This is a genomic window from Herpetosiphon sp. NSE202, assembly GCF_042688385.1.
Taxonomy (GTDB): Bacteria; Chloroflexota; Chloroflexia; order Chloroflexales; family Herpetosiphonaceae; genus Herpetosiphon.
Genome location: NZ_JBHUPY010000001.1, coordinates 461374 through 576716 on the forward strand (window position 1 = coordinate 461374; position 115343 = coordinate 576716).

The following is a 115343-nucleotide window of genomic DNA, read 5'->3' on the forward strand; positions in this document are numbered from 1 at the left end:
ATGGTTGGCGTGCTGGTTGGTGGCACCACGGTTGGCGTATTGGTTGGGCCGTTGGTTGCGGTTGGTGGCACGGTTGTGTTGGTTGGCCGCGTGGTCGCGGTTGGCGGCACAGCCGTATTGGTTGGTGGGACAACTGCGGTGTTGGTTGGCCGCGTGGTTGCGGTTGGTGGCACAGTTGTATTGGTTGGGCGGGTCGTTGCGGTTGGATTTGGATTATTTTCACCACAAACCACACCATTTAAGGTAAACACGGTTGGCAGGGCATTAGCTCCGCTGTAGGTGCCTTGGAAGCCAAAGTTTACAGCGCCACCGCTACCAATTGCCCCGTTCCAGCCAGCGTTGCTGACCGTGACGTTTTGGCCAGTTTGGCTGACCACGCCACTCCAGAGATTGGTGATTTGCTGATTGCCAGCAAACGTCCAGCCAACTGTCCAGCTGCTGAGTGCAGCGCCATTATTTTGAATGTTAACATCGCCGAGGAAGCCACTGCCCCAATCGTTGGGTACGCGATAGGTGACAACACAACTGGCAGCAGCAGCAGTTGGCTTGGCATTCTGAGTGGTCAGCAGACCACCAATCATTGTTAGCAGCGCTAACAACATCGCCCCACGGGCATAATAGTGTCGAGACATACATGCTCCTTGGATAAATGAAAAGTTCAGAGACAATACGAAGCGAACCTCTGCCCAATCGACGGCAGAGCTATCTATTTCCATACAACTAGCGTGCGAGCCTAGGGCAATGGTTGCATCAAACAGCGCGGATCGTTCGCTGCAACCATTGCCGAGGATTTGCTAGTTGGTTATGGCACAATCGTACAAGCAGCGCCGTTTAGGCTGAAGCTTGCGGGAATGCTATTGGTTCCGCTGTAGGTTGCTTGGAAGCCAACATTGACCGAGCCGCCACTGGCAAGATTACCGTTCCAGCCAGCGTTGCTGACCGCGACGTTTTGACCAGTTTGGCTGGCCACGCCGCTCCAGAGATTGCTGATTTGTTGATTACCAGCAAAGCTCCAAGTGAGCGTCCAGCTGTTGATGGCTGCGCCACCGTTGGTGATGGTCACATCGCCAAGGAAGCCGCTGCCCCAATCGTTGGCAACGCGATACTTGACTTGGCATGCGCCAGCAACTGGTGTGTTGGTTGGTAGTGGCGTGTTGGTTGGCAACGCGGTTGCGCTTGGCAATGGCGTTGCGGTGTTGGTTGGGCGGATGGTTGGGGTTAAGCTTGGGCCAACGGTTGGGGTTGCGGTATTGGTTGGGCGGGTCGTTGGCGTAAGGCTTGGCCCCGTGGTTGGGGTTGCAGTATTGGTTGGGCGCACGGTTGGCGTAGCAGTATTGGTTGGCAACGCGGTTGCGGTTGGCGTTACGTTGCTGCCACCAGGCTCATCGCCAAAGACCTTCACGCCATTATCGTAGACTGGAATGCGGCGAGTTTTGAGCCGATCAGTGCTCGTACCAACACCATTGAACGACCAGTCATTGGCGTTGTCCCATTGTTGGGCATTGGTGTTGGTTGGCAGCGAAAGCCGGAATTGCACTTCTTTGCGTGATTCCGATTGGCCGCCCGGATAGACGTTGATCCCAGCAAAAGCGATTTCGACATAGTAAATTGTGCCAGCCCATTGCTTGAGCGCCGAAACGCCTGAGCCTTGGGTATAGGCGCTGCTTACTGTGATGTCGCTCAAGCCATAGCCAGCAGCAAACACTTCGCTCAAATCAACAAAGTAGCGATAGCTGAGTTTGGTGCTGTTGCGAGCGGGCCAGGCACTTTGGTTATGCACTACGCCGCTAATTTCGATGAAGCGTGGGCCTGAAGCATTAACTTTGGCTTCCACGAAAAATTCATCTTCAGCGGTTTCAACTGGTGGGAAGCTGGCAAGTGGCGCGCCGCCAAATTCGCTATACATGCGAGCCAAGGCGCTCGTGAAGCCAGCATTGTAGTCGGTGGCAACTTCGTTGGCCACATAATCGTTGCGGCTATCGGTGTAGGCATCGCCCGAACCCTTGGCTGGGCCGCCAACCAACGCGCCGTACAAAATATGGCGTTGATTGATTGGATTGCTCAATGAGTCTGTCCACGAGCCGTGGGCGGTGCGATGGTGCACGTTGACTGGCGGATTGTTGCCGAAGCCAACCACATAGCTGCTATTGCGTGGGTTGCTGCCCAGCATGTAGTTGATTTGGCTGACCGCAAAATCGTGATAGCGCGCTTTTTTGGTTGCATCAGTTATGTAATCGCTGTAGACAAAGGCAGCGAATGAGGTATTGGCTGAGTAGCGCAAGGCTCCCCAGGTATCCAACTGTGCCAAGCCACCTGGCGAATAGGTGATGCGTTGGCCGTTGTAACCCACCGTCCAATAATCCAACCAGCGTTCGGTATCGTCTTTGTATTGTTGTTTGCCGGTCAATTTGGCCAGCAACAAATAGCAACCATAGGATTTATCGTCCCAGGCGATGCTCCAGCGATACGATTTGGTTGTGCTTTGGGGTTCGGTGCTGAGGTTGGCATAATATTGCTCAGCCTTGTTGAGGTAGCTGGCTTCGTTGGTTGCCCGATACAACCAAATTGCGCCCCAGACCAACTCATCGTTGTAGCCGCTCCACGAGTTGTAGAACGAGGTGGCATCGGTGATACAGTCGCTATATTTGCCGCGTACGGTGTCTGCAAAGCTGTAGAGTTGGCGAGCGTGGCTCAGCAAGGTGTCAGCATAGGCTGGGTCGGTTGGCCGAAACACAATCGACGAGGCGGCCATGGCAGCGGCGGTTTCGCCCGCCAAATCCGAGCCACCACAGGTTGCATCAATTTTGTATGAAGGGCGTGGGCCTGCTTGGTCGTCGAGATGAACAATTTCTGCTGGCCCCCAGAAGGCGTGGTCTTTGCCACCATTGCCAACTTGGCCATACAACACATTGGGCGAGGGATGGGCGTTGATGAAATAGTTGTTGACGAAGCGCAAGTTGTTCAGCAATTCGTCAAGCTGGCCACTTTGGGCATAGGCATCGCGATATTCAACCGCGCCCCAAGCGAGCATTGTGGCCGATGCCGCCATTGGAAAGCCAAACTTAACGTGGTCGCCAGCGTCGAACCAGCCGCCGCTGAGGTTAAGGCCAACGTCAGCGCCATCGTTGAGCACTGAATCGCCGCGCCATGTGACCCGGTTCCAGCTTGGTTTTGGGCCAGCTTGTTGTGCTTCGTAGAAGAAAAAGGACTTTTGCAGTGCTTCGCCGTAGGCATACAGCGGCGCGGCTGCTTTGGTGGGGGTGGTGGGGCTAAGAACTAGCCCAGCAATCATCAAACAAGCAACGATTCCGGCGAAAAGTCGCCAGCGTTGGCTCGAACGTTCGAGCGGTGTACTCATCATTGGACACTCCTTCCTACATTGAAGGCTTTAATGTTGATTGCATGTGCTGGTGTGCTGCGTGGCACAGCACGACGATCATGATCGCTGTGGCTTCAACGTGGCGTGTTTAAGCTATTGAGACCGCTCCCAATTGCCTGAACTCAAGCGTTTGTTGAATGGTTAGGAGGAAGGAGAGTGATGCAGTAGTGAAATGAGATCGCTCCCAAACACAGATTGTTATGAAAGTAAAAATATCGTAAATGATTCATTGCAACTTGTCAAGCGTAAATTTTAAAAATTTTTTAGATTTAGGTTTAGGCTATTAGAATGGTATAAAACCCTACTACACCACTATAAAGAAAACTAAAAGACTAATTTGGCAAAGTTCAGCTTGACAAAATACATAAGATCTTTTATCCTCTCCCCAAGACTTCTGAGACCGGTTCCAAAGTAATTTAAATCAGTTTGTGGGGTTTCACCGTGGAACAACTCACGATTCGTCAAATAGCCCAACTTGCGAATGTTTCACGTTCGACCGTTTCGCGGGTAATTAATAATCATCCCAGCGTACGGCCCGAAGTGCGACAGCGGGTGTTGGAAGTTATTCGCGAACAAGAATATGTTCCGCAGGCAGCCGCACGCAGTCTGGCAAGCCGCCGAACCAATGTGGTGACCCTGTTGATCCCACGCAGCTCGGCAGTGATCTTCACCGACCCATTCTTCCCTTTAATTATTCAAGGAATTACCGAAACCTGTTCAGAACGGGATTATTCGGTGATGCTCTCGATGGTGACGGGGCTCCAAGAACGGGATTTCTATCAGCGGGTATTACGCAGTCGGATGACCGACGGTCTGTTGATGCTTTCGAGCGATATTGATGACCCAGTGTTGCCCTTGTTGATTAACGATCAAATGCCGTTGGTCTTAATCGGCGAACACCCCTATATGCAACCAATGTATACCGTTGATGTAGCAAATCGGGCGGGCGCAGTGCTGGCAGTCAATCATTTATTGCAACTTGGCCATCGACGGATTGGGGCAATTACAGGCCTACTTCAGATGAAAACCGCCATTGATCGACGTGATGGCTACAAGCAATCGCTGTTGCAAGCTGGAGTCGCAATCGAGCATCAATTGATGATTGAGGGCGAATTTACCCAAGAGGGTGGCTATGCTGCAATGCGCCAATTACTGAGCCTTGAGCATCGACCAAGCGCTGTCTTTGTGGCAAGCGACACCATGGCGTTAGGAGCCTTACGGGCTATTTACGAGGCCGGTTTACATGCCCCGCATGATATTTCGTTGATCGGCTTTGACGATGTGCCAGGCGCGGCCTACACAACCCCCGCCCTGACGACAATTCACCAACCGATTCAAAAACTCGGAAGTACCGCCGCTACGATGTTGCTTGACCATCTCGAAGGGCGACCACCGCTTCAGCAACACATCCGTCTCTCACCTTCGTTAGTCTTACGCCAATCGTGCGGACCACGGGTCTCCTAAACAGAACCCGCCGGATTCACTAGATCGCATGGTCTGATCGAACACGGGAGTTTTTGGGAGCGATCCCAAATGCGTTCGCATTGGACACTGATGTTCAACCCACTCAACGCCGGAATCAAGGAGGATTCGTATGCAACGCTCACGCCGTCCGTTTATTAATTGGCTGACCCTCTTAACTCTGATCTCAATGATCTTAGTTGCTTGTGGTGGTGCTGAGACCGCTCCCACTGCCACAACTGCTCCAGCTGCAACCGCAACGACTGCGGCCCAAGTTGAGCCAACCGTTGCGGCAACCGCCGAAACCGCAGCAACCACCGAACCAGCAACCGCTGAGCCAGCTGCTGGCGAAGTAACCTTGAAGCTGTGGCACATGCCAAACGGTGCTGCTCCAGCAGACGCTATCCAAGCAGAAATTGATGCTTTCGAAAAAGCGAACCCAGGCATTAACGTTGAGCCAGAAATGCTCGACTGGGGTGCAGCATTCCAACGCATCCAAACCTCGGTCCAAGGTGGCGAAGGCCCATGTATTACTCAATTGGGTACGACCTGGAACCCAACCTTTGCTGCAATGGGTGGCTTGCGCCCATTCACCGCTGAAGAAATTACCGCCATGGGTGGTAGCGATAGCTTCGTAGCCGCTTCATGGGCAACCTCACAATTGCAAGGTATGGAAGGCACGTTCTCGATTCCATGGTTTGCTGATGTGCGCGCTTTGGCCTATCGCAAAGACTTGTTGGAAAAAGCTGGCTTGAAGCCAGAAGATGCCTTCAAGGATTGGGCTAGCTTCAAAACCACCTTGGCTACCATCCAAGAACAAAATCCAGATGTTGCTGGGATCGCTTTCCCAGGCCGCAACGACTGGAACGTTTGGCAAAATAGCTCAATGTGGATCTGGAACAGCGGTGGCGATTTGTTGAGCAGCGACCTCAGCGAAGCAACCTTCAACTCAGATGCAGCTGTGGCTGGCGTTTCAGAATTTGCTAACCTCTACAGCAGCAAATTGACCGTCACCAACACCTTGGAATTGAACTCAGCGCAAGTTGATGCCAGCTTCGGCGATGGCCGCACCTTTAGCGCCATCACTGGCCCATGGTTGATCAGCAATGCTCGCACTGCTGCTGACGCTGGTGGCTGGACCAACCGCGACGTGGCCGACAACTTGGCCTACGCCGAATTCCCAGCAGGCCCAGGTGGCTCATACACCTTCGTTGGTGGTAGCAACTTGGCCATCTTGAAGAGCTGCGAAAACGTCGAAGCCGCTGTCAAGTTCGTTCAATTCTTGGCCGCTAACGAATCACAATTGCGCTACAGCCAAGCTATCGGGATGTTGCCAGCAACCAAGACCGCTCAAGCAGATGCAAGCATCGCCAGCGATCCGTTGTACAGCGTGTTCATCTCAGCTGCCGCTAAAGGCAAGACCTCAGCACCTATCGCTGAATGGGGTCAAGTTGAGAGCGTTCTCAACGAACAACTTGGTTCATTGTGGGACGATGTAGCAACCGCTGGCGGCCCAGTCAGCGCTGAAGTCGTCAAGACCCGCTTGGATCAAGCTGCTCAAACCGTCAACGAATTGTTGGGTAACTAATCGGACTGATGCTGGGATGCAGGCGGCTTGCTGCTTGCATCCCAGTAGCGACAGCATCCACGCAATGGAGCGACGTTTATGGCTCTGGCACCAAAAAAAAATAAACTCTCATTGTGGCAACGGATTCGGCAAAACAGCCTAGCATATAAATTTATCGCTCCAACCATTGTAGCGATGCTGGTTGTGCACTTGATTCCGATTGTGCAAGGCTTGTATCTTTCACTCCTCGACGTTCGCCTTACCACCCTGACCCTCTACCTCAAAGCTCCATTTGTTGGGCTCAAATACTACATCGAAGTATTCAATGCGATTTTTGGCATCGGCGAAGATGGCACAAGCTCGCGGGTAACTGGCCTAATTAATGCAGCCTCAAATACCTTAGTTTATACAATTTGGACGAATATTGGCACGCTGGGCGTGGGCTTGATTCTGGCCATGTTGCTGAATCGTAATTTCCGCTGGCGCGGGATTGCCCGAACCTTGGTCTTGTTGCCGTGGGTTGTCCCTACCTTCGTCACTGGCACGATTTTCAACTTTATTTGGCTCGAACAAGGTGGACTTGCCAATCGCATTTTGCTTGGCTTGAACATTGTTGATACGCCAATAACTTGGTTGATTGGCCCTAACTCGCTGTATGCCTTGGTCATTGCCACGGTTTGGCGCGGGTTGCCCTTCACCACCATTATGTTCCTCGCCGCAATTCAGGTGATTCCAACCGACTTATATGAGGCGGCCTCACTTGACGGCGCAAATGGCTGGCAGCGCTTTCGCCACATTACTTTGCCCTTGATTAAGCCGATTGCTGCAACCCAAGTGTTGTTTGGCTTGATTAATGGTTTCTACGGCGGCTATAATATCGCTGTTCAAATGTTTGGCGGTGGTACCGGTTTCGCAGGCGAATATGCCGACTTGCTCGTACCAGCAATTACGCGCCAGACATGGGAACGTCACCTGTATGGATTTGGCTCGGCAGCCTCGGTGATTCTGATGGGCATGCTGTTGATCTTTGTTGGCATTTGGTATCGTACATTCCGCGATAGCTTGCGGGCTGAATAAGGAGGCCGTTTATGGGTGTTTCGCTCAGTAAAAAGGCCGAATCGGCCCGACCAGCACGCGCGACGATCAATTACAAAGCTTGGTTATTTGATCGTGGTGGCGATATTCTGCTGCTGATTCTGATTGCCTTTATGTTGTTGCCAATTCTCTTCTTGATTCTTGGCTCGTTCAAATCACGCGATGAATTTGCTGCTGCTAGCAGCTTCTTTCCTAGCGAATGGAAATTTAGCAACTACAACGAAATGTGGACGCGGGTTAAATTTGGCACTTATTTTAGCAATAGCTTAATTATTTGTGGCATTACGACCCTCGTTGTAACCATTTTGGCTTCGATGTCGGGCTATGCCTTGGCCCGCTTTCGCTTCCCTGGCTCTGGTGGGTTTAGTATGGCGATTTTGGGAACCCAATTGGTGCCTGGCACCTTGTTCCTAATTCCGTTGTATATGACCTTCCTTTGGTTAAAAAATAACCTTGGCATTCCTTTGATTGGCACCAATTTTGGCGCGATTGTGCTGTATGTTGGCTTCTTTTTGCCAATCTCACTCTGGATTCAACGCAGTTTCTTTGCGACGATTCCAATCGACTTGGAAGAACAGGCCATGGTCGATGGGGCAACCCGCTTCCAAGCCTTCTTGTATATTATTATGCCGTTGGCTGGCCCAGGTGTCATTTCAACTGCAATCTTTGTGTTCTTGACCGCGTGGGACGAACTGTTGTTCGCCTGGATCTTGAACGTGCAGACGATTCCGGTCGGGATTCGCCAATTTACGGGCGTTGCTGGCTCGCAAAATCGCTACGAGTTGCTTTCGGCAGCGTCGGTGGTGATTATTCTGCCAGTTGCCGCGATGTTCTTCCTTTTACAAAAGCGATTTATCGCTGGCCTTACCGCTGGCGCTGTCAAATAGATTTATTTTCTCACCAACCGGGACAAAGGCGTGCAGACTTTGGCGTTGCTGAGGTCTGCACGTCGCTTTGTTATTTATCGAGCAGTGTTTGGGAATCGCACCCAAACATAGGAGCACAGGATCATGACCGAACAACGCCACCACCCCTCAATTCCTCTCGCAGCGTGGCAACGCCCGCTTGGCCTCGATTATCCGAATGCGGCGATTGCCGCCCACGATCATGGGCCAATCATTGACGATGGTGTCTTTCACGGTTTGCCAATTGGTGGCATGGGCAGCGGGGCGATTGGCCGTAACTTTCGCGGCGATTGGTCGCGCTGGCATTTAGAAGTTGGCAAGCACGTTAATCGCAGCGTTTGGCCCAACCAATGGAGTGTTTTTTGGCAAACCGCCAGCAAACAAGCAGCCCAAGTGTTGTGCACAACTCAACCAGATGGCGATGAACTCAGCACGTGGAATTGGAATTATCCAGTTGGCGCTGGCAAGTATCATGCGCTATTTCCCCGCGCTTGGTTCGATTATCAACACCCAGATTGGCCGCTTGAATTGGTGCAAGAGCAATTCTCGCCAGTTTTGGCTGGTAATCTCAAGGAAAGTAGCTTCCCAGTTGGTGTGTTTACCTGGCGCGTGACCAACCGTGGCAGCGAAACAGTGCGCTTGGGCTTGATGCTGACCTGGGAACATACCCGCGCAGTAGAAGCGGCAGGTCTGACGTTGCAACGCCAACACAACGCATGGCACGATGGCAATACAACTGGCGTAACCTTGAGCCAAACCAGTGACCAAGCCTTGAGCAGCCACAATGGCACCTGGGCTTTGGCTGTGCAAGCGCCAGAAGCTGCCAGCGTCAGTCAATGGACGTGTTGGGATGTTGCCCAAGATGCAGCCGCGTTGTGGCAAGATTTTGCCAGCGATGGTCAATTGGCCGAATATCCAACCAGCCAACAGGTTGCCGCCGACCAACGCAGCGCAACCGCAATTGCCGTCACCCTCGAACTTGCGCCCGGCGAAAGCGCCGTGATTCCGTTCAGCCTCGCTTGGGATTTCCCAATTGTCGAGTTTGCTGATGAAAGCCGCTGGTACAAGCGCTACACTCACTTTTGGGGCACAAACGGCGATCAAGCTCAAGCTTTGGCAAGCGCTAGCTTGACCAACGCCGATGCTTGGCGCAAGGCGATTGAAGCCTGGCAAAACCCAATTCTTAACGACGATCAACGGCCACAGTGGTATAAATCTGCTCTTTTTAACGAACTTTATTATTTGGTTGATGGTGGTACGTTGTGGGTTGATCGTGCGGTGGGCGAGCCTGAACCTGCTGAGGATTCAGTGGGCTTGTTTAGCTACCTCGAATGCTACGATTATCCATTCTATGGCACGCTCGATGTGTCGTTTTATAGCTCGTGGAGCATCTTGGCCTTGTGGCCAGAGCTTGAACGCGGCGAAATTATTGCCTTCTCCAAAACCGTCAACGATGCTGATGATACCGTCGTGACGATTGTGGCAACCCAAGTGCAAGCGATTCGTAAAGCAGCGGGAGCCTTGCCTCACGATCTTGGCGCGCCCAAAGAGCAACCATTGATCAAAACCAATGCCTACGACTTCCAAGACATCAACAATTGGAAAGATCTCAACCTCAAGTATATTTTGCGCATCTATCGCGACGTAACCTTGTGGAACGATCAAGCCATGCTTGAAGAAACGTGGTCAACGATTCCGACCGCCTTGGAATATGTGCACCAATTTGATAGCGATGGCGATGGCTTGCTTGACCATAGCGGAGCCGACCAAACCTACGATACCTGGGCGATGAGCGGCGCTGCGAGTTATTCCGCCAGCTTGTTGATTTGTGCTTTGGAAGCAGCAATTCGCTTGGCCCAACGGATGGGCGAGCAAGTGCAAGCCGACACGTGGAGCGAATGGTTGGCAGCAGCCCGCCAAAGCTTCGAAACCAAACTTTGGAATGGCACCTACTTCCGCTATCACACTGCTGATACCGATTTGCGCGAAGTGATTATGGCTGATCAATTGGTTGGTCAGTGGTATGCAGGCGCAATTGGCTTGCCAGCGGTCGCACCACACGCCATGATTCGCTCGGCATTGCAGACGGTCTATCGTTTCAACGTCATGCAATATGCCAATGGAACCTTGGGCGCGGTCAATGGCATGCATCCAGATGGCACGGTTGATACCAGCTCCAACCAAGCCAGCGAAGTTTGGAGCGGCACAACCTATGCAATCGCAGCCATGATGCTACAAGAAGGCTTGGATGTCGAAGGCTGGCAAACCGCTTGGGGAGCCTATAACGCCACCTATAACGAACTTGGTTTGTGGTTCCGTACACCAGAAGCATGGGGCGTGGAGCGAACCTTCCGCGCCAGCATGTATATGCGGCCACAATCGATTTGGGCAATTGAGCATGCCTTAGCTGTGCGTGCCAACAAAGCCTGATTAGCGGACAAGCCTCGCTTGTCGAACCTCTTCGCGTCGCCTTGACGCAACCATGCTTCAAAACCACGCTGGATTCTGGCCCAGCGTGGTTTTGCGCTTACCAACGATCAACCATATCTTTGGCTTCTTTCAAGCCCAAATTGGTTGCTTGACGAACGAGTTTGATCGCCTGAATTTTGTTGCCTTGGCGGGCGATGGCTTGAGCTTCGCGCAGTAGATCGTCTGGTAAGCCTTGAGCTTGAGGCATAGCACGATTTGCACTCATCAGCTGGCTTGGGTTTTCGCCGCGTTCAATCATCTCGACATAATCTTTGGCTTCTTTGAGGCCAAGGTTGGTTTGCAGTCGCACTTGCTTAATCGCTTCGATCTTTTTGCCTTGGATCAATAAGCCTTGAATAGCTGCTTGATCGATTGGTTTGGAATCGAAGCCAGTGCTAAATTGAGCGCTTGGATTTGAATCAACGTTTGGTGTGTGGACTGGATTGATTGGGGTCTGATTGAGATTAATGCTGCTGCTTGGACGCTCGGAGCGTTTGCTCCAAATCCAAATCGTTAATCCAATCAAGACTGCTAAGCCAATCCACCAAATTTCATTTGGCATAATAGTGCTCCATCTACTTAATCGCTTTCTATCAGAGTGTACGTGAATTGATGATCAATGCAAGGATTAGGCTTGCTTTTTGATTCACGAAGCGCACGAAGGCGAGGAGGCTATGTCGAATGGTTCATTGGATTGGTAATCAGTTGCATGCCCTCACCCCCAGCCCCTCTCCCACTGAACGCGGGCGAGGGGAGCCGACCATTGTTCGCCAAGGAATTGCGGCAGAACCATAGGATTAAAGCCCCTTGCCCGCGCCACGGGAGAGGGGTTGGGGTGAGGGGACCTTAAACAGCCAAAAGCCAAAAGCCTAATTCCCTATGTTCTATGCCCTATGTTCTCTGTTCTGAGTATAATTGAACCAATGGTTTATTGAATGTAGGAGGCTGCTGATGCAGATCACTATTACCTTTTGCATGTATTGAAACTACACCCCGCGTGCTGTCAGTTTGGCAGCCCAACTGTTGGACATTCATCGTCAAGCGATTCAGCAACTGAGCCTCGTTCCATCAAAGGGTGGCTGTTTTGAAGTTGAAGTTAATGGGCAATTGCTCTATAGCAAACTTCAGATCGAACGCCATGCTGAGGCAGGCGAAGTTGAGGCCTTGATCGCTGCCTATCTCGACCAACAAGCCTAAACCGCTGCTGCAAGCCTACTTGCGGCATGCAGCGGGCTTGCAGCTTTCACAGGGCCAAATCCGCATGCTATAATCGCAGCCACACCATACTAAGCAAGGAGTTTCCCGTGTTGGTTTTGATCACAGGTTCCAGTGGGCAGATTGGCACCAATTTGGCGCTACGCCTTCTCGCAGATGGCCATGAAGTGTTTGGAGTTGATCAACGGGTCAACACGTGGACAAAAGCCTTTGAGTATGTGATTCAGGATTTGGGCGCACCCTACCGCGATTTTGAAGGCGGCATTGGCGGCGTGCCCTATCCCAAGCCCGATGTCGTGGTTCACTTGGCGGCCAACGCCAAAGTTCACGAATTGGTGACCTATCCGCACCGAGCGTTGGAAAATGTGATGACCACCTACAACGTATTGGAATACTGTCGCCATCAACAAGTACCAATCATTTTTAGCTCATCACGTGAAGTCTATGGTGATATTCATCGCTACTTAACCGAAGAAGCCCAAGCCGACTTTGTGTATACCGAAAGCCCATATTCAGCCTCAAAAATCAGCGGCGAAGCATTTATCTATTCCTATGCCCGATGTTACAACCTGCCCTATTTGGTTTTTCGTTTTTCGAATGTCTATGGGCGCTACGATAACGACATCGAACGTATGGAACGGGTAATTCCCCTGTTCATTCGCCGCATTCGCGACGGCCAACCTGTGACCGTCTTTGGGCGTGAAAAAACCCTCGATTTCACCTACGTCGACGATTGTGTCGATGGAATTGTGCGCGGAATCGAGCGGATTGTCAGTGGCCACGTTGCCAATCAGACCTTTAATTTAGCCTATGGCGAAGGCAATACCCTGGTTCGTATGGCCGAATTGATCGCCGAGGCGTTGCAAATTGAAGCAACGATTAACGTGCAACCGTCAAAACTCGCCGGTGAAGTCACCTACTATGTGGCCAACATCGGGCGAGCACGCCAACTCTTGGGTTACACGCCCCAAGTTGCTTTAGCCGAAGGCTTACGGCGAGCTGTCGCGTGGAACATTGCGTGGGATGAGGAACAGCGGCGATGACAGAACGATCACGGCAACGCGGCCATCGACAGCTGCAAACGCTGGCTAGCAAACGGATTCAAAATCGGCTTTTAGCGCTTTCGCGGATCATGAACGATATTATGAATGTTGATGATCCTGCGCGCTTAATCACCGCCGCTAGTGCCCAATTGCGCCACGTTTTAGCTGTCGATGCGATTGCAGTGTGGTTTTATAGTGCTACTTCACATCGTTACCTGCTAAGCCACTTCAATAGTGCAAGCCACGAGGATTTTAGCGCCGACGATCGCGAGGCTCTTAGTGCCTTGCAAGTGCGCAGCGGCGAGGCGCTGGCTGGCCGCGTAATCAGCGAAGGCCATGCAATTACGGCCCGCAACGTCGATGAATATCGGGCCATGTTTGGGGCGTTGGGTCGTCGCCGCGAGGCGCTTTTCAACCGTTGGCGAGCCTTATTGCCCATTTCGTTTCAAGTAACTGCGTTTACCTTGGGCGGCAATGGCCGACCCAGTGGCGTAATTGAGTTTTTTTGTAGCAAACCCAGCCTCAACGCCAATTCGGCAGCGTGGTTGCAACCAACCCTCGATCAACTTGGTTCGTTGTTGCAGTTGGTGCGCCAACAGGCAGATGCCCGTGGCCAGCGCCGCCGCTTGGCTGCGCTCGATGCAGTTGTGACGGCAATCAGCACATCATCCGATTTGCCCGACTTGCTGAATGTGGCCTTGTTGGTGGTGATTGAGGTCGTCAGCGCCAATGGCGGGGCGATTTGTTTGGCCTCGCCTGGTGGCCGCAGCATGTCGTTGGCTGCCCAACACCAACTTCCGCCACGTGAGGCGCTGCTGCTTGGTTCGAGCCAAGCCAATAGCGTGCTCGAAGATGTGGTCTATTATGGCCAGCCAACCTTGCGCCCAGTCATCAGCACCAGCGATCTTGGCGAGGATATTATGGGGCGGGCGGCGATGCCACTCTTGGCGGGCGGCACAATCGTCGGCGTTTTGGTGTTGTATGGCAATTACCAAACTCTCGCCACCAACATCGATTGGCCTTCGCTGGTGTCGATGGGTTCGCAAATTGGGATCGCGATTGCCAATACTCGTTTATATGAAGAAAGCCAGCGCGAACGTCAACGGCTGGGCACGGTGATCGAATCGATTGCCGATGGGGTGGCGATTTGTAACGGAGTTGGCGAGTTGATTCTGGCCAACGAAACCGCCGCCGGTTTGTTGGAAATTTCGATTTTGCCAACTATGGCCACGAGCAGCGAGGCAGGTGCGCGCTACCTCGATGGCAGTGTTGTTGAAGCCGATATGTTGCCGTTTGCCCGCGCCTTGGCGGGCGAAGTTTTTCGCGATTATCGCTTGATTGTGCCTGGCAGCCAAGATCAAGATGTGGTGCTGAGCTTTAGCGGTGCGCCTTTGCGCCGTTCAGTATTAATTGATAGCGGCGATACTTCGTTTGATGGCGCGGTGATTGTGTTTCGCGATATTACCGAGCAACGCCGTTTGGAAGAGGCCAAAGATGAGTTTTTGGCGGTTGCTGCCCACGAGTTACGCTCGCCATTGGCCGCAATCAAAGGCTATAGCGATTTGCTGCTGCGCCGCGAGTTGAAGCAAGCCACTGAAGGCCGCGATTTACGGGGCTTTATCACGCTCAGCCAGCAAGTTAATATTATGGTGCAATTGGTCGATAATTTGCTTGATGTGTCGCGAATTGATGCTGAGCGCTACACCATTCAGCTTGATGCTGTTGATTTGGGCATTTTGCTTGATTCAGTTGTGAACCAAGCTCGCCAAACAGCCAACCATCATACCCTACATTTTGAACAACTCAACCATAGCGTCGTTTATGGCGATTCGCTGAAATTGCGCCAAGTTGCCACCAACTTTTTGACCAATGCGATTCGCTATAGCCCGCAACAAACTCAGATTTGGGTGCAGGTGTTTAGTGATGAACATTTTGGCTATGTGCAAGTTGATGATCAAGGGCCGGGCATTCCCCAAGCCCAACGCGAACGCTTGTTTGAACGCTACTACAGAGTGCCGGGGATTCGGCGCACCGGCTCAAGCACCGAAGGCTTAGGTTTAGGCTTGTATTTATGTCGCGAAATTATTACACTGCACAATGGGCGGATTTGGGTTGATAGCGCACCGAGCGGCGGCGCACGCTTCTGCATCGCCATCCCGCGCTATATTCCCGAAAAACATGAAACCAACACCACCCAAACCACCCTCGATCTCGATGCATTTTTATTCTCGCCCCAACCAAGCCGGAGGAACGATGAACAGTAGTGTCATTGCAGTGTTACGTCGCGTCGATATTTTTGCTGGGCTGAGCGATCTTGAATTGAGCCAGATTGCCCAGCTTTGCAAAGTTGCCAAAGCCAAAAAAGGCCAAATTATCTTCCGCGAAGATAGTGATGGCGACGATTTGTATGTTGTGCACGATGGCGCGGTGGAAATTCAAGTGCAGACTCGCGGCTCCGACGGCCAAAGTCGCTTATCGACGATTAACACCGCTTACGAAGGCCAAGCGTTTGGCGAAATTGCCATGCTTGGCGGCGGCAGTCGTTCGGCCACAGCGGTTGCCAGCATGAACCCAACCACCTTATTAGTGATCAACGGGCCTGAGCTTTCGGCGCTCTGCGATACCAATACCGCGATTGGCTACCGCATTATGCGCAATTTCATCAACGATATGATCTACAAGTTGCGCTCAGCATCGTTGCTACTGCGCGGGCATATCAAATGGCAAGATAATCAATTGAGCCAAATTGAATAATTAGGTATCTGCAATTGAGGATCAAAAAACGCGTGGTAACTCCTACCACGCGTTTCTTTTTTGGGGTTTCGATATTATTGCTTGGGGAAAAATTCTGCTGAGCGCTCGGTTGCAGGCGGCTATTGAGAATCATCCCCAGTCGCCCGTTCAGAAAGCGAGTTTTATGCGGTGCTGCCAGTTCTTGTTTATGGCTCGGAATACCATGGTGCTTGACTTGTATCCCCCATCGAATCCCCCTCGACAGCGCATCTATGGATGGAGTATACTCGTCGTCGAGATGGAAGAGAAGCTAGACTAATTCCCCTTTTTGAATCAATCCCTACCTGACAAAATCTCTAGCCTCCCATCTCAATCGCCCCATTATTGTATGGGTGCAAGGGGTCTCTTCGTGGGCTAATCAATTAATGCATACCCTCTTCATTCAGGCTGAGAAACGCGTGCAAAACGTGTTACTGGATGGCAATGGTTGGCGGCTTGCTGCGACTCGGCTTAAAGGATTCTGTATGAAACGTTATCTATGCTCAGTTCTTGGCGCGTTGGTTCTGGTTTTTGGGGGATGTGGGCCAAGCCAACCTGATCCAACGGCTCAAGCAATTACCTATCGCCTTGCCAAAGAAGGTGAAGGAAGGCATTTTGGTGATGATGCAAAAGTCTACCTTCCCAAGAACTGTTTCGATCTGCATGAATCAATCACCATGCAGATCACCTTGCAAGCAGGCAACATCGATCTTGATCTCACGAGGCTCTCATTCATTGTAAAAGGTCCGCTCTATCCCGATATACCGCAACGCTTTGTCTGGAATCCTCCCACAGCAACGATACTTCGGGTCGGTGATCCAGCACAACAGTACGACTGGACACTTCCCGATCTCGAACCTGGGATGTATATGCTCGTGATTGGCGATTCAACCAGCGAAAAAATCACACGGATGGAGTTTGGTGTCACCTATCTGCGGAATTTCTATGATGTCAATATTCCATGTAATCAACTCGAAACAGAATAACCATCGCAGTTCGTCAGCGCATGGTGAGAAGTTATGCTTATTTCAATCACTCTGCTTTTTGTTGTAATCGCCTTCGTGATTTACTTGCGCACGCTTCGGATTCCCTAACACTACTGATGAATATATGCTTTGCGCCTCTGCGTTAAAAGCTTATTTGGTTCAATACTGCTTCGTGCGCTTCGCGTCCTTCGCGGTTTCAGTGGCTAATTCTGGTGACTGGCCCCCTAAAACATTCCCTCTTCGTGTCCTTCGTGCGCTTCGTGCGCTTCGTGGATCAAATTTGTGGTACGCTCCATAATTAACAACCCATCATAAAGAATTTTTTCTATGGCCTGCTCAAGACTTGCTCCTAGCATACTTAATACTGGAACACTAGGAAGCTTCCAATCAAGCCGATTAAATCTCCATTGGCCCTGCATAATAGAACCATTCGACAACACAAAAATCGATGCGTTATTCTGGGTTGGGTAGCTGATTGGCCAATTGGGGCAAGCTGTAGGCGCGTATGAAGGATATAGGGATGCGTTTGCCAAATCGTTGCTTCTGTTAAAGCCAGCGCACGATAGGGATCAATGCTAAGTTCAATCTCTGATGAAGTCCATTCAAATATTCCATCGAGTGTATCTGTCAGTTCAAATGCCGTATCATGCCAAGCGGCGGTCGTGAAAGCACATCCTCCATAGCTTGCCAATAGGGCCTCTGCCGCCGGAAACAGCGGATAGTGGTGCGTCGCCAAGGCATCGAGCCATGGCGTTGGATCGCGATCTATCGCAGGTTTCCAGTTGGCAGAGGCCATGATCGTTTGTAGAACAGATGGAAACATAGATTTCGCTCCTAGGGATAATAATAATAGGTTGCTTGTTCAATAAGCCGATTAAGCCCATCACTAAGCGTTTGACCGACGAGCCGCAACATTGGCTTCCGACTATTCTCTCCCGGAACACCATAATATTTTCCAAGCAGCACCAATCCATCCGCAGTCAACAAGATTGTTGCATCGTTATCATAGGAACCAATGGGGCAAATCTGCCGTTGTTGCTGCTTAATAAACGGATGCTCAAGCCAACCAGGCGCTGCTTCATCATCACAATGTTGGGCATTGGCGGGAATAAAATCTTCAAACAGCCGATTGCGATCGAAAATATAGGGAATTGTATCGTGATAATAGAGCGGGGTTTCACCTGCTTGAGCAGCAGCGATCCGCGTTGTTAGGCCACCAAAGCTGGTCAAAAAGGCTTCAGCCAGCGGAAAGCTGGGATAGGTGGCGTGGTGAATTGCCGCCAAGTGCGCTGAAGGATCAATCTGGCGCGTCGGAGTCCAGCCAAAAAGCTGATAACCGGTGGTTGCGATCGGGGTTAACTGGATATTTAAGCTGTGATTAGGTATCAAAGGAATTAATCTCCTTGCCTGCTAAAATGTCACGAATATCGTCATGGCCTTCAAAGAAATCGTGCATAACATCCATGAAAAACGCAACATCAACGGGGATGGGCGGGCGGCTCATAGCGATCATGATACAGACGACGAAACAGGTAAAAGCGAACCGCAATCAACAATCGGCGCGTAATCTCATTTTCCTCATTCCGAATCGCTTCATCGAAAGCATGGCCATTAACAGTAAACTGGCGAATATCACGTGGCATAGCATTCCATCCTTATAGCTAATGATGTTCATGGATAAAAATACTCGATACCAATGCCCAATCAGAGCTGAACTTTGAACAACCAAGGTTGCTATCCATCAGTATACTTGCGACAACGTTATTGCTTGCGATGTAATTGTTTATTGGATTGGCGACCACGTGTATACCTCGCCATCTATGCTTTGTTCCTCTGCGTTAATGAATGATGCTTTTTTTCGCCACAAATAATTATTTTAGCCACAGATTGCACAGATTGTTTTGATTCTTCTCCTAGCACCAAAAGCCCATAGCCTAAAGCCATCGTTCCTCTGCGCCTCTGCGTTAAAAGCTTACTTGGTTCAATACAGCTTCGTGTCCTTCGTGGATCAAATTTGTGGTACGTAACTTGCGATACTGCTCAGTAGTTTGCATTAGCCTAGTTGAAGGAGTTCTATATGGCTACTGAGAAAAATGTGCATCAAACTGAGCGCTTGCTTTCGGTAGCAAGCGGCAGCGCACTGGTTGCATTTGGGATTATGCGACGGCATCTGCCAGTAAGTTTGGCAGCAATTGCTGGCGGCGCACCGCTCTTGTGGCGCGGCTTGACTGGCCATTGCCCAGCCTATAGCGCTCTCAATATCAATACTGCTGGCCAAGCAGCTGAATCGACGTGGAGCAAGCCTGCTGCCCCAACAACCCCACGGATTCCGATTCCAACAAATCACACTAATTCTGATCAGGCAGGCGTTGATCAAGCCAAAGCGATCAGCGTTGAACATACCGTAACGGTTGAGCAGCCAGTCGCCGAGGTTTTTCGCTTCTGGGGTAATTTCGAAAACCTGCCCAAATTTATGCACTATCTCAATAGCGTTAAGATGTTTCAAAATGGCACCAGCCATTGGGAAGCCAAAGCACCGTTGGGCCTGAGCATTTCGTGGGATGCTGAAATTGCTGATGCCAAGCTCAATGAATATATTGCTTGGCGTTCGTTGCCCAATTCAACCTTGCCTAACCAAGGACGCGTTGAATTTACTGCCTTGGGCGATGAGCAAACCGAGGTTCGGGTTAAGCTCGATTATCAACCACCAGCTGGCGCTGTTGGCGAAGCAATTGCCAAATTGTTTGGCAATGATCCCCAAAAAGCGATTACCGAAGACCTCGAACGCTTCCGCAAGGTGATTGAAGACGAAGAGGAACGCACGGCGGTGAAGTCGAATGTGGTCGGTGAAAAGCCTTCTGCCAATGACCCACAATACACCGAGCAATTGAAGGTCGAAGCTAAAACCAATAAAGAAGAGTCGTTGGAGAATGAAGATAAAGCGGTTGATACCAGTTTTCCAGCCAGCGACCCGCCAGCAACCTGGTAGGATGCGACGGTTCTAGGCGTTAAGAGCAGCGGCTAACTCCTAGCCGCGCCTTGCAATACGAGAGCAACCATTACGGTTGCTCTCGATAATTTAAGCAAGTTTTTTTTCGTAAATCCGGTAAGTTTTGGAGCGCCGCCCGCCAAGCCCAACCCCCATGAATTGACCACAAATTATGCCAAAACCACCAAACGAAAAGCCCCTCGCCCGCAACGTGGGAGAGGGGTTGGGGTGAGGGACTTTGATCAGTTTAAGCAAGCTTTTTTTCGTAAATTCGGTAGGTTTTGTAGCGCCGCCCGCCAAGCCCAGCAATTGTATTGTTCATCACATCGTTGTTTTCGAGAATCCACGACATTTCGGCTGTATGATAGCCGCGCTTGAGGCCAGCGTTGCGTACTTCGCGATAGAACACTGCATCAATTCCGCGCCGCCGATATTCGGGCAGCACGCCCATAATCAAGACCCGCATTTGGTTGATTTCGCGTTTATGCCGCAGCATTGTGAGCCAGCCAAAGGGCAATAAGCGTCCATTGCTGTAGCGCAAGGGAATGTTAATATCGGGCACGGCGATCAGTAGCCCCACCATTCGCCCCTGATCTTCGGCCACAATCATCACTTCGGGGTCGAGAAAGGGCTTGAAGCTATAGGCCAAATGGCGAAATTCGGCCAGCGTCATATGAATTGCGCCCCAATTGTTGGCCCATGCCTGATTGTAGACATGCCAACCAGCCTCAACTTCTTCGCTAAAGCGCCGCATATTGAGTTTGCGAAAGGTTAGACCAGTTTGGGCTTGAGCCAAGGCTGCCACCCGCTCGATCTTCACGCCACGGCCTTTTTCGGCGTAGCTCTGTTGATCAACAACCCACGCATACAAATCAATCGCCTTGCCAAAGTCCGCTTGCTCAATATACTCAACATAACGCGGCGGATTGTAGGTCATCATCATCACGGGCGCTAGCTCAAAACCTTCGATCAGCAAGCCACATTCATCATTGATTGAAAAATTCATTGGGCCGCGAATTGCCTTGTAGCCGCGATCGCGCACCCAAGCGCAGGCAGTTTGCAGCAGGGCAGCGGCAGCTTCGGGGTCGTCAAAAACCTCGAAAAAGCCAAAAAAGCCAATCTGCTCGTTGTGGGTGCGATTATGCAGAAAATTGATGTGGGCTGAGATTGTGCCAACAATTTCAGTGCCGCGTTGGGCGAGGAACAATTGCACATCGCCATGGGCAAAAAAGCCACCATGTTTGGGGTTGAAAAAACGCTCGCGTTCGAGCAACAACGGCGGAACCCACAAGGGATCGGGGTTCGCGCCACGGTAGACCTGCCAAGGAAAACGAATAAACTGCTGCCGCTGTTTGGCATTGCGCACGGCTACAATCTGCAACGGCACCATTGATCAACCTCAAAAATGCTAGGCTTTGGCTTTACGCCGTTTTGGCCGCACTAAATCATACGAATGGCTAATCAAGGCCAAACATTCTTCGTCGGGCACGCTGCCATCAAGCACAATCGTGTTCCAATGGCGCTTGTTTAAATGATAGCCAGCAGTAATCGCTGGATATTGTTCGCGCAACATTTCAGCCCGATCGGGATCGCATTTTAGGCTAATGCTGGCTGATTCGCCTTGGGTCAACAAGGCAAACATTTTGCCGCGTTCATCGCCAATTTTAAATACTAATGCCTCAGGCCCAAATGGATAATCTTCGACCACATCATCGAGACTTAGGCAATAGCTGCGAGCTTGGTCATAATCAACGTGGTTGCTCATTGGCTGGCTCCTTATCCTGCGTTGCTTGATCCTTCGGTTGCTTTTTTTGTTTGGGGGCTTCGCCATTGACCGCATTCATGGCTTTGGTTATGCCATCACGAATGCTCAATTCGCAGGCTTCAACCGCGCGATCGTATAACTTTGGCAATTCTTCGCGCTCGGCAGCGTTCCAATTGCCCAGCACGAAATTGATCACTTCCCAGCCTTCTGGCGGGCGACCAATCCCAAAGCGCAAACGGGCAAATTTTTGAGTTCCGAGCAATTGAATAATCGAATTCATGCCGCGCTGGCCACCAGAACTGCCTTGGTTACGCAGCTTAATCGTGCCAAACGGCAAATCCAAATCATCATAAATAATCAATAATTCGCTGGCTGGATCGATTTTGTACCAATTAACCAAGCCCACGACCGATTTGCCGCTATCGTTCATAAAGGTTTGCGGGCGAGCCAAAGCGACGCGCTGACCATTAATATTGCCCTCGGCGATCCGGGCATCGGCGCGCTTGCCATCGAAGCTCAAGCCATGGCGGCGAGCAAATTCAGCCACACATTGAAAGCCCACGTTATGCCGATTATTCAGATATTTTTCGCCTGGATTGCCCAGCCCAACAATTAAAAACATGACATCCCCACGACAGGTTTGGTTAAAATCGCGATATACTACACGCAATGCGCCACCAATGGCGCAGGCTGAAGCATTGTACCATAGGGAAGTATGCGCATTCTACGTTTTATGATTGTGGCACTAGCGTTGCTGGTGCTCCTGCCCAACCGCGCTTTCGCGGATAATCCAACCGAGCAAGTGTTAATCGACGAAGTGCGCGGCGCGTATCGCGTTGTTGCTACGCTTGCCCCCAATCCACCAGCTGTTGGCGATGCCTTGTTGCGGGTGGTGATTACCGATGCCGCCTCGGGCCAGCCTTCGCCGCTCAATTTGGTGCAGCTGTATGCAGCGCCCGAAAGCATCGGCCGCGAAGAATTGTTTATTATGGTGCCCGAAAATCAAGATCGCAACGCTGGCCGCTACACCAGCGAACGCCTGCGCTTTACGATCAGCGACCAATGGAATTTGCGCTTGATCTTAGGCGCGCCCGAAGGCGAGATGGTTTTTACCAGCAAGGTTCAAGTCGATTCAGTATTTAAGGCGATTGGCGAGGCGGCAGTGATTGCCGTGCCAGCAACTTTGGTTGCGTTGGCAGTGGTGTTTATTGGCTATAAAATTTGGCGCAAAAAACGCCAAGCAGCCAGCTAATGCTGCCCGCCAACATCCAACACAGCCTTGAGCAACACTTCGCCGCCAACATTCGGCCAATCAAGCCAATCTATGGCGGCGATATTAACCATGCAGTCCAAATTCAAATTGGCCAGCAAACGGCCTTGCTCAAATGGCGCGCAGCCAGCCAAGGATTTTTTTGTGGCCGAAGCCGATGGCTTAACATGTTTGGCAGCGGCCAATGCCTTGGCTGTACCAGCGGTTTTGGGCCTGAGCCAAAGTTGGCTGGTGCTCGAATGGTTTGAAGCTCAAGGCCGTTATCAGGCTGGTGATCTTGGCGCTGGCTTAGCGCAATTGCATCGTACTCTTGGCCCAAGTTTTGGCTATTCACGAGCCAATTTTATTGGAGCATTGGCCCAGCCCAACCAACCAAGCGCTAACTGGGCCGAATTTTGGCGCGATCAACGCTTGTGGCCGCAGGTTGAATTGGCGGCTCAAGCAGGCCGCATGCCTAACCAACGCCAGCACCAATGCCAGCGTTTAGCCGATCAACTTGATCGTTTGTTGGCGCATCAGCCGCAACCAAGCCTTGTGCATGGCGATTTATGGGCTGGCAACGTGATTACGACCAATGCAGGCCAGCCAGGCTTAATCGATCCAGCGGTCAGTTACAGCGACCGCGAAACCGATATTGCCTTTGCTAGCTTGTTTGGTGGCTTTGGCAGCCAATTTTTGCCAGCCTATCAGGCTATGTGGCCGCTGCCGAGCGAGTATCACGAGCGCCAGCCGCTCTATCAATTGTATTGGTTATTGGTGCATTTAACTCTGTTTGGCGAGCAATACGGTCGCCAAATTGATCAGATTTTAAACTATTATAATGGTTAACCTATGCAACTAACAGCAGAAAATTACCGCGATCAATTGATCGCTTTGGCGTTAACTGACGATTTTGTGCGCCTGACCATGAGTGGTGCGGCACGCGCTGCCGATTTGCGCTGGCAGCGCGTGGTGGTGCGGCCTGTGCAACTGAAAAATGGGCGGGCATGGCAAGCAGCTTATTTTGATCAGCGCCAAAATATCACCAAAAATTATGCACTTGAGCAAGCCAGCGCCGCGCTTGGCGAGATTATCGACCTGCCGCTGAGCAACATCACCCTAGAAACCACCAGCGAACGCATTCAAGTCCAGCGCAGCAAAAAAGGCAAAGTCATTCTAAGTCGCGCCCGGAATCAAGTTGCTGCACCAGATTTGCGCCATAATCACGTCAAAGCTTTGCCCTTGCCCAGCGATCGCCCAGATGCCTATTTGCAAAAAACTGGCATTATGACCAACGATGGGATTATTCGCGCCAGCATGAGCAAAAAATACACCCAAATCAACGAATTTTTGCGGGTGTTTGATGAGCTTGAGCTGAAGCCCAGCGCCGAGCAACCGTTGCGGATTCTTGATGCTGGCTGTGGCTCGGCCTATCTGACGTTCGCCGCCTACCATTATTTGGTCAATATTAAGGGCTTAGCGGCAGTGGTGATTGGAGTCGATTCAAACGAGTATTTAATCGATAAATGTCGCGCTCAAGCAGCAGAATTGGGCTACACGGGCATGGAGTTTATTGCAACGCCGCTGGCCGATTGGCAACCAGCCTATCAGCCAGATGTGGTGTTTTCGTTGCATGCCTGCGACACCGCCACCGACGATGCTTTAGCCTTAGCCTTGCGTAGCCAAGCCCAAGCAATTTTGAGCGTGCCATGTTGCCATAAACATCTGACCCATCAGATTCAGGCCACTGTGCTGAAACCAATGTTGCGCCATGGTAGCATTCGCCAACGCACCGCCGATTTGGTGACCGACAGCCTGCGGGCGCAAATTCTGCGGATCAATGGCTATCGCAGCGAAATTATCGAGTTTGTTGATGCAGAGCATACTGGCAAGAATTTAATGATTCGGGCTACCCGCAGCAACAAGCCCGACCCCAAAGCAGCCGCCGAATACGAAGCGCTGAAGCAATTTTGGGGCGTTACGCCATATCTGGAGCAATTATTGGGATCAGGCAACTGATCCCGATTTTGATCTACGAAGCGCACGAAGGACGGAAACCGCGAAGGACGCGAAGAGCGCGAAGGCTTTTTTAGCCACAGGTTGGCACAGATTAGCCAGATTATGGTCTTTTTAGCCACGAATGCCACAAATTGCACGAACAATGTTCCGCTAGCCCAAAGCCCATAGCCATCGTTCCTCTTCGCCGCTGCGTTAAATTTCTAACTTCTGCCTTTTGCCTTCTGCCTTCTGCCTTCTGCCTTCTGCCTTCTGCCTTCTGCCTTCTGCCTTCTGCCTTTTGATTTCCCTATGTTCTATGTTCTATGCTCTCTGTTCTTTCTCTTACACAAAACTAACATTCCATCTATATTGTTCTAGTGGATGATCGGCTATACTCCATACACAGGTCGGGCAGCGATGCAGCGCCTGTTCCAATAGATACGCAACAGATTTAGACATATCAATACAGACATTTTTTGGAGGATTAACCGCTATGGCAAAGATTGTAGGGATCGACTTGGGGACAACCAACTCGGTAGTCGCTGTTATGGAAGGTGGCGATCCAGCGGTTATTGCAAACGTTGAAGGCGGTCGCACCACACCATCAGTTGTGGCCTTCTCGAAAAACGGCGAACGCTTAGTTGGCCAAACTGCCAAGCGCCAAGCAACCGTCAACCCTGAAAATACAATTTTCTCAATCAAGCGCTTTATGGGCTTGGAGTTTGATAAAGCGAATCAAGAACGCGGCACCGTGCCATACGAAATTGTTAATGGCCCTCGTGGCGATGCTCGGGTGCGCGTACCACGTACTGGCAAGGATTACACACCGCAAGAAATTTCGGCCATGACTTTGCAAAAGCTCAAAAATGATGCAGAGCAATATTTGGGCGAGCCAGTTCGCCAAGCGGTGATTACGGTTCCAGCCTATTTCAACGACGCGCAACGCCAAGCAACCAAAGATGCTGGCCAAATCGCTGGCTTGGAAGTGCTGCGGATTATCAACGAGCCAACCGCTGCTGCGTTGGCTTACGGCTTGGATAAAAAGAACGACGAAACTATCCTCGTATTCGACCTTGGTGGCGGTACCTTCGACGTTTCAGTGCTCGAAGTTGGCGATGGCGTGATTCAGGTCAAGGCAACCAATGGCGATACGCACCTTGGTGGCGATGACTATGACCATCGGATTGTAAAATGGTTGATCGACGAGTATAAAAAAGATCAAGGCATTGATTTGACCAGCGACAAGCAAGCGTTGCAACGTTTGAAAGAAGCTGCCGAAAAAGCCAAGATGGAACTTTCGACGACCATGGAAACCGAAATCAACTTGCCATTTATCACGGCAGATGCGAGCGGTCCAAAGCACTTGGTTACCAATTTGACTCGCTCGAAGTTCGAGCAATTGACCGCCGATTTGACCGAACGGCTCAAAGGGCCTTTTACCCAAGCGCTCAAAGATGCTGGCTTGAAAGCAACCCAAATCGATGAAGTCGTGTTGGTCGGTGGTTCAACTCGGATGCCAGTGGTCCAAGAATTGGTGCGCAAGCTGACTGGCAAAGACCCACACAAGGGTGTGAACCCTGATGAAGTGGTTGCCATCGGCGCTGCAATTCAAGCTGGTGTGCTTGGCGGCGAAGTCAAAGATGTGCTCTTGCTCGACGTTACGCCATTGTCATTGGGTGTAGAAACCCTTGGCGGGATCATGACCAAGTTGATTGATCGCAACACCACCATCCCAACCCGCAAGTCGGAAGTGTTCAGCACGGCGGCTGATGGCCAAACCGCAGTTGATATTCACGTCTTGCAGGGCGAGCGCGAGATGGCTGGCGACAATATGACTTTGGCTCGCTTCCAATTGCAAGGCATTACGCCTGCGCCACGTGGTGTGCCGCAAATTGAAGTGACCTTTGATATCGATGCCAACGGCATTATCAACGTTTCGGCGAAGGATAAAGCCACCAACAAAGAGCAAAAGATCACGATTACGGCCAGCACCAACCTGAGCAAGGACGATGTGCAAAAGATGGTGCGCGACGCTGAATCGAATGCTTCAGCCGACCAAGCCCGTCGGGCCAAGATTGAGCTGAAAAACCAAGCTGATAACATTGCCTATCAAGCTGAAAAAACACTCAGCGACTTAGGCGACAAGGTTGACCCAAGCGTCAAGAGCCAAGCAGAAGCCCAAATTGCCGACTTGCGCACGAAAATTGCCGAAGACGACGATGCAGGGATTCAAGCAGCCATGACCACTTTGCAACAAACCTTGATGAGCATTGGCGAAGCCCAGTATAGCGGCGACCAAGCTGCTGCTGCTGGCGCAACCGCCAATAGCAAACCAGCCGATGATGGCGTTGTCGATGGTGAATTTACCGTCGAATAAGCCCCAATCGCTTCGCTCAAGCCACCTCTATGCCTTGCATAGGGGTGGTTTTTTGTTGATCGGGGAGAAAATGTCACACCAATTTAGCTAAAATTCAGTCTTGCGATGGAGCCAAAAAATTGGTATGCTATTTACACTATCGACCAGATACCATTTTTGAAACCAAGGAGGGTGCATATGGCTGCTGTAATTGTGTTCTCAACCGGGGAGCTGTAAGTAGCTAGGGCACGATAGCCTAAACATCGGCCCTGGGACAGACTCCCCGTAGCGCTCGCGTTGCGGAATCAATTTCTATTGAGGAGTAAGCTGTCGCCATGAAAGGCCAAACCCGAAATTATTTAAATGAAGACTGGATTGAAGACCAAGAAGTAGAAGAAATAGCTGAGCGCCGAGAACGCAAAAATGATGATCGCCCACCGCCTAATCCGCGTCAACAAAAGGCCAAGGAATGGGGTCGGGCAATGGCGAAATATCATCGTCAGCGCAAAAAAGAAGGCCGCCAATAAAACCAAAAGCCCGCTGCAACAAGTGCAGCGGGCTTTGTTGTGGATGCTTGATGGATTAGTTGAAGATTTCGCGTAAAGCAACGAAGTTATCGATCACTGAAGGCGTTACTCGACGTACTGTATTCACATACGAGTTAAGGTTTGAACAGGTAAAACATTCTTCGGTGATAACTACGGCTGAGAGAACTGGCATATCTTTGCCATGATGAGCGCTATATTCATAATGGTAGACAGGGCTGCCACTATGGCCTGCACTAAGATCACATTTGACATCGTAGCGCATTGACCAACCAGCGCCATCCAAATTTTTGAACCAACGTGCGCCACAATCGTTCGGATCACCATACATGCGGGCTACTTGGCAACCTGCTGGCGCATTGCCGCGAGTCGCACCATCGCCATTACAATTTGGGTAGCCCCGATTATAGCTGGTGGTGTTCTTCAAATAGCTGGCCGTACGTGGCGCAACGCCCATCCACGAGGTCGTATCGCCTAAACGATCAGGCACAACGATCATCCCAATGTCCCAACGACGACGATTGCTTTGGTTAGGGTCGCGCCATTCTTCAAACGTCCAATACCACGATTCAACTGGTGGCGATGGATTGAGCGTAATTACGCTTGATCCATACGGTGCCGAGCCGCTGCCTGTGCCATTGCGCCCAGGCGTTACTTTGGTGGTAAACCACACGTTGGTGCCTACACGATTGATACAGTGTGCCGCTGTAATTAAGTGGCGTGGGCCAACAAACGTGCCAGTACAGTTGGAATCTTGGTTACCGCTTACCCGCGAAAATTGGCTGATTGTGCGTAATGGATATTGGCTGGTATTAGTTTTTAGTTGGCGGTTATCATCGCCATTGCTCCAGCCAAAGGGCGTGAACACTTCGCTTTGCTTGCTGCGCTGGGGTGCTGGGGCATCGATGTTGCCCGAGTAATCGCTTGGCGCGTTGCCGCTGAGCAAATTATTGCGTTCGTAGCAATCACGGATGCTGCTCACCGCATTGGCTTGCATCACCACCCGAAATTCCTTCAAGGTTAGGGTGTTGAACACCCGAAACGTGGCGGTCGCCGCAGGCACTGGCTCGCGTTCGTAAGGCTCATCATCGCCAGTTTCTAATGGCTCAACTGGCATGGTTGGTGCTTCGCTGGTCAGCACGCCAGTCGTAATAAATTCGACCGTCAAGTTGCGATTGACTCGTTGGACTCCGCTTGGTGGATTGGCTTGGCTCAACTTGGTTTTGAGCGCGTTCAATTGGAATGGATCGCCAGTCAAACATGGTTGGGCGCTGTTGGTTTGGGCTGAGGCTGAGCTGCTAGTCATTGAGAAACTGCCAGCTAAGAGGCCAACCGTACCAAGCAGGCTCAGCGTCGAGCGCCAAAGGTGATGGGTTCTGCGTTTCATTACTACACTCCTTCTTTGATTTCGATGGGTGTAGCATAGCAGCGTGACGCTGAGCAAAAGTCTCATTTCACGACTAAAAAGTCTCACACTTGAATTGGCAAGACCAAGCCATCGTAGGCAAGTTGCACATGGCTGGGCAGGTTGGCGTTCTCAGTTTTATAATCGAGGCTATGGCTGGTATGCACAAAAAATGTTTGCTGTGGCTGAATTCGCTCAACCGCCGCCAATGCTTGCGCAACCGTAAAATGCAACGGGTGTGGCTCATGGCGCAAGGCCCCAATTACCAAGGTTTTTACGCCATGCAATAGTTCAAATGTTGGCTCAGGAATATGGCTCACATCAGTCATATAGGCCAAATCGCCAATCCGAAAGCCCAAAATCTGCCAGTTGCCATGCTCAATTGGCAAGGGAATAAGCGCCACATCGCCGATGCTAAAGGCTGTGCCATCAAGCTGCTTGAGGCTCAAACTTGGCCGCGTTGAAGCCGATTCGCCGCTGGCAAAGGCATAATCGTATTGATAGCGAATCCGATCGAGGGTAAATTGGTTGGCATACAGCGGCAAGCTGCGTGGAGTATTTAAGGTAAATGGCCGCAAATCATCGATGCCACCAATATGGTCTTGATGCGGGTGCGTCACCAACACCGCATCAAGTTGCGCGAGACCTTGGCGCAAGCCTTGAATCCGCAAATCAGGGCCAGGATCGATCAAAATCGTTGTAGTTGGGCTTTGAATTAATGCGGCGGTGCGGGTACGCTGATTGCGCGGCTCATTCGAAGTACACACTGCGCAGTCACATGCCATCATTGGCACACCCATGGAGCCGCCACAGCCCAAAATTGTCAATTGCATCAAACCCACTCCTTGGTAGCCCATTCAAAAATCGAGTGCAGCTAGTATTTTAGCATGGCCCAAGCAGTTTTGCCGTTACAATGGAGCGAGCTTTGTTGATTGTTGGAGGTTGGAATGCGTGCAGTTGTTGAGTTAAATCGTGCTGAGCTGGTGACGATTTGCGCGGTGGTCAGCGCCGCAACGATTATGGGCGTTGAGCCAGCGGCCAATCCGAGTGAGCATGCCCAGTTGTTGCAGCAGGGCGAAGCCAGTTTGCGCCAACGCAATCTCGCCCAATCTGATCACGATGGCATGTTGATGATCGCCCGCGATACCTTGGCGCTGGTCGCAACCTGTGCCTATCCCCAACGCAGCCTAATTTTGCATCATCTGCCAAGCAATGGCGCATTGTTGCAGGCCTTTGGCCATAAACACGCCGATTCGGTGGTGTTTCACGAGGTGCTTAATCCTGATGCGCAACGCTTGCAGGCGCTTGGTTCATTGGAGGATTTGGCTCGCCATGTGCTCGATTGGTGTGGCTATGCTGGGGTTGCGCAAACGCCGCTGCGCTTTCATATTCAAAGCACGGTTTTGGCCGCAGCCCGTAGCCTAATCGAACGCAGCGAGGAGCAAGCAGCCTTGCAAGCCTTGGCTGATTCTGGAGTTTCGGCGCAAGCAGCCAGCGTATTTATTGATATGTTGAGCCAAAACCACACAACCAGCATTTTCAATGCAGTGGTGTATCAGGGCCAACAGGTGTTAAGCCGCGAATATACGCTGTTGCAGGCAGACGATCAGGCCTTGCTGATGACCCAAACCAATATCGAACAAGATCTCTATCAATTGGAAACAACCAGCCGCGAACGCTTGGTCAGTTTGTTGCTTCAATCGTTAGCATAGTTTAGAAGGACTGGGCGTGAATTCGCAGAACTCAAATCAGCTTATTCAGGGCGAAATGCTTGACGTTATCGCCACAATCGCGCCACAATCGATCGATTTGTTGTATCTCGACCCGCCGTTTGCTGCTGGCCGAGTGTTTGCCGATAGCGCTGGAGCCTTTGATGATCGTTGGCACGGTGGCTTGAACGAATATTTGGCTTGGCTTGAACAACGGTTGCTCGCAGCGCGCCAGCTGGTGGCTGAGCATGGCTCATTGTTTTTGCACCTTGATCGGCGCGCGGTGCACTATGCCAAAGTGCTGCTTGATCGGGTTTGGGGCTTCGATTGTTTTCGCAATGAAATTATTTGGCATTACACTGGGGGCGGTCGCGCGCGCCGCAGCTTTTCGCATAAGCACGATACAATTCTTTGGTATAGCAAGCATCCCCAACAATGGACGTTTAATTTGCAGGCAATGCGCCAACCCTATAAAGCAAGCAGTGGTTTTGCCAAGGCGGGCATTCGTTCGGCGGCGGGTAAGCACTATTTGCCGCATCCTGATGGCACGCCGGTTGATGATGTCTGGGATATTCCCATGCTCAACCCGATGGCTGCCGAGCGCTTGGGCTACCCCACCCAAAAGCCTGAACGCTTGTTGGAGCGAATTATTCTCGCTGCCAGCAATTCAGGCGATTTGGTTGCCGATTTGTGTTGTGGCTCTGGCACGACGGCGGCGGTGGCGCAACGCTTAGGGCGACGCTGGATTGCTGCTGATCAATCGACAGATGCCTTGGCTTTAGTCCGCACGCGCTTGCGTCAGCAGGCTGCCGAATGGCACGAGCACCTTATCCCGCCTCAGCCAGATTGGCTTGCCGCCAAGCATTAAGCGCCGTCGCTGCCACGGTTGAATCCCAATCTTGGCCGATTGCTTGATCGATCACGCCTTGCATGTTATTGCCAAGGCTGTTTGGTTGTGCCCGCAAATGATCGAGCACATTGGCCAGGGCAATAATTTGGGCGCTGCGGGTTGGATATTTGCTGCCATGTGGAAAGCCAGTGCCATCGAGCCGTTCGTGATGCTCAGCCAGCAACGGAATCAGGCTGCGCAAACTTGGATAGGCCTGCAAAATTGCGATGCCTTCATTGACATGCTGCTGATAGAGCGCAAACTCCCAATGTGGACTGCCAAGCGCTGGGCGAACCACCACACTGCGCGGTAGGCGGGTTTTGCCACAATCGTGCAAAAGCGCTGCCAGCCAAAGCTGCTGATGTTCGTACTGTGGTAATCCCAGCGTTTGGCTCATATGCCATGCCATGTGGCTAACTCGCAGCGAATGTTGATAAAGTTGGTACGAATGGCGCGCAATCGAATTTAAAATTAAGTGGGCTTCGTAGGGTAAAGTGAATGAGTTTGGCAGCAAGGCTGCAATCTCACGCGGAATGGAATGCCAAAGTTCCGGAAAAGCTGTTGTGTCCATGCCGCGTTCTCCTTCGGCTAAAGCCTGCCTGATTCAATATTGCCCCATTGCCATGCAACGTTCAATGGCGCGGTTTGTAAGTGCTGAGTGACAGTGATGGTTTCAATATCACCCCATTGCCAGGCCGTGTTGAGTGGTTCTGTTTGCAGTTGCTGGGTGGCAGTGATGGTTTCGATGTCACCCCATTGCCAAGCCGTGTTGAGTGGCGCGGTTTGCAGTTGCTGGGTGGCGGTGATGGTTTCAATATCGCCCCATTGCCACGTAGTGTTAGTTGGCGCTGGTGTATCAAATTGAAGTGTTTGGCTGCTTGTGAGGGCAGTGTAAACAAAACTGACCAAAATCAGGCCGAAGGTTGCGAAGGCGAGTAGGATGCGGCGACTAATTGCTGATGAGTTGTACACTGAGAGCCTCCTAAGCTGTATCAATTTGGGTCTGGACACAGCTTCGTTTTCTCGGTGCGACAACTCTGTGAAAGGCGTGCGACAAGCATGCGACAATTGTTTTAGATGTATTTAATTGCTGGGTTTTATCTGATATTTAAAAATTAAAAAAATCAGCCATGGCGTAGCGAACGACGCTCATGACTGATCGATTTAAGCAAGTTTATTTTAATTTATTGCTGAATTAACTGCCGCCGCCGTAATAACACCAGCATGGGCCATAAACAGCAGCTTGCGGCCACAAACGCTGCGGGGAGTCCCATGCGACTGGCGATTAAGCCAATGATTGGGCCACCTAAAATTTGGCCGAAGGCATCAGCTTGGCTAGTCATCGAGATAATTGTCGCGCGACTGCGACTTTCAATTAGCCGATTGAGCCAAGCGCTATACAACGGTTGAATGCTTTGGCGTAACATTCGAATTAACATAATCCAAAATAAGGCTATAGCAAATTGTTGGGCCAATGCTAAACCGAGCAGGCCCACTGCCAACATGCCATATTGCCAACGTAAGAGCCACATGCTGCGTTCGCTGGTGTTGCTGGCCAAGCGTTTAATCACGCTAACCGCCAATAAACTGGCTAGCGTTTCAAGCGCTGCAATTGCCCCAAACCATGTGACTGGCTGCCAATTTAGCCATGTTGGCAGGCCAATAGTGGTCAGCAAATGTGCTTCCCACAGCCGATCGTAGCCTTCGGAAGCAGCGCCAGCAATTGCACTGATCAGCAATAAACTCATCAGCACTGGCTGCCCACGCACTGCTTGCCAGCCATGACTAAACGTGGCCCCAAAGCGGCCCCAACTTTGGCGTTCAGTGGCAGGCGCGCGAGCAAACCCCGTTTCGGGCATCAACCAACGCATCCCAAGCGCCAAGCCAACCAAGCCAACGCCACCGCTAATCATCGGCCAACGTAGGCCAAGCTTGGCAAGTAACACGCCGACCCCAATACCTACTAAACTAGCGATGCTATTAAGCTGAGCGGCCTTGAGAAACAGCGGCTCGACCGCCTCAACGCCAATTTCATCGGTAATCCACGCTTCGGTTGCGCCACTGATCAAGGCATAGCCCAAAGCCCAAACCACTTGGGCCAATAAACTGCCAATAAAACTGCCGAGCCAAACCTCGCTGAGCGCTCCTAAGCCCAAAAATGCTATCCCAAGCACCACCGATAAACGCCGACTATAGACATCGGCGATAACTCCCGTCGGAATTTCCAAGCTGAAGGCTGCCGCCTCCAGCACCGTGCCCACCAACACCAATTGCAATGGATCAAGCCCAAGCACTTGAATTCGATACAGCATTGAGGCGGTAAAAATACAACTCAACAACAGTCGGCTACTAAATTCCAAAATCAGATAAATCAAACGCGCTTGCGGTTGCACATGCAACTCCTGCTAGAACAACGATTAACCCAGCATGGCAAGAATCAGCGCGCTTGTTAATATTCCCTCACCCCAACCCCTCTCCCACGGAGCGAGAGAGGGGCTTTAACCCTATGGTTGTGTCGCAATTTGTCGGCGAAACACAAATGCTCCCCCTCGCCCGCATTTCGTGGGCGAGGGGGCTGGGGGGTGAGGGAAGTTTACAGTTGCTGATACTCAACCCGAACAAGTCCAGCAGTGTGTAATAGGATTTGCATGCAATACCTCCAGTAAAAAATTCTAGTTGAGGTATACCAAGTTTTGGCTAACTTGAACTCAGTCGGATGTTGTATCTCCAACACAATGCTAACGTAGAAGCCTTCTCGTGGTGGGCTGGGCTATGCTACAATCGGCCTAGCGGTTAAATTCCGATTTAGAAGTTTGCAAAAGGAGTAGCGACCTATGGCTGAGCAACACGACGTTGCCAACGAGCGCGAACAGTTTCAATTTCAAGCTGAAATTCAACAAGTTTTACATATTTTGATTCACTCGCTGTATACGCACCGCGAGATTTTTGTGCGCGAATTAATTTCGAATGCCTCCGATGCCTTGAATCGGGTGCAATTCGAGATGTTGACCAACCAAGATGTGCGCGATCCTGAGTTGGAATTGGCAATCACGCTCGAAGCCGATAAAGATGCCCGCATCATTCGGATCAGCGATACTGGCATCGGCATGACCCGCGATGATATGATTAAAAACTTGGGGACGGTTGCCCAATCAGGTGCAAAGGCCTTCTTGCAAAAGCTCGGCGAAGCCAACCCAACCAATAGCAGCGAAATTATTGGTCAATTTGGCGTAGGCTTCTACTCGGTCTTTATGGCCGCCGATGAAGTACGGGTTACTTCCTTGTCGCACCAGCCCGATGCAACTGCATGGCGCTGGACTTCGCGCGGCGAAGCAACCTATACCTTGGAAGCAGCCGAACGCAGCGAACGCGGCACGACGATCGAAATCGTGCTCAAAGAAGATGCAGAAGAATACGCCGAACGCTGGAAACTTGAACAAATTGTGCGCCAACACTCAAATTTCGTGGCCTTCCCAATCTATTCAGCTGAGGGCGACGAAAAGAAGGTGCTCAATCAACGCACCGCTCTGTGGCGCAAGCAACCACGCGAAGTCACCCAAGAAGAATATAATGATTTCTATCGCCAAACCACGATGGATTTCAGCGAACCACTGAGCACTGTGCATATCAGCACCGATGCACCAGTCGATTTGCATGCAATTTTGTTCTTGCCCGCCAAACGCGAGCAAGGCATGATGCGCCAAATTCCTGATCCAGGCTTGAAGCTCTACTCGCGCAAGGTGCTCATCCAAGATCGCAATGAAGAATTGTTGCCCAAGCATTTGCGCTTTGTCCAAGGCGTGGTCGATTCGGAAGATCTGCCGTTGAATGTCTCGCGGGAAACGGTGCAAAGCAGCGGGACGTTGCGCCAAATTGCCAAAATTATCACCAACAAAATCACCAAAGAAATTGAAACGTTGGCCGATAACGATGCCGATAAATTTGCTGATTTCTGGCGTGAATTTGGGCCATATTTCAAAGAAGGCTTGGTCACTGATCCCGGCACGCGCAGCCAAATCGAACCACTTTTGCGCTTCCACTCGACCAACAGCGAGGGCTTGACCAAGCTCAGCGAGTATGTCGAACGCATGAAGGAAGGCCAAGAAGATATTTATTATGTGATTGCCGACAATGTGGAAACCGCCCGTCGTTCGCCGCACCTCGATTATTTCAACGAACGCGGCTACGAAGTGCTGTTGATGCATGAAACAATCGATAGCTTTGTTATCTCAAGCTTGCGCGATTTCCAAGGCAAAAAACTGCGCTCAGTCGATGATGCCGATATTGCTGGCGACGATGTTGAGCTGGAAGGCGCGCTCTCAGCTGCAACCCTCGGCCAACTTGGCGACCGCATCAAAGAATTATTGGGCGAGCAAATTAGCGAAGTTCGTGGCTCGAAGTTGCTGCGCAGCAATCCGGTGCGTTTGGCCGCAGCTGGCGATGATATGGGCCGCGATATGGATCGCATCCGGCGTTTGATGGGCCAAGAATATAGCGTGCCAAGCAGAATTCTTGAACTCAACCCACGCCACGCAATTGTGCATAACTTGGCAGCATTGCTCGACGAGCCAGATCAAGGCGAGTTGTTCAAGGTTGCGGTTGAGCAATTGTATGGTACGGCTTTGTTGGGCGAAGGCTTGCACCCCAACCCCAGCGAGTTGATCAGCGGCGTACACGCCTTGATCGCCGCCGCCACTAAAAAATAATACGTTTGAGATCCCCTCACCCCAACCTCTCTCCCACCTAGCGGGAGAGGGGCTTTTGGTTTAAGAAGGGGACTTTGTAACCACGAGAATCCCCAACCTGCGACCGATTTTACTCCAACTACTTCAGCCTATGCTTAGCAACGTTAAGTTGTACGTGTAATGGTTCATTGCGTTAACGATAGATTGCCCCCTCACCCCCTAGCCCAATCTCCCGCCCGCAAGGCGAGGGGGAAACACGAAAATAGTGCTCCCCTCGCCCGCGTTCAGTGGGAGAGGGGCTGGGGATGAGGGCATGAATCTCGTTGCCAATCTAACGAACCACTACATGGACGTTCTAGCAAATGAGGTGAACGATGAGTGATGAGTTTGTAGCCTTTCCCAAAATTGCTCGCTTGGCACGCCAAATTATTGTGACCGAGAAAATTGATGGCACCAATGCCTGTATTTCGATTAATCAACAGGGCGAGATTCGGGCTGGCAGCAGAAGCCGCTGGATAACCGTTGATGATGATAACTATGGATTTGCGGCGTGGGTTGCTGCCAACCACAATGCACTGCTTGAGCTGGGCGTTGGTACGCACCATGGCGAATGGTTTGGCCACCGCGTTGGCAAGCGCCAATATGGGCTGAACGAACGGCGCTTTGCCTTGTTCAATACCTCGCGCTGGAACGCCGAAAATTGCCCTGCTTGCTGCGAGGTTGTGCCCGTGCTCTACGATGGTATTTTTGATACTGCTGCTATCGAAGCATGTTTGGACGATTTGCGCATCAATGGCAGCCATATGGTTGCTGGCTTTATGCAGCCGGAAGGCGTGATTATCTATCACACTGCTGCCGACATCTTTTTCAAAAAAACCATGCCCAACGATGGAGCCAAAGGCAAAATTTAAACAATAAACATCGATCTTAATCAAACAGGCGCGCGATCAAGCTTGATCGCGCGCTTTTTTCATTCAAATTCTAAAGAAATACTTAAGATTTTAATTGACTCTTTACAAATTTATACTATTATCGCTGATGGGAATGTTCCTGCATTCGCTCTGGACTCTTGGACATTCGCACGTGTAGCCATCGCATCCTAGCCTCGTTCTACCCACGATCAATACCCAACGCTGAGTGTCCTCAATCAAAGGAGATTGTCGCTATGTGGTCGAACCTAAGCCGTTCGCGGTCGTTGTTGACCATTGCGCTCCTTGGGGTCTTGCTTGGTTCACTGAGTTTGTTACCAACGCACACCACCAAGGCCGCGATTACCGCCTATCAAGCCGCCGATCCGAATCTCGCCCCGTATGCCCAAAATGTGCTCGATCGTTTCGTCCAATACAAAGGTCAGTATTGGCTCGGCGGTCAGCAAGAAGTGCACTGGGATAATGGCCGCAAAGACGAAATGTCGAACGCCGTCTATGCCCGCACCAATCCCCAACGCTACCCCGCCCTGCGCGGCTGGGATTTTCCCATCGGCGGCGCATTGCCCAACGATGGCCAATGGATGATCGACGCGATTATCAGCGATTGGACTAACGCCAAGGTTATTCCAACCATCAGCCAACACTGGACTCCCGTTGCCAGCCAAGGCACCAACCACCAAGATATGTTCACCGTGGTTGATATCGACAATATGTTTGTCAACGGCACAACTGAGCGCAATAATTATTTGATTTGGCTCGATAATATTGCCGATGATTTGCAACAACTCGAAGATGCCAACGTGCCAGTGCTATGGCGACCATACCACGAGGCTGGTGGCGGTTGGTTCTGGTGGGATAAAGATAATGGCGCGACCAATTATCGCCGCCTTTGGGATGATATGTTCAGCTATTTGGTGACCACTCGTGGCCTGCACAACTTGATCTGGGTTTGGACACCTGGAGTCAAAGGGGTCAGCACCGCTTGGTATCCCGATGGCCAAGCAGATATTTTGGGCAGCGACGTGTACAACGAAACCTCGGGCAATTATGTCAGCTGGTACGAAGATCTTGGCCGTTTTTCGCAAACCAAGATTAAAGCCCTCAGCGAAACCGACTATATGATGGACCCAGCGCTTTTGAGCAGCGCCCCCTTTGCCTACTTTATGATCTGGCATACCGATATGTTTTATCGCAATAGCGATAGCCGGATTCAGAGCACCTATGCCCACTGGGCAACCTTGAATCGAACCAATGTTGGCCAGCTTTGGAATGGTACGCTTGGGATCGCTCCCACAGCGACCCCAGGTACGCCAACCCCAACTCCATTGCCCGGCATCGTCGTCAGCGATTTCGAAGATGGCATGCTGCAAGGCTGGACTGGCTCGAATTTAATTTCTGGGCCGGTTGTAACTACTGATTGGGCCGCCAATGGCCAACGTGGCATCAAAGCCCAAGTTGATTTGGCCGCTACGCCAGCAGCAATTCAGTTGCCAATTCAGCTAAACTTGGCAGGCCAATCACGCATCCAAATTCGCTTGAGCGCCCAAAATTTTGGGAACGGTCTCAACGCCAAGCTCTACATCAAAACTGGCAGCGCTTGGAATTGGAAAGATAGCGGCACAGTGTTGCTTGATTCAGGCACCAGCTTGCTGACGATTGAATTAGCTGGTGTACCAGATATTAACCAAGTGCGCGAGTTGGGGGTTGAATTCAATGCCTTGACTGGCAACACTGGCACGGCAACGATCTACGCCGATTATTTGACGGTTGGTGTGATCAATACTAATCAGCCAACCCCAACTCCGGGGCCAATCGCCACGGCTACGCGCACGCCAACTCAAGTGCCAACGGCGACTTCGACCAGCGTGCCAACCGCCACCCGCACGCCAACGCAAGGCCCAACTTCGACTTCAATCAGCATTCCAACGGCGACTTCGACCAGCGTGCCAACCGCAACCCGAATTCCCACCCAAGTGCCAACTGCCATCCCAACCAACACTGGCGGCGCTTGCAAGGTCGAGTTTAAAGTCCCAAGCCAATGGGGCTCGGGCTTCATTGCCGATGTTACCGTGACCAACCTGCAAGCAAGTGCCTTGAATGGCTGGAACGTCAAGTTCAACTTGCCCAACGGCCAAACCATCAGCAACCTGTGGAATGGCACGGTCAGCCAAACTGGCAGCGCAGTCACGGTCAGCAACGCTGGCTGGAATGGCTCGATTGCAGGCAACGGTGGCAGCGTCAACTTTGGCTTCCAAGGTGTTGGTAGCCCACCAAGCTTGGCCAGCAGCGCCTTCCAACTCAATGGCGTAACCTGCCAATAAACTACATTTCAACGCACCAACGACGATCTCAGCAATGGGATCGTCGTTGGTTTTTTTAATCCTCTCACCCCAACCCTCTCCCGTGGCGCGGGCGAGGGGCTTTAACGATGTGATTTTTACGTGATTGGTGGTGAACATGGGTGCTCCCCTCGCCCGCGTTTTCGTGGGAGAGGGGGTTGGGGGTGAGGGAATGCTCCACCGCCGACCAATCGCTCTTAATTAAAAGGAGAGGGGCTGAGGGCGAGGGGCTTTAACGATGTGGTTTTTACGTGATTGGTGGTGAACATGGGTGCTCCCCCTCGCCCGCGTTTTCGTGGGAGAGGGGGTTGGGGGGTGAGGGAATTCATTTTGCACCTAGGTGCTAGCTTGCTGCTGGTATGATGAAATCATTGGCTTATAGGTAGCATTCAATGATTTTTATTCTGCAATCGATTGCCCTCGCAATTTCCATTTTTAATGCAATTATCTGTTTATGGCTGGGCATGACCGTGACGCTTGATGGCGGGCGTGAACGTGGCCCGCGCTTGGCGGCGGCTGGTTTGCTGATGGCTGGCGTGTTCTTTTTGATTCACGCGGCGATTATTGGCCGTGGCCCGCCGGTGGTTGATGTTGGCTTGCCCTTTTGGTGGCGGGTTATCAGCGTGGTTTCGTTGCTCGCACCCTATGCTTGGTATGCCACAATGATTTGGTATACGGGCGTGAGCGGCCAAAGCCTGCGTATTCATAAATTGCTGCTGTTTACGATGGGCATTTTTATTGGGATTTTGGGCCTAGTGCTGACCGCAATTTACCCGTTGCCCCAAGAAGCCCGCATTTTGGCCTTGAAATTTGTGCCCGCATGGCTGGTTGCCAACTTGCCATTTATCGTCGCAGGCTATCTTTTGGCCTTGATAATGTGTTTTAGCCTGCCAATTCATGCCTTGCTGACTGGCCCCGGGCGGCGCAATAATCTGCCACATCAAGCGTGGTTGCGGGTGCGATCGTGGCTAATTCGCACCTCATTACTTGGTTTGCTGGCGGGAATTGTGGCCCTGATCGGTGCCGTGGTGGTCTTTTCGCAAGGCTCCTCGGTGCGCACGCCAGAGGTGGCATGGCTGGCCGATCGCGCAATCGAACTTTTTTTTCAATTAGATGTGATGGTGTTGATTGTGGTTGCGGCCGCCTTGGGTGCTGCTGGCCAAGCCATGGGTGCTTATGCCGCCTTTACCGATCGCCCCTTGCCACAGTGGAACCGCATCGATCAATGGCGTTGGTTGGTGGCAATTGCTGGCGGTTTTGCCTTGATGGTCGGCGTTAGTTCTGCCTTGCAAGTTGCCTCGATCTATATTGTGTTGTTTGCGACAACCTTGGCTTCGTTGGCCTATGGCTTGTTGAGTTGGCGCTATCGGGTTGAGCATGAAGCCTTTATGGAGCGCTTGCGGCCTTTCGTCGGCAGCTTGCACTTTCAAGATCGCTTGCTTGATGGCGGAGCCAGCCTTTCTGCTTCGGTCGAGGGCTTGGTCGAGGCGATTAGCCGCGATGTGTTGCGCGCCGAACGTGCTTGCTTATTGTTGCGTGATGCAGTACCTGGCTTGCCCAAAGTAATCAGCTATCATTGGGGCCAAACGCCAACCCCCATTCTTGAGCAATTGCCAATTTCCTCAGAACGCCGTACCTCGGGGATTCAATTAAAAGCCCAAAGCGGGGCTGAATGGGCCATTCCATTGTGGGATGGTCGCGGTTTGGCTGGGGCATTGGTGCTTGGTTCTCCCCAAAGCGGCGCGGTGTATAGCGAGGAATTAATGGAAGTTGCGGCGGCCTGCTGCGCCCGTTTGACCGATGCCTTGGCTGGCGAACGGGCGGCGCGCATGTTGGGCGATGTGTTGCGCCAGCGAATTGCCGAAGTCAAAGTGTTGGGCAGCCAAGGCCGCCGCACCTTGCACGACGATGTGTTGCCGCAAATTCACGCCGCGCTGATTCATTTGAGTGCAGTTTCGGCCAACGACCCACTGGCCCAACAAACGATTCAGGCTTTATCCGAGGCTCATACCAAACTTTCGGCGTTGATTCGCTCGTTGCCGCCTGCAACGCCGCATCGCTTGGCTCAAGGTGGCTTGGCGCAAACCTTGCACGATATGGTTTTGGTTGATTTTGGCAATGCCTTTGATCAGGTAACGTATCGCGTTGCCCCCGCTGCTGAAGCCCGTTTGGCCGATACCCCGCAGTTTATTGGCGAAGTGATTAGCTATGCCTTGCAAGAAACATTGCGCAATGCAGCCCGCCATGCTCGTGGCAACGATCCGCGCCGCCACTTGAATCTCAACGTTCAGATCGATTGGCAACATGGCTTGGTGGTCGATATTCGTGACGATGGCGTGGGCATGAGCGCAAATCCATCAAGCTCTGCTGGCAGCGGCAGCGGCCTGCGATTACATCGCGGCTTGTTGATGGTGATTGGCGGCAGCCTGACAATTTCCACTCCTGCCCAAGGCGGCACGCAGATTCATATGCAAGTGCCTGAAGAGTTGTGGAATTTGCCAGTGCTTGAGCCAGAAGAAATTGCTTGAATCCTTAGCGATTTAATCCACGATGAATCTGATCGAGTGCCTGCGCCGTGCCATGCTCAGCTTGAATCTGCTCGCCAAGCTGGGCTGCACGCTCGCGAATCGCTGTTTGCTTGGTTACCTGATTGATTGCCGCAACCAAGCGATCGAGCGTCAGTTGCTTGCGCGGAATGGGCGCAGAACCTACGCCAAGCTCAGCAACCCGCCGCCCCCAGAATGGTTGATCGAAGGAAAATGGTACGACGATTGAGGGCTTGCCACTGCGTAACGCCGCGCCAGTTGTGCCAGCGCCGCCATGATGCACAATCGCCGCCATTTGGGGGAAAAGCCAATAATGTGGCACATCCTTAACGAACAACAGCTGTTCGTTAGCATCCGTCGTTTCGCCTAAAGCTCCCCAGCCGCCAGCCAAAATTCCCCGTTGCCCTGTGCTCGCTAAGGCCTCGCTCACAAGCTTGGTTAATTGCTGTGGATCTCCGCCCATCATGCTGCCAAAGCCAATATAAATTGGTGCAGGCCCAGCAGCGAGAAAATCGGTTAGTTCAGCTGGTGGCGACCAGTCGCTCGACGGCGGCAGAAACCAAAATCCTGTAACTTGGTGTTGAGCGGGCCAGTCGTTTGGGCGAGGCATCACATAGTTGCTATAGGCATGCAGCCGTAGCGCAACCTGCCCACGAATCTTGGCAAATGGGCTACCGAAGCCATACGGTGGCAAGCCAAGCACCTGTGTTCGCACTCTATTAACAGTTGGTCGGAAAATTTGCCAAAAAATCTGCTCAAACCCAAGGTGGGTCAGATAGTTGGCAACGCCACCAAGTTTTAGCCAGCTTGGGGCAATCGGCGATGGAAATGCGCTGGTGGGAGTTACTGGTTGCAGCACTGCTTCGATAAACGGCACTCCGATTTTTTCGGCGAAGCTGGCAGTTTGGGGACCAGTGCCAATGATGCAATCAGTGCCTTGGCATGCGTGCAAGGTTTCGTGGGCAACTTGCTCAATCAGCTCATTTAATTCATTGCGCAAGCTTTTTAACAAACGGATCGAATTCTGCGATTTGCCTAAGCTTGCCATTCGTTCGCGCAAGTAGGCTTGGATGTCAACCCCAACCGAGGCAAACGGCACGCCTGCTGCTTGGCTCAAATCGGCAAAATTGGCAGGGCCAATCAGCTTAACGGTATGCCCAACGTGATGTAATGCCCGGCCAAGCGCCAAATAGGGCTGTACATCGCCCCGCGAACCGTAACTCACAATCGTAATATCCATCGACGATACCTCATGTCTAGGCCATGTATGGATCGGTTTCGCTTGATTACTATGTAATAAATATCACAATCTAGGGCAAGTGTCTAGGATAAAGGGAGGAATTGGTTGCGGAAACAAAAAAGCAGCTAAAACCACAAACGGCTCGCATAATGGAGCCGCTTGTGGGAGAGAAGAGAGAGGAGAAGGTTTGATTGCATTATAGCTTGCTTCACTGCATTGTCAAATTAGAGCAACATTAACGAGCCGCAGTTGGTAAGGCATAATGCTGGGCAATTAATTGTTGATAGTTCTGCCATTCGCTGGCCCAGTGCTGCGCATCCCAGCCCAATTCCTCGGTGCAGATCGCCTGAATTTGGGCCTGATAGGCCGCCGCGCCATTTGGCAGCAACATGCCCAAACGACTACGCCGCAAGAGCAAATCGCTCAAATTGGTTACTGCTTCGTAACGAGCAGCCCAGCGCATTTCGGCCCATAAACTTGGCAAGCCTTCGATGGCCGCAAACTCATGGGCTGGAAGTGCTTGTAGCATCGCTGGCGCTTCAGCGGCATAGCGCCCCAATAAGCGTTGCTTGATCTGGGACGCTAGGTTACCAGCCAAATCAGCTGGCGCAGGATTAAGCCGTGGGGCATGCGGCCAAAGCTTAATTTGGGGCAAGCGTTGGCGTAAAAGCTTCAAGGCTTCTAGCGCAATTAAACGAAAGGTGGTTAATTTGCCTCCGGTTACGGTGAGCAGCCCTTGCTCTTGCCACAAGACATAATCGCGCGATTCCTTGGAGGGATCGCTGGCTCCCGTATCGACCACTGGCCGCACGCCGCTCCAAGTCGAAATGACGTTTGTTGAATCTAAACCCAAGCTTGGAAAGGCGGTTTGCACTGCTTCGAGCAAATAGGCAACTTCGGCGGGACTGATGCTTGGCTCTTGCCATAAGTCTGGTTCGTGATCAAGGTCGGTTGTACCAACGATGCTCACCCCTTCCCACGGCACAAAAAAGACTGGCCGCCGATCGCGGGGATGCTCAAGGTTAATCGCTTGGGCTAGCGGTAATGCTGCTTGGGCAAACACCAAGTGGCTGCCACGCAATGGCCGCATTTTAGCTGGTGCCTGAATCTGTTGCCGCAACTGATCAACCCAAACCCCAGTTGCATTGATAATTGCTTTGGCTTTGAGGGTTTGCTCACGGTCGCCGAGTTGATCGTGCACCACAACGCCCACAACTTGCTCAGCTTCACGAACTAATTGCGTAACTGCTGCATAATTCAATAAGCTTGCACCTGCTGCCGCTGCTTCGCGCAAAATTCGCAAAACCAACCGCGCATCATCGGTTTGGGCATCACTGTAGCGCAACCCAGCCGTTAGTTTGGTTTCATCGAGGTAGGGCGCAAGCAAACGCAAATTGGGCAGGCTCAAATAATGGGCTTCGCTGCGGCGAGCTAAGGCATCGTAGGCCAATAATCCCGCCTGATAAACCCAACGCTTCAGCGGCTTGCCTTGGGGCAGCCCAATCAAAAAGCCCAACGGCCCAACTAAACCAGGTGCTTCATTCAAGAGTTGTTCGCGCTCAACCACCGAATCGTAGGTTACCCGCACTTGGCCTTGAGCCAAATAGCGCAAGCCACCATGCACTAATTTTGATGAGCGGCTTGAAGTTCCCCAAGCAAAATCGCGGGCTTCGAGCAAAAGCGCATTGAGGCCAGAGCGCGTCGCTTCGCGCAATAAACCTGCGCCGGTAATGCCACCACCAATGATGATTACATCCCATTCTTGCTGTAGCTCACTCCATGTGCGTTCGCGCCAAGCAGCATTCCATTGCAAACGTGGGTTCATTGGCCATCCTCATATAATTTGGCGGGGTTTAGCAAGCCCTGCGGGTCGAAATGTTGGCCAAGTTGTTGCAACGCTCCAATTCCCAAGCGGCCTTTCTCGGCTTCAAGATAAGGCCGATGATCAAGCCCCACGCCATGTTGATGACTGATCGTGCCGCCTGCGGCCACAATGGCTTGGCTGGCAGCGGTTTTGAGTTTTTGCCAACGTGCCATGGTTGCTTGGGCATCGTCGCCCAGCCGAAACACATAGGTGGTGTAAATGCTTGAGCCTGTGGCGTAGAAATGCGAAAGATGGGTGAATACGTGCACTTGTTCTTGTTCAGCGGCTAAACCATTGCGCAAGCGATGTTCTAGTTGCTGCAATAAGGGGTTAACGTTTTCCCATGTTGTGGCAGTTTCGACCGTATCTACGCCATAGCCCAGCTCCCAGAGCCGATTGCGCAGATAGGGCGCGCGAAAACGGCCAGCTTGCCACGCTTTGCCAAAGGTTTGGCCGATATGTACCCCGCCGTGTTGGCGAACCAAGCCTAAAACAGCGTGCCGGCTCAGCGCAACTTGGGCTTTGCTACCGATAAATCCAATCAGCAGCATACATTTTTCGGCTCCAACGCCACGCAATTTTAAAAAGCCTTCGAGCAAGCCAATTGCCCGTTCGTGGCCAGCTAAAGCCAAGTTGGTCATGGTTTCGGTGGGCGTGCTTAGGCGGAGCATTCCCAACGGCACGTGGGCTTGGGCAATCGCGCGCGCCGCAGTTTGGGCTTGCTGCCAGTTCGCAAAAAAGATCGCATGCACCACATCAAGCTCGGGAATTGGCCGAATTCGCACCGTGGCCTCGGTGATAATGCCATAGCGACCTTCGGAGCCAAGCAGCATTTCGCGCAGGTCTGGACCTGCCGCCGAAGCCGGAAATGGCGCTAATTCGAGCGAGCCTTGCGGTGTCTCAATACGCCCGCCAGCCCATAATTGCTCAATGCGCCCAAAACCAAGTGATTGCTGACCACTTGAACGGGTGGCAATCCAGCCGCCAAGCGTCGAAAGCTCAAACGATTGGGGAAAATGGCCGAGCGTAAAGCCCAAGGCTCGTAATTGGGCTTCAAGATCGGGGCCTTTTATCCCAGCACCAAAGCTGGCCAAGCGCGCCGTTGGGTTGAGGTCGAGCAAGCGATTGAGTTTGGCAAGGCTGACGGTCAAAATTGGTCGCTCGCCTGCAACGGGATTGATATGGCCCGCCACGCTTGTGCCGCCGCCATAGGGAATCAAGGTTACGTTATTGGTGCTGGCCCAATCGAGCAACTCGCGCACTTCCTGGCTGGTTTGCGGCAAGGCCACGCCATCGGGAATTTGGCCCATATCGCCGCTACGCGTAGCCACCAAATCGGCAAAGCTCTGGCCGCGTGCATGGCGAATTCGTAATTCGGGATCGGTGCTAATGAGCTGGTGTTGGGGCAAGCGTGATGCTGGCACCTTGGCCAGAACATCAGCCAAGCTTACATCCTTTGGTGCTGTGCCAACCCCAATAAACTGCTTCAACAAGCCTAAAATGCCAGCTTTAACCGGATAATCTTTCGTTTCATCGCCCCAACCATTCCAACGGCGCATACTAACCCCTTTGTTTAGTTATTGATTGGTGTTTGTGCTTAATTGTTGCCAAAGTTCGATGCTTTGGTGCATGGCTGCTTGGCTCGCTTGGCGGGCCAGCGCAACATCGTGCGTTTTGGCGGCCTGCAACAGGGTTTGATAAAAATCCGCCGACTGTTGCCGCGCCTGCGCTAACTCAAAATAGTTCAAGGCCATCATGGTGTAGAAACCGCGAAAGCCATTTAAAATCAAGGTATAAATTGGATTTGTCGAAGCGATCGTCAGCTGATGCTGCAATTGCCAATCGAATGCTGCATAGGCCATAGCAGTATCAGCTAATGGCAGGGCTGTTTGCAACAAGCCCACAATTTGCTCAGCGTGATGTTGAATTGCCAGTGCAGTATAGCTTGGGGCTAAATCGAGGCGTACTGCCAGCAGTTGGGGCACAATTTGGGCTGGTAGCTCGGCGCTATGTTGCACCAAACTGCGCAGCACGCCTAGCCCGCCATCCTGCCAAATATTGCAGACCATGGTTGGCTTGCCTTGTTGTACCACGAGCCAGCCATCACGCGCTAAGCGTTGAATTGCCTCGCGCAAAGTTGGCCGTGTAACGCCCAACTGTCCGGCTAGCTCGCGCTCGCTGGGTAAGCTCGTTCCAGCGGCATAGCTGCCACCAATAATCCGTTTGATCAATTGCGCTTCGCAATACGATGCAGGACGTTGTAATTCGCTCATACTCACCAACTGGTCAGACCACTTACCAGCTGAGTATAGAGAATTATTTGCGCTATGTCAAGATGTGGAGGCGAATTGATCCACGAAGGACACGAAGGGCATGAAGGATAGAAACCACGAAGACCGCGAAGTTGTATTTTTTAGCCACGAATTACACGAATTCCACGAAGGAAAATGATCGGGGGTTAGGAAATATAACAATAATCCACGAAATAAATATTTGGGGGTACAGGGGGCTGAAAACCCCCAGTGTCTCCCGCCTTGAGGCGGGACGGAAGGGTGGTGATCCTTGATATAACAATATGTTTTTGAGAATCTTATCAAGGGCACGAAGCGCACGAAGGATAGAAACCACGAAGGACGCGAAGAACGCGAAGTTGTATTTTTTAGCCACAGATTGGCACAGATTGACTCAGATTATTGTTCCAATTGCCCAATAGCCATCAGCCATTAGCCATGGGTTCTCTGCGCCTCTGCGTTAAACGTGCGAAGAACGCGATGGCTAGAAACCGTGAAGCTGTATTTTTTAGCCACGAATTCCACGAATAATGTTCTGATAGCCACAAGCCCTGATTGCTGACCCCAATTTTGACTTTTGACTTTTGATTTTTATGCTCTACGTTCGATGTTCTTTTTTGATTTTTGCCTTCTAATTCTGCTGGGTAAATTCCTGCACCGCATAATAAATAGCCTTTGGCGTGCCATCAGGAGCCACAAACGTATAATTATCAGCATAGGTATAGGTCAGATTGGGTAACGAGAATTGCCAAAAGCCCACAGTTTGCATCCATGGCCAATGCTTTTCGGCCCATGCGTAGGCGGCAAGCGTATTTTGCACCCGAATTGGCGGTGGTACGGCGTTAGGCCAGCGCGGATGGTCGTTCCAGCCGCCTTCAGTAATGTAAAACGGCACATCGTAGCCTGCCTTCACCACCAACTCATGAATGAGTTCTGTGCGGCGAAAGTTGGTAGTGCTTGGCTCGGGCGCTTGATCAGCAGGATTGATCGAGCCATAGGCATGGACTGAAACTGCATCAAAGGGGGGGGTTTCAGCTAAACATAATCTTAAAAAGCTCAGATCATTAACACTCAAGGTTTGAGGATCGATTGGCCCAGGCGGGCCACCAGGCGCTAGCCCAGCCAAGGTTATCAGCGCATCGGGCGCAACCGCTTTGACCCGTGGATACACCGCTTTCAAAAGGTTGGCATAGGCCACCGGATCGGGCGCGCGGTCGCCCCATTCAAAGCGCAAATTTGGCTCGTTCCAGATTTGCAGCACCCGCACTCCTTGCGGCACATAGCGCTGAGCAAATGCCGCCACAAAATCGGCATAGGCTGTATAGTGATCAGGATCGATATAGCGATCGTTAGTATTTGATGGTCGCGCCCAAGCTGGCACAAAATCGAGCCGCGCTATCACCGTGAGGCCTTGGCGTTGAGCGTGGGCAATCAACATATCGCTGCCTGTCCACTCGTAGCTATTGGCTGAACGAGGCTGAATAACCGCCCACGGAAAGAGATCGATGATTGTGGTTGCGCCCATCTCGCGCACTTGCTGCAACGTCCGCCGAATTGTCGCTTCATCCAAGCCCATCAGGCGGGTGTGAATGCCAACAATTGGGTGTGTGGTTTGTACATTGGTAGCAGCGGGCAGATCAAAGGCTGGTGGTACGCGTTGGCGATACAATTGTAGCCCGGCGATGCTCAACATGCCAATAATCAGCAAGCTTTTGATTAATAAACTGATTGATAAACGCATGACTTAGAGTTTTTCGCGCAAAATGCGCAGGCCACCGCTGCGCATCGATTCTTTGCGCGAGGTCTGAATGACATCGACTAAAGCAAAATTACCTGCTGCTTCTAATTCTTGCACCAATTGTTCAATTCCTTTGCGATCGTAGGAGACCACGACCGAAGGATTGGAGATTTGCAGTGTGCCAAAGCCACGCAATTGAATTTTGCCGCCCAATTGATCAACTAATTCTGAGAGTCGCGCCCGAATAGCTTCGCGCTGGGCTTCAAGTTCGCTTAATTGATCTTCGACCGCGACAAGATCGTTGCAGAGGCTTTTGAGTAACAGTTGATCAGCGGGGTTTAGCATGGACGGCTCCTTCAAAAAAACTGCTTGCGCCATCGTACATGATTCGGCGATGCTTGCCAACTAGCGCTTGCTGCACCAGCAAATGCTCAATCGATTGCCAGGCCATCATTCAAAACTGGGCTGCTACTTGGACTTTCCGCAAGATCAACATTTGTGGCAAGCGGCGGCAACGGGCCTGCATTGATTAATTGGGTGCCACACCAAGGGCAAAACCAATGATCTCGGGGCGGAGCATCGCCAATGCTCCACCAGCCACTACATGCACCACATTGAAAATGGTGCAATTGCTCGATTGAAAAATGCACATGGCTCATTCATGTTCCTCATCACGTAGGCTTTGCCGAATTTCGACTAATAATTGCCCAAGCATATTTTTGCCTGAGCCATCAGCGCCACAGCCCCAATAATAATCGCCTGGTGCGTTTTCGACGATTGGCTGATCGCCGGTTGACAATAAAATCGCCCGAACATCGGCATGGCTGCGAAATTTTGCCAATAAGGCTTGGCGCATTACAGCGTCTTTGATCGCTTCCCAATCGCGGCGCAGCGGTTGTTTGCGGCTGCGGCCCAAGCGCGCGGCAATTGCTGGCGATTTGGCTAGCCGAATAGTCGTAGCATAGTCAGTGCCAGCAAACTTTTGGGCTTGAAAATAATGCTCGCTGGTGGGCCAATAGTGGCCATCAAGCTTAAATCCATGGGCCGAAAAGTTCGAGAAACAGCCAAATTCTGCCGAAACTGCGTAAAAATAGATCGTCATGATTGTACTCCACCCAAACATTTGCGATGCTATTTTCGCTTGATTGCTGCTTTGAAGCTATCTGCATACGACCGATTTAAGCTGCATCTCGCGACTGATGGTGGGCTAGGCATTTATTGGTATGCTATGCTTGAAACAAAAGATCTGCGCAACACGTCTTAATTACAGACGCACTTTCAATTAAGTTTCTGCTAATTTAACGGCGCACTTGTTGGCGCTAAGGAAATTTATTATGACCCAAGCATTTTATAAAATTTGCCCAACCTGTAGCACCCAAACTCATCCTGATGTGATGTTTTGTACCAATTGTGGTGGCTCGATGCAAGGCAGCCCAGTGCATGGTGCGCAAACTGTCGCCTATCCTCAGAATCCCGTTCCAACTCCGGTTGCCTATCAACAATATGATCAGCCAGTCCAACCACCACCATATCAAGCCAATTATCAACAGCCAATGGTGAGCTACCAACAGCCTTACCAAGTGCCGCATGGCTATGTGCAGAGCGAAAAAAATAAAGTTGTGGCTGCTTTGTTGGCTTTCTTCTTGGGGCCATTTGGGATTCACGGTTTTTATTTGGGCAATAATCAAATGGGGATGATTTTCTTATTGTCGAATTTGATTTTTCTGCCATTAACTTGTGTGGTGATTGGCTTTTTTGGCTATGCACTAACGGGTCTGATTTGTTTGGTCCAGACGGTATTGTATCTGGTGGCTTCAGATGCTGAGTTCTATCAGAAGTATGTGGTGCAAAAAAGCTGGTTCTAAACAGTTTATGGCGCTGCGGCGCTGCTCGTAACTATCGTATGGTTTGGCTATAATTGGAGCTTGCGCTAGCTTGCAATCGTTGTTGCAATTTGGGCGCGGCTCCAATTATATTTTTGGCGTGAGACGTTGCTCCAATAGCGCCAACAAGCCATAACACACCAAGGCCAAAGCTGCAATACTGATCGTACCAGCCCAAATCATATCGGCGCGATCGAAGGTGATGCCTTGAAATAGTAATTGGCCCAAACCGCCAACCCCAATCATCGCGGCAATTGAGCTAATTGCAATGCACATGATCGCTGCAATTCGCAAGCCAGCTAGCATAATTGGCAAGGCCAAGGGCAATTCAACCCGCCACCAAATTTGCCAAGCATTCATGCCTAAGCCCCGTGCTGCTTCGAGCACCGCCCGATCGATGCTTTGCATGCCAACCACAATGTTGCGTACCAAAATCACTTGGGCATAGATCACCAAGGTCACAACCACGGTGGTTTTGCTCAGGCCAAAAACTGCAATTAACATAATCAACATTGCCAAACTTGGCACCGTGTAGAGGATGCTGAGCAGCGCCATCACAATGCCCGCTAACCAGCGCACCCGCACCACCAGCAAGCCCAAGGGCAAGGCAATCAAACTGGCGATCAGCAATCCTAGCATGCTAATCGTTACATGTTGGCCTAGCAATTGCCAAATCGCTGTGTGCTCGGTCACGAGGTAGTTGAAGCCATCAACGATGTCGTTCATGGACGACCTCTGGGTGTAGATAGGCGTGAATTGCTGCCAACGAAAGCATGCCAATTGGTTGATTATGCTCGACGACCAGCAATTGGTCGCTGCTGCTGGCTAGCAATTGATTTAATCCGTCACGTAAATTGTGGCTACTTTCAATGGTGTTGAGGCTTGCATCATAGCTCTTGGGCAATGGCTGGAGCACATGCCGCACCTGAATCAAGCTCAAACGGCGCACCAAATCATCGGCTCCCAGCAATTCGGCCACATATTGGTTGGCGGGGTTGCGCAATAAATTCAAGGGCGTATCGTATTGCACGATTGTGCCTTCGTGGAGAATTGCAATTTTATCGGCCAAGCGCAAGGCTTCTTCCACATCGTGGGTCACAAATACGATTGTTTTATGCAATTGCTGTTGAATACGCAGCATCTCATCTTGCAAAATTGTGCGCGTAATTGCATCGATTGCGCCAAACGGCTCATCCATCAGCATTACGCCAGGATCAGCTGCCAAGGCGCGGGCTAAACCGACCCGTTGGGCTTGGCCGCCAGAAATTTGGGCAGGGTAGCGTTGGCGAAATTGCGCAGGATCAAGCTGAATCAGACTGAGTAATTCATCGATGCGGCTTTGGATTTTGGGCTTGGACCAGCCAAGCAATTTTGGCACGACCGCAATATTTTCGGCCACCGTCATATGCGGAAACAAACCAACTTGCTGAATCACATAGCCAATTTGTTGGCGTAATTTGGTGGCATTGACCGTCTGAATATCGACTCCATCGAGCAAAATTGTGCCGCTGCTTGGCTCAATCAGGCGATTGATCATCTTCATCAAGGTTGTTTTGCCACAGCCTGATGGCCCAAGCAAAATCACAAATTCGCCACGGTTGATCGTCAGCGAAATATCGGCGAGCGCCGCAGTTGTGGCCTTGGGATAGATTTTGCGAACATGCTGAAACTCGATTGTGCTCACACCTGCAACTCCCTTTATTTTGTGACAATGGATGGTGAAAAAACGTTGGCTCCCTCTCGCCCGCAGGTAGTGGGCGAGAGGGATGGGGTGAGGGAACGCCAATTCGTTTACTTGAGCAAGCCTTGAGCGGTTAAGAACTCTTTGGCCACATCTTCGTACTTGCGATTATTGCCACTGACTTCAAAGTTGAGTTTTTGCATGGTGGCATCATCGAGTTTCGGAGCCAAGGCGTTGAGCAAATCAGCCACTTTGGGATTGGCATCTAAGACACTTTGGCGAACCAAGGGCGCGATTTGGTAGGGTGGGAACATCGCGCGGTCATCTTTCAAGACAACCAAGCCATAGTTGGCAATTTCGCCATCGGTGCCGAAAGCCACGACCACATCTGCATTGCCTTCGACCAAGCCCTTGTACTTGAGGCCTGGATCAACTGGCACATATTCTTTGAGTTCGAAGTTGCCATATTTGGCTTGAATGCCTGGCAAACCATCTTCGCGCTCTTGGAATTCTGGTGGGCCGATCATGCGCAATTCGCTGGCTTTGGCAGCCATATCGGAGATCGTGATAATGCCAAATTTTTGCGCGCCTTCTTTGGTCATGGCCAAGGCTTGGGTATTGTTCATTGGCGCTGGGTCGAGCCAAGCAATTTTGAATTGTTCGGCGTAGCCCTTTTTGACCGTTTCATAGACGGCTTTGGGATCGGTTTGGGTGGGCAATTTGAGCACGGTCAACAAACCAGTGCCTGTGTATTCGGGATAAATATCGATTTCGCCTTTTTCCATGGCTGCTTGGGCAACATCGGTTGCGCCTAAGCCAATTTTGCGCTCAACTTTGTAGCCTGCTTGCTCCAAAATGAGGGCATACATTTCGCCAACAATAAATTGCTCGGTAAAATTCTTTGAGGCAATCCGAATCACTTGATTCTCACCGCCACTTGGTGCGGGAGTGTTGTCGCCGCTTGGGACGCTGGTGCTGGTTGCATTATCGCCACACGCCGCTAAGATCGTCATCAAGAGCGTGAACAACACCGTTCGCTGGATGAAACGTCGCATGAATCCTCCTGTCCAAACAAACTAAAACTGTGGTGGTCGCACCCATCGCAACAGCCCCGCCATTACGATTTCGGCCACGATGGCCAGCAATGCCACCGGAATAGCGCCAACAAGCAAAATATCGACGCGGCTCATACTAAATCCTAAGGTGATAAAACTGCCCAGCCCGCCAGCCCCAATAAAGGCCGCCAAGGTTGCACTGGCAATCACCTCAACCAAGGCAATCCGAATGCCCGAGAGAATGACTGGCGCAGCTAGAGGCAATTCGACCCGCCATAATTGTAGCCATGCGGGCATGCCCATGGCTTTGGCTGCTTCGCGTACTGCTGGGTTGAGCGTGCGAAAAGCAGCGTTGGTATTGATTAAAATAGGTGGTAAGGCCAAAATCGTGAGTGCCACGATTGCCGAACGAATGCTCAGGCCATAGCCAGGAATCGCAACGAAGAGAAAGAGGATAGCAAGGCTGGGAATGACCCGCAGAATATTCGTGGTGTTGATTGCAAGTGCGCTAATAATGCGTGAGCGGCTACTCCACCAGCCAAATGGCAAGCCAAGCAGCAGTGCAATTGCCATCGCACTGGCCACAAGTTGCCCATGCCGACTGAGTGCCGCGCTTAATCGCGCCAAATTGCGCGGCTCAAGCGCATACGCCAAGGCCTGCTGAAATTCACTCACACCGATTCCTCTATGCTGGAAACCTCAAAAAGCATACCACAATTTAGGCCAAAAAGTAGCTCTAAAGTGCTTGTAATAAGGCCACTAATTGATCGCGCAGGTCGGATAACCCGGCCTGAACTTCTTCGGAGCTTGGCAGTTCGACACTCAAGGCTTGGCTTAAGCGATCAAATTGGGCTTGAATATTGCTGGCAATATCGGGAAAGGCGGCCTCGACTGGCACGCGCAAAGCGTTCCAACCTTGCTCGACCGTGCTAAACAAGGCGCGAGTGCGTTCCCAATCGTTGTTGCGCACGGCTTCTTCGATGCCCGATAAACGATTAACCAAATCTTGGACTGAGGTTTCACTTAATTGCTGTACTGTATCGGAAACTTGGGTAGCGATGCTACTGCCTGAACAGCCAGCGAGCAATAGCCAAAGGCTCAGCCCTACAAACCAACGACGCATTATCGACACTCCTTTGGGTTAAGTTACGTCTGTCATTCTAAACCGTGTGTAAAGGGCAAGTGCTATGCCACAACCAAAAAGCCCCTCGCTGGCAAACGAGAGGCTTTATAACAGAATTTGTGGGAGGCTTGCGATTTTAAGATGGGCGTTCGGTGAGCGTAATTTGCACCTCTTGTTGTTGACCATTGCGCTCAATCGTGACGGTAACCGTATCGCCTGGCTTATATTGCAGCAACAGGCGTTGCAACGAATGGCGTTGAGTAATTTCCTCGCCATTGACCGCCAGAATAATATCGCCACGGCTAACTCCAGCACGACGGGCAGGCGTGCCTTCATCGACCTTGGTTACAAAAGCGCCCTTATCATTGGCGATGCCAAGCTCGGCGGTTTCGGGCGAAAGCAGCTCGTAGCTAATGCCCATGTAGGGCCGCACAACTTGGCCATTGGCAATCAAGGTATCGCTGACTTCGCGCACAATATTCGATGGCACTGCAAAGCCCAAGCCTTGCGCTTCGTCGATACTACCAATATCGCCGCGCACAACCAAGGTATTGATGCCAACAATTTCGCCTTTAAGGTTGATCAAGGGGCCGCCACTATTGCCATGGTTAATTGCCGCATCGGTTTGAATTAAGCCTTCCATGCGATCGATGGTGCGATCGAGGGCGCTGACAACCCCAACCGTGACGCTATTTTGAAACTTACCAAGCGGGCTGCCGATGGCAACAACCGTTTCGCCAGGCTTTAATTCATCTGAATTGCCCAAGGAAATGGTGGCTGGCACTGCATCGAGCACCCGAATCACCGCAATATCCGAAAAAGCATCAGTGCCAATTAATTCTGCATTGTGGCTTGTGCCATCGGAATAGATAACTTGCAAGCGGTTTTGGCCTTCAACAACGTGATTATTGGTGATGATATAACCATCTTCGTTGATGATTGCGCCTGAGCCGCTAGCCTGACCGCCAGTCACAGTGCTGATGATTTTGACCACTGCTGGCGAAGCATTGGCAACGGTTTGCACCACCGCATCGTTGCTGTTGGCGACGACTGGTTGGGCAGTCAGATTGGCATTGGTTTGGGGGGTAGCAGTGGTTGGGGTAACAACAACCGCCGTTGCTGTTTGATCAACCTGGGCCAAGCGATAGCCTGCCACACCCCCAACCATGCCACCACCAACCCCTGAAAGCACTAAGGCGGCAATGATCAAGCCGCCGAAACCGACGGTCCGTTTTGGATTACTCATAACGATTCCTCGTAGCTGCGTGTTTATATTGCTGCTTGTATTGTAGCAAGATTTAGCTAAAACGCAGGCTAACGTAGGTTAAATGGCGGTTTAGAAAAATGGCGGTTAATCGGGCTTTTGCTCATTCAGCATTTAGCCAATCCTCCATCAAATCTTCACACCGATCGGCTAGAGCCAAAAAAAGAACCCGTGGTGCAAGCCACGGGTTGCTTCCGGCGAACGCTTCAGCTTATTTAGGCATCCTTGCTCACCCACGGCAGATAGACCGGAATCAGGGTTGGACTTGTGGTTGCACTTGGGCTAGCGGTTGGTGTGTTGCTTGGCGTAATTGTCAGCGTCGGCGTATTAGTGTTCGTCGGCGAAACCGTCATTGTTGGTGTATTGGTTGGGGTTGCTGGGGTTGTGCTTGGAGTTGGCGTAACACTCACACTCCCCGTTGGCGTGACGCTTGGGGTTGGGCTATTGGTTGGCGTTTCAGTGTTGGTTGCCGTAACCGTACTGGTATTGGTTGGCGTTTCGGTTGGTGTGCTGGTATTGGTTGGCGTTTCGGTTGGTGTGCTGGTGTTGGTTGGCGTTTCGGTATTGGTTGCAGTTGGAACCTCGGTTGGGGTTGCAGTTGGCAGCGCCACACAGCCCATAATTTGGAAGTCGTCGATGGCAACCCCAGCCAGATCGACAGTCACATCAGTATCAAGATGGTAAAGCACTTTAATCGCTTGGCCTTTGAATTCACTAATATCGTGTAATTGACGGCTCCAAGCAGTGCTTTCTTGATAGGTGATATTTGTACCAACCTGATTGGTCATTGTTGCGGCATCAAATTCATAGAGCGTTTTGGTAATAATGCCTGAGCCAATTGAAGCTGTGTAATGGTCAAACGAAGCGCTTTCCAGTTGATAGCGTTGTTGCCATTGCAAATAGACTGGGCCTGCAACGTTGGGAATACTGATGCTTGGCGAAAAAAGATTGGCAACACTATTGGTTGGATAATTCCCATCAAGATTCGTCTTCCAGCTCTTGACCCCGCTATAGCTGCCGATCAGTGGCGCGGCAATTGGTGCGCCGTATTCCCATGAATCCAAGGTTCCACTATGGGTGAAGCCACCATCGTTGGCCTCAAAATCGTTGCTGGTGATAGTTGTCATGGTGGTGCCATCGGGACAACTTGCTGGCGGAGCAGCACAGAGTCGAATCCCCCAATTTTGGAGGATTCCGCCATTGCCTGCTGTATCATCGTGAATTAACAATGTCCATGTGCCAGCAGTACGTCCACCATCAAACCAATCGAGGCGATAATTCAACTCAGGAATAGAGCGCATTCCCGCGACAACAGTGAATGATCCAATTGGAATCGCTGCTTCATCATCTAAATCAAGATTCATTGTGGTTTGGCTATTTGCGCCAATATCGGAAAAGAGGCCAACAACATTGCCATCTGGCCCTTGCAACTGCACATCCAAATCAGGCATGGCAGTATGGGTCAGCTGAAGACTGACATCAAGATCGGCAATGATAAAGCTGTCAGGAACATTCAACGTCGAGGTAATGAAACTCGTGGTTGTGGGGATCGTTTTAGGGATATTACTGCTACTATAGGTTGTACAGTTGGCCTGCTGCGCAGCAGGAAACACCGTTACACCTAAGAGATAGGTGGCTGCTGCAGGAATACTGGTGCTAGCCGTTGAAACGAGCACATAGTAGGTGCCAGTTTGCTTAACCGTCATAAAATGGGCTTCGGCGTTGGGTGAAATCGTATTGTTATCATCAAGAATTAAGATAAAGTTATTAAATAGAGCAACTCCCAGCCTTCCATTCCAAGTTGTGCTATCGCGCTCTGGGTTAAGGTCAAGGCTGGTAAAAATAGTATCACCAGCATTGAGATTAAATTGGACATAATCAAAATCGCTTGTACTGGAGAGAGTCCCCGAGATAATCCCGCTTGGTGGTAAGATTTGGGCTTCAGATAGGGTATCATTTGGCTCTTGTTCAACCGTTGGCGCGCCACTTAGAATCCGCACATGCAAATCGTAGTAGCGAATATGGCCTGTCGCTGTGCTATTGACCCGTAGATAATAGGTTGCAGTCGCCGTGACTGGAGCTGAACTAATAACCGAGGCGCTCGTGCCGATTTGGCCATCATCATTATCAAACTCAATCACCGTAGTACCATTAGGCGCATAAAATGTTAACGTTGAGTCAACATTGTTCGATGCAGAAGCGCCGGTCATCGTTGCTGCGCTGAGGCGTTCACCTGCTGCTAGTTGAATACTATAAAAATCAACATCACCTGCCCAAATATTTGCCCGAATAATCGTGCTGCTAGCCAGAATTGGATTAGCGGTTACTGGCGTATTGTTATTCTCCTGCTCTTTGACTCGTACCGCACCGTGCGGAATAGTGGCTTGCTGAAGCTGTGGGGCATTTGCGGTACTAGGTGCTGCTTGAACGTGCTTGAATGAGCGAAAACTGCCAGTTAACCCAATCAAAGCGATCATGAGGCCGATAAACCCAATCCGGAGACGCATGCAAACCTCCTAAAACAAGGCTGTTGCTAAGGGAATAATGTAGGTGGGATTGGGTAAGCATAGGCTACAGATTCAAGAAACACAAGGGTGAATTTGGGGGAACTGCTCCAGTCGGGTATCCCCCAAACTGGAGCAGCGGTCAAGCAATTTTAGTAATTCTTGAGTACGAGCGGCAGATGAATGTAGAAGCGCGCTGGGTCAATCGTTGGGCTGGCGCTTGGGGTTGGCGTGATGCTTGGGGTTACGATGGGCGTTGCGCTTGGGGTTGGCGTAACGCTTGCCGTTGGGGTGATTGTTGGCGTAATTAAGGCAGCATCAATACAACCAGTAATTTCCACATCATCAATTGAGATGCCCGCATAATTATCGTATGAATCGCTGCCAAAATCCCATTTCAGCTGCAGTGTCGTTCCTGCATTGCTGCTGATATCATGGCGTTGCAAACTCCAACCTGTGCTTTGCTCAAGCGTTTGGATTGGGCTGTTAACCTGCGTTCGCATCTCGGCGCTGCGATGTTCGAACAAGGGTGAAAAGTCCGTGAAAGGCGCTGATGTTTTGCTCACGACATAAAAATCATTTAGGCTATTGCCAAGTTGATAGCGTTGATACCAACTGGCATAAATTGGCCCGCTGACGTTAGTAAGATCGATATTGGGCGAGAACAATTCCATGCGTGTACTATTGGGGTAATTGCCAGTTAAGTTGGTGTTCCAGCTGTTTTCACCGCTATAGTTGCCCCCAATTGGCGGGCCATTGCGATTGCCCCAAACCCATGAGAAGTCATCATCGCCTGCAGTGAATCCGCCGTTATCGGCCTCAAATTGGCTGCTATAAATCACGCTCCGCGCTTTGCCAGTTGGGCAATCGGCAGGAGCGGGCATGCCACAAATGCGCAGGCCCCAGCTATTGAGCGTGCCACCATTGCTGTCAGCGGTATCATAGATGGTGAGCGTCCATTGGCCTTGGGCTTGTTGGCCTGCAAACCAATCGAGGCTGAAATTATATTCTGGCGCAAAATGCACGCCGTTCAAATTGTGATAGCTGCCTAAAGCCAAGGCCGCTTGCTGATCGATCACGAGATCAACATTGGGGCGCTGAGCGCTGCCAATATCGGTAAAGAGCGCAACCACGTTGCCATCAGGCGCGGTCAAGGTTACATCCAATTCCGACATCAAGCTATGGTCTAAATCAAGCAGCACATCAATATCGGCAATATTGGCTGCTTGCGCAAGCGTTATGCTCGATTGCAAGACTGATTGATTGGGGCCAATTGCTTGGGCTGATTGGCTGGTAACGGTTTGACAGTTGGCCTGGCTTATTGCTGGGATAATCAGGACTTGGGTCAGATAGCTGGCTTGGGGGCCAACAGCAACCGTCGATCCAATGCTAATTTCATAGCTACCTGCATCCTTAACCGTCATCACATTGGCTTCTGCATTCGGTGAGACAGTGTTGGCATCATTGGCTTCGAATGTGCCATCTTCCCAGGTAATTCGCAGAAACCCATTCCAGGTTATGCCATCACGCTCAGGGTCAAAATCAACCGTGGTAAAAATCGTATCGCCAGCATTAAGATTAAACTGGTAGCGATCAAGATCATTGCTATCTGAAAGCACACCACTGATGCTAGCTTGGGTCGTAATGGCTTGAGCAACTTCATCGTTGGGTTCTTGCTCGCTCACGGTTGTGCTCAAGACCCGCACATATAAATCGTAGGGTTGGATGACGGTAGTGGCAGTGCCACCTTCAACGGTAACATAGTAGCTACCGGTGATCGTTATTGATTGCGAGCTAATGACCGATGAGCCATTGGTATGCACGCCATCGCTCAAATCGGTTTCGATAAGCGTCAGTGTAGGATCAATGTTGTTGCCATTCGAGGCGAATAAATTGAGCGTTGTGTCGCCAGAAGCGATACTGGCACGAGTAATGGTTGCTATAGCCAGTCGTTGGCCAGCAGTCAAATCAATTTTAAAATAATCAATATCGGTTTGGGTAATCGAGCCACGCACGATTGTATTACTGCCAATCAATACGTTCGCCTCGAATGGGAAGTCATTCGATTCTTGCTCTTGAATCCGGGCAAAGCCCTGAGGAACTGACGTTTGATCAGCTGTTTGGGGCTGGGCTTGGGCCACATACTTAGGGGTTTGAATCGCTTTACCAACGGTGATCATGAGCAAAAGCGCAATGATCACCCCAACACGAACACGCATACAACCTCCTGAGATTCACATCTAGACTCACAAAACCTATCGCGTCATTATATACTCAGTAGGCTCAGAATAGTTTCAATCAATTGGTGTTGCTGTTGCGGGTTGGGTAATTGATTGCTGCTCCAATCGAGGGTTAATAGCGGAGTTGTAATCGTTGCAGTCCATTGCTCAAGCAAGGCCTCAAGTTGCGCTAAATCGGCACGTTGGGCAATTTCTAGCGGGCGATTGCGTTGCTGATAGCGTTGGATAATGACATCTAGCGGTGCTTCAAGGCTAATAATGAGGTCGGGCTGGCCTAAACCGGCGCGCAGTTCATGATATAAGCGTTCGCAGAGCGCAAATTCAGCGTCTGTTAAGTAGCCTTTCTGCTGAAAATGCTTGCTAAAAACCCAAAAATCTTCATCAAGGCCACCGTCTTGCACGCCAATGCCTAGCTGCGCACGAATTGCGCGCTCTTGTTCAGCTCGCAATAAAAGGTAATCGAATTGGTTGGCGAGGGCATAGCGTTGCAGGTTTTGGGCAAATAGCTGTTGAAATGGTCGTTCGGCGTGGCTCTCGAGGGCCGCAAAAAAGCGCTGATCGCTACATAACAGATTGGTGAGGGTAGTTTTGCCAATGCCCGCGTTGCCTACAATCGTAATTAATTTGCCCATGATGTTGTCCTTGATTGTTGATTGATGTGTTGCTTTTGTACCCGAAAGCGGCCAAAGTTGCAACTGCAAACAACATCAGGGCAAATTCCCACGCTGCGAACTCTAAAAATGACACATCTACGCTCAAGGCTATTGTGGCAGGCTCGCTAAGTGCTGCCTATAGGCGAAAAGTCCCAACTGTTGCTTTTTTAGCCATGCAAGCACCAACGTCGTGATGCTTGCTGGCTGATTAAATTTGGCCAACCCAGCCGCGATCATGGGCTTGAAATTGGCTGGTGAGGTAGTGATAGAGTTGTGGTTCTAGCGGGCCTTGCTGCAAAAGTTCTAAATTGTGTTGCATATGCGCAAGTTTGCGTGAGCCAACAATGCAGCTATGCACGCCTGGCGTATAGGCAGTAAAGCGCAGCGCAATGCCCAAAAGTTGCTCAGGGTCAAGATCAAGCTGCATGGCTTGCAGGCGCTCCCAATAGACTTCTGCATAATCGCCAACTGGCCGCTGTTCAAAGCGCCAAGCCACGTTGGCAACTGGGCGTTTGGCAATCACGCCAAGCTGGTGTTGCTGGGCTTGCGGCAAAAGCTGGTCAATCACTCGTTGATCGGCAAGGTTTACCGAGCATTCAATTGCTCCAAAATGGCCAGCTTGCACCGCCCATTCCAAGGGTGCGTTATCGCCTGAGTAGGCTGCGACGCGCACTTTGCCAGCTTGCACGGCGCGATCCAAGGCTTCGATAACGTCGCCTGCACGTAAGGTTTCGAGTGGGCACGAATGAAAATGCACAATATCGAGATAATCGGTCTGCATTTGGCGCAACGCCGCATCAATCCCCGCTGTGATAATTGGACTCGTCCAATCGTCGTAGCCCTCGATGCCATAGCCAATTTTGGTCGAAAGCACAAACTCATGGCGACGTTGATGCAGATGTCGCCCGATGCGCTCCTCGGAAAGGCCATAGCCTCGCGCCGTATCGATTAGATTAATCCCAAGATCGAGCACGCCATTCAGTAGTGTGCCAACTTCTGATTCAGTTAATTCGTTGCCGCCAATATGGCCTGCGCCAAACCCAAGTGCCGAAACCTGCAAGCCAGTTGCGCCAAATTCGCGCAGCGATCCACCATTCATGCTGTTCCTATTCAACCAAACAATCTCAACGTGGAGATGTGCTTGGTGCTTAAAGCGGGCGTTCGAGCCATTCCGGCTCGGGAGTGATGCTATCAGCGGGGCGTGGCCCAGGGTCGGGCAAGCCCGAATCGCTTAATGTCATCAAGGGCTGAAGCTGCATATCAGCTTCGCAGCTAATTTGGCAGGCCAAACGCACGCCAGTTAATTTGGCCTCGGCCAATTTAAACGATTCTGCCTTGGTGATTGTGCTTGGCTCGCCTGCCTGAAACTCGACCCGACAGGTTGTACAACGGGCATTGCCGCCACAGCGATGCAAAATATCAATGCCATGATCTTCTAGGGCGTTGACCAAACGGCTGCCACTTGCTACCTCGAACGGCGCTTGTGAACCAACAGTGATCTGGGGCATGCTCTACCTCCTAGAATAATGATCGGTTAATTGCTCAAACTGGCTTTAATCTATTGATCAAGTGCGCCAGTATCGAGCAATTGTTGCAATTGATTGACCACCAATCCTAACAATGGTTGTTGAATGTTGGCTGGTTCTTGGGTGCGCTGGAGTTGCACAACTGGGGCCGCAGTGCGCCGCGCCAAGCCAGCAGTGCGCTGATCGTCGGCCAACAAAATGGTGTTACCAAGCTCATCGGCGGTTAGAGCTGGCAAGCCTGCTGCCAAGGCTTGTTCTTCAGGCAAGTCGCTAATGCCCAGCACAACCCCAATCGTACAGCGATTAAAGGCTAAACCACGCTCAACCACATCTGCTTGATCCAAGGCAACCACAAATAACTCGGCATCTGCTTGAACCAATGCTTGGCGCACGCTGGTATAATCGCCCTTGGCAATATGCACGACGTTCTGCCAACCAGCAGCAGTTAAGCCGTGGGTAATTTGTTCGGCTGCCAATCCTGCGCCAAGCCCGCCAATTGCAATCAAGGGCACGCTGCGAATTTGCTCCCATGGTGGGTTGACCGCAAGGCCAAGGCTGAGTTGGGCTGGATCAAAGCGCCAGCCACCGCTACCTGTGCCAAGCTGCAACATGCCATCGCCAACCGGCAAGACTGGAATCACCCGCCCTTGGGCTTCGGCGCGTAATTGCAGCAATGGCAAGACTGGATCGATCCGCATGCGTTGGCGGCGCAAGTCAAAGAGTGCATCATCGTGGCTCCAATCTTCATCTTGGCGTTCTTCAGCCAGAATATCTTCAACTGCATGCTGCAAACTTGCTGCACCAAGTTGCGGGTGGTTGCAGGTAAAACTCAAGTTCAATTGCCACGTTTGCTCGTCACGTGGCTCGATTTTCATACGCAGATAGCCAATGATCAAGCCAACTGCTTGGGCCCAGGTTTTGAGTTGGCGACCGAGTTCATCGCGGAGATCGTGACTGACCTGCAAGGTTGCCGCTACCCCAGCTTGGGGATAGTAGATATTTGGGCCTTCTAAAACGCGAACATGGTCGATTGTGATTGACATGAATTAATTGCTCCCAGCCGTAGCGGCACATCTGCTGCGCGCGGGCTGTCTCTTAGGGAATTGCAATGACGACTTTGCCAAATTGCTCTGCTGATTCAAGGTAGGCTTGGGCCGCTTGAAGCTCGCTCAGTGGAAATACTTTGTCGACCAGTGGCGCAAAGCGGCGTTCCCAAAATACTAAGCGCATAATCGTGTTGAATTCACGATTATTGGCCATTGTTGAGCCGATTAGGTTAAATTGTCGCCAGAAAAGTTTGCGAATATCGACGCTGACAATCGGGCCAGTCGTTGCGCCATAGGTTACAACCGTGCCACCTTTGGCGACGCTGCGCAATGAGCTTTCCCATGTCGCTGCCCCAACATTCTCTAATACTACGTCAACGCCACGCTTTTTGGTTTGTTGCCAAATTTCGCGGCCCCAATCGCCATCTGATCGTACCATGTAATCGGCCCCAAGTTCTTTGGCCCGCGCCAGTTTTTCGGCTGAGCGCGAAGCTGCATAAACGGTTGCCCCAGCATAGCGGGCAATTTGAATTGCCGCACTGGCCACGCCGCCACCAGCACCCAAAATCAAGACACTTTGGCCAGCCCGCAGTTGCGCTTGGCCGATCAAGGCCCGCCATGCCGTCATCCAGACTAAAGGCACCGCTGCTGCTTGTTCAAACGAATAATCAGCGGGAATCGCATACAGATTGCGAGCTGGCACGGCGATATATTGGGCGAAGCCACCAGTTTGGTGCTCGCCAAGGACGCCATAGCTATCGCACAAGGTTTCTTCGCCTGCGATACAAAATTCGCACTGCCCGCACCAAATATTGGGATTAACAATTACGCGCTGGCCTTCCTTCCAGCCAGTTACGCCCTCGCCCACTGCCGCAATTTCGCCAGCAATATCACAGCCGCCGATATGCGGCATACTCAGTTTGAGGCCGGGCAAGCCTTCGCGCACAAATAGATCAAGGTGATTTAGGGCGGCAGCACGGATGCGCACCAGAACTTCATCTGGGCCAGCCACTGGCTCCGCCAAATCGCCATATTCGAGCACATCGAGCCCACCATGTTGGCGAAAAAATCCTGCCTTCATCATACCGTCCAAGCCTCCTTGCTCAAAACAATGGCTATAGTGTAAAGGATGTTGGCGCGTTTTGATCCACGAAGCTCACAAAGCGCACGAAGGCTTGAAACCGCGAAGATGGGCTATTGGCTATGTGTAATGGTACATGCGGGTAACCACCGCCTGATTCCCTCACCCCAACCCCTCTCCCACGTGGCGGGCGAGGGGCTTCAACGCCGTGGTTCTTGCAAAAATCCTTGGTAAAAACGGGTGCTCCCCCTCGCCCGCGTTTTCGTGGGAGAGGGGGCTGGGGGGTGAGGGGACACGGTTGCCAAGCCAATGAACCAGTACATATAGTTTTTAGCCACGAATTCCACGAATAATATTCCGATAGCCAATCGCCTGATCCCTGAACCATAGCCACTTCATCCCTCATCCCTCATCCCTTACTAATTCCTCGCGCTCTTTGAATTGAGTATGATAGAGCTGAGCATACAGCCCTGCTTGGGCCAACAACTCGCTATGCGTGCCGCGTTCGAGCACTCGACCTTGATCGACAACTAAAATCAAATCTGCTGCCAGAATCGTCGAAAGTCGGTGGGCAATCACGATGCTGGTGCGATCTTTGAGCAATGGTTGCAAGGCTGCTTGAATTAATGCCTCTGAGCGTGAATCAAGCGCCGAGGTCGCCTCGTCGAGCACCAAAATCCGTGGATTTTTGAGAATAACTCGGGCAATCGCGATCCGTTGTTTTTCGCCTCCAGAGAAGCGATAGCCCCGTTCGCCAACTACGGTATCGTAGCCATTTGGTAGGCTCATGATCAAATCGTGAATGTTGGCGGCGCGACAGGCTGCTTCTAACTCTGCATCAGTTGCATCGGGCTTGGCATAGCGCAAATTAACCCGCAAACTTTCGTGAAATAAGAAAGTTTCTTGGGTAACCATGCCAATTGCTTGGCCAAGGCTATCCAAATCCAATTCGCGCACATCAACGCCATCGATCAACACGCGACCGCGACTAGCATCGTACAAGCGTGGCAGCAAATAGGTTAGGCTGGTTTTGCCCGCGCCCGAAGGCCCGACCAAGGCCACCAATTGGCCTGGCTTGGCGGTAAAATCAATGTCTTCCAAGGCCCATTCGCGGGTGGCAATTGGGCTGATGAGGGTGGTTTCTTGGCCATTGCGCGGGCTAAGCATCGGATCATCATCAGCTTGATAGCGAAACCAGACATGCTCAAATTGAACTTCGCCGCGAAGCGTCTCTAGCATTTTGGGTTGAGCTGGATCTAAAATTTCCTGCGGCAAATCGAGAATTTCAAACACCCGCTCGAACGACACCAGCGACGAAGCTAATTCAACTCTGGTGTTGACCAAGGTCGAAATTGCGCCATACAAGCCGGGCAAATACAAGGCCAAGGCAATAATATCGCCAGTGCTGAAGCTATTTGAGGTAATCGCCAAATAGCCACCAAACCAATAGACCGAGGTTACACCAACCGCGCTGACCAAGCCAACCATCACAAAAAACGAGCGCATCACCAACGAGGTACGAATGCCAAGATCGCGCACTTCGCCTGCATGCTGGCTAAATTTGGCCACCTCGTCGTTGCGCCGCCCAAAAATTTTGACCAACAATGCACCGCTGACATTCAACGTTTCGCCCATTAATGCGTTCATATCGCTGTTGGCTTGCATTTGCGAGCGGGTTAATGTGCGGACAATTTTGCCAACTCGCCGCGCTGGCAGCATAAATAATGGCAATACGAGCAACGCTAATAAAGTTAATCGCCACTCAATCGTCAACATAATAAACAGGGTGATGCTGACCGTGATGATATTGGTGATCAACGTAATCAACGTGCCAGTAACCGCCCGTTGCGAGCCAACCACATCGTTATTCAGCCGCGAAACCAATTCGCCCGATTTGGTGCTGGTAAAAAAGCGCAGGCTCATACGCTGCATATGGTTATACAACGCGCGGCGCAAATCAAAAATAATTCCCTCGCCAACCAGTGCTGAATTGCGTCGCTGCCAAATATCCAGCAAACCGCCTATTAATGGAATTGCGACCAAGCCGACGGCAACAAGATTGAGCCGCCCAAGATTGCGCTGCGGAATTGCTACGTCAATTAAATGGCGCACCAACAACGGCGTAATCCGATCCAACAACGTCCCGATGAAAATTGTAAACAAGACCACAATGATGCCGCTGCGATAGGGTCTGGCATAACCCCATACACGCTGCAACAACATGCGGCTGATGGTGGGTTGTTCGTCGTCGTTCGCGCGAACAAACCCTCGCCAGCCTCCACCATTCATGAAAACTCCTTACACATAGATTTGGGTGTGCAGATTATTAATGTCATGCTAACACGCCTAGGCCCAGAGCTTGCTATACTTAAGGTTAGAATTTTCTGTCCATGCGGACAGGAACATTGACAAGCATCCTCTGGAGGATACCGATGATCTTCGACCCAATGTATTTCATTTTCGCCATTCCTGGCATGCTGTTTGCTTTCTGGGCGCAGTGGTATGTGAAATCGACATTTAGCAAATATGCGAATGTTGGCAACATGCACCGTATGAATGGCTTCGATGTGGCCCAACGTTTGATGAGCGCCGAAGGTCTTAACTATGTGCGGGTAAATCAAGTTGCTGGTCAACTGACCGACTTTTACAATCCTGCCGATAAATCGATTAATCTCTCGCAATCGTCGGTTACGCCATCGGTTGCTGCAATGGCGGTTGTTGCTCACGAGTTGGGCCACGCCTTGCAAGATCGCGAAGGCTACACGATGTTGCGTTTGCGCAGCTCGATTGTAGGCATCGCCAACATTGGCAGTAGCATTGGCACGTGGCTGGTGATGGGGGGCTTGATGTTTGGTGCTGCTTCACGTAGTGGCGGCTTCGGCTTCACCATGGCCTTGATTGGCTTGGCCTTGTTTGCTGGCGCGGTGCTGTTTACCTTGGTAACCTTGCCGGTCGAATTCAATGCTTCAAGCCGCGCCAAAAAAATGTTGATCGCCAATGGCTTGGTTAGCCCTCAAGACCAAGCTGCGGTTTCTAAGGTTTTGAATGCTGCTGCTTGGACATACGTTGCTGCTGCGGCGCAATCAATTTTGACCTTTGCCTATTTTGCATTTCGGGTTTTTGGCGGTCGCCGCGACTAAGAATGTTATACTAGCGCCTAGCACCGTTTTGATATAGGAGGAATAATTCAATGGATGATGATTTGAAGCGTCGGGTTGTCTATGGTTTGTTGAGTTTGGCGTTGGGGACGTTGGCCACCCGTTTGGCCTTGTACATCACCAACAAAATCTTGGGCGAGCCAGAAACAATCTAAGCTGCTCCAAATAATTGGTAATGAGAGGCGTAACCCTACGCCTCTTTGTTGTTTAAGCCTGCTATAATCGCTGCAAGATTGGCTCATAAACGAAGGATGCTGCAATGAATCAAACCTTGGCAAATCGCTACCAATTGTTGGCAACGCTTGGGCAAGGTGGCATGGCGACGGTTTATCGCGCCCATGATTTGCTGCTCAAGCGCGATGTGGCGCTGAAGGTTTTGCGGCCTGAGTACGCCAATAATCCAAGCCTGAGCCAGCAATTTAGCGCCGAAGCCCAAACTGCGGCGCAATTGAGCCACGCGCATATTGCCCGCATTTTTGATGTTGGCCACGATTCAAGCGTGGGGCCGTTTTTTGTTCAAGAGCTGATCGATGGCCAAAGCCTTGATCAATTATTGCCCGTAGCTGCGCCCCAAGCGTTAACGTGGACGCGCGAAATTGCCTTAGCCCTCGCAGCAATTCATCAACAAGGCTATGTGCATTGCGATGTTAAACCGCAAAATATTAAGATTAATCCTGATGGCCATGCAATTTTGCTTGATTTTGGCATTGTGCAGCCAATTGGCACGACCAACCACGATCAAGTGTATGGCACACCCCAATATATCGCGCCAGAACGAGCTGAAGGTGGCGCAACGACCGCCGCCAGCGATATTTATGCCTTGGGCATTATGCTGTATGAGCTGTTAACTGGCCGCGTGCCACTTGATGGCGATTCGGCCTGGGCGATTGTTCAGCGTCATTTGAATGAAGGTGTGCCTGCACTACGCCAAGCGTTGCCCGGCACCGCCACTGCCATCGAACAGCTGATCAAGCGGGCGACTGAGCGCGAGCCAAGCAAGCGTTTTGCCTCTGCCCAAGCCTTGGCAGGCGAGATTGAGAGCATTCAACAGGGCGCAAATTCGGCCACAATTGCGATGCCAGTGCGCCAACGCTCCACCGTGTCGATCCATAATATGGAAACGACTGCTGTGCGTGTGCCACCAAAAACTGCTGCTTTGGTGCAAGCGCAAGTGCAACCAACCCCAACCAAAGCCTCGCTTGCAGCGCCCAAACCAGCGGCTAAAAAGCAAATTGGCCTAACCATAGCAGCGTTGGCGTTTGTGGCCGCAATAGCCGTTGCCTTTGCCAAATTAAGCGGCGATTCTGAGCAACCTGGCCCGAGTGGTAATCCTGTGGCCGAGGCAACTGCCACGCTTGCGCCTGTGGCCGAAGCAACTGCAACTATTGCGCTCGAAGCGACCCAAGCTCCCGAACCAACCGCTGCCAGCGATCAAGCGCCAAGCATGCCCAATTTTGTTGGCCTCAAACGGGCCGAGGCCGAGCAACAAGCCCGCAACTTGGGGCTAAGCATTAATTTTATCGAGCAACCAAACGATCAAGCCAAAGATCGCATTCTGAGCCAAGAGCCAGCGGTCGGCAGCCCAATTGCCGCCAATAGCCAAATCAATTTGGTCATCGGAGTCAAAGAGGCCAAAAAGCCCAAAGGCCCAGGTAATGGCAAGGGCAAAGACGATGATTAGAGCATAGAGCGAAGAACATAGGAGAAGGTCAAAAGGCAGAAGGCAAAAGTCAAAATAGGGCTATTGGGTAATTGAAACAATAATCCAGCGAATCTGTGTCAATCTGTGGCTAGGCAGCTTTTATTTAACGCAGAGGCGCAGAGCCACGAAATTATGAAGGATGAAGGATAAAGGATGAGGGATGAAGGATGAAACCACGAAGAACGCGAAGTGATGGCGAGCGATGAGGTTTTAATCATCATTGACTAAAAACGCTAGTCTCTAGCCCTTCGTGTTCTTCGTGCTCTTCGTGGTTAATATGCTCGTTATTCGGCGGCGATTTTCACCCAACCAGCGCGTTGGATGATGCTTTCATACAATGGGCGTGGCAAGGTGCAAATAATATCGCCATCTTTGGCGGGCAAGGCTTGGCGCAAATCGGTGCGGCCTGCTTTGACCTTATTTGGCCAATCTGGCTCCCACAATGCAACCCGCCCAAGCGCAACCAATTCAGCGCCATCTTGCAATGGCAATTCTGCTTGCTCAACGGTTTCGATGCCGCCAACCGCCATCAATGGTACGCGGCCAGCCAATTTTTCGATGACCAAGGGGCTGAGGCGTTGGGTTGATTGCGGATCGCGCATTGAGCCAGCAGCATAATTGCCCAACGAAATGTGCAAATAATCCAAGCGGCAATCAGCTAAACGATCAACCAACACTAGGGTATCGTCAAAGGTGATGCCTGGATTTTCAATTTCTTCAGGCGAGAAGCGATAGCCCACAATAAAGTTATCGCCGACGGCTGCGCGCACAGCCTTGGCCAAGGTGATAGGATAGCGCAAGCGGCGTTCCAAATCGCCACCCCACTCGTCGTCGCGGCGGTTTGAATGTGGTGAGAAGAATTGCTGAATTAGATAGGTGTTTGCGCCGTGGATTTCCACGCCATCAAAGCCCGCAACCGCAGCCCGTTTGGCCGCAGCAGCAAAATCAGCGATGCTCTTTTCGACTTCGGCGGCAGTCATGGCCCGTGGCTCAAGGTAGCCTTGGCGTTCGGCAGCAACTGCTGAGGCTGAACGTGGAGCTGGTTCGCGCAGTACCTTGGGGTCGGCCATGCGTCCACCATCGTGAATTTGCAAAATTGCGATTGCGCCTTCGGCTTTGATTACGCTTGCTGCTTTACGTAATGAATCGAGCTTGTCGTCGTTATCACAGCCCCATTGGTTGACAAATGCTTGACCATCGCGATCAACATAGCAAGCGGCAGTAATAACCGTGCCAAAGCCACCAGCAGCGCGCCGTTGCAATAAAGCGACTTCACCTGGGCTAATCTGGCCTTCTGGCGTGCCAGAATAGGTGGTCATTGGGGCAAGAACGAGGCGATTGGGCAGGGTAACACCACTAACGGGTAATGTGTATGGCTCGAACAATGACATAAAATCCTCGTGACACAATATATCGAATTACGCATATGTGCGTATCCCAATATATTGTGCCACAAGTCGATTTTTTAAACGGGCAAGCTAGAGGAGAATTAACACAAATCTTACAGATGGGGAATTGAGCAATCTGCTTCCGGCAACCTACGAGCTAGCAACGATACCTTCGATGCCAACCCAAAAGTTATCTTTGCGGACATATGATCGTGAAACGATGCGCACGCCCTCAACATCTTCGTTAAAAATCTGAGTAGCGTTAACGAGCACGACATTTGGACGTTCGCCAAAACGATCTTCATAAGCAAAGATGGCTTCGGCAATTTTGAACCGCAGTTCTTTCCGCGGATGATCATCAAACCAAGCTAAATACACGGTCGGCCTCCTCTAGCGTTCAACGCACCACGCATTTAAGCGCACATCTTGAAAAATGTTGTAAACCTGATTGTTGGTGCAGCGCACCCGAAAATAGTGGCGTGGCGGGCGTGCCCAACGGGCCTCTCTGCTCCACACGCGTTCAATTCTCGCGACCTGATGGCTGATTCCACGCCATAAAAAGGCCATCGGCAAATAATTATGGCGTTTGTGAGTTAATTGAATAGGCTCAATCTGCATCTCGGTTACCCTTCGTGTTGTACTCAATTCGTGACAATGCTCCAAGCATCGCGGCTGGTAAAAAGCCTTGCATAGGGCTTGAAAAGCCCGCAAACGAGGGTGCGCACCGTGGATTACAAGCAGCAGCTTGGAGAATCTGTGTTTTTGAGTATACACGAACACATGTGCTATGTCAATTAAATTGAGCCTAAACCTCCAATTATTGGTCATGCCTAGATTGATCTAGGATTAAGCATTCAAAAATCAATCCATGCCAGTTTCATTGCTCTATGATTGAGTACCAGCAATTATCCTTTAGGGGGTGCAGGGGGATGAAAACCCCCTGCGTTTCCCGCCTTGAGGCGGGACGGAAGGGTGGTGATCATGAGAAATTTCTTGCATCTTCAGATCTGAATTCGTGGAACCAGATCCCAATCAATACGGCCTTGACCAGTGTGCAAATCGGCAGGAATGAGCTTGGCGCAGGCCTGAATATACTCGCGAATCCGCCCGATATCAAGGTTGTATTGATTGGTTTCAAACGGAGCCAGCATTTCGTGGGCGCTGGCAAGCAGTTGGCGTGGGCTATCGACAATGCCCAAGCGCAGTTGGTTGAGCGCAACCGATAAGCGAATCAGGCCGCGATAGAGATCGCTACGGTCGGGAAACCACAATTCTTCCAATTGCAGCACGCCATCAACAAAGCGCTCTTCGTTGAAGGCTGTGATAAACCCTTGCCAATGCTCTTGCTCATTCATCGTCAACCACCTCAATCACAATCCCGCCGAAGCGTGCTTCCTTGGCCCGACAGCGTTGGCCGTTAATCCAACACTGGTCGGATGGATATGCCGTTTGACCAGCGCGATAGCTGCCAGCGCAACCAGTGCCAAGCACGCCAGTATTGAAAAACTGAACTCCACGGCCATGCTCGTCAGTTGCCAATGCCACGCAATCGGCGCAAACATAGCGCGGATAACGTGGCATTGACTGCACAGCTTTGCGGCAAATCGGACAAATTTGCTGATTAGCGAGCGTACTGTTGTTCATATTCTGCTTGACGTAATGGCTGGCTGTTGATCCGCGTGTTGGCAGGAGCTGCACAGTATGGGCAAACCTGCCAGGTCAAATCGATGACCCGTTCGCAGTTGCCACAATTGCGGCGCAAATGGGTTTGGCAGTGGGGGCACAACACAAAATCGGCCTGAATGCTACGTTGGCAATTCGGGCAGACATGCTCATCCTCAATATCGCGGCGCATAAAGGTTTCTTCCAATTCGCGCTCGTATTTTTGAGTGAGAGTTTCGCGCGGGCGCACCAACATATATAACAGCAACCCTGCAAATGGCAAAAAGAAGGCCATTGAGGTTGAAAGCACTTGCACCAAAATATCGTTGGAGCGGCTACTAATATCGCGGTATGTCCATACCAGCGAAGCAACCCAGAGGAGCACCAAATAGCCCCCAACAATCATGCCGACAATCGGCAAGATGCTTTTAAGTTCTGCAATAATTTCTGTCATGTTCCTATGCTTTCCTGAAGAATGCCCCAGCATTGCGAGGCGACTGCATGGGTTTAGAATACTGGCACGTTGCCACGATTGGGCTATTGTACCATATCAAACCACAGCCCAAGCGCATCTCAGCCTGATAGCCGACTGAGATGCAGCTTATAGAATGAGGCTTAGCTCAAGGTTTGGATTTTGCTGAGATAGGGCTGAACAGCCGCCAGCAGTTGGGCAGTGAGGCTCTCACGTTCAATGTCTGCATCAAAGACCTGCCAACGTTGCGGATCGGCGGCGATCATTTCAAGGTAGCCGTTGCGCACGCGTTCGTGGTAGGCGATTTCGCGGGCATCGAGTCGATTCCAATGCTCGCTTTGGCTTGGGGTTGGTTGCGGCAAATGTGGCAATGGCAAGGCCAATTGACTCGATTCGCGGAAATCATCGCGCTGTTTGCGTTTGCGCTGCAAGCCTTGCTCAACTGGCAAATCGAGGAAAAAGGTCACATCGGGCTGCAAGCCGCCAGTCGCAAAACGGGTGATTTCGCGCAGCTCAGTCAGATTGCGGCCCAAGCCATAGCCTTGATGGGCAAAGGTCGAATCGGCATAGCGATCGCACAAAACGATGCCGCCCAGCTTCAGATAGGGCAAGATCACCTCGCCAACTAACTGAGCACGAGCGGCAGCAAACAAAAGGGTTTCGGTTGTCGGCTCCATCGCCGTCCATTGACCATCGAGCACAAGCCGCCGTACAGCATCGCTAATCGGCGTTCCGCCTGGCTCGCGAGTTAAGATGACTGGATAGCCAGCCTGTTGCAGATAATCCTTGAGGTAGCGGGCTTGGGTGCTTTTCCCGCTACCTTCCGGGCCTTCAAAGGTAATGAACAAGCTCATGGTTCCCCTACAGTCCAACAGCGTTGAGGCCACGATGCCGATTTAGCGGAAGATCCGAATCCGGCGACGTGGTTCTTTGCCAGTACTTTCTGATTGTAGATTGTACCGCTCAACAATCTGATGTTGCAACCTGCGTACATACGAGCTTTGTGGGCTCAGTTCGATACTTTCGGTTGAGCCATCCATAACTTGGCTAATTGCCTCTTCGACCTCTTCCATGGCCTCGCTCAACGGGTCGCTGGGCGTGACGCTAATTTCGAAGGCCGAGCCAAGGCATTCTTCCATTTGAGTTTGGGTGTTCGAGCGCAACACATACACCGGAATGCCGCGTTCTTCGGCATCGCGCAGGCGGGTTGGGTGCTGGCGATAGTAATTCTTCAAGGTAATCACCATCGTCGCTTGATCCATTTCGCGCACCAAACTGGCGGTAATGCCCAACCGATCGAGGGCTTTTTCCAAGCGATTGCGGCTTACACCAAAAGCAAAGATACGCGCTGGGGCGTTTTTGCCTGGCTTTTTGACCACGACGCTTGGTTCTTCGGTTTTTAAGTTTGCGCTCGGGCTAGCCATGGTCATCGCATAGCGTTCGCGTTCTTCGCGTTGGGCTTCGCGCCGTTCGCTTTTGCGCCGCCAATCGCGTTCGCCATGGTCACGGTCGCGTTCACGCTCGCGGCTACGATAGCCACCACGCCGCGTAAGCATTGTGCTGGCTTCGCTATCAGCCCGTTCTGGCCGACCTTCGTGAACCTCGACATGGCCTTGCTCGTCTTTGGTGCGTTGTTCGGCGCTTGGCTCGTTGCCCTGCAAAATCGAATCGACAGCTGAAGCGACTTCTTGATAAATCGTCACGTCGTCCCAGCTTTGAATTTCGACCAACACATCGAAGGTTGGCGGAGCTTTGCGTTCGAGCACGGTTTTTTGCGTGCCACGCCGTCGCGCTTCTTCATCGCCCAAGGTCACTGCCTGAATCCCGCCGATCAAATCGGAGAGCGTTGGGTTGAGCATCAGGTTTTCCAAGGTGTTACCGTGGGCCGTCCCAACCAATTGTACCCCGCGTTCGGCGATGGTACGGGCAGCTTGAGCTTCCAATTCCGTGCCGATTTCATCGATCACAATTACTTGCGGCATATGATTTTCGACTGCTTCGATCATCACATTGTGTTGCTCGGCTGGTCGAGCTACTTGCATGCGGCGGGCGCGGCCAATCCCAGGGTGGGGAATATCGCCATCGCCAGCGATTTCATTCGAGGTATCGACGATCACCACCCGTTTGAGGAAGTCGTCGGCCAAAACCCGAGCAACTTCGCGCAGCATGGTGGTTTTCCCAGTGCCTGGCTTGCCAAGAATCAGGATCGATTTGCCAGCCTCGACTAAATCGCGCACAATTTCGATTGTGCCATAAACGGCACGGCCAACCCGACAGGTCAGGCCAATCACCACTCCCGAGCGATTGCGAATCGCTGAAATGCGGTGCAGCGTGCGCTGAATCCCAGCGCGATTATCTTCGCCAAACTGGCCAATGCGTTCAGTCACATAATCGAGATCTTCGCGTCCGACCTCAGTTTCGCTGAGGAAACTTGATTGGTCGTGGCGAAAACGCGCTTCTGGCAAGCGCCCCAAATCCATGACAATTTCTATAACTTGATCTTTCTGTTCGTGAGTTGCCAACGGCTCAGCCAAACGTGGCGGCAAGGTTGACAGCAACAGATCGATATTATGGGTAATTTCGCGACGATCTAACATGTTTAGTTGCATCCTTCTCAAACACACGCCGGAGTGTGTTTAGATAGACGGTTCGGAGCGAACCGAAGATGACAGCGACGGCTTAACGACGCTTTCTCTCGTTCCTTCCAGCACAGGCCGCAACAACGGGTTGCGTAATGGCACTGTCAGTTCCTTGACCGTAAGGCGTTGATCTCCAATATGTTCAAAGCCGATCTCCTCTAAGTTGTGATGCAACTCGCCATGATATTCTGGCAGCAGGAGATAGACGACACCTTGATGAGCATTGGCCAATTGGCTCATTCCAAATCGAATAACCGACGAGGCTAAGCGTTGCTCAGCAGGATCGATTAGAAGGCTCATGACTGCGGCGTGTGGGCCAAGCCACACATGCAACGCCGCTCGTAAAATATCATCTCGGCCATCGCGCCCAAGCACCCATGAGCGCTGACGAACTCCATGACGCGCAACGACCGGCAGTTGCCATGATCGCGACGTTCGTCCTTCATATCGTACAACAGTCGCAGGGGTGATCGCCTCATACAATCGTTGGATTGCATGCGGGTCGCGGCGCTGTTGTGGGCGTAAAACGATGATTGAACTGCCTTCGGCAACATCGGGCGTTAACGTGCGCCAAACCTGCCGCGTAGCATAACTTTGAAAGCCAAGTTGGCGAAAAACTTCCAAATAGGGTGAATTCGAAGCCAAGGGCGCAAAAACGCGCTCAATATTGCGCGAACCCATGCGCACCACAAAGGCTTCGAGCAAACGATACCAAACATCGGGGTCGGTTGGCTGGCGCATGCCGCGCCGAAAAGGTTGCGATGCCAGATACACCAAATCTGCATCAGCACTATTTAATCGATACCAACCTTGCACATAGCCGCGTAGCCCACGCTCGTGATAGACCAGCGTATGGCGGTCTTGGGCGAATGGCAGCAAACAGCGCAGTGCAAAGCTCATCGGACGATGACTGCCCGCCAATACTTGCTCACTGCCCAATAACATATAGGTGTACGGCGCGCGCCGTAACTCAAGACTATCGACTAATCGAACAGGTCGAATCAAGCCAGATTCTCCATCGCATAAGCTGCATTGCCCGATTCCGCTGTGCTACTTTGTACCTATCTATCATCGCACAAATTGGGCCAGAAAAAAACTAGCAGAGTATTAATAAGTATGAAGGATGAGGGATGAAGGATGAATTCAAAAGGCAAAAATCAGAAATCAGAAATCAGAAGGATGAGGGATGAAGGATGAGGGATGAATTCAAACGTCAAAAACCAGAAGGTAAAAGGCAGAAATCAAAACCCGATAGCTCATAGCTGTACTGGTACATTGGATTGGCAATCCCATGCCCTCACCCCCAGCCCCTCGCCCACTGAACGCGGGCGAGGGGAGCCGATCGTTTTTACCAAGGAATTGGGGCAGACCCACGTGGTGAAAGCCCCTCGCCCGCGCCGTGGGAGAGGGGTTGGGGTGAGGGGATCAGGCGGTGGTTAACCTGATGTATCAGTACACATAGCCAATAGCCTTACTGCGTGTCCTTCGTGGTTAACTCTATTTTCTGAACCCTAGCTCCTGACCCCTGACCCCTAATGCTCTCTGTTTTCCGCTTGTTGTTGCTTGAGCATTGCATTGCGGCGCATGGTCAGCGTCCAAATTGCGCCAACCATCAAAAATGGCGCTAAACAGATCATGGTCGTGATCCACGGCGGAAATGGTGGCGTAACCAGCACTTTAAATTGATGCTTGCCCGTTTGATTGCCCGCCGTTACGCTTACATCGAGCGTCCAATAGCCTTCTTGATCAAACTCGATTTTTTGTTCGATGCTGGCTTTGTGGCTCGTGCTCTGGCCGCTGGCGCTTGAGTTGCTTGGCCCAGTACTATTGGCATCAGCCACTGCTTGAATTGCGATCGTCACTTCGCCATCAGCCATGCTGCTTGGCAATTCTATATCGCTGAAAAATGTGCCAGTTCCAACATCGGGGTCGGCCTTCATCGAAAGCGTAAACTCGCCTAGTTTTTGGTCGTAGAGCACAGTGTATGGTTCGCCAAAGTGGGCCGCTGCTGGCTGCATCGGCACAAGGCTTACAAGAATTAGGCTGGCCACAAACATTCCCCGCAGGAGAATGAGCCAGCGTTGGATGGTTTGCATTTAATTATCCTTCTAGAATGCCACGCATATCCATGGGTTGGCTCAAAAGCCACATCGCGCTCCCAGCCATCGCCACGATGACCAGCGCCCATGGTAGCCAAGCCCAGCGTTGGCGTTGTTTGGTAATTGTCGTTGTCGTTTGCCATGTGATGACTGCTGAAAGCACGCTGCCTAGCAGAATCATGCCCATTTGAAAGGGGTAAATCATCGCTTGGGGCACCAGCGGGCTTAATCCGGTGACCGGCATCCAGCTAAAATTGATGCCTGCTTCGGCCAACAGCGAGCGTAACACTGGCAAAATTGTCCAAAAGCCAATGATAAAGTGAAAGGCGTAATGCGCTGTCCACATGGCGATGCCAATTGGCAAAAAGCCCTTCATAAAGCGATTGATGATTGCAATCAAGCGTTCGTTATGGCCGCTGATCCGCCGAAAGAGCCAAGCCGCGCCACCGAGCAACACGACTGGCTCAATGACCAAGGCCAAGATAAAGACCACACTCAGCAAAAAGGTTTCGCTGGTGATCGCAAATTGAGCAGTCAGCCAATTGTAAAAGCTATAAACTGGGCTGATCATGCCAAAAGCGTTGAGCAACGCGCCCCACGTAAACACCAACATCAGCAAACTAAAGTCGCTGCGTTCTTCGATTTTGCCAATTCCTGAGCGTGGTTGGAGGCTAATTAATTCTTGACCTGGCACGCGTGCCAACAAGCCAATGTTATCGTGGGGGCAAGCATGAATACAATCCAAACACATTGTACAATCGAGGTTGCCAACTTTTTTGGGCTGGAACAACCACAATTCACAGCCTGGTTGATCATCACGGCCCACAATACAATCTTTAGTTGCGCAGGTTTGGCAGCGTTGGGGCTGGCGCACTGCCACCTCAATTGGCGAGAGTGTGGAACTCAACATATTGAATTGGCCCAGTGGACAAACATATTTGCAAAATGGCGCACCCTGAAAGCTGCTATCGATCAGCAGCGCCGCCGCAAAATAGCTTACAATCAGCATCGCCGTCCACCACGGCGAGGCCCACAAATCAAAGCGCTCGTAGGCAAAGAAGAACAGCACCAACAAGCCTGCCGCTAGCCATTTATTGCGCAGCCATGTCGGCCATTTGAAGCGTGGTTTGATGATGCGACGCGCCAGATTGCGCGGCAACATAAACGGGCAGGCCATGCAAAACAGATTGCCCACCACCAACAAGGCCAGCATCAAAAAGCCGCGATAATGCACCCACACAATCACAGTGGCGCTATTTTTGGGAGCCAACTGCGCGCCAGTCAAGCCATCCCACACCATCAACATTGCTAAGCCAAATAGCGGCAGTTGCAGCGCAAACCGCGCATAGCGCCAACGCCCAAGCCAGCGCAAACCTGGTAGTTTCAGCAAATCGATTGCTGGAATCTGTTGCATGATTCAACTCCCTTGGTTTATTGAATGGTGAAGGCTGGCAAGGTTCGTTGCATCACTGCGCCATTGGCTTCAGTCACATTCACAATCAAGACCCATTCGCCAAGCATCGAAAAATCAATGCTGGCCTGATATTTGCCCGCGCCAAGCGCCTGCATTTGCACAATTTGCGAGGGCATCCCAGCGTGGGTCATGGTTGCTTCGAGCTGAACTTTGGCGTTGTCGAGCGGCGTTGTGCCATCGTTAATCACCAAAACAATGGTTTGTACACCCATTGCACTTGGCGTTTGCTCAAGGCTCATGGTCAAGCGTTGGTCGTCGCTTGGCGTGCGGCTACAACCGATTAAACTCACGAATATCAAACTCAGCAGGATTAACTGCCCATAACGGAATAGCATTGCAAAACCTCAAAAATACTAAATACCCCACAGCAGTGGGCATCGGGCCAATAATTCGACGCTTGAAACGATTAAAGAGTTTTTGGGGGTGGCACATATTGCGGGTGAAACCACATTGCATAGCGCAAAAGCGGCGTTTCCCAATAGCGCCAGCGTTGTTTGAGTGGGCTTAACTTGGGTTGACCACTTGGCAGATGCCAACTCAATGGGTTATACATATGGTCGGCGATTGGGTTGAGGGGCAGCGACAGCGGCGCTTCGGAGCTTGATTGCGGCGTTTCGTTGGCTTGCGGCATACATGGGTAGAACCACCAGCGCATTGTTGGCTGGGGTTGATTGGCTTGGCCAATTGGCAGCAGAATCAGCACGATTAAGCTGCTGAGCCACCAATAGCCCAAAAATGATTGTTCGTATGCCATGTTTGTTCCGCCCATTTAACCACAATCTGTACTATAGCAAACTCATTGGCAAACGCCAAATTTGGTCTTTTAAGCCGATTTTGGTATAGTATAGTTAACGAAAAGGATTGTAGGTTGCTTGTATGGCTCATGAATTGCACATTTTACGCACTATGACGTGGCTCAGCACAATTGTGTTGCTGCTGATTCCGTTGGTGCTTGCGCCATGCCAACCGCGGATTTTGATGAGTTATCAATATCCGTGTGCGACCCAAGTCAGCCAAGGTTTTGCTGATGAGCATCATGCTGAACAGCCGATCTCTACGCCAGCAAAATCGCCAAGTGATGCCTGCGTTAGCCATGCAGCTCCATTTTTGCTAGCTACCAAGCAATTTGAGTTAATCCTTGTGGCTGATCAACTGCATTGGATGCCCGATCCGATGCACTATCGTTCGCCAAGTTTAGCCCTCATCGTCCCCCCTCCGAAATTCATTTAATCCTTCAACACCATGGTTAATGATCAATCTGCCGCATCAACGGCTGATCTGATCGATCGGTGCGCTCGAAAACATAACCAAAGAAGGATGTTATGCAACCCTCAGCGATTGAATCATCGGATCTTCACGATCTTGATGATCGAACGAGTATTTCATTTGGACAGCGTGTCCGCCAAAATCTTGGCTATTTAGCTTGGCTTCAGGCGGTGGTAGCCACCCTTGGCAGCCTCTATTTTAGCGAAATCAAGGGCTTTCCGCCCTGTAATTTGTGCTGGTATCAACGGATTTTTATGTATCCCTTAGTGGCAATTCTCACCGTGGGGATCATTCGCCGCGACCCGGCGATGCGTTGGTATGCCTTGCCGTTGAGCATTGGTGGTTGGCTCATCGCGAGCTATCATTGTTTGCTAACCTATGGCGTAATTTCAGCTGAACTTGCGCCGTGCAGCGCTGGAGTTTCGTGCCTTGCCCGTTGGATCAACTGGTATGGCTTTATTACGATTCCCCTTTTAGCCTGGGTCGCCTTCAGCGTCATCATCGTTGCTTTGTTATTTGTTAAACCAGCCAAGGAGCTTGATCATGAGTAAATCGATTGCTAGCAATAAAAAACGCCAAAGCCGCACCCGCAAGCCGCAAGGTGGTTTGCCCCGTGAAGTTAAAATGTTGCTTTGGTTGAGTATTCCAGTCTTGGTGATTGTGGCTGTCGTGCTGTTGACCCAAACCCAAGCAAGCTCGACCCAGACGGTCGATATTTCGCGCTTAGTGCATACTGATAGCCCTGTTTTGGGCAAAACTGATGCGCCAGTAACTGTGGTTGAGTTTCTTGATCCTGAGTGTGAATCCTGCCGCGCCTTCTTCCCAATCGTCAAAGATGTGTTGGCTCAAAATGGCGATAATGTGCGTTTAGTGGTGCGCTACTTCCCCTTGCACAACAACTCGGTGTTGGCGATGGCTGCCACCGAAGCCGCAGGCAACCAAGGCAAATATTGGGAAATGCAAGAGCTGTTGTTCAACAAGCAAAGCGAATGGGGCGAAAAACGAACTCCGCAAACCGCATTGATGCTGCAATATGCCCAAGAGTTGGGCCTTGATGGCGACAAATTTGCCAAAGATCTAAGCGACCCAGTGATTATGCAGAAGATCGAGCGTGATAATGCTGATGCACAAGCGCTGAATGTGCGCGGCACACCAAGCTTCTTTGTCAATGGCAAACCGGTTGCAACCCTCAGCCAAAGCGCCCTCCAAAGCGCAATCGATGACGCAAAATAATGGTTGGCAGCGCTGCTTGATTAGCGATCGAGCAGCGCTTTTTTGCTTGCCCCACAATCCTCAATCTTCGCTTGATCTGCGCCTGAACAACCTTCGCTACAGCCCTGCTCATTGCTAATCCGGCAATCTTCGAGCCGCAAGCATTGGCATTGCATTCCATATGTGAGCAATGCTTGCATTTGCTGTAAGACCTGCATTTGCTGCGCAACTTGGACGAGTTTGCTGCGCGCCATGGTTTGCCAGCGCTCTGAGGGTGGTGTATCAGCTTCAAATCCATGAATTAATGTTTGAACTTCGGCAATTGAAAAGCCAGCTTTGCGGGCCAAATTGATCAAGCTAATCCATTGCAACACACTTGGATCATAGCGGCGGCGGGTATTATGGCGCTGCGGCTTGGGAATTAAGCCCATCTGCTCATAATAACGAATTGCTGACGTTTGAAGGCCGGTTTGGGCTGCGACCTCGCCAATTGATAATTCTTGCATTGGTCAAAACTCCTGCTTGACTTAAAGTGCACTTCACATGATAGCGTACACCTGTCAGGTTATAAAGGAGTATTCGATGAAACTATTGCAAGAGTGTTTTGGTTTGTTGCGCAGCAAAGTTGGTTTGTTGCTGATTGCTGGGGTTATGCTTGGCGTATTCTTTTTTGAGCGCAGCGTTTTAGGCGGATTATTGGCTGGTGCAACGCCAATCATCATGCTGTTTGCCTGTCTGATTCCCTGTGCGATTCCGTTAATATTACTTCGACGCAAGCAACCAGCTACGCAATGCAGTTGCGGCGATCCAAATTGTGGCGGCCTAACCAGCAAATAAAAAGCAGTCGCCCTTGGTTTGTTCAAGGGCGACGACTGATTCATCGATAGGCCTAATATGGGTTTGTCTATTAGGTTATCGGAATACCAACTATAGCAGCCACGATCCGTTGATCTAAGGGTGCTATCAGAGGGATGTGGTTAAAACCTTCGCGAAGCTGTTTGGTAGATAAAGGTTTTGATACGAGCGTATCACGTAAATCGCGTAATAATAATGGACGCTTATTTCGACGTGTATTTTGCAGATGATCGTTCCATACAGGCCGAATAAGATCAATCCACGCGTCAGCAACACTTGTAAGATCAAATGTATAACTATCCTCTTGTGAATCGGGTGCAATTGTACTATTTGATTTCGTCAATGACCGAATTGCTTGAATAACGCTCAATCTTTCACTATCAACTAATTTTCGAGCCTCTAACTCGTATTTCCCAAGAATAATATCAAATTCTTCTAATGCACGTTGCTTTTTGCGTGGTAGTAATAGCGATTCTGTTTGACGAACATGATCAAGAAATTGTTTTAGCAATAAGACGGCAGTTTTATCCATAGCATATTGTTCAGGTTTTGTTCCAAGTTGTTGACGTAATGCTATGCTAATAATATCTAAATTTGTTTCTGGCTTAGATTCTACACTAGGCATATAAACCCAACGTGGTGCACCGAGAAGGGAACCTTTAATTGCAAAGAATGCCCAAGAAGATTTGGACTGCACAAGACTAACAGATGATATTACATTGGCAGTCTGCCCACGCATTTGGAGATATTTGGCAGGGTCGATTAATGGATCTTCACCTTGAACCAACATCCGTACTGGTTGAAATGCATCATAGATTGCCAATGTTCCTGAACTGACCTCGCCGCTCAGGATTTGTTCTACTTGATCGTTTATATCGGTCGGTTTAACAATCCGGGTAGGAACAGGATTTGCCAATAATTCAGGCGGCAAATCCATATTTGAGCCAAATATTTTTGCGTTTAGTATATGTCGCCCAAAGAAAACCTCATCATTACTAAGGGCGAATTCCTCACTATCATCGGGCCAATATATATGAATCGCTTGATGCAAGCTATCCATACGGTCAATTCTACCAATTCGTTGTTCAGCAATACTAATAACACTTGGCATATTAAGATGAACAACAACTGAAGCTTCTTGAAGACTTATGCTTTCGGAAACGGCCTTAGAGCATAAAGCAATGATGTCTTGTTTATTGGAACCTAGGGCAAATATAGTTTGAAGGGTATTCCGCTCATTTGGAGCATCACCAGTTGCAACGATTACATTCGTGTGATTATGTTTAATTAAGCGTTGTTTTAGATCGAGTAATGTAATGATATGTTCATCGAAGGCCAAGACTAGTTTATGCTCTTGAAGTAGATTCTTCAGAAATTTTGTCTTGGTCTCTTCGCGTGTATCTGACATTTGATGAATCAGATCACGGATTCGTTGATAAATGCTTATTTCTTCCCGACAAACAACTTCATAGGCAGAAGGCTCTATAAGCCATTCAGGTAATGCTATTGTTAAATTTGTGCTAGGCAAGGTACGATGATTAATGAAATCTTGGATCTTTTTAATCATATTGCCTGAAATATTTTTTTTATTGGTTGGTAAATTCCACTGAGCAAGTGATTCTGTACCCTCGATATGTTCTAGTACAGCAGCCCGTGAAGAGCGAAGTCGTGATTTAATATGATAACGAGCTATGGCTGGCGCTGCACTTAATCGTAGTTTCAATACTGATTCCTCGCTCATACCACGAATTCGATCATTATTACTAAATGTAATTGATGTTAGATTGATAAGGCCACGTAATTTTTTGGCCTCTTCATCAATCATTTGGGCTAGCCGCCGATCATCTTGGGTTTCACCACAGGCATATACATGGGAAAGATGTTCAGGATAACGACATGGCTTCCCTAGCTTATTAAGATATTGTGTAGGAGATTTATCAACGAGGTCATTAAACATCGCTTTTGTTCGGCGCACAGTAAAGCGTTGAATTGCCTGTTGGAGCGTTTGTTGAGCGGTTTCATCAAGCCAGGAGTAATCATTAGCACGAGGCTGTTTCCATGCTTGTTCTAATACCTTGAGCACATCATCATCAAAGTTATCAGCACCAAGCAATTGTATCAAGTTGATAACGTCATTGATGCCACGATTAATGGGCGTGGCCGTGAAAAGCGCTATGTAGTCGGCCATACTGGTATAGAGCGAACGAGTCCGCTGTGAGTCGCGATTGAGGAATCGGTGAGCCTCATCGATCGCTAAAACTTGAGCACACCGTAGATTTTCCAATAATCCTTCATCAGGATAGCGTTCAGTATTACTCAATTTGCCTTGTGACCGCACCATCAATGATAATCCACAGCGTAATGCTTCGCGTTCCCAAGTTGATATCACTAATGGTGGCGAAAATAAGATGGGAATATCTTGGCGTAAACGTCCTGTACGCATAATATACTGCATCAAAGCGCGGATCATATGAACACCTAGGCGAGTTTTACCTGATCCAGTCGCATCAGCAACTAGGACACTACCGACGTGTTCGAGAATCCATAATGCTTGGGCGATCCCTGCTTCTTGTGCTGGCCATAAAGGTGTTTCATTACTAAGAATATTTCGTAGCACTGATTTCTTTGCCCATTTACCCTCCAGTAGTTCACTACAAGCACGAGCCAATGCATCTTGCCATGTTACTGCTTGAAGCAATTGATTGAGAAGCGCTTTAAAGTGCGCTAAATAATCGATGGCAGTTTCCCAGATGGCTTCGGCTAGCTGGATAGCCTCATTAAATCGTGGATCGTCAGCCGTAAGCCGAATATTACCCTCGATCTGGGTTTGCATACCTGCATGGCTATAGTTGCTTGAGCCTAGAATTACCGCATTATCACCGCAATATATTTTGGCATGAATAGGCCTTTTTGCTGAAGTTCTGATTTGAATATTTGGCTGTTCCAGAAAGCTTATTGCTTGAAGCAGTTGTCGACTTTGATACAGCGAGAAGCCCTTATTCAACCAAAAATCCGCAATATCTTGTTCCCATTTATTAAAGGATTGGCGAAATACTTTTGGTTGTATAAGGAGTGGTTCATGTCCAATAACAATCCTGACTAAGGTAAAGCTTGCATAATTAGCAGCGCAGTTAGCCAAAAAACGGATAATGTAGGTTAATGAAGTAAACCCAGTAATGAGCAGTGGATTTTTGGCATAGTGTAAATCCTGTTCCACAATCTTGCCAACCTGATCTTGTTTATTATTATGAGGAAACCGTTGCGGATGAGGCCACGTAGCTGCTGGCTCTGAAGGCGCTGTTTGGTCTAAAAACAGATTGAGTTGAGGCGTGCTGCTGGGCTTTTTTCGCATTGGGATTTACTCCTATTACCACATCATTAGATTGGGCAAATCATTGTAAATGCACATGATTGACAAGCATGTCCCTGATTGGGCCTCCAATCGCCAGCTGCTATGCCACGCATATATGTAGCTACCTTTTCGCGTCGATCATCCAATGTCCGTTGTTGATGATTCACTGGAGCCATTACCCCGGTCGCAGTATAGTAGATCTGAATCCGAGGTTTTTGATGATACACGGCTTCATAGGCTAAAGCATACATCACAAGGCGTAATTTTAAATGGTCATCATCTTTTTCTTTGCCTGATAAAATACGTGTCCAGATTGGTCCATTACGATCTTGATCTACCTGATCCACTCGGACTTCAACCTCTCCAGCAACCGTATTCAAAAGAAATCGTTGATTAAAAGTGCTATTTGTGCTGGTTGGTTCCGCTTGCATTTGTTCCCAAATATGGCTTATATGACCTAAAGCCTGCGTCATATACGCATCTGCATACGGATCTTCCAATACTCCCCGCACTTTTAAGGCTTCCTGAATAAGTGTTTCCACTACATTCCAAGTAGGTATTGATGAATTTTCTTGGGCTGCTTGGAGTAACGCAACAACTGTTGTTCTAATTGCGCTATGCATTTGTTGGAAAGCAGTGGAATCATCGAACAATTGATAGCCATATTGATATAAATACTGCCTAGGACATCGTTCGTATGTTTCTAAACTGGCTGCAGGAATTGGGAATGATACAATTGGTTGATGCTTGATAGCAACTCTATCCATAGCCATTGAGCAAGGTATCACCGACTTAAACTGCCGTATGTTCCAATTGGCGATTGCTTGATCAGGCAGAAGGGAGGAGCGCATAGCAAGAGCGGCTCTACTTAATATCAATCGGTCTTTTGCACGGGTCATAGCAACATAAAGAGTATATCGATCTTCCTCGCGTTTATCCGGGGATATACTTCGAAAAACGCTAGGGGCATGAGGGATAGAAGCTATTTTACCACGGCTGGAGAAAACATTTTCTTGGATAGCAGGAACATACACGATAGGGAATTCTAAACCTTTGGCCTTGTGAATTGTCATAATATGCACGGCCTTGCTGCTATTTTGGACAAATGGAGTTGGCTCATTGACTTTTGTGAGTAGCCGCTGATGGGCAAGAAAATGGGCTATGTCCTGTTCATGGGGCGGAGCTTGGCGTACAAATTGAGCTACTATTGTCATAAGCTGCCCAATCGCGGCAAGCTCTGTTTGGGCTATATGATCATCACTTGCTGCCCGACAAATGCGATCACGCATTGATGGGCTATGATCTAGTAGATATTGTGTTAGGGTTTGCCAGGCATCACCCTTCCAACCGAGTGCTGCAACTACCACATGCAAACGAGCTATGATGGTTTGGCCAGCCTTACTAAGTTGTTGGGTATGGATAGATAACTGCTGAATGGTCTTGCGCAATGATATTTTTGCGGAATGAGCAATTTGCACCAACTTGGCGAGATCACTGCTATCTAAGGCAAAATCAGGGGTGTTGATTACCCGTAAAATCATTTGTTGACCCTTCGAACTGCCCATACTACAGATAGCAAGAATATCCTTGATCACCGTCTCCTCAAATAAGTCGCTTGTCCAATTGGTAGCAAGCCCATAAGCACGCAGGATTGAACTAACCCTTTCAGCTATGGCTCCGTTGCGGCATAAAACAGCATGATGGGTAAGTCTCCAACGCCGCCGCCGACTAAGCAATCCATAATGATATGGACTACGTTGCCAACGGCGAGCTAGTCGTCGCAATAAATGTCGATTGCAACCACCAGTAGTGTAGATGATCGCTTGAGCAATTGCATGAGCTTCTGATTCTGCATCTGGAAAAAACCATTCTTGGACAGTTTGGGCTAAAGTAGGCTTGCGCTGTGAATATAATCTTGGACGGTTATGATAATCAGGATCTTGGGCCATAACTATATGGCTAGCATCTAAGATCGGTTGGACTGAACGGTAATTAAGTGAAAGATGAGTCACTGTTGTATTAGGGTAGGTTTGCTGAAAGTTTGCTAATGTGGCAGGCGATGCACCTCGAAACCCATAGATACTTTGCCAAGGATCACCAACTGCCCATACACAGCCACGTCCTCCATCAAGGAGTTGCAATAGAACGCCGGAGGCATAGTTGATATCTTGACTTTCATCAACCAAAATATACTGATAGCATTGATGAACCTCATTCACCACATCGGCAATCCTCAATACCTCAATCGCTCTAACAATGAGATCTCCAAAGTCAAGTACTTCTTCTTCGCGCAGAATTTTTTCATAGCAGGTATAGATTTTGGCTAATTCACGCAAACGGTTAGCATTTTGCTGTGCCTTATTCCGTTTTTCCGCTGCGCCTTTCGTTGATTTTCCTAAAGTTGCCTGATCTGCTTCAGCAACAAGTTGCTTGGCATCAACTTCAACTAATTGGCTGTAGGTATGAGGATCTCGCAACTCGTCCTTTGCTCGGCTGATAGCCTTGAGAATATCGGGCAGATACTTCAATGGATTATCCAGCGATTTATATTCCTGGAGTGGAAGCTCATTGATTCGACGTTGCAGTAGCACCAAAATACCACCTGTATCGCGAAGTTGTATTTTTGAGGATAATCCAATCTTTGGGCCATATTGCTTGAGTAGATTTAGACACCAAGCATGAAACGTGTTGATTTCAATTCTTCCTACTAAATGAGGATACTTCCCGCGCATGGCTCCACTGATCCGCTCTTGCATTTCTTCGGCAGCTTTATTTGAAAACGTCAATGCTAAAATACTTGCAGGATCAACACCTTGTTCGACTAATCCACAATACTTTTCCACAATAGAGCGCGTTTTGCCGGTACCTGGTCCAGCTATTACTAAGGTTGGTAGCGGAGCACTAATGGCCGCTTGCTGGTCTTCGTTAATTTCTAGGGTTTGAGCTGAAGTTTGGTTTGCATGAGCCAAATATACTGGCTCATGACAGGTGATGTTAAGTAACTGTGTATGTAAAGCCTCAATAGTAACTCCCCAATGAGTTGCCATCGATGCAACATCCCAACCATCAATTTGGATAGCTTGCCAGAGATCTTGGGCAGGAATAAGTAATTCCAGTGCAAATAAGTTAGCTTCTAGCTCATGCCGTTCGCGTGTATTATAGGTACGAACACGTCCCGTTCCAGCGGTAATCGTGCTTGAGCGTGGATCAAGCGTATTTTTGTCTTCGTAAAAAATTTTGCCTGGGGCAGCTTCAAGGGCATAGTGGCCTATTTCGTGGGCAATCAGAAAACGAATTTGTTCATCTGGGAGGTTTGGTTGAAAGCGAATTGTTTGTTGGGTAATGTTCAGTTCACCCTGAATCTGAGCGTCGAGGTTAGGATCTGCGAACGCTGTCAATTGCCAGAGTTCATCTACCACCAACTCTAGTGGGAGCATTGCAGGGCATGGCGCACCTGTCCGCGTTGCATATGCAACGCGGACATTGTGAGCCTCTTGCCGAATAATTTGCCATCGGGCACTCATTATTGTTCCTCCCATAGGGCACTTTGCTCACTGGATACTCCGTTGAGTCGTAAGGCTTCGGCAAACGTCTGTAACGTTTCTTGTTCAACTCTAATCCCATCATTAGCACTATATTGAACAGATTGGGCTGGCGGTGTAACCTGAAGTGCTGCTTGAATGACAACAACACTCTGATTTAATGCGTTTGCTAGTGCTTCGATAAAAATATGTGGAATACTCGCTACATTGATTGCGCCACGTTCAAGTTGTGCTAGTACAGGAACCGGAATATTGAGGTGTGTCGCAAGTTTGCCAACACTTTGACCAAGGATTTTACGCAAATCGGTTAACGTCTTGGGTGTGATCACAGTTTTGGTTCGTGCTTTGGCCAATGACTGATCGATCATATGTGTTTCTTCAGCATTTAGTATCAAGCTTTCATCAGGATACCCTAGCGCCATAATTTCTTCAATATAAACAATTAGTTCTTCTCGAAGTTCGCTTGGATAAGCCTCGACAAATTCTGACAACGCTACAAAATTGGTTTGATCAATAAGGATGCGGTAGTGCATTGCGGCCTCAAGCAGTTGTTGTTCATTTTGTTTCATAGTTTATTGCTCCTGCTGGTAATTAAGCGATGTTCGGATACGCTTGAGTGCACGATGATATATTTTACTAATAGTTGTTGTTGTAAAGCCAAGTCTAATGGCAATAGCTGGATTATCGAAACCATCTAGCCGTAATTGCAGTACTTGGCGTTCTTCTGGTGATAATTGGCTCATTGCTTGTTGGAGATCTCCGTTCAGTTCAAGCATGTTGAAATCCATTGTGGCTTGGGAATCAGCTAGCCTTTCAGCTAATGTTTCACCCGTATCGTTCAATGGTGCTTCTAGGCTATCGAGCAGCTTATACTTTTTACTAACATCAATGACGGCTCGTTGCGGCGCAGTCCGCAGGTATGCTCCAAATTGGGTTTCCAAGCTGGGAAAGCTGAGGCTTAGAATGTGTGTATGTAAGCGCTCCCGCATCAACTCAACCGCTTCATCAAAAGCTTGTTGGGAAAAGCTAAGACGAGCGGCAGCCCTATACCATACGCCTTTGATCGTCTCTTCTAGCATGAGCATGGCTTCTCCAACTGTTTCGCTATTTATTTGCCCAGCCCGAACTTCATTGCGAATTTGTTGGATAAGCTTTTCACAACGCTCCACGATTTGAATGTACGTTGAGGCCTGTTGCATAGTGTATCTACTCCTTATTTAACTTCAGTACAATCATCTGCTTTTTCATTACTATCTCCTGCTGCTATTGAATAGGTTGACTGCCTATATATAAAGATACGACCTCGCGCTGTTTTTTTCCTTATAACCATCTAAAATATTCAAATTGACTATATTTCTTTATCTTGTGATGCTGTTTGCCTGTCTGATTCCCTGTGCGATTCCATTATTGTTCATACGCCGTAAGCAGCCAACCAACCAGTGTGCTTGTGGCGATCCAAATTGTGGCGGCCTAACCAGCAAATAAAAAGCAGTCGCCCTGGAACAAACCAAGGGCGACTGCTGATTACTTAGTGCTTACCAACCTAAATTAGGGATTTGTTCGGCGGCCAAGCGGCCAAGTTGCACTTGAAATTGTGCTGGATTATCGGGATGCCATTCAAAACGGGCACGCTCAAACCATTGAGTCAATACCCGATCGCCATCAGGATTGGTTTCCATGTGCGGCGCGGTGAGCGGCAAGCCAAACAAGGCTAATGATTCAGCGTAACTAACCCCAGGTTCGCCTAAATCGAGGCCATTGCTTTGCCAATAGCTCAGAAACGCGCCGCAAAGCTTGCGATCGGTGGTGGCAAAATGTTGGCATTGGCCAGGCAATTGTTCTGCGCCCGCTGAGCTATCGCCCTCGTTTTGCCAATTGCGATTGAGCGTTGCCAAGCGTTCAGCGCCTAAGCGCCCAAGCGAAACCTCATAGGGCGTGCCTGCCAACTCTGGGTGATGCTCGTAGCGCTGGCGTTCGAGAAACTGCACCGTGTAGGTTTTGCCAGTATCAGCATTAACTTGGCTAAATTCTTCGCTTTGAGGATAGCCAAACACCGCCAAGCCGCCATTTTTTTGCCAATATTGCTCAAACAAACCACCAAGCGAGTGCATGCTTTCTGGGTAATAGCTGCGATTTGCCAGCAATGGATCGTTGGCTTGGCGCGGCGCAGTTGGCACGACCTCGGCAATTGGCCGCACATGAATCACAGGTTTGGCTCCACGCCGATCGCTCCATGCTACCAGCGAATTATTGATCGTAATCGACGGACGATTACTATCGCTATAGCCAAAACGATCGATTGTAAACATGCTTTTTTGGCGAATATCAACCCCAATCAGGCTCAGATCAGCAGTTGTTTGTTCACCATAATTGAGCGCTACCAAGAAATTGCCACTGCCGGCGAAGCCATAGAGCGCATCAAAACGACAGTTATTCTCTTGGATTAATGTTTCGCTATTGGCCAATGTTCGGGCATATAAATGTTGCTTGTTGCAATAATAAAAGCTTTTATTGAGCAATAGATTTTGTTTAATCCCAATGTTACAAGCAGGTTCGGTTAATTTTTGGGGAGCTTGTGAGCCATCCAAGGCAAGATAATGAATTTCAGAGCAGACATTATATTTTACCGCAACTTGAGTCGCATACGACCAGCTAACAATTTCTCCATCGCTTTGCAACGAATCAGTGCCATAAATTGTGGCTACTTCGCTGCCAACCAACATGGGAGCCTGATTGCCAGCCAGATGCCATTTCCAGATCTGGTTAGTGATTTGCGGTGGTGCTCCTTCAAGTTCCAGCCAAATCAACCAATCGCCAGCAACCGTCCAACGCATTTGATTTTGCCCATCTGGCACTTGCAAGATGCTACTGGTTTGGGTCGTAAGATCATACTGATAGAAATGTTGATTATCGCGCCAGATGACCCGCCCATTCGCAATAAAAAAATCATAGGTTTGATTTTGCACACTACCAAGGCTAATGCTGGTTCCGGTCGTGAGATTGGTTAGCATTAATTCGCTGGTGTAATTGACGAAATCGCTGCGCCAAGTGCGCCATGCAAGCCAATTGCCATCAAGTTTAAGCTGCGTAATCGCGTGCTCGCTCACAATATCGCGGCTCTGGATCTGATTTTGCTGCGCGGAGACTGGCTTAATCACCAAGCCGAGGCTCAACATTAAAAAACCTATGCGCCATAACCACTTCATCGCAGTTCCTTTCTACATCGATACTACTGAATATGAGTGTAATCGACAGGAACCTGATTTTAGCTACTAGCTGACTGAAACGTATCTTGTGGGAATCTGATAGTGAGCTGAGAGGTTGGAGCAGGAAGAAGGGAATTTGGGGCCTAAAATAAAAAAATGGTGCCGATGACTGGAATTGAACCAGTGACCTAACGATTATGAGTCGTTCGCTCTAACCCCTGAGCTACATCGGCACAGAATGAGCGGCTTGGTATAAGCAAGCCGCTCAAATCTTTAGTTGTGGTTGCGGGGAGAGGATTCGAACCTCTGACCTTCGGGTTATGCTTACCAGCTACAGTTTTCACTGCCTAACAATTGTTAGTTTGTGGTCTGGACTTTATCTTCATCCTCAGCCGTACTGTTAGGATGCCTGCCGTCAAGTCTCTCGCCCTTCCTTAGAAACTAAGGCTTGGGTCGGGATTGCCATTTGAAAGGGTTCCCCGAGTTTGACAGGTTATCATACAAAAGTTTCCTTTTGTACAGCCCTTGCTTGGAAACTATTGAGTTTCACAGTTGAGCCCGACGAGCTACCACTGCTCCACCCCGCGTTGACCTATGTATAATAGCATACACTGAGTTACTTGTCAAATTAGTGCTTGCTCAAGCTATAAACGCTCTGTTCAAGGGCAATTTGGGGGGTTTGGGCGGTTTTGAACAACTCGCGATCAACCCCAAGATCGCCGAATTGCATGGCAATTTCTGCTGAAGCGCTGGTAACAGTAACCTCGCAGCCAAGCAGCCGAATTGCCTGAATCATCACTAAAACTTTTTCGGCTGCATCATTGGCCAGCTCGCGCACGCCAGCCATGTCTAGAATCAACAAACGAGTGCGTTGACGATGGATGGTTGCCAGCAAGCGTTTTTGAATTTGCTCAATTCGTTTGGTATCGAGTGCGCCGACGAGTGGAGCCAGCAATACATTGGCGGCAATTGTGACCGCTGGAGTTTCAAGGGTTTCGACCAAGGTAAACAAGCGTTGTTGCTCCTGATTTTGCTTGAGCAAGGCATCTGCTTGGTTGCGCATTAATGTTGATTGCGCTTTGATTCGGCGCTGCTCGCCATCGGATTTGCTGATTGTTTCGCGTAAGGCCAACAAATTTGTTTCATTGATGGTGCGAATCAGCACCATTGCGGCAACGATCAGGCCATAGGCAACCAGATTATCGACTGCTGCATAGACTCCATCGAAATTCGATCGGACTAAAATGCCACCATAGCCAACAACGGCGCTGATAATCACAGCCGTTGAAGAACCCATAATCAAGGCCATCAACGGCGGGATCAGGGTCATGAGGCTGACTGGCTGGGTTTTATCGACAAAGACTGCGCAGATAATCGTCACAAAGCCGACCATTAACCAGCGACTCCATTCAATACCGCGCCAATAGGCAACGCTAATTCCAATCAGTACCAGCAAAATGCTGCCCATCAAGAGGGGTTCTTGCCAGCCATTGCGCAGGCCAAGCACTACATCAATTGCGGCAGTTGTGATATTTAACAGCACTAAGAGGGCAAGAATTGCTTGGCGTTGAGTAATTCGGATCATGGAGTTGGCTCCGGATTGCTGGAAGCAGGATTGCATCTGTGTGCTTTATTATACGCAAAAAAAGTTAAAAGAAAATGGGCCGATTGGTATACCCAATCGGCCCATTTGGGGTGCTTTGTAGCAGGGTTTAGCTGCGTGACTTTTCGACCAATTCTTCTTGCAAGTTGCGTGGAATTGGCTCGTAGTGATGGAATTCCATCGAGTAGGTAGCGCGGCCTTGGGTTTGCGAGCGCAAATCGTTGACATAACCAAACATGTTGGCCAATGGCACGAAGCCACGCACGACTTGAGCGTTACCGCGAGCTTCCATCCCTTCGATGCGACCACGGCGGCTGTTTACGTCACCGATCACGCTACCCATGTAATCTTCGGGCACAATCACTTCGATCTTCATGATTGGTTCCAAGATTTGAGGAGCGCCACGGCGAACGCCGTCCTTCAAGGCCATTGAAGCGGCAATCTTGAAGGCCATTTCCGACGAGTCAACGTCGTGGTATGAGCCGTCGAACAAGGTTGCTTTCACGTCGACCACTGGGTAGCCAGCGATAACGCCAGTTTCCATGGCTTCGCGGATACCGGCTTCGACTGCTGGCACGTATTCGCGAGGCACAACCCCACCAACGATACCATTGACGAAGATATAGCCTTCGCCTTCGCCTGATGGCTCGAACTTGACTTTGACGTGGCCGTATTGACCTTTACCGCCCGATTGGCGCACGAACTTGCTATCGATATCGACGCTCTTGGTGATGCTTTCGCGGTAGGCCACTTGAGGCTTACCAACATTGGCTTCCACCTTGAATTCGCGCATCATACGGTCGACGATAACTTCCAAGTGCAATTCGCCCATCCCGCGGATGATCGTTTGGCCAGTTTCGACATCGGTGTTCAAGCGGAAGGTTGGATCTTCTTCGGCCAAGCGTGAGAGTGCAATCGACATCTTGTCTTGGTCGGCCTTGGTTTTTGGCTCGATCGCCACCGAGATAACTGGTTCTGGGAACTTGATGCTTTCCAAAACCACTGGATCATCTGGTGAGCAGATGGTATCGCCGGTGAAGGTATCCTTTGGACCCACCACAGCAGCAATATCGCCTGCGTACACTTCCTTGATTTCTTCGCGGTGGTTAGCGTGCATTTGCAGCAAGCGGCCAACCCGTTCGCGCTTGTTCTTGGTGGTGTTCAAAACGTATGAGCCAGTTTCGAGCTTACCTGAGTAAACGCGGAAGTAGGCCAACTTACCCACGAATGGGTCAGCCATAATTTTGAAGACCAAGCCAGTGAAAGGTGCATTTTCGTCTGCTGGGCGCTCGATGAACTCTGCGTCTTCAGCTTCTGAATCAACGCCTGGGCGCACAGCCTTGGTCACTGGAATTTCCAATGGTGAAGGCAAGAGCAACACAACAGCGTCGAGCATGCGCTGAACGCCTTTGTTCTTCAAGGCTGAACCACACAAAACTGGCACCAATTTATTGCTGATGGTGGCAGCGCGCAGGGCGCGGCGCAATTCTGGCACTTGCAATTCTTCGCCTTCGAGGTAGAGCATCATCAGCTCGTCGTCGGTTTCGGCGATTGCTTCGAGCATATAATCGCGGGCGGCTTTGGCTTTTTCAGCCAATTCAGCAGGAATTTCGCGTTCTTCTTGGACTTTACCAACATCGTCCATGTAGAAGATAGCCTTGTTTTCCATCAAGTCGATGATGCCTTGGAAGCGATCTTCGGCCCCGATTGGCAATTGGATCGGCACTGGCTTAGCGCCAAGGCGATCAACAATCATGCTGACGGTACGGTCGAAGTTTGCGCCCATGCGGTCCATTTTGTTGACAAAACAAATCCGCGGCACGCTATATTTATCAGCTTGTCGCCACACCGTTTCTGATTGTGGCTCCACACCGGCCACTGCGTCGAACACCACTACGCCACCGTCGAGCACGCGCAATGAGCGCTCTACTTCAGCGGTAAAGTCCACGTGGCCAGGCGTGTCAATAATATTGACTTGATAGCGTTGCTCAGCATATTCCCAGTGAGCGGTGGTAGCAGCAGCGGTAATCGTGATCCCACGTTCGCGTTCTTGTTCCATCCAGTCCATGGTGGCAGCGCCTTCGTGGACTTCACCGATCTTATAGTTACGACCGGTATAGAACAAAATCCGTTCGGTGGTAGTCGTTTTCCCTGCATCAATGTGGGCAATAATCCCAATATTGCGTACTCTGTCGAGTGGTGTCGAGCGAGGCATTCCTTACTCCGTTACATGGTTAGTATTAGCTGGTGACAGCCTGCACGGCGGTGACGTTGTATTGTACCATAAGTATGCAGGCAAAAAGCGGCTAAACTCGCGTCTAGCCGCTCTGGTCACCGACCCAATTGTTCACGACGCTGGTCGTGAGGGGTGGCCATAAACTTTAGAAGCGAGCGTAGTGTGAGAAGGCGCGGTTGGCTTCAGCCATACGGTGAACTTCTTCACGACGCTTGACGGTTGCACCAGTGTTGTTGAAGGCATCGACCAATTCGAGCGCCAAGCGTTCGTGCATTGGTTTGCCGCTGCGACCGCGAGCTGCGGTCAACAACCAACGGATGGCCAAGGCAATCCGGCGGTCGCTTTTAACTTCGACTGGCACTTGATAGGTTGAACCGCCGACGCGCTTTGGGCGAACTTCGATGGTAGGGCTTGAGTTGCGCAACACTTGTTCGAACAACTCAACTGCTTCGCGGTTCAAGCGCTGTGAAGCAACGTCTAAGGCGCGATACACGATGTTTTCAGCGACACTTTTTTTACCGTGCATCATGACCTTGTTGATCAACATTTGCACGTGCACGCTGTTGTGAATTGGATCACCAGGCACAATACGCTTGGCAATTTTTCGTCGTCGTGGCATTTATTTTACCCTACCTTATTTTTTCTTCTTGCCCGTTGCAACTTGGGCGTTCTTCTTGGTGCCGTACTTCGAGCGACCTTGCTTACGGTTGTTGACACCTTGTGAGTCCAAGGTACCGCGCACAATGTGGTAGCGCACGCCTGGCAAGTCTTTTACCCGACCACCGCGAATCAAGACCACTGAGTGTTCTTGCAAGTTGTGACCTTCGCCTGGGATGTAGGCGGTCACTTCCATTTGATTCGACAAGCGAACCCGTGCCACTTTGCGCAACGCCGAGTTTGGCTTCTTAGGGGTCATGGTCTTAACTTGCGTACAAACACCACGCTTTTGGGGTGCACCGCTGCCGCGGGTAAGCTTGCCCTTCAGCGAGTTGTAGATGAAACGCAGCGCAGGTGCCTTGGTCTTTTTGACCACAGGTTTACGGGGCTTGCGGATCAACTGGTTGATCGTTGGCATTCAATTCCTCCAAAAATCTTGGAAATACCGAGTTCGGACGGTTCTCACGTCTACTATACCGTGAGCGTGTTCTAGCCTAACCAGCTATGGCATTGCCGCCCCAATGCCGCGAACAGTCAGAATCAATTGGTGTTCAATCAGCCAGTTGGTTGATTGACACCAGCGAAAAATTGCAGCAAAAAAAGCATGCCCACCACGGGGCATCGACCGCCCAGTATAGCACCTGCCTTTGCCTATGTCAAACTGCTATTGACCTGTGGCCGAATATCCAACCAAAGTACTGCTATTCGATTCAACTCTATGCTTATAGACTGAGACTGTGAAAGATTATGGTATACGGTTTTATTGAGAGGGGAATGCTATGCGTCGTAGTTGGATGAGATTTGTGGCCCTTTGCGCTATCGTCTTTGTTGGTAGCAATTGGCTCGTAAGCGTTTCGGCGGAAACCTCGATTGAACTCCTCAAAGATATTGCCCCAGGTAGTAATAGTTCGGTCAGTATAATCAGTACAATAGGTTCTAATCGACATACTATGCTCAATGGGATAAGTTATTTTATTGCAAATGATGGAGGACCTAAAGACGGTTTATGGCGCAGTGATGGAACTGAAGCAGGAACTTTTAAATTAACGACTGATGGACAACAATCATTTTTACCCACTCGCATGGTTGCTTTTGGAGATAATGTTTATTTCGCCACTTCAACACCTAAACATGGGTTTTCGATTTGGCGCAGCGATGGTTCTGCTAATCCGCTGGTAAAAGTAGTGAGCTTTAATCAAGGCATTCTTGAAAAAGCCTCACACATAAGTTTGCTTCCAGTTATTAACAACACTCTTTATTTCTTTTTTTCTAACGAAGGTAAGTTAGAAATTTGGAAACTTGATCAAGCATTGCAGCCAATTCTGATCACATCTTTGGAAATTTATCCATCAACACTCGTTAAAGTGCAAGTTCAACCACTCGTCGATTTTCAAGGGAGCCTCTATTTTGTCGCTACTTCAATTGATGATTCGAATATAACCTATCAAATTGATTTATGGAAAACTGATGGCACTGCTATGGGAACCTCCCTCGTTAATGTGATGGATAACCGTCGATTTTCCGAGATTAAAGGCCCAATTGTAGTTAATGGAAAACTGCTGTTAATTTCATCACCTGATGGCCTTTTGGTTAGCGATGGTACTCCAAATGGTTTACAACCTTTAATCGATCCTAATGAGGGTGGTGGAGTAAAACCCCAGATTGTGAGCCTTAACGGTCAAGGATTTATAGCATTCAGTGATCGTATATGGCGAACTGATGGAACACTTGAAGGAACCTATCCACTTGATGTTAATCCCAGTGGCCCTGATCAGGCTGTTATCTTGAATACGCTTGATGATTATATTTATTTTATAGCTGATCATAGTAGTTATGGGAGTGAGCTTTGGCGGAGTGATGGCACAAGTGCTGGAACTACCTTAGTCCAAGATATTAATCCTGGTGTACAAAGTAGTTTCCCCCAAGAACTAACCAAAGTGGGCGAACGTCTCTATTTCTCCGCTTATACGCCTTATACTACAAGTAGCGATCGTCAATTGCATCCTTGGAAACTTGATTGCACAGGGACTCAGGCTAGTCTGATTGGACCACCTGATTGGAATACTTTAGTGCATCCTTATATCTATCTGGCAAATCCTCGCGGTGTAATCTTTGCTGCCTATACCCCTGATGTAGGTATAGAACCTAGATTATATCGTGAAAGTGGTAATACATGGGTTCATAGTAATCCGGTTGTTGCCACGGCCAGCGATCAAGTTGCAGCAATTCCCGTGACCCTTGGCAATGATGGCACAATTATGCATCAAAATATTGATGTGACACTTACTTTGACCAATGGTATTGAGTATCTCAGCGATACCAGCGGCATTACGCCAACAATCCAAGCTAATACCGTGACTTGGCAATTTAACGAGATTCCGACCAACTGTAGTGAGCAAACCTTTATCGTGTATGTGGGTTTACCAAATACTCCAATTGGCGATCAAAAGGCATTTACGGTTGGCATAAACGGCATGGACTCAACTGATACAGCGAGCGATAATCAAGTAGATGGTCAAATCTTTGTTGGGCATCCCATCTTTTTACCAGCAATTCAGTAAGTTAATGCGTTTTTGGGCAAAAGGGTCGTCATTATGACGACTCTTTTTGGTTTATCTGAGCCTGTGCCAACAAATCCCAGCCCACTGCTGTTTCCAAGCGGGTGCAGCCAGCGCTCAACAGTTCGCGGGCTTGGCCAAGCTCAGTAACATCATTAACTTTAATCCCCATCGCTGCGTTGATTGTGCGCCGTACATCGGCAACCAGCGCTTCTGGAACCGTCACTAGATCAAGGTCATGGCTAGCTGCTTGGGCACAGGCCCGTAGCCCAATTTGGGCCTGATCGCAGCTCGTTAAATTGAGTTTGATCAACGGCTTAGGATCATAGGAAGATGGTATATTGGCCGTTAGCCAAGCCTCAAATTCTTCAGCTTCGCTGATAATCGCTTGCGGTACAAGCAATTCAATTTCGCTAACGCCAAGTCGCAAGGCATGCTCGGTTTGTTCGCGGCTTGCTGTTGTAATGCCGATGCGCAGCCCACTGCCAGCAGTTGCATCAACCCAAGCTTCTGCTTGCTCAAGCGGCACAACCAAGCAGCCAATTCCGGCAGCAATCGCTGCTTGGGCTTGGCGTTGAATTTCATCTGCTGGTAGTTCTTCGCTGATTAATTGATCAAGCAAGGCCGCCAAGGCGCGAGGTGCATCGCTGCGTGCGTGCGGCAAACCAGCAATTTGGGCACGTTCGCGTAGCGTCCGTAGCACCATGCGGCTCACTGTGGCTTCGACCGAATGGCGAATTGTAGTCATCTGAATGAACTCCTTGCTTGCACTAAGCACAAGCGCTTGTGGTATTATCAGCGCAACAATCCGCATTGTGGATACCGAATTCTGATACTACCAATATGGGTTGGGCGGTTGTGGCTCGACCCCAAGGATGAACTATGCAAACCGAAGTGGAGCGTGTCACGGCAATGACGCACGAACAACGTAACCCCATCAGCCCGCTCGACCTTGGCTGGGTAAATAGCCTGCGCGTCAATCGCTCGGCAGTCGAGCGCCGCGTGAGCAGCTTGCCAAATCGGCGCACGGTTAAAAAGGATTGGCAGGCAGCTTGGCTCTTAAAAGCAATTAGCTGCATGGATTTAACCACCCTCTCTGGTGATGATACCGTTGGCACTGTCCAGCGTTTATGTTTAAAAGCTCGCCAACCAATTCGTGGCGATTTGGTCGATGCACTTGGGATTCGCAGCCTTAACCTGACGGTTGGCGCGGTCTGTGTTTACCATACCTTTGTTGAAACCGCAGTGCAAGCGCTTAACGGTACGGCGATTCCGGTTGCTGCGGTTTCGACCGCCTTTCCCGCTGGCTTGGCCCCGCTGGAGCTACGCTTGCGCGAAATCGAAGCTTCGGTAGCTGCTGGCGCACGCGAAATCGATATTGTAATTTCGCGCCATCTGGTGCTCAACGGCGATTGGGAAGCCTTATACGATGAAGTGCGGCTCTTTCGCGAAGCTTGTGGCGAAGCTCATATGAAAACAATTTTGGCAACTGGCGAGCTAGGGACCTTGCGCAATATTGCCCAAGCCAGCCTTGTTTGTATGTTAGCTGGCGCTGATTTTATCAAAACTTCGACTGGTAAAGAGCCAGTTAATGCGACTCTGCCCGTTTCGTTGGTGATGGTGCGCGCCATCCGCGATTACTATGAGCAAACTGGTTATAAAGTTGGCTTCAAGCCCGCTGGTGGCATCCGAACTGCTAAGCAATCATTGGATTGGCTGGCCTTGATCAAGGAAGAACTTGGCGATGCTTGGCTGCATCCACATCTGTTTCGCTATGGTGCGAGCGCCTTGCTGGGCGATATTGAACGCCAATTAGAGCATTATGTAACTGGCCAATATTCGTCAGCAATTCGCCATCCAATGGGGTAGTGCAATGAAACGTCTCGTTCGTGGGTTGCTTGCAAGTTTTATGCTGGGCGTTGGAGTGCTACACTTCACCAACCCCAAGCCATTCGTCAAGATTGTACCACCTTCGTTGCCCCGACCACGGAGCTTGGTCTATCTGAGCGGTCTGTTTGAGATTTTGGGTGGCCTCGGCTTATTGTTGCCCGGCGTGCGCCGCAAAGCTGGCTTAGGCTTGATGGCCTTGTATCTGGCGGTTTTTCCTGCCAATATTCAGATGCTCAAGCAAAACGCACCGCTGTTTGGCAAACAACGCCCATTCTTGTTGTGGCTGCGCTTGCCATTTCAACCATTGCTGATTTGGTTGGCATGGTGGGTTTCCCGCGACGATAGCTAGTTGCTGAGCCAACGATTTAAAAACGAATCCCTGCCCTAAGCCTGTGCAGGGATTCATGCTTTTTAGCCGAGAGTTGCCCATTCCTGCCTGGTTTGGCGAAACAGCACATGCGGCAGGTTGGCACGCTCAAAATTACGTTCATAGACCATACCTAATTTTTCGGCTACTCGTTGCGAGGCAAAATTGGTTGTCATGGTGAACAACACCAGCGAATCAAGCTGCAATTGCTCAAAGGCCACCGCCCGCGCTTGGCGCGCAATCTCGGTTGCTAGGCCTTGGCCCCACCATTCTGGCAGCAAGGCATAGGCAATTTCGGTCTCTGGCTGATTATCGAGCTGCACCAAGCGCAAACCGCCACGCCCCACAAACGCCCCGCTAGCCCGATCGTGAAACACACATAAGCCATAGCCTGCTTGCTGCCAATCTTGCATTTGGGTTTCCAAGCCTTGCTGGGTGCGTTGGCGATCTTGCAAGCCACCAAGGGTTGCCATCATGGTTGGATTCTGGTGCATCGCGGTGATTAAATCGATGTGTTCAAGGCTAATTGTGCTGGCAACCAAACGTTGCGTCGAGAAAACTTTGGGATCGAGCATAAAACCTCATATGCAATTTCAAATCAGCGATTGTGACCAAAATTAATTATCAATTAAGCATGGTAGGCACTGATCTTGCCTATCGCAAGGGACATAAGTATGATACTATCAGCATGGCATCGTGGCCCTACATCGTCCCCATTCGCTGATAGATTGGAGGTACGCTATGAAGATCAAGCATGTGCTCGCAACCAAAAGTCCAATCATTCATACGATTAATCCCCATACACCGCTGAGCCAAGCAGTTGCGCTCTTATCCGAACACAACATTGGCGCGTTGGTGGTGATTGAAGATGATCGGATTGCGGGAATTATCTCCGAGCGGGATATTATTCGGGCAGTGGCGCAAGATCCAGCAATTGTTGAGCGCCAAGTGCAGCATGTAATGACGGCCAATGTAGTAACCGGTCGCCCCAGTGATGATCTTAAAGCGGTGCTCCAAACCATGACCAATCGCCGTTTCCGCCATTTGCCAATTCTCGATGGCGACATTTTGCTTGGCATTGTTTCGATTGGCGATGTTGTCAAGGCCCAACTTGGGGAATATGAAGGCAAGCTCGATACCCTCGAAACTCAAATTATCGAAGAGGGCTAGACGCTCAAAGGATTGTGATCATGACAACTGTGGGAACTGAAGCGCAGCCATTACGGGTTGCGATCATTGGTTCTGGGCCATCGGCGTTTTATGCAGCCGATCATTTGCTCAAACAAAGCGATTTGGTAATTGAAGTTGATATGTTTGATCGCTTGCCAACGCCGTTTGGCTTGGTGCGCGGCGGGGTTGCCCCCGATCACCAAAAGATCAAAACCGTTACCAAGGCCTTTAATCTCGTGGCCAAAAATCCGCGTTTCCGCTTTTTTGGCTATGTTGAATATGGCAAGGATCTGAGCCACGCCGATTTGGTCGAGCATTATCATCAAATTTTATATGCTACTGGCGCTCAAAGCGATCGCCATATGGGCATTCCTGGCGAAGATTTGACCAACAGTTTTCCGGCGACAGCCTTTGTGGCCTGGTATAACGGCCATCCCGATTATCGCCATTTGCAATTCGATCTTTCGCAAGAGCGGGTGGCAGTGGTTGGGGTTGGCAACGTGGCAATTGATGTAGCGCGGATTTTATGTCTTTCGCACGAAGAATTGGCCCGTACCGATATTGCCGACCACGCGCTCGAAGCGTTGAGCAAAAGCAATATCAAAGAAGTCTATTTGCTTGGCCGGCGTGGCCCTGCCCAAGCAGCCTTTACCACGCCCGAAGTTAAAGAATTGGGCGAGCTTGAAGAAGCCGATGTCGTGGCAATTCCCAGCGAAGTTGCGCTCGACGATGTGAGCCGCGCCGCTTTGGAAGCTGGCGGCGATAAAGCAGCCCAAAAGAAAGTTGAATTGCTGCAAGGTTATGCCGAACGCCAGCCAGAAGGCAAAAAACGCCGCTTGATCTTCCGCTTCTTGGTTAGCCCAACCGAAGTGCTGGGCGATAGCGATGGGCGGGTGGCTGGTTTGCGCTTGGCCAAAAACGAGCTTTACGCGAGCGATGCAGGCAGCATTGCTTCGCGCCCAACTGGCGAAAGCGAAGATTTGCCAGTCGGCTTGGTGTTTCGTTCGGTCGGCTATCGCGGCGCACCGTTGGTCGATGTGCCATTTAACGAGCGCTGGGGAACCTTCCTCAATCAAAAAGGCCGCATTCTCGACCCAACCAGCCAACAGCCAAAAGCTGGCGAATATACCGCTGGCTGGATCAAGCGTGGGCCAAGCGGCGTGATTGGCACCAATAAACCAGATGCGGTTGAAACCGTGCAATGTATGCTCGAAGATGTAGCCGCTGGCCAATTGCTCAGCCCAAGCCACGCCGATCGCGAGAGCATTGAAAAATTGGTGCAAGTACGCCAGCCCAACTATGTGACCTTTGCCGATTGGCAACGTCTCGACGAGATTGAGGTTGCCAATGGCGTGGCTACTGGTCGGCCACGAGTCAAATTTACCAGCATCGAAGATATGCTGGCGGCAATTGGCAAAAATGTAACTGCCTAAGTGCTTTCGCTTCGAATAGGTAGCCCACATCTGAGGCAACTTGGGTGTGGGCTTTTTTGATCCACGAAGAGCGCGAAGCTGAGAAACCGCGAAGAACGCGAAGAGCGCGAAGGTTAAGTTTTGATCCAGGAAGGGAAATAGGCTATAGGCTCTAGGCTATTGGCTTTTGGAACTTGGTTCATACCATCAAACGCTCCGCTCGCTCATAGCCATAATCCCTCTGCGCCTCTGCGTTAAATTGATCCACGAAGCGCACGAAGCTGAGAAACCGCGAAGAACGCGAAGAGCACTAAGGTTAAGGTCTTATGTTCTATGTTCTATGTTCTATGCTCTTTGTTCTTATTTTGACTTCTGACTTTTGACTTCTGATTTGCTTTCTGACTTGTGCTTTTCATCCCTCATCCCTCATCCTTCATATTTTATGTTTCTGCCTTTTGACGGATTTGGCTTGGGCTTGAACGCGCTACAATGCATGCTGCACTACTCACTATCGCACAACAAAGGAGCTGGTTATGGCATTTGGGCGTTCATTCTGGCGTGAAACTCGTGCGTCGTATGCATTCGTTGAGCGCAACATTAATTTGATTAAACGCTATTGGGGCTGGGAAGTTGTTTGGTTGATCTATTCAATTGTCAACGCTTTATCGATTACCTTTATTGGCAAGGCAGTTGGCGCGATTACTGGCCAAGAATTCGACCAAGCAACGATTGATGCTACGATTTTGTATTTGATTGTTGGCACCTTGGTTTGGCACTATTTGGCGGTAGTATTCGATTGTATTGCTGAATCGGTGCAATGGGAGCGCTGGGAAGGCACGATTGAATATACCTTTATGGCACCGATCTCACGACTAACCCATATGCTAGGCACGACGATTTTTGCGATCTTTTGGGGCTTGTTTCACACCGGAATTATCTTGGCCTTTGTGGCGATATTCTTTCAAATTAGCCTTGATAATGCCAATTTCCTTGGGGCGACGGTGATTTTGCTGACGGGCAGCATTAGCTTTATTGGCTTAGGAATTGTGGCTGCGGTGTTGCCATTGCTTTTTCCCGAGCGTGGGGCGCAGATGACCAACATTGTGAAAGCTACGATTTTGTTGGTTTCAGGCGTTTACTATCCAATTAGCGTGCTGCCAACTTGGATGCAACCGCTGGCTTCGATTTCGCCAGCGACCTATGTGTTGGAAGGCATGCGCCGCGCGTTGCAACATAATGCAGGGCCAATTGCGCTATGGGGGAACTATTTGTTGCCATTGCTTGGTAGCGGGCTATTGCTCGTACCCTTGGGCTTATGGATCTTCTTGCGTGGTGAGAACTATGCCAAACGGACTGGGCGCTTAAAACGCAACGGCTAGGATAGCGTTGACAGGTTTTTACAGCAGCTTGCTTGGAATAAGCAACTTTTGACTATAGAGTGTCAACAATTTGGCTAGTGTCGCTAAAAATTAATGGTATAGATTAAAGGTGCATTTGCTGAATATATTTTTGCTACTGTAGTACTATAATAACCTGTATGCTAGCCCATGGTGTAGGACTAAGTTCATGCTTTACATGCCGTGGTTAAACCTTTTTGCTGCTTTGAGGGGGGGATAGCTATCCCCCTTTAGTACCAAAGAACCATTAAAAATTTTGACAAGAAACCGATCTCGGCGTACAATAAGCCTAACAACCCACCTACGATAGCCTGTAGAAGCCATTTTATGATGAATCATCGCTATTCGGCCTAGGAATCAGTCTGATTCATTATTGATGGTTTGCTTGTGAGCGTTCTCAGCATCAAGCGCAAAAGTTTACAAGCCATCCAGATACTCTACAGCTAGCGTATTGCCTAACACCATGACACTCCATAGAAGCTGACCAATGTATGGGATCATCTTCCTGTAGATTGCGAGGGAGGCTACCATGATCATTATCTTCTAGATCAATCGAGCTTTTCCAACGGGACATCTTTGAAGGATTTGTGTATGAGTGTGATAATCTTCTAAGATTGAGGGTGTGCAGGTCTCGGAGTCCAACTGTTGCTCTGCCCAAAACAGGGTGGAACACTACCGATGATTGCGATTCATCGCTGGAGTGACGAGGCATTGTGAATTCACAGCTATATTGGTTGTGTTGAGGCCATATGCACTAGCTGGGGAGGATTTCCATGATCATCATTTTCTAAAATAATCAGTACGTAGCAACTACCAAACAGCTCATGATCTTCAGATCATGGGCTGTTTTTTTGCCTACTTTTGAGACTTATGCTAAATAAATATTAATAATTTTGACAATTTCGTTAAAATGATTTAATATATCCTGCATACTCATCTAGCTGAGTACCCGACGTTGTTCGACTGGCCACTTATCTTTCATCCACAGAAAGGGGCATGCGACTTCGGAAGCTTCCAACGACCTCACCGATTCCTTCGCAACAATGCTGTGTTCGTGTGGTAATCCAGCCAGTGTTTGGTATTGGGATTGCCCATGGTAAATTTGCAACCCACATATTGAGGAGGCACCCTTGAAGCGTCTGTTTGTTTCATTTGTGTTGATCTGCAGCCTAGTTATTATCTTCAGTGCGCCCAACCCTTCATTTGGTCAAACTCGCAACCCTGGCAAACCTGTTGATCGAGTCGATGTTGCTGCGCCAGCAGTAGCAGGCCAATTTGTGGTCAAATTCAAAGCCACAACCGAAAAAGCCAACCGATCAGCAGCCCTTAAATCAATTGGGGCTGTCCAAATTGATCGGATTGCAGCCCTTGATGCAGAAGTTATTGAAGTTGCAACCCTCAAAAGCAACGATACCCGCGCTGGGCGCGAAGCTGTCTTAGCCAGCTTGAAGCAAAATCCTAATGTCGAATATGCCGAACCAAACTTTATTTATTCCATGAATTTTACGCCCAATGACCCAAGCCTAAGCTCACAATGGGCATGGGGTGTCATTCAAGCATATACCGGCTGGGATATTACGCAAGGTAGCAGCAGCGTCGTAATTGCAGTTGTTGATACTGGGATTCAAAGCAACCACCCTGATCTTGATGCCAAGATGGTGGCTGGCTACGACTATATCGACAACGATGCAACCCCAGCCGACGGCAATGGCCACGGCACGCACGTTGCAGGCACAAGCGCCGCTGAAACTAATAACAGCACTGGTGGCGCTGGCACTTGTCCAAATTGTAAGTTGATGCCAGTGCGCGTTTTGAACAACAGCGGTAGCGGAACCTTGGCCGGTGTGGCCAACGGCATCACCTACGCTGCCGACAACGGAGCCAAAGTTATCAACTTGAGCCTTGGTGGTGGCGGTTCGACCGCATTGCAAAATGCTGTTGATTACGCTTGGGGCCGTGGTGTATTCTTGGCATGTGCTGCTGGTAATAGCAACACCTCAAGCGTCACCAACTCGTACCCAGCAGCCTACACCAACTGTTTTGCGGTTGCCTCAACCACCTCAAGCGATGCTCGCTCATCGTTCTCGAACTACGGTTCGTGGGTTGAGGTTGCTGCTCCTGGTTCGAGCATCTACTCAACTTGGATCAACAGTGGCTACAATACGATCAACGGGACTTCGATGGCAACCCCACACGTTGCTGGTTTGGCTGGCTTGTTGGCCTCACAAGGCTTGAGCAATAGCCAAATTCGCGACCGCATCTGCTCGACCTCAGATGCCATTTCTGGCACGGGCAGCAGCTGGACCTGTGGTCGGATCAACGTCTACCGCGCAGTCAACAACGGCGGAACCACCCCAACTCCAACGCCAAATCCAACCACGCCAACTGTTGTGCCACCAACCGCAACCCCACCTCCAGGCGGCGGTAGCATTGTCAATGGTGGCTTCGAAAGTGGCACGACTGGCTGGACCCAAGCATCAAGCGGTGGCTATAGCTTGATCGATACCACCCGCCCACGCACTGGTAGCTACAGCGTTTACATGGGTGGCTACAACAATGCTAACGAAGGACTGTATCAAACGGTAACCGTGCCAGCAGGTTCAGCCTTGAACTTCTACTGGTATCAAACTAGCAACGAAGGCACAACGACCGCCTACGACTACCTGCGCGTGCGGGTCTACAACACCAGCGGAACCCTGTTGGGAACCTTGGCAACCCGCTCAAACGTCAACACCGAAAATGCTTGGGTCGCTGAAAGCTTAAGCTTGGCAGCCTACGCAGGTCAAACGGTGCGCATCCGCTTTGAAACCACAACAGATAGCTCATTGACGACATCATTCTTTGTTGATGATGTCAGCCTGCAATAAGCTAAGCGTGCTTCCCTAGTCTGCAATCGAACAACGTCAGTCGCACCCGTCAACAGCAATGTTGGCGGGTGCGGCGTTTTACAAGCGCCCGTCGTTACGCTAAAATAGAGCCTAGCAACCACCAACCAGTTAAGGAGTGAGCGATCAATGTCCAGTGAGTCAAACAACCATTTGACCAACAAGCGTACCTATTCAATTATTGGCACGCTGTTTGTCATTGTTTTAGCAGTGCTCTCGTTTATTGTTGTGCCAATGATGTTGTTTGCTGATGATTCGCCAGCAGGGGCTTTGGCATTTTTGGCAATTATGCTGGGCTTAGTGATCACGGTTATTGCCTCGATTTTGGCTCCACTCAAGCAACAAGAATATACCGATTTTGCGGTACGCCCACCAATGGAGCTTGATTTGGATAGCTTCGATGCCAAAAAAGATGGGGTTTCGTGGTAGAACCTATTGGGTTGAAGCACGGCCAGTAGGGTCTACCTGCTGGCCGTTGCTTTTTTAGCTGGCGGTATCAACTTGGGCGCTGGCGAAGGTTGCCATTTCGCCAAGAATGTTGCAGGCTGCTTGCACTAACGGAATTGCCAAGGCCGCGCCGCTGCCTTCGCCAAGCCGTAAATCGAGTTGGAGCAATGGTCGCAAGCCAAGCTGTTGCAGGGCAATGCGATGGCCTGGCTCAGCACCACAATGGGCGGCAATACAATATTCAATGGTCGTCGGAATTATCGCTTGGGCCACCAAGGCTGCGGCTGTGGTAATAAATCCATCAAGCAATAGTGGCACGCGGCGTTGAGCAGCGCCCACGATAATTCCGGCTAAGATGCCAATTTCAAAGCCGCCAACCTCGATTAATGGCCCCAAGCCGTCAATATTTTCTCCAACCCGCGCTACTGCTTGAGCAACAACCGCAATTTTATGCTGATATTGTTCTGATTGCACCCCAGTGCCATGGCCAGTCACCGCTGCTGCTGCTTGCTGACAATAGATTGCGGTTAAACATGCTGCGGCGGTCGTATTGCCAATGCCCATCTCGCCAAGTGCAATTAAATCGTGGCCTACATCGGCAAGCTCATGGGCCAAGGCAATGCCCCGTGCAAGGGCAGATTGGGCTTGTTCGTGGCTCATTGCTGGTTCAATTGCCAAATTCTTTGTGCCAGGCCCCAGCCATTCGCTGCGGAAATTGGGCGCATTGCTGTTAATGGCGGTTTGCACTCCAGCATCAACAATCAATAATTCGGCTCCGACATGGCGCGCCAACACGCTGACCGCCGCGCCACCAGCCAAAAAATTGCCAACCATTTGGGCGGTAACGCTTGCGGGATAGGCACTCACGCCATATTCCGCCACCCCATGATCTGCTGCCGCCACAATAATGATTGGTTTTTGAATAGTTGGCGGGCATTGCTGGCGAATTCCGGCCAATTGAATTGACAAGGCTTCGAGCTGACCAAGCGCTCCTTGGGGCTTGGTCAATTGGTTTTGGCGTTGCTGCGCCTGCTCGATTGCCGCCTGATCAAGCGGCTCGATGATAGCCCACGAATCTTTAATGTTCACTACTTGCTCCAGGAATAGGTTGATCGCCGCGCAGAATAGCATCAATCTCATCCGAGGACAACCGTTGAACATCAGCTGGACTAGGCTTGGGTTCGCTGGGGGCTGGAGTGCTGGCAGGGACTTCAACACTCACGCGCGTGCCAGTCAACGGCATAACCATGGTTAATTTTGGGTCGGGAATCGTTGGCTCAAGCCCTTCGAGCGTATCGCGCAAGGCCTCGTCGTAAATCACCACTGCATCGCTGCCAATGCCCGCCACGCCAGCGCTGAGCACATATTGGCGTTCGCCCTTCAAAACTCCACGGGTAATCACATAGCCAACGATTAAACCAGTTTCGTCGAGCAATAATTCGCCAATTGTGCCCAATTTGTTGCCAGAGCGCCCAATCGCTGCCGTGCCAGTCAGGTGAATTTTTTTCTCCAAAATGCTGTGAAAATGGGGAATAGCGTTGGCGCGCAGCACTTCGCAGCCAGCTTTAACCAAAATCACATCGCCAGCCCAAACCAGCACTTGCGCCCATTCGACGACTGTGGCCTCGCGAAACAAACCGCCGGTGTTGGTAAGCAAGCCAACAATCCGGCCTGCAGCATGATCGACCAACAGATCGGCAACTGAACCAATAATATTGCCAGTATCGACCCGAACAATCGACTTTTTGACCAATTCTCCTGCCTTATACATTGACTTAACTCCATAACTAAATCGCGGCTAATGACGCGCTGCGCAGTTGACGAGCCGCTAAAGCCTGCGGTATGCTTGGCTTAGTTCCAGCATCTCGGATGGAGACGAGCAGCCACCATGCATCAATTAGAGGTCATTGCTTGCACCAGTACGATGCTCGATCTGGTTGTGCCGATCGCAGTGCTTGTGCCGCCCGACCATTCGCCAAACGGGCCAGCGTGTCCGGTTGTTACTTTGCTCCACGGGTTGTCAGATAGTTATATGTGCTGGTTGGATTATACGAATATCCGGCAATATATTGCTGCGACGCGCTTAATTGTGGTAATGCCGCATTGTGGACGCTCGTTTTATGCCAATGGCCTTGGTGGCCAGCAGATTGAGGAATTTCTCGCTGTCGAGTTGCCTCAATTTATTGATGCTCAGTATACGACAATCAAGCAACGTGAGGGGCGAGCAATCGGTGGCGTTTCGATGGGCGGCTATGGTGCGTTGCGCTTAGGTTTGGGCTATTCGCAGCATTGGAGCACCGTGTTTAGCCATAGTGGCGCGGTTGATGCGCCGCGCTGGATCGACGATCCCTCGAATATGGTGATTTTCGGGCCGGTCGATAGCCCAATTCGCCAGCAATATAGCCTTTTCCGGATGCTTAACCAGTTGGTTGCGCCAATTCCTGCAATGCACTTTGATTGTGGGCTTGACGATTTTTTAGTCGAGGAGAATCGTTCGTTTCATCATGCGCTCCGCCAACAGCATATTCCGCATATTTATCGCGAACGGCCTGGCGGCCATACATGGCGCTATTGCGATGAAAATTTAGCCGCGAGTCTTAATTGGGTTTGCCAACAACTCAATCAGCCAACTCGCTCCGAACCATAAACAGCCCAAATGGGCGATTGCCACGTTTTGTCAGATTGTTGCCGTTGAGATTTGTTCCAGTGGTGGTGTGCCGCTGAACAATGTGCTAGTTCAGGAGACACAATGGATTTGCTCAAAGGGAAAAAAGCGTTAATTGTTGGGATTGCCAACGATCATTCAATTGCCTGGGGCATTGCTCAAGCCCTCAAACAAGCTGGGGCCGAATTGGCTTTCTCGTATGCTGGCGAAAGTTTGGAGCGCCGCGTGCGCCCATTGGCCGAGCAACTTGGCGTAAGTTTTGTGCAGCAATGCGATGTGAGCGACGATGCCCAAATTGCGACCCTGTTTGAGAAGCTTGGCGCTGAGTTTGGCTCGTTTGATATTTTGGTGCATAGCGTGGCCTATGCCAAGCGCGAAGATCTTTCTGGGCGCTTTATTGATAGTAGCCGCGATGGCTGGCGCTTGGCGATGGATATTAGCGCTTTTTCGTTGGTCGCGCTCACCAAGGCTGCCTTGCCATTGCTCAATCCCAACGCCAACATTCTGACCCTGAGCTACTACGGAGCCGAAAAGGTGGTGGCCAACTACAACGTGATGGGCGTTGCCAAGGCTGCGCTTGAAGCAAGCGTGCGCTATCTGGCCGCCGACCTTGGCCCCGATGGCTTGCGGGTGAATGCGATTAGCGCTGGCCCAATTCGCACGCTTTCTGCTTCGGGCATTGGCAACTTCCGCCGTTTGCACAAAGCTTTTACCAATGCCAACCCAATGCGCCGCGCAATTACGATTGAAGATGTGGGCAATACAGCCTTGTGGCTGTGCTCAGATCTCGCCAGCGGCGTAACTGGCGAAGTGGTCTATGTTGATGGTGGCTTTAATGTGCTCGGGATGAGCGAAGAATCTCAAGCCTAACACGGCTTCAGGTTTATTATAACGCCCCCCGTTTTGAACGTAACGGTGGGGCGTTGTGGCTTAATCGGCGGCTGTCCAGCTAACATGAATATCGCTGAATAAACGACCATAGCGGGCTAAACGCTCAAGCGGCTCGTTGAAGGCTTGGGCATCGTTTTTGCGGCCTGCTTCGCGCACGATGCCGCGTAATTCCTCGATATTCGTATATAAATCACCAAGCTGTGCTTGGATTGCTTCTAAACGTTCAACCCATTCTTGATCGGTATCGCTCATCTGAAAACTCCTTGTAATGATAGAATAATGCTATTTTAGCACATCTGTCTTTATTTAAATTCTTGCCTGCTTGTTTGTAGAGGGTACGTAAAATTGGCTCTTGACAACATATAAGCGGATTTAGTCTCTTATATAGGCCATTACTCCTAATAGTTGATGAGTACCTAGCTATGAGAGAAGCTAAACCACATTTTGAGATCATCATTGCCAGTTGCTGCTTGCTTCGCTACGGTTCAAATTAGTTGCTATGCGCGAGTAAGGTATGTTATTGATTTGCGTTGCAAAGCCGCTATTTTACATTCATGGCTGCACCGAATCAATCAGAGCCAGCTGCTGGTCGTTAATAGTTTAAGGATTGACTATGATAAAGTATTTTTTGCAAGGAGTTTTAATCATGATGCTTTTAAACGCATGCGGCTCTCTAGAATCTACTTCTCAGCCTCAATCAGCGAAGAACTTAAATGAACAATTGGCGCGTGGGGAAGTTAACCTGCAAACCATCAAACAGCTTAATATTTTTTGTATTGATAGTTCCATTGCCTTTGATACTATTCATTCTATCGATAACTTTCCAAGTGTGATACTCGATAATCCAGACGAAATTCGCCAATTATTGAATGAACTTGCTGATGGTGGTATGTATCCGATTAAAACATCCGAACAATATCAACAAGCACGCTTGATTGCGACACTCCATGATCAATCACAAGCTTATTTCGATTATAAAATTATGCACGATCAACAAAGTAGTAAGATTTTTATTCCTAACCCTGATCCTGCAATGCCGAGCCTTAATTTAGATCGGGGGGGAATGCGGTTGCTTGCCCAAAAAACTGCTGAGGCCTGTGCAAATACTCAATAGAACGTCAATCAAAACTCTAAGTTATAGGAGGGTCAACATGCATAGGTTATATTATTTGGTGGCGATCTTGGGCTGCATGGTATGGGGCTGTGCCAGCCAAACTGCTCCACCAACACCTATCGCTGCGGCCCAAGTTCGGACGGATATTGACGGCTTGGCAGCGTTTGTTAGTTTGCCATTTCAACCAACTAGCGTGCAGTGGACGACCACAACCCTCAACCCTCAGACTGATCGTTCTGTGCCAGGGCCTACCGATATGCAAGTTGAAGCCGTTTTGAGCTTTGCTGCGACCGATCTTGAACAATTACGCGCTCAAGCTCAGCCCTTAGGTTGGAATGTGCAATGGCAAGAAACTACCTTTAAACCATGGTATCCCCAATCTGTTCGCGCTGCATTTGCGTTCGATGGCGATGCGTTTCAGTTGACAGTACCAAGCTACGATGCAATTCCGGCCTTTGGCTCAACCCGCCCGGGGAGCTTTTTTATTACACCTGTTGGCGATCTGTTTCTCTCAATCAGCACCAATTAATGGTTGCCTA

General features: G+C 50.3%; 106 protein-coding genes, 1 tRNA gene and 1 pseudogene (1 of these 108 running past the window's edge). 43 read left to right on the forward strand and 65 right to left on the reverse strand.

All coding sequences use genetic code 11. The annotated features are described in order from the left end of the window. Positions 1–632: the beginning of a glycoside hydrolase family 48 protein gene (locus ACFMKP_RS01910; RefSeq protein WP_382288568.1), read on the reverse strand. Its footprint begins 1900 nt before the window's first position; 632 of the gene's 2532 nt are visible here — the first part of the coding sequence; the start codon lies at positions 630–632; the stop codon falls past the left edge of the window. Positions 633–802: 170 nt separating this feature from the next. After that, a complete protein-coding gene (locus ACFMKP_RS01915; RefSeq protein ID WP_382288570.1) occupies positions 803–3361 on the reverse strand; it encodes a glycoside hydrolase family 9 protein in 2559 nt (852 codons plus the stop codon). Between the two features lie 459 nt (positions 3362–3820). Here ACFMKP_RS01915 and ACFMKP_RS01920 point away from each other — a divergent pair, with 459 nt between their 5' ends. The 5 genes from ACFMKP_RS01920 (at position 3821) to ACFMKP_RS01940 (ending at position 10837) form a co-directional block, all read left to right on the forward strand. After that, on the forward strand, positions 3821–4843 hold the full coding sequence (locus ACFMKP_RS01920) for a LacI family DNA-binding transcriptional regulator (RefSeq protein ID WP_204755899.1): 1023 nt from the start codon (positions 3821–3823) through the stop codon (positions 4841–4843). Positions 4844–4973: 130 nt separating this feature from the next. After that, positions 4974–6428: a sugar ABC transporter substrate-binding protein gene (locus tag ACFMKP_RS01925; protein ID WP_382288572.1), complete on the forward strand. Its 1455-nt coding sequence runs from the start codon at positions 4974–4976 to the stop codon at positions 6426–6428. 78 nt (positions 6429–6506) lie between these two features. Then, the gene (locus tag ACFMKP_RS01930; protein ID WP_204755901.1) at positions 6507–7484 is read left to right on the forward strand and encodes a carbohydrate ABC transporter permease; all 978 of its coding nucleotides are present in this window, start codon (positions 6507–6509) and stop codon (positions 7482–7484) included. 11 nt (positions 7485–7495) lie between these two features. Continuing rightward, the gene (locus ACFMKP_RS01935; RefSeq protein WP_382288575.1) at positions 7496–8389 is read left to right on the forward strand and encodes a carbohydrate ABC transporter permease; all 894 of its coding nucleotides are present in this window, start codon (positions 7496–7498) and stop codon (positions 8387–8389) included. Positions 8390–8512: 123 nt separating this feature from the next. After that, positions 8513–10837: a GH116 family glycosyl hydrolase gene (locus ACFMKP_RS01940; protein ID WP_382288577.1), complete on the forward strand. Its 2325-nt coding sequence runs from the start codon at positions 8513–8515 to the stop codon at positions 10835–10837. A 97-nt stretch (positions 10838–10934) separates the two neighbouring features. On the opposite strand, the gene ACFMKP_RS01945 is transcribed toward ACFMKP_RS01940, so the two are convergent. Beyond that, on the reverse strand, positions 10935–11438 hold the full coding sequence (locus tag ACFMKP_RS01945) for a ribosomal protein L7/L12 (protein ID WP_382288579.1): 504 nt from the start codon (positions 11436–11438) through the stop codon (positions 10935–10937). 434 nt (positions 11439–11872) lie between these two features. Here ACFMKP_RS01945 and ACFMKP_RS01950 point away from each other — a divergent pair. From ACFMKP_RS01950 to ACFMKP_RS01970, 5 genes and pseudogenes are all read left to right on the forward strand, one after another. Further along, positions 11873–12073 (forward strand): annotated as a pseudogene (locus ACFMKP_RS01950) (Rdx family protein); the annotation flags it as partial. Positions 12074–12180: 107 nt separating this feature from the next. After that, positions 12181–13134, forward strand: coding sequence for an NAD(P)-dependent oxidoreductase (locus tag ACFMKP_RS01955; RefSeq protein ID WP_054535107.1), 954 nt, complete (start codon positions 12181–12183; stop codon positions 13132–13134). Next, the gene (locus ACFMKP_RS01960) at positions 13131–15398 is read left to right on the forward strand and encodes an ATP-binding protein (RefSeq protein ID WP_382288582.1); all 2268 of its coding nucleotides are present in this window, start codon (positions 13131–13133) and stop codon (positions 15396–15398) included. Before ACFMKP_RS01955 ends, ACFMKP_RS01960 begins: the two co-directional genes overlap by 4 nt. Further along, positions 15388–15888 carry a cyclic nucleotide-binding domain-containing protein gene (locus ACFMKP_RS01965; RefSeq protein WP_382288584.1) on the forward strand — a complete coding sequence of 167 codons (501 nt, stop codon included), beginning with the start codon at positions 15388–15390 and terminating at the stop codon, positions 15886–15888. The genes ACFMKP_RS01960 and ACFMKP_RS01965 overlap by 11 nt, the downstream gene beginning before the upstream one ends. A 503-nt stretch (positions 15889–16391) precedes the next feature. Then, positions 16392–16892, forward strand: coding sequence for a hypothetical protein (locus tag ACFMKP_RS01970; protein ID WP_382288586.1), 501 nt, complete (start codon positions 16392–16394; stop codon positions 16890–16892). Positions 16893–17250: 358 nt separating this feature from the next. On the opposite strand, the gene ACFMKP_RS01975 is transcribed toward ACFMKP_RS01970, so the two are convergent. The 3 genes from ACFMKP_RS01975 to ACFMKP_RS01985 all read right to left on the reverse strand — a co-directional run bounded on the left by ACFMKP_RS01975 (position 17251) and on the right by ACFMKP_RS01985 (position 18535). Further along, positions 17251–17715, reverse strand: a complete 465-nt coding sequence (locus ACFMKP_RS01975) for a hypothetical protein (RefSeq protein WP_382288588.1) — start codon at positions 17713–17715, stop codon at positions 17251–17253. Between the two features lie 11 nt (positions 17716–17726). After that, positions 17727–18281, reverse strand: coding sequence for an SUKH-3 domain-containing protein (locus tag ACFMKP_RS01980; RefSeq protein WP_382288589.1), 555 nt, complete (start codon positions 18279–18281; stop codon positions 17727–17729). An 89-nt stretch (positions 18282–18370) separates the two neighbouring features. After that, positions 18371–18535 (reverse strand): hypothetical protein, encoded by a 165-nt coding sequence (locus ACFMKP_RS01985; RefSeq protein ID WP_382288590.1) that lies wholly within the window; start codon positions 18533–18535, stop codon positions 18371–18373. A gap of 434 nt (positions 18536–18969) precedes the next feature. Between ACFMKP_RS01985 and ACFMKP_RS01990 the strand changes: the two genes are divergently transcribed. Next, positions 18970–19881 carry a YgaP-like transmembrane domain gene (locus ACFMKP_RS01990; protein WP_204755916.1) on the forward strand — a complete coding sequence of 304 codons (912 nt, stop codon included), beginning with the start codon at positions 18970–18972 and terminating at the stop codon, positions 19879–19881. Between the two features lie 247 nt (positions 19882–20128). On the opposite strand, the gene ACFMKP_RS01995 is transcribed toward ACFMKP_RS01990, so the two are convergent. The 3 genes from ACFMKP_RS01995 to pth are packed head-to-tail and all read right to left on the reverse strand — an operon-like array spanning position 20129 to position 22268. After that, positions 20129–21271 (reverse strand): hypothetical protein, encoded by a 1143-nt coding sequence (locus ACFMKP_RS01995; RefSeq protein WP_382288592.1) that lies wholly within the window; start codon positions 21269–21271, stop codon positions 20129–20131. Positions 21272–21289: 18 nt separating this feature from the next. After that, on the reverse strand, positions 21290–21646 hold the full coding sequence (locus tag ACFMKP_RS02000; RefSeq protein ID WP_382288594.1) for an MmcQ/YjbR family DNA-binding protein: 357 nt from the start codon (positions 21644–21646) through the stop codon (positions 21290–21292). After that, positions 21630–22268: an aminoacyl-tRNA hydrolase gene (gene pth, locus ACFMKP_RS02005; RefSeq protein WP_204755919.1), complete on the reverse strand. Its 639-nt coding sequence runs from the start codon at positions 22266–22268 to the stop codon at positions 21630–21632. The genes ACFMKP_RS02000 and pth overlap by 17 nt, the downstream gene beginning before the upstream one ends. Positions 22269–22361: 93 nt before the next feature. On the opposite strand from pth, the gene ACFMKP_RS02010 reads away from it, so the two are divergent. The 6 genes from ACFMKP_RS02010 to ACFMKP_RS02035 all read left to right on the forward strand — a co-directional run bounded on the left by ACFMKP_RS02010 (position 22362) and on the right by ACFMKP_RS02035 (position 27776). Beyond that, positions 22362–22898 (forward strand): hypothetical protein, encoded by a 537-nt coding sequence (locus ACFMKP_RS02010; protein WP_382288597.1) that lies wholly within the window; start codon positions 22362–22364, stop codon positions 22896–22898. After that, the gene (locus ACFMKP_RS02015; protein ID WP_382288599.1) at positions 22898–23164 is read left to right on the forward strand and encodes a hypothetical protein; all 267 of its coding nucleotides are present in this window, start codon (positions 22898–22900) and stop codon (positions 23162–23164) included. The genes ACFMKP_RS02010 and ACFMKP_RS02015 overlap by 1 nt, the downstream gene beginning before the upstream one ends. Then, positions 23061–23744 carry a fructosamine kinase family protein gene (locus ACFMKP_RS02020; protein WP_382288601.1) on the forward strand — a complete coding sequence of 228 codons (684 nt, stop codon included), beginning with the start codon at positions 23061–23063 and terminating at the stop codon, positions 23742–23744. Before ACFMKP_RS02015 ends, ACFMKP_RS02020 begins: the two co-directional genes overlap by 104 nt. 3 nt (positions 23745–23747) lie before the next feature. Next, positions 23748–24914 carry a class I SAM-dependent methyltransferase gene (locus ACFMKP_RS02025; RefSeq protein WP_382288603.1) on the forward strand — a complete coding sequence of 389 codons (1167 nt, stop codon included), beginning with the start codon at positions 23748–23750 and terminating at the stop codon, positions 24912–24914. A gap of 472 nt (positions 24915–25386) precedes the next feature. After that, entirely contained in the window at positions 25387–27270 is a 1884-nt protein-coding gene (dnaK, locus tag ACFMKP_RS02030) for a molecular chaperone DnaK (protein WP_382288605.1), read from the forward strand. 314 nt (positions 27271–27584) lie between these two features. Beyond that, on the forward strand, positions 27585–27776 hold the full coding sequence (locus ACFMKP_RS02035) for a hypothetical protein (protein ID WP_054535119.1): 192 nt from the start codon (positions 27585–27587) through the stop codon (positions 27774–27776). Positions 27777–27831: 55 nt separating this feature from the next. On the opposite strand, the gene ACFMKP_RS02040 is transcribed toward ACFMKP_RS02035, so the two are convergent. Further along, the gene (locus tag ACFMKP_RS02040) at positions 27832–29181 is read right to left on the reverse strand and encodes a trypsin-like serine peptidase (RefSeq protein WP_382288607.1); all 1350 of its coding nucleotides are present in this window, start codon (positions 29179–29181) and stop codon (positions 27832–27834) included. Between the two features lie 83 nt (positions 29182–29264). Then, entirely contained in the window at positions 29265–30032 is a 768-nt protein-coding gene (locus ACFMKP_RS02045; RefSeq protein ID WP_382288609.1) for an MBL fold metallo-hydrolase, read from the reverse strand. A 114-nt stretch (positions 30033–30146) separates the two neighbouring features. Here ACFMKP_RS02045 and ACFMKP_RS02050 point away from each other — a divergent pair, with 114 nt between their 5' ends. Beyond that, the gene (locus ACFMKP_RS02050) at positions 30147–30911 is read left to right on the forward strand and encodes a hypothetical protein (RefSeq protein ID WP_382288611.1); all 765 of its coding nucleotides are present in this window, start codon (positions 30147–30149) and stop codon (positions 30909–30911) included. A gap of 16 nt (positions 30912–30927) precedes the next feature. Next, a complete protein-coding gene (locus tag ACFMKP_RS02055) occupies positions 30928–31776 on the forward strand; it encodes a DNA-methyltransferase (protein WP_382288613.1) in 849 nt (282 codons plus the stop codon). On the opposite strand, the gene ACFMKP_RS02060 is transcribed toward ACFMKP_RS02055, so the two are convergent. The 3 genes from ACFMKP_RS02060 to ACFMKP_RS02070 form a co-directional block, all read right to left on the reverse strand. Beyond that, entirely contained in the window at positions 31736–32368 is a 633-nt protein-coding gene (locus tag ACFMKP_RS02060; RefSeq protein WP_382288615.1) for an HD-GYP domain-containing protein, read from the reverse strand. The genes ACFMKP_RS02055 and ACFMKP_RS02060 overlap by 41 nt on opposite strands. 17 nt (positions 32369–32385) lie before the next feature. Next, positions 32386–32769 carry a hypothetical protein gene (locus tag ACFMKP_RS02065; RefSeq protein ID WP_382288617.1) on the reverse strand — a complete coding sequence of 128 codons (384 nt, stop codon included), beginning with the start codon at positions 32767–32769 and terminating at the stop codon, positions 32386–32388. Positions 32770–32981: 212 nt separating this feature from the next. Further along, a complete protein-coding gene (locus ACFMKP_RS02070; protein ID WP_382288619.1) occupies positions 32982–34190 on the reverse strand; it encodes an MFS transporter in 1209 nt (402 codons plus the stop codon). A 441-nt stretch (positions 34191–34631) separates the two neighbouring features. On the opposite strand from ACFMKP_RS02070, the gene htpG reads away from it, so the two are divergent. From htpG to ACFMKP_RS02090, 4 genes are all read left to right on the forward strand, one after another. Beyond that, positions 34632–36503 carry a molecular chaperone HtpG gene (gene htpG / locus ACFMKP_RS02075; RefSeq protein ID WP_382288621.1) on the forward strand — a complete coding sequence of 624 codons (1872 nt, stop codon included), beginning with the start codon at positions 34632–34634 and terminating at the stop codon, positions 36501–36503. Between the two features lie 353 nt (positions 36504–36856). Beyond that, on the forward strand, positions 36857–37393 hold the full coding sequence (locus ACFMKP_RS02080; RefSeq protein WP_382288623.1) for an RNA ligase family protein: 537 nt from the start codon (positions 36857–36859) through the stop codon (positions 37391–37393). Between the two features lie 254 nt (positions 37394–37647). After that, positions 37648–39732: a glycosyl hydrolase gene (locus tag ACFMKP_RS02085; RefSeq protein ID WP_382288625.1), complete on the forward strand. Its 2085-nt coding sequence runs from the start codon at positions 37648–37650 to the stop codon at positions 39730–39732. Between the two features lie 410 nt (positions 39733–40142). Continuing rightward, a complete protein-coding gene (locus ACFMKP_RS02090) occupies positions 40143–42278 on the forward strand; it encodes a sensor histidine kinase (RefSeq protein WP_382288627.1) in 2136 nt (711 codons plus the stop codon). A 4-nt stretch (positions 42279–42282) separates the two neighbouring features. Here ACFMKP_RS02090 and ACFMKP_RS02095 read toward each other — a convergent pair whose 3' ends face one another. From ACFMKP_RS02095 to ACFMKP_RS02130, 8 genes are all read right to left on the reverse strand, one after another. Next, positions 42283–43536 (reverse strand): glycosyltransferase, encoded by a 1254-nt coding sequence (locus tag ACFMKP_RS02095; RefSeq protein ID WP_382288629.1) that lies wholly within the window; start codon positions 43534–43536, stop codon positions 42283–42285. A gap of 235 nt (positions 43537–43771) precedes the next feature. Beyond that, the gene (locus tag ACFMKP_RS02100; protein WP_382288631.1) at positions 43772–45361 is read right to left on the reverse strand and encodes a glycerol-3-phosphate dehydrogenase/oxidase; all 1590 of its coding nucleotides are present in this window, start codon (positions 45359–45361) and stop codon (positions 43772–43774) included. After that, positions 45358–46959, reverse strand: a complete 1602-nt coding sequence (locus ACFMKP_RS02105) for an FAD-binding oxidoreductase (protein ID WP_382288633.1) — start codon at positions 46957–46959, stop codon at positions 45358–45360. The genes ACFMKP_RS02100 and ACFMKP_RS02105 overlap by 4 nt, the downstream gene beginning before the upstream one ends. A gap of 18 nt (positions 46960–46977) precedes the next feature. Beyond that, a complete protein-coding gene (fadR, locus tag ACFMKP_RS02110; RefSeq protein ID WP_382288635.1) occupies positions 46978–47673 on the reverse strand; it encodes a fatty acid metabolism transcriptional regulator FadR in 696 nt (231 codons plus the stop codon). Positions 47674–48322: 649 nt separating this feature from the next. Beyond that, positions 48323–49432 carry a hypothetical protein gene (locus ACFMKP_RS02115; protein WP_382288637.1) on the reverse strand — a complete coding sequence of 370 codons (1110 nt, stop codon included), beginning with the start codon at positions 49430–49432 and terminating at the stop codon, positions 48323–48325. Positions 49433–49435: 3 nt separating this feature from the next. Next, on the reverse strand, positions 49436–49774 hold the full coding sequence (locus tag ACFMKP_RS02120; RefSeq protein WP_382288639.1) for a hypothetical protein: 339 nt from the start codon (positions 49772–49774) through the stop codon (positions 49436–49438). An 86-nt stretch (positions 49775–49860) separates the two neighbouring features. After that, positions 49861–50088 carry a hypothetical protein gene (locus ACFMKP_RS02125; RefSeq protein ID WP_382288641.1) on the reverse strand — a complete coding sequence of 76 codons (228 nt, stop codon included), beginning with the start codon at positions 50086–50088 and terminating at the stop codon, positions 49861–49863. After that, positions 50085–50531, reverse strand: coding sequence for an NADAR family protein (locus ACFMKP_RS02130; protein ID WP_382288642.1), 447 nt, complete (start codon positions 50529–50531; stop codon positions 50085–50087). The genes ACFMKP_RS02125 and ACFMKP_RS02130 overlap by 4 nt, the downstream gene beginning before the upstream one ends. 232 nt (positions 50532–50763) lie before the next feature. Here ACFMKP_RS02130 and ACFMKP_RS02135 point away from each other — a divergent pair, with 232 nt between their 5' ends. Next, positions 50764–51294: an NINE protein gene (locus tag ACFMKP_RS02135; protein WP_382288644.1), complete on the forward strand. Its 531-nt coding sequence runs from the start codon at positions 50764–50766 to the stop codon at positions 51292–51294. Between the two features lie 105 nt (positions 51295–51399). On the opposite strand, the gene ACFMKP_RS02140 is transcribed toward ACFMKP_RS02135, so the two are convergent. The 14 genes from ACFMKP_RS02140 to ACFMKP_RS02205 form a co-directional block, all read right to left on the reverse strand. Beyond that, on the reverse strand, positions 51400–52038 hold the full coding sequence (locus ACFMKP_RS02140) for an ABC transporter permease (protein ID WP_382288646.1): 639 nt from the start codon (positions 52036–52038) through the stop codon (positions 51400–51402). After that, complete coding sequence (locus ACFMKP_RS02145) at positions 52022–52996, reverse strand: ABC transporter ATP-binding protein (protein ID WP_382288648.1); 975 nt, start codon at positions 52994–52996, stop codon at positions 52022–52024. The genes ACFMKP_RS02140 and ACFMKP_RS02145 overlap by 17 nt, the downstream gene beginning before the upstream one ends. A gap of 107 nt (positions 52997–53103) precedes the next feature. Beyond that, on the reverse strand, positions 53104–54048 hold the full coding sequence (locus ACFMKP_RS02150) for a glycine betaine ABC transporter substrate-binding protein (protein WP_382288650.1): 945 nt from the start codon (positions 54046–54048) through the stop codon (positions 53104–53106). Between the two features lie 21 nt (positions 54049–54069). Beyond that, the gene (locus ACFMKP_RS02155; protein WP_110516069.1) at positions 54070–54723 is read right to left on the reverse strand and encodes an ABC transporter permease; all 654 of its coding nucleotides are present in this window, start codon (positions 54721–54723) and stop codon (positions 54070–54072) included. A gap of 61 nt (positions 54724–54784) precedes the next feature. After that, a complete protein-coding gene (locus ACFMKP_RS02160) occupies positions 54785–55171 on the reverse strand; it encodes a hypothetical protein (RefSeq protein ID WP_382288653.1) in 387 nt (128 codons plus the stop codon). A gap of 136 nt (positions 55172–55307) precedes the next feature. Next, on the reverse strand, positions 55308–56417 hold the full coding sequence (locus tag ACFMKP_RS02165) for a S1C family serine protease (RefSeq protein ID WP_382288655.1): 1110 nt from the start codon (positions 56415–56417) through the stop codon (positions 55308–55310). Positions 56418–56650: 233 nt separating this feature from the next. After that, positions 56651–58942 carry a proprotein convertase P-domain-containing protein gene (locus ACFMKP_RS02170; protein WP_382288657.1) on the reverse strand — a complete coding sequence of 764 codons (2292 nt, stop codon included), beginning with the start codon at positions 58940–58942 and terminating at the stop codon, positions 56651–56653. Between the two features lie 149 nt (positions 58943–59091). Next, positions 59092–61158: a proprotein convertase P-domain-containing protein gene (locus ACFMKP_RS02175; RefSeq protein WP_382288659.1), complete on the reverse strand. Its 2067-nt coding sequence runs from the start codon at positions 61156–61158 to the stop codon at positions 59092–59094. A 47-nt stretch (positions 61159–61205) separates the two neighbouring features. Next, positions 61206–61811, reverse strand: a complete 606-nt coding sequence (locus tag ACFMKP_RS02180; RefSeq protein WP_382288661.1) for a deoxynucleoside kinase — start codon at positions 61809–61811, stop codon at positions 61206–61208. Positions 61812–62040: 229 nt separating this feature from the next. Continuing rightward, positions 62041–62931, reverse strand: coding sequence for an aldo/keto reductase (locus ACFMKP_RS02185; RefSeq protein WP_382288662.1), 891 nt, complete (start codon positions 62929–62931; stop codon positions 62041–62043). A 49-nt stretch (positions 62932–62980) separates the two neighbouring features. Beyond that, positions 62981–63340: a 2Fe-2S iron-sulfur cluster-binding protein gene (locus tag ACFMKP_RS02190; RefSeq protein WP_204755545.1), complete on the reverse strand. Its 360-nt coding sequence runs from the start codon at positions 63338–63340 to the stop codon at positions 62981–62983. A 50-nt stretch (positions 63341–63390) separates the two neighbouring features. Continuing rightward, a complete protein-coding gene (locus tag ACFMKP_RS02195) occupies positions 63391–64401 on the reverse strand; it encodes a DUF4938 domain-containing protein (protein WP_382288665.1) in 1011 nt (336 codons plus the stop codon). A 52-nt stretch (positions 64402–64453) separates the two neighbouring features. Further along, positions 64454–65488: a zinc-binding dehydrogenase gene (locus ACFMKP_RS02200; protein WP_382288667.1), complete on the reverse strand. Its 1035-nt coding sequence runs from the start codon at positions 65486–65488 to the stop codon at positions 64454–64456. Between the two features lie 399 nt (positions 65489–65887). Beyond that, positions 65888–67774 carry an ABC transporter ATP-binding protein gene (locus tag ACFMKP_RS02205; RefSeq protein ID WP_382288669.1) on the reverse strand — a complete coding sequence of 629 codons (1887 nt, stop codon included), beginning with the start codon at positions 67772–67774 and terminating at the stop codon, positions 65888–65890. Positions 67775–67917: 143 nt separating this feature from the next. Here ACFMKP_RS02205 and ACFMKP_RS02210 point away from each other — a divergent pair, with 143 nt between their 5' ends. The 3 genes from ACFMKP_RS02210 (at position 67918) to ACFMKP_RS02220 (ending at position 70324) form a co-directional block, all read left to right on the forward strand. Next, complete coding sequence (locus ACFMKP_RS02210) at positions 67918–68625, forward strand: zinc metallopeptidase (RefSeq protein WP_382288671.1); 708 nt, start codon at positions 67918–67920, stop codon at positions 68623–68625. A 50-nt stretch (positions 68626–68675) separates the two neighbouring features. Next, the gene (locus tag ACFMKP_RS02215; protein ID WP_269083554.1) at positions 68676–68798 is read left to right on the forward strand and encodes a hypothetical protein; all 123 of its coding nucleotides are present in this window, start codon (positions 68676–68678) and stop codon (positions 68796–68798) included. A 104-nt stretch (positions 68799–68902) separates the two neighbouring features. Next, positions 68903–70324, forward strand: a complete 1422-nt coding sequence (locus tag ACFMKP_RS02220; RefSeq protein WP_382288673.1) for a protein kinase — start codon at positions 68903–68905, stop codon at positions 70322–70324. Between the two features lie 305 nt (positions 70325–70629). On the opposite strand, the gene ACFMKP_RS02225 is transcribed toward ACFMKP_RS02220, so the two are convergent. The 13 genes from ACFMKP_RS02225 to ACFMKP_RS02285 form a co-directional block, all read right to left on the reverse strand. Beyond that, positions 70630–71736: an NADH-dependent flavin oxidoreductase gene (locus ACFMKP_RS02225; protein ID WP_382288675.1), complete on the reverse strand. Its 1107-nt coding sequence runs from the start codon at positions 71734–71736 to the stop codon at positions 70630–70632. 147 nt (positions 71737–71883) lie between these two features. Further along, complete coding sequence (locus tag ACFMKP_RS02230) at positions 71884–72111, reverse strand: hypothetical protein (protein WP_110516042.1); 228 nt, start codon at positions 72109–72111, stop codon at positions 71884–71886. A 12-nt stretch (positions 72112–72123) separates the two neighbouring features. After that, positions 72124–72351 carry a DUF6504 family protein gene (locus ACFMKP_RS02235; RefSeq protein WP_054535155.1) on the reverse strand — a complete coding sequence of 76 codons (228 nt, stop codon included), beginning with the start codon at positions 72349–72351 and terminating at the stop codon, positions 72124–72126. Between the two features lie 383 nt (positions 72352–72734). Next, entirely contained in the window at positions 72735–73088 is a 354-nt protein-coding gene (locus ACFMKP_RS02240; protein ID WP_382288678.1) for a hypothetical protein, read from the reverse strand. Beyond that, entirely contained in the window at positions 73081–73314 is a 234-nt protein-coding gene (locus tag ACFMKP_RS02245; protein ID WP_382288680.1) for a hypothetical protein, read from the reverse strand. The genes ACFMKP_RS02240 and ACFMKP_RS02245 overlap by 8 nt, the downstream gene beginning before the upstream one ends. A 40-nt stretch (positions 73315–73354) precedes the next feature. Next, positions 73355–73849, reverse strand: coding sequence for a zinc ribbon domain-containing protein (locus ACFMKP_RS02250; protein WP_054535158.1), 495 nt, complete (start codon positions 73847–73849; stop codon positions 73355–73357). Between the two features lie 161 nt (positions 73850–74010). Further along, positions 74011–74721, reverse strand: a complete 711-nt coding sequence (tmk, locus tag ACFMKP_RS02255; protein WP_054535159.1) for a dTMP kinase — start codon at positions 74719–74721, stop codon at positions 74011–74013. Between the two features lie 42 nt (positions 74722–74763). Further along, positions 74764–76464 (reverse strand): R3H domain-containing nucleic acid-binding protein, encoded by a 1701-nt coding sequence (locus tag ACFMKP_RS02260; RefSeq protein WP_382288683.1) that lies wholly within the window; start codon positions 76462–76464, stop codon positions 74764–74766. 39 nt (positions 76465–76503) lie between these two features. Continuing rightward, positions 76504–77511 carry a hypothetical protein gene (locus ACFMKP_RS02265; RefSeq protein ID WP_152976653.1) on the reverse strand — a complete coding sequence of 336 codons (1008 nt, stop codon included), beginning with the start codon at positions 77509–77511 and terminating at the stop codon, positions 76504–76506. A 527-nt stretch (positions 77512–78038) separates the two neighbouring features. Further along, positions 78039–78602 carry a hypothetical protein gene (locus ACFMKP_RS02270; protein WP_382288685.1) on the reverse strand — a complete coding sequence of 188 codons (564 nt, stop codon included), beginning with the start codon at positions 78600–78602 and terminating at the stop codon, positions 78039–78041. A gap of 4 nt (positions 78603–78606) precedes the next feature. After that, positions 78607–80019 carry a 4Fe-4S binding protein gene (locus ACFMKP_RS02275; protein WP_382288687.1) on the reverse strand — a complete coding sequence of 471 codons (1413 nt, stop codon included), beginning with the start codon at positions 80017–80019 and terminating at the stop codon, positions 78607–78609. Between the two features lie 17 nt (positions 80020–80036). Next, entirely contained in the window at positions 80037–80369 is a 333-nt protein-coding gene (locus ACFMKP_RS02280) for a FixH family protein (RefSeq protein WP_382288689.1), read from the reverse strand. Between the two features lie 116 nt (positions 80370–80485). Further along, on the reverse strand, positions 80486–80833 hold the full coding sequence (locus tag ACFMKP_RS02285) for a hypothetical protein (protein ID WP_382288691.1): 348 nt from the start codon (positions 80831–80833) through the stop codon (positions 80486–80488). A gap of 122 nt (positions 80834–80955) precedes the next feature. On the opposite strand from ACFMKP_RS02285, the gene ACFMKP_RS02290 reads away from it, so the two are divergent. The 3 genes from ACFMKP_RS02290 to ACFMKP_RS02300 all read left to right on the forward strand — a co-directional run bounded on the left by ACFMKP_RS02290 (position 80956) and on the right by ACFMKP_RS02300 (position 82578). After that, positions 80956–81309, forward strand: coding sequence for a hypothetical protein (locus ACFMKP_RS02290; RefSeq protein ID WP_382288693.1), 354 nt, complete (start codon positions 80956–80958; stop codon positions 81307–81309). A 92-nt stretch (positions 81310–81401) separates the two neighbouring features. Further along, positions 81402–81896 (forward strand): disulfide oxidoreductase, encoded by a 495-nt coding sequence (locus tag ACFMKP_RS02295; protein ID WP_382288695.1) that lies wholly within the window; start codon positions 81402–81404, stop codon positions 81894–81896. Further along, positions 81889–82578, forward strand: coding sequence for a DsbA family protein (locus ACFMKP_RS02300; protein ID WP_382288697.1), 690 nt, complete (start codon positions 81889–81891; stop codon positions 82576–82578). The genes ACFMKP_RS02295 and ACFMKP_RS02300 overlap by 8 nt, the downstream gene beginning before the upstream one ends. Before the next feature lie 20 nt (positions 82579–82598). On the opposite strand, the gene ACFMKP_RS02305 is transcribed toward ACFMKP_RS02300, so the two are convergent. After that, entirely contained in the window at positions 82599–83063 is a 465-nt protein-coding gene (locus ACFMKP_RS02305; RefSeq protein WP_382288699.1) for a MerR family transcriptional regulator, read from the reverse strand. A 76-nt stretch (positions 83064–83139) separates the two neighbouring features. Between ACFMKP_RS02305 and ACFMKP_RS02310 the strand changes: the two genes are divergently transcribed. Next, the gene (locus tag ACFMKP_RS02310) at positions 83140–83394 is read left to right on the forward strand and encodes a hypothetical protein (protein ID WP_382288700.1); all 255 of its coding nucleotides are present in this window, start codon (positions 83140–83142) and stop codon (positions 83392–83394) included. Between the two features lie 70 nt (positions 83395–83464). On the opposite strand, the gene ACFMKP_RS02315 is transcribed toward ACFMKP_RS02310, so the two are convergent. The 10 genes from ACFMKP_RS02315 to rpsL all read right to left on the reverse strand — a co-directional run bounded on the left by ACFMKP_RS02315 (position 83465) and on the right by rpsL (position 98426). Then, positions 83465–86764, reverse strand: a complete 3300-nt coding sequence (locus ACFMKP_RS02315; protein WP_382288702.1) for an SNF2-related protein — start codon at positions 86762–86764, stop codon at positions 83465–83467. Between the two features lie 26 nt (positions 86765–86790). Continuing rightward, positions 86791–90288: a UvrD-helicase domain-containing protein gene (locus ACFMKP_RS02320; RefSeq protein WP_382288704.1), complete on the reverse strand. Its 3498-nt coding sequence runs from the start codon at positions 90286–90288 to the stop codon at positions 86791–86793. After that, positions 90288–90875, reverse strand: coding sequence for a hypothetical protein (locus tag ACFMKP_RS02325; protein WP_382288706.1), 588 nt, complete (start codon positions 90873–90875; stop codon positions 90288–90290). The genes ACFMKP_RS02320 and ACFMKP_RS02325 overlap by 1 nt, the downstream gene beginning before the upstream one ends. A 3-nt stretch (positions 90876–90878) precedes the next feature. Beyond that, positions 90879–91505 carry an RNA polymerase sigma factor gene (locus ACFMKP_RS02330; RefSeq protein WP_382288708.1) on the reverse strand — a complete coding sequence of 209 codons (627 nt, stop codon included), beginning with the start codon at positions 91503–91505 and terminating at the stop codon, positions 90879–90881. A gap of 336 nt (positions 91506–91841) precedes the next feature. After that, positions 91842–93512, reverse strand: coding sequence for a hypothetical protein (locus ACFMKP_RS02335; RefSeq protein ID WP_382288710.1), 1671 nt, complete (start codon positions 93510–93512; stop codon positions 91842–91844). A gap of 157 nt (positions 93513–93669) precedes the next feature. After that, positions 93670–93745 (reverse strand) — tRNA-Met (locus ACFMKP_RS02340). Positions 93746–94140: 395 nt separating this feature from the next. Then, positions 94141–95097 (reverse strand): STAS domain-containing protein, encoded by a 957-nt coding sequence (locus ACFMKP_RS02345; RefSeq protein WP_382288712.1) that lies wholly within the window; start codon positions 95095–95097, stop codon positions 94141–94143. A gap of 127 nt (positions 95098–95224) precedes the next feature. Further along, complete coding sequence (fusA, locus tag ACFMKP_RS02350; RefSeq protein WP_382288714.1) at positions 95225–97330, reverse strand: elongation factor G; 2106 nt, start codon at positions 97328–97330, stop codon at positions 95225–95227. Between the two features lie 166 nt (positions 97331–97496). Beyond that, positions 97497–97970 carry a 30S ribosomal protein S7 gene (gene rpsG / locus ACFMKP_RS02355; RefSeq protein WP_382288716.1) on the reverse strand — a complete coding sequence of 158 codons (474 nt, stop codon included), beginning with the start codon at positions 97968–97970 and terminating at the stop codon, positions 97497–97499. 15 nt (positions 97971–97985) lie between these two features. Further along, on the reverse strand, positions 97986–98426 hold the full coding sequence (gene rpsL / locus ACFMKP_RS02360) for a 30S ribosomal protein S12 (protein ID WP_054535174.1): 441 nt from the start codon (positions 98424–98426) through the stop codon (positions 97986–97988). Positions 98427–98787: 361 nt separating this feature from the next. Here rpsL and ACFMKP_RS02365 point away from each other — a divergent pair, with 361 nt between their 5' ends. Then, positions 98788–100569 carry an ELWxxDGT repeat protein gene (locus tag ACFMKP_RS02365; RefSeq protein WP_382288717.1) on the forward strand — a complete coding sequence of 594 codons (1782 nt, stop codon included), beginning with the start codon at positions 98788–98790 and terminating at the stop codon, positions 100567–100569. 31 nt (positions 100570–100600) lie between these two features. Here ACFMKP_RS02365 and ACFMKP_RS02370 read toward each other — a convergent pair whose 3' ends face one another. After that, positions 100601–101314 (reverse strand): hypothetical protein, encoded by a 714-nt coding sequence (locus ACFMKP_RS02370; protein ID WP_382288719.1) that lies wholly within the window; start codon positions 101312–101314, stop codon positions 100601–100603. A gap of 134 nt (positions 101315–101448) precedes the next feature. Between ACFMKP_RS02370 and deoC the strand changes: the two genes are divergently transcribed. Then, positions 101449–102435, forward strand: coding sequence for a deoxyribose-phosphate aldolase (gene deoC, locus ACFMKP_RS02375; RefSeq protein WP_382288721.1), 987 nt, complete (start codon positions 101449–101451; stop codon positions 102433–102435). Between the two features lie 4 nt (positions 102436–102439). Then, positions 102440–102805 (forward strand): DoxX family protein, encoded by a 366-nt coding sequence (locus ACFMKP_RS02380; RefSeq protein ID WP_204755518.1) that lies wholly within the window; start codon positions 102440–102442, stop codon positions 102803–102805. A 62-nt stretch (positions 102806–102867) separates the two neighbouring features. On the opposite strand, the gene ACFMKP_RS02385 is transcribed toward ACFMKP_RS02380, so the two are convergent. After that, complete coding sequence (locus ACFMKP_RS02385; RefSeq protein WP_382288723.1) at positions 102868–103398, reverse strand: GNAT family N-acetyltransferase; 531 nt, start codon at positions 103396–103398, stop codon at positions 102868–102870. A 166-nt stretch (positions 103399–103564) separates the two neighbouring features. On the opposite strand from ACFMKP_RS02385, the gene ACFMKP_RS02390 reads away from it, so the two are divergent. The 5 genes from ACFMKP_RS02390 (at position 103565) to ACFMKP_RS02410 (ending at position 110116) form a co-directional block, all read left to right on the forward strand. Next, on the forward strand, positions 103565–103993 hold the full coding sequence (locus ACFMKP_RS02390; RefSeq protein WP_204755516.1) for a CBS domain-containing protein: 429 nt from the start codon (positions 103565–103567) through the stop codon (positions 103991–103993). A gap of 20 nt (positions 103994–104013) precedes the next feature. Continuing rightward, a complete protein-coding gene (locus ACFMKP_RS02395) occupies positions 104014–105426 on the forward strand; it encodes an FAD-dependent oxidoreductase (protein WP_382288725.1) in 1413 nt (470 codons plus the stop codon). 512 nt (positions 105427–105938) lie between these two features. After that, on the forward strand, positions 105939–106784 hold the full coding sequence (locus ACFMKP_RS02400) for an ABC transporter permease (RefSeq protein WP_382288727.1): 846 nt from the start codon (positions 105939–105941) through the stop codon (positions 106782–106784). A 1148-nt stretch (positions 106785–107932) separates the two neighbouring features. Next, entirely contained in the window at positions 107933–109669 is a 1737-nt protein-coding gene (locus ACFMKP_RS02405; RefSeq protein ID WP_382288729.1) for a S8 family serine peptidase, read from the forward strand. 147 nt (positions 109670–109816) lie between these two features. Then, a complete protein-coding gene (locus ACFMKP_RS02410) occupies positions 109817–110116 on the forward strand; it encodes a hypothetical protein (protein ID WP_382288731.1) in 300 nt (99 codons plus the stop codon). Between the two features lie 54 nt (positions 110117–110170). Here the strand turns inward: ACFMKP_RS02410 and cobT are convergent, their stop codons facing one another. Together cobT and ACFMKP_RS02420 are read right to left on the reverse strand one after the other, a co-directional pair. Further along, a complete protein-coding gene (gene cobT, locus ACFMKP_RS02415) occupies positions 110171–111223 on the reverse strand; it encodes a nicotinate-nucleotide--dimethylbenzimidazole phosphoribosyltransferase (protein WP_382288733.1) in 1053 nt (350 codons plus the stop codon). Beyond that, a complete protein-coding gene (locus tag ACFMKP_RS02420) occupies positions 111213–111905 on the reverse strand; it encodes a PRC-barrel domain-containing protein (RefSeq protein WP_204755510.1) in 693 nt (230 codons plus the stop codon). Before ACFMKP_RS02420 ends, cobT begins: the two co-directional genes overlap by 11 nt. A gap of 117 nt (positions 111906–112022) precedes the next feature. Between ACFMKP_RS02420 and ACFMKP_RS02425 the strand changes: the two genes are divergently transcribed. Both ACFMKP_RS02425 and ACFMKP_RS02430 read left to right on the forward strand, forming a co-directional pair. After that, on the forward strand, positions 112023–112781 hold the full coding sequence (locus ACFMKP_RS02425; RefSeq protein ID WP_382288735.1) for an alpha/beta hydrolase: 759 nt from the start codon (positions 112023–112025) through the stop codon (positions 112779–112781). Positions 112782–112883: 102 nt separating this feature from the next. Beyond that, positions 112884–113669, forward strand: coding sequence for an enoyl-ACP reductase (locus ACFMKP_RS02430; RefSeq protein WP_110515963.1), 786 nt, complete (start codon positions 112884–112886; stop codon positions 113667–113669). A gap of 60 nt (positions 113670–113729) precedes the next feature. On the opposite strand, the gene ACFMKP_RS02435 is transcribed toward ACFMKP_RS02430, so the two are convergent. After that, entirely contained in the window at positions 113730–113942 is a 213-nt protein-coding gene (locus tag ACFMKP_RS02435; protein ID WP_054535187.1) for a hypothetical protein, read from the reverse strand. Positions 113943–114303: 361 nt separating this feature from the next. Between ACFMKP_RS02435 and ACFMKP_RS02440 the strand changes: the two genes are divergently transcribed. Continuing rightward, positions 114304–114804 (forward strand): hypothetical protein, encoded by a 501-nt coding sequence (locus tag ACFMKP_RS02440; RefSeq protein ID WP_382288738.1) that lies wholly within the window; start codon positions 114304–114306, stop codon positions 114802–114804. 37 nt (positions 114805–114841) lie between these two features. Further along, positions 114842–115333 (forward strand): hypothetical protein, encoded by a 492-nt coding sequence (locus ACFMKP_RS02445; protein WP_382288740.1) that lies wholly within the window; start codon positions 114842–114844, stop codon positions 115331–115333. Positions 115334–115343: the final 10 nt, after the last annotated feature.

Excerpts from the sequence above, each read along its gene's own strand:
- ACFMKP_RS01925 (WP_382288572.1), top strand. The coding sequence starts at position 4,974 with ATGCAACGCTCACGCCGTCCGTTTATTAATTGGCTGACCCTCTTAACT.
- ACFMKP_RS01930 (WP_204755901.1), top strand. The coding sequence starts at position 6,507 with ATGGCTCTGGCACCAAAAAAAAATAAACTCTCATTGTGGCAACGGATT.
- ACFMKP_RS02115 (WP_382288637.1), bottom strand. The coding sequence starts at position 49,432 with ATGCGTTTATCAATCAGTTTATTAATCAAAAGCTTGCTGATTATTGGC.
- ACFMKP_RS02390 (WP_204755516.1), top strand. The coding sequence starts at position 103,565 with ATGAAGATCAAGCATGTGCTCGCAACCAAAAGTCCAATCATTCATACG.
- ACFMKP_RS02435 (WP_054535187.1), bottom strand. The coding sequence starts at position 113,942 with ATGAGCGATACCGATCAAGAATGGGTTGAACGTTTAGAAGCAATCCAA.
- ACFMKP_RS02425 (WP_382288735.1), top strand. The coding sequence starts at position 112,023 with ATGCATCAATTAGAGGTCATTGCTTGCACCAGTACGATGCTCGATCTG.
- ACFMKP_RS02410 (WP_382288731.1), top strand. The coding sequence starts at position 109,817 with ATGTCCAGTGAGTCAAACAACCATTTGACCAACAAGCGTACCTATTCA.
- deoC (WP_382288721.1), top strand. The coding sequence starts at position 101,449 with ATGCAAACCGAAGTGGAGCGTGTCACGGCAATGACGCACGAACAACGT.
- pth (WP_204755919.1), bottom strand. The coding sequence starts at position 22,268 with ATGTTTTTAATTGTTGGGCTGGGCAATCCAGGCGAAAAATATCTGAAT.
- ACFMKP_RS02365 (WP_382288717.1), top strand. The coding sequence starts at position 98,788 with ATGCGTCGTAGTTGGATGAGATTTGTGGCCCTTTGCGCTATCGTCTTT.
- ACFMKP_RS02380 (WP_204755518.1), top strand. The coding sequence starts at position 102,440 with ATGAAACGTCTCGTTCGTGGGTTGCTTGCAAGTTTTATGCTGGGCGTT.
- ACFMKP_RS02120 (WP_382288639.1), bottom strand. The coding sequence starts at position 49,774 with ATGCTAAACCCCGCTGATCAACTGTTACTCAAAAGCCTCTGCAACGAT.
- ACFMKP_RS02040 (WP_382288607.1), bottom strand. The coding sequence starts at position 29,181 with ATGAAACGCAGAACCCATCACCTTTGGCGCTCGACGCTGAGCCTGCTT.
- rpsG (WP_382288716.1), bottom strand. The coding sequence starts at position 97,970 with ATGCCACGACGACGAAAAATTGCCAAGCGTATTGTGCCTGGTGATCCA.
- ACFMKP_RS02285 (WP_382288691.1), bottom strand. The coding sequence starts at position 80,833 with ATGGCATACGAACAATCATTTTTGGGCTATTGGTGGCTCAGCAGCTTA.
- ACFMKP_RS02290 (WP_382288693.1), top strand. The coding sequence starts at position 80,956 with ATGGCTCATGAATTGCACATTTTACGCACTATGACGTGGCTCAGCACA.
- ACFMKP_RS02260 (WP_382288683.1), bottom strand. The coding sequence starts at position 76,464 with ATGTTAGATCGTCGCGAAATTACCCATAATATCGATCTGTTGCTGTCA.
- ACFMKP_RS02035 (WP_054535119.1), top strand. The coding sequence starts at position 27,585 with ATGAAAGGCCAAACCCGAAATTATTTAAATGAAGACTGGATTGAAGAC.
- ACFMKP_RS02150 (WP_382288650.1), bottom strand. The coding sequence starts at position 54,048 with ATGCGACGTTTCATCCAGCGAACGGTGTTGTTCACGCTCTTGATGACG.
- ACFMKP_RS02100 (WP_382288631.1), bottom strand. The coding sequence starts at position 45,361 with ATGAACCCACGTTTGCAATGGAATGCTGCTTGGCGCGAACGCACATGG.
- ACFMKP_RS02400 (WP_382288727.1), top strand. The coding sequence starts at position 105,939 with ATGGCATTTGGGCGTTCATTCTGGCGTGAAACTCGTGCGTCGTATGCA.
- ACFMKP_RS02330 (WP_382288708.1), bottom strand. The coding sequence starts at position 91,505 with ATGCAACAGGCCTCAACGTACATTCAAATCGTGGAGCGTTGTGAAAAG.
- fusA (WP_382288714.1), bottom strand. The coding sequence starts at position 97,330 with ATGCCTCGCTCGACACCACTCGACAGAGTACGCAATATTGGGATTATT.
- ACFMKP_RS02000 (WP_382288594.1), bottom strand. The coding sequence starts at position 21,646 with ATGAGCAACCACGTTGATTATGACCAAGCTCGCAGCTATTGCCTAAGT.
- ACFMKP_RS02130 (WP_382288642.1), bottom strand. The coding sequence starts at position 50,531 with ATGACGATCTATTTTTACGCAGTTTCGGCAGAATTTGGCTGTTTCTCG.
- ACFMKP_RS02370 (WP_382288719.1), bottom strand. The coding sequence starts at position 101,314 with ATGACTACAATTCGCCATTCGGTCGAAGCCACAGTGAGCCGCATGGTG.
- ACFMKP_RS02085 (WP_382288625.1), top strand. The coding sequence starts at position 37,648 with ATGTGGTCGAACCTAAGCCGTTCGCGGTCGTTGTTGACCATTGCGCTC.
- ACFMKP_RS02245 (WP_382288680.1), bottom strand. The coding sequence starts at position 73,314 with ATGCCACGTTATCCGCGCTATGTTTGCGCCGATTGCGTGGCATTGGCA.
- ACFMKP_RS02325 (WP_382288706.1), bottom strand. The coding sequence starts at position 90,875 with ATGAAACAAAATGAACAACAACTGCTTGAGGCCGCAATGCACTACCGC.
- ACFMKP_RS02215 (WP_269083554.1), top strand. The coding sequence starts at position 68,676 with ATGGATGATGATTTGAAGCGTCGGGTTGTCTATGGTTTGTTGAGTTTG.
- ACFMKP_RS02045 (WP_382288609.1), bottom strand. The coding sequence starts at position 30,032 with ATGCAATTGACAATTTTGGGCTGTGGCGGCTCCATGGGTGTGCCAATG.
- ACFMKP_RS02385 (WP_382288723.1), bottom strand. The coding sequence starts at position 103,398 with ATGCTCGATCCCAAAGTTTTCTCGACGCAACGTTTGGTTGCCAGCACA.
- fadR (WP_382288635.1), bottom strand. The coding sequence starts at position 47,673 with ATGAGCGAATTACAACGTCCTGCATCGTATTGCGAAGCGCAATTGATC.
- ACFMKP_RS02440 (WP_382288738.1), top strand. The coding sequence starts at position 114,304 with ATGATAAAGTATTTTTTGCAAGGAGTTTTAATCATGATGCTTTTAAAC.
- ACFMKP_RS02200 (WP_382288667.1), bottom strand. The coding sequence starts at position 65,488 with ATGATGAAGGCAGGATTTTTTCGCCAACATGGTGGGCTCGATGTGCTC.
- ACFMKP_RS02135 (WP_382288644.1), top strand. The coding sequence starts at position 50,764 with ATGACCCAAGCATTTTATAAAATTTGCCCAACCTGTAGCACCCAAACT.
- ACFMKP_RS01965 (WP_382288584.1), top strand. The coding sequence starts at position 15,388 with ATGAACAGTAGTGTCATTGCAGTGTTACGTCGCGTCGATATTTTTGCT.
- ACFMKP_RS02225 (WP_382288675.1), bottom strand. The coding sequence starts at position 71,736 with ATGTCATTGTTCGAGCCATACACATTACCCGTTAGTGGTGTTACCCTG.
- ACFMKP_RS02050 (WP_382288611.1), top strand. The coding sequence starts at position 30,147 with ATGCGTGCAGTTGTTGAGTTAAATCGTGCTGAGCTGGTGACGATTTGC.
- ACFMKP_RS02195 (WP_382288665.1), bottom strand. The coding sequence starts at position 64,401 with ATGTCAATCACAATCGACCATGTTCGCGTTTTAGAAGGCCCAAATATC.
- ACFMKP_RS02395 (WP_382288725.1), top strand. The coding sequence starts at position 104,014 with ATGACAACTGTGGGAACTGAAGCGCAGCCATTACGGGTTGCGATCATT.
- ACFMKP_RS02240 (WP_382288678.1), bottom strand. The coding sequence starts at position 73,088 with ATGAATGAGCAAGAGCATTGGCAAGGGTTTATCACAGCCTTCAACGAA.
- ACFMKP_RS02235 (WP_054535155.1), bottom strand. The coding sequence starts at position 72,351 with ATGCAGATTGAGCCTATTCAATTAACTCACAAACGCCATAATTATTTG.
- ACFMKP_RS02105 (WP_382288633.1), bottom strand. The coding sequence starts at position 46,959 with ATGCGCCGTTGGAATGGTTGGGGCGATGAAACGAAAGATTATCCGGTT.
- ACFMKP_RS02310 (WP_382288700.1), top strand. The coding sequence starts at position 83,140 with ATGAAACTATTGCAAGAGTGTTTTGGTTTGTTGCGCAGCAAAGTTGGT.
- ACFMKP_RS01945 (WP_382288579.1), bottom strand. The coding sequence starts at position 11,438 with ATGCCAAATGAAATTTGGTGGATTGGCTTAGCAGTCTTGATTGGATTA.
- htpG (WP_382288621.1), top strand. The coding sequence starts at position 34,632 with ATGGCTGAGCAACACGACGTTGCCAACGAGCGCGAACAGTTTCAATTT.
- ACFMKP_RS02170 (WP_382288657.1), bottom strand. The coding sequence starts at position 58,942 with ATGCGTCTCCGGATTGGGTTTATCGGCCTCATGATCGCTTTGATTGGG.
- ACFMKP_RS02175 (WP_382288659.1), bottom strand. The coding sequence starts at position 61,158 with ATGCGTGTTCGTGTTGGGGTGATCATTGCGCTTTTGCTCATGATCACC.
- ACFMKP_RS02220 (WP_382288673.1), top strand. The coding sequence starts at position 68,903 with ATGAATCAAACCTTGGCAAATCGCTACCAATTGTTGGCAACGCTTGGG.
- ACFMKP_RS01975 (WP_382288588.1), bottom strand. The coding sequence starts at position 17,715 with ATGTTTCCATCTGTTCTACAAACGATCATGGCCTCTGCCAACTGGAAA.
- ACFMKP_RS02300 (WP_382288697.1), top strand. The coding sequence starts at position 81,889 with ATGAGTAAATCGATTGCTAGCAATAAAAAACGCCAAAGCCGCACCCGC.
- tmk (WP_054535159.1), bottom strand. The coding sequence starts at position 74,721 with ATGAGCTTGTTCATTACCTTTGAAGGCCCGGAAGGTAGCGGGAAAAGC.
- ACFMKP_RS02320 (WP_382288704.1), bottom strand. The coding sequence starts at position 90,288 with ATGAGTGCCCGATGGCAAATTATTCGGCAAGAGGCTCACAATGTCCGC.
- ACFMKP_RS02420 (WP_204755510.1), bottom strand. The coding sequence starts at position 111,905 with ATGTATAAGGCAGGAGAATTGGTCAAAAAGTCGATTGTTCGGGTCGAT.
- ACFMKP_RS02160 (WP_382288653.1), bottom strand. The coding sequence starts at position 55,171 with ATGCGTCGTTGGTTTGTAGGGCTGAGCCTTTGGCTATTGCTCGCTGGC.
- ACFMKP_RS02305 (WP_382288699.1), bottom strand. The coding sequence starts at position 83,063 with ATGCAAGAATTATCAATTGGCGAGGTCGCAGCCCAAACCGGCCTTCAA.
- ACFMKP_RS02090 (WP_382288627.1), top strand. The coding sequence starts at position 40,143 with ATGATTTTTATTCTGCAATCGATTGCCCTCGCAATTTCCATTTTTAAT.
- ACFMKP_RS02250 (WP_054535158.1), bottom strand. The coding sequence starts at position 73,849 with ATGACAGAAATTATTGCAGAACTTAAAAGCATCTTGCCGATTGTCGGC.
- ACFMKP_RS02180 (WP_382288661.1), bottom strand. The coding sequence starts at position 61,811 with ATGGGCAAATTAATTACGATTGTAGGCAACGCGGGCATTGGCAAAACT.
- ACFMKP_RS01960 (WP_382288582.1), top strand. The coding sequence starts at position 13,131 with ATGACAGAACGATCACGGCAACGCGGCCATCGACAGCTGCAAACGCTG.
- ACFMKP_RS01985 (WP_382288590.1), bottom strand. The coding sequence starts at position 18,535 with ATGCCACGTGATATTCGCCAGTTTACTGTTAATGGCCATGCTTTCGAT.
- ACFMKP_RS02270 (WP_382288685.1), bottom strand. The coding sequence starts at position 78,602 with ATGCAAACCATCCAACGCTGGCTCATTCTCCTGCGGGGAATGTTTGTG.
- ACFMKP_RS01940 (WP_382288577.1), top strand. The coding sequence starts at position 8,513 with ATGACCGAACAACGCCACCACCCCTCAATTCCTCTCGCAGCGTGGCAA.
- ACFMKP_RS02345 (WP_382288712.1), bottom strand. The coding sequence starts at position 95,097 with ATGATCCGAATTACTCAACGCCAAGCAATTCTTGCCCTCTTAGTGCTG.
- rpsL (WP_054535174.1), bottom strand. The coding sequence starts at position 98,426 with ATGCCAACGATCAACCAGTTGATCCGCAAGCCCCGTAAACCTGTGGTC.
- ACFMKP_RS01970 (WP_382288586.1), top strand. The coding sequence starts at position 16,392 with ATGAAACGTTATCTATGCTCAGTTCTTGGCGCGTTGGTTCTGGTTTTT.
- ACFMKP_RS02080 (WP_382288623.1), top strand. The coding sequence starts at position 36,857 with ATGAGTGATGAGTTTGTAGCCTTTCCCAAAATTGCTCGCTTGGCACGC.
- ACFMKP_RS02125 (WP_382288641.1), bottom strand. The coding sequence starts at position 50,088 with ATGAGCCATGTGCATTTTTCAATCGAGCAATTGCACCATTTTCAATGT.
- ACFMKP_RS02315 (WP_382288702.1), bottom strand. The coding sequence starts at position 86,764 with ATGCGAAAAAAGCCCAGCAGCACGCCTCAACTCAATCTGTTTTTAGAC.
- ACFMKP_RS02335 (WP_382288710.1), bottom strand. The coding sequence starts at position 93,512 with ATGAAGTGGTTATGGCGCATAGGTTTTTTAATGTTGAGCCTCGGCTTG.
- ACFMKP_RS02445 (WP_382288740.1), top strand. The coding sequence starts at position 114,842 with ATGCATAGGTTATATTATTTGGTGGCGATCTTGGGCTGCATGGTATGG.
- ACFMKP_RS02430 (WP_110515963.1), top strand. The coding sequence starts at position 112,884 with ATGGATTTGCTCAAAGGGAAAAAAGCGTTAATTGTTGGGATTGCCAAC.
- ACFMKP_RS02210 (WP_382288671.1), top strand. The coding sequence starts at position 67,918 with ATGATCTTCGACCCAATGTATTTCATTTTCGCCATTCCTGGCATGCTG.
- ACFMKP_RS02205 (WP_382288669.1), bottom strand. The coding sequence starts at position 67,774 with ATGAATGGTGGAGGCTGGCGAGGGTTTGTTCGCGCGAACGACGACGAA.
- ACFMKP_RS02025 (WP_382288603.1), top strand. The coding sequence starts at position 23,748 with ATGCAACTAACAGCAGAAAATTACCGCGATCAATTGATCGCTTTGGCG.
- ACFMKP_RS01990 (WP_204755916.1), top strand. The coding sequence starts at position 18,970 with ATGGCTACTGAGAAAAATGTGCATCAAACTGAGCGCTTGCTTTCGGTA.
- ACFMKP_RS02060 (WP_382288615.1), bottom strand. The coding sequence starts at position 32,368 with ATGGACACAACAGCTTTTCCGGAACTTTGGCATTCCATTCCGCGTGAG.
- ACFMKP_RS01995 (WP_382288592.1), bottom strand. The coding sequence starts at position 21,271 with ATGGTGCCGTTGCAGATTGTAGCCGTGCGCAATGCCAAACAGCGGCAG.
- dnaK (WP_382288605.1), top strand. The coding sequence starts at position 25,387 with ATGGCAAAGATTGTAGGGATCGACTTGGGGACAACCAACTCGGTAGTC.
- ACFMKP_RS01935 (WP_382288575.1), top strand. The coding sequence starts at position 7,496 with ATGGGTGTTTCGCTCAGTAAAAAGGCCGAATCGGCCCGACCAGCACGC.
- ACFMKP_RS02165 (WP_382288655.1), bottom strand. The coding sequence starts at position 56,417 with ATGAGTAATCCAAAACGGACCGTCGGTTTCGGCGGCTTGATCATTGCC.
- ACFMKP_RS02190 (WP_204755545.1), bottom strand. The coding sequence starts at position 63,340 with ATGCCCCAGATCACTGTTGGTTCACAAGCGCCGTTCGAGGTAGCAAGT.
- ACFMKP_RS02095 (WP_382288629.1), bottom strand. The coding sequence starts at position 43,536 with ATGGATATTACGATTGTGAGTTACGGTTCGCGGGGCGATGTACAGCCC.
- ACFMKP_RS02140 (WP_382288646.1), bottom strand. The coding sequence starts at position 52,038 with ATGAACGACATCGTTGATGGCTTCAACTACCTCGTGACCGAGCACACA.
- ACFMKP_RS02185 (WP_382288662.1), bottom strand. The coding sequence starts at position 62,931 with ATGAATGGTGGATCGCTGCGCGAATTTGGCGCAACTGGCTTGCAGGTT.
- ACFMKP_RS02275 (WP_382288687.1), bottom strand. The coding sequence starts at position 80,019 with ATGCAACAGATTCCAGCAATCGATTTGCTGAAACTACCAGGTTTGCGC.
- ACFMKP_RS02015 (WP_382288599.1), top strand. The coding sequence starts at position 22,898 with ATGCTGCCCGCCAACATCCAACACAGCCTTGAGCAACACTTCGCCGCC.
- ACFMKP_RS02295 (WP_382288695.1), top strand. The coding sequence starts at position 81,402 with ATGCAACCCTCAGCGATTGAATCATCGGATCTTCACGATCTTGATGAT.
- ACFMKP_RS02010 (WP_382288597.1), top strand. The coding sequence starts at position 22,362 with ATGCGCATTCTACGTTTTATGATTGTGGCACTAGCGTTGCTGGTGCTC.
- ACFMKP_RS01915 (WP_382288570.1), bottom strand. The coding sequence starts at position 3,361 with ATGATGAGTACACCGCTCGAACGTTCGAGCCAACGCTGGCGACTTTTC.